Below are 113,468 nucleotides of genomic sequence, written 5' to 3'. Positions count from 1 at the left end.
TGTCACGCTCCCGGTCCTCCACCAGCCCGTCTGTGTACATGACCAGCCGGCTGCCCTCCGCGACCTCGATCTCTACCGTCTCGAACGGCAGACCGCCCAGACCCAGGGGAGGACCGGCGGGCACCTCGGGGAACTCCACCGTTCCGTCGGGCCGGACCAGGGCCGGCGGGGGATGTCCGGCGCGGGCGATCGCCCAGTTCCGCACCACCGGGTCGTAGATCGCGTAGAGGCAGGTCGCGCCGGTGACGGGCGCGGTGCCGCCCTCGGCCTCCTCGTCCTGGTCGATCCGGCCGACCAATTCGTCGAGCAGCCCGAGCAGTTCGTCGGGAGCGAGGTCCAGGGAGGAGAAGTTGTGGACCGCGGTGCGCAGCCGGCCCATCGTGGCCGCCGCGTGCAGTCCGTGCCCCACCACGTCCCCCACGACCAGGGCGACGCGGGCACCGGACAGCGGCAGCACGTCGAACCAGTCGCCGCCGACCCCGGCCTGGGCCGGCAGATACCGGTAGGCGATCTCCAGCGCGCTCTGCTCGGGGAGACTGCGCGGGAGCAGACTGCGCTGGAGCGTCACCGCCATCGTGTGCTCGCGCGTGTAGCGGCGTGAGTTGTCGATGGACACGGCGGCGCGCGCGACCAACTCCTCGGCGAGGGTCAGGTCCTCCGCGTCGAAGGGCGCGGAGCCCGACCCGCGCCAGAAGGTGACCATGCCGAGGATCAGGGAGCCCACCCGCAGCGGCGCGGTGATCAGCGAGTGGATTCCGTAGTCGAGGGCCTGCGAGGTGAGTTCGAGGTCCTGCGCCTGCCAGCCCGGCGCGTCCCGCAGGCGCGGCTCCAGGGTCGCCCGGCCGGCGCCCAGGCTGCGGGCCTGCGGCGAGGAGGCCACGAACCGGATGCGCTCTCCCACCGGGTACAGCGGCGGATCCTTGCGTACGCCCGCCAGGGCCGTCCTGCGCATCCCGGTGCCGGCCTCGGGTTGCTCACCGCTGAGCACGGAGTCGAAGAGGTCCACGGTCGCGAAGTCCGAGAAGCGGGGCACGGCCAGATCGGCCAGCTCCTCGGAGGTCCTGGTGACGTCCAGACTGGTGCCGATGCCCGCGCCGGCCGCGTAGAGCATGTCGAGACGCTCGCGCGCCAGCTCCGCCCGGCCGGACAGGGCCCGCAGTTCGGTCGAGTCACGCAGGGTCGCCACGCTGCCGTGCGGGCCGCCCCGCAGATGGGTCGGCCGCTGGTTGATCGCCAGCAGCCGGTCCTTGACGAGCCGTACCTCGTCGGTGACGACCCGCCCCGACGCCAGCAGCTCGGCGATGTCCACCGGTAGTCCGAGGTCGTCCACCCCGCGGCCCTCGGCGTCGTCGGGCAGGGTCAGCAGCCGACGGGCCTCGTCGTTGGCGAGCAGCAGGTCGCCGTCGGCGCCGACGATGAGCACGCCCTCGCGGACCGCGTGCAGCACAGCGTCGTGGTGTTCGTACATCCGGGTCATCCCGCGCGGACCGAGGCCCCGGGTTTGGCGCAGCAGTCGCCGGCTCACCAGCGCCGTGCCCGCCGTGGCCATGACCAGCCCGGCCGCCGCGGTGAACAGCAGCAGCGGCAGCTGCCGGTTGGCCGCGCCGCCCACGTGCTCGGTGGTGATGCCGGCGGACACGAGGCCGACCACCTTGCCGTCGGGGTCCTTCACCGGCACCACGGCCTGCACCAGCGGGCCGATGGTCCCCTCGATCTCCTCGACCACGGTCCCCCCGGCCAGCGCGGGCCCGAGCGTGCCGACGAACGGCTCTCCGATCCGGTCCGGGATCGGATGCGAGTAGCGGATCCCTTCAGTGTTCATCACGACGATGAAGTCCACCTCGGTGGCCTTGCGGGCCGCTTCGGCGCTCGGCTGCAGGACGGCCGACGGGTCGGGGCTCTCCAGCGCCTCCCGGGTGCCCGGCGCGTTGGCGAAGGTCTCGGCGACGGCCAGGGACCGGTTGCGGGCCTCCTCGGTGCTGTCGCTGCGGCTCTGCAGGACCAGTGCCACCACGGCCACCACCACGAGCAGCAGCACGATCAGGACCTGGAAGAAGAACACCTGCCCCGCGACGCTGCGCCCGCTGAGCGCGGAACGCACCGCCGCGGCCGGACTCCACCGCGAACGGCCGCCGCCCCCGGGCCCGTCCGGCCCGCCGTTCGCGGCAGACCGCTCCCACCGCTCGCCCGGCCCTGGAACAGGCGTGCGTGCGGCGTGCTCTGCTGCGGGGGGACGGGTGGGCCGAGTCCGCGAGCGGCCCATGGGGCGGACCATGTGCCCTGTCTACACTCCCGAGCCCGAGGAGGCGAGGGAAGTCACGCGGTGTGGTGATCCGCTCGTGCCATGTGACGGGACCCGAAGGCGCCCTCGTCGGGCCTCGTTTCCCGGACGGCGCGGCGGTGCCGACCTGCCTCGCCCGACCTGCCTCGCCCGACCGGGAACGGGCCCGGCTCGCCGGGCCTGCGGGCGGCGAGCAGCGGGGCGATGTCGTCGGGTCGGTCACCGGCCCTGCATGTGTGGCGCCGCGCGGGCGGCACCGCGAGAACGCGGCACGGAGCCCCGTGCCCGCACCCGGTCGGGAGCGAGCCCGCAGCGCACGCCGTGGGCCGCCGCACGGAACCCGTCCGGACGGCGCCGGTCCGCCGGAGCACGCGACGAGTGGCCCGCACCGGCGGGCGCGAGGGTCAGGACGCCCGCAACGTCCGCTTCGCGAGCTCGTACGCCGGGAGCATCGCCTCGTGCTCGGCGGTGTCCATCCCGCCGAGGTGCAGGACGACCGGCCCCTCGGCCGTCACCACGGCGAGCGCGCGCTCCGTCTTGGTCTCTTCCATCAGCTCGCTCGTGTACAGGTATTCCACCTCGGTGCCGGTGAGACCGCCCGCCGCGAACGGCCGGTAGGTCCCCGCGCCCGCGCCCGTGTCCGCGGCGACGAACCCCTCCAGCACGGTGCGCGCGTCGGCTTCGCCCGGCCGGCCGGTCCAGACGCGGAGGAACCCGATGTGCCCGGCGGGTTTGGCGTCCACCTCGCAGGCGGCGGTGACCGGCCCCTGCCGCCACATCATGTCGGCGAGGTCCTCGGCCACGCCGTCACCCGGGACGCTGACGGACTCCGCGCTCCACTTCGCCGCGATGTCGAAGGTGACGGGCAGCTCACAGGCGGAGCCCGCGGCGCCGATCGTGCCGCCGCTCTCGATGCCGCCGCCGGCCGAGTCCGAGCCGTCCGCCCCCTCGGCCTTTCCGGCCGCCGACGCGCTCGCGGACGCGTCGGATTCGTCCGCCGCCCCGCAGCCCGTCAACAGCCCCGCCACCAGCGCCACGTGGACCAGCCCCGGCCACGCGTTTCCCGCCCCGACCCGCACCGTTGTGTCTCCTCTCGGCCGAAGGCGGAACTGTATCCCGGGCGCTCCCACGGCCGGAGAGCGGCCCCGTCGCGTCAGCGGACCAGGGCCGTCTCCGCCGCCTCCAGCGCCCGCACGGCGTAGGACCGGCCGAAGAGCACGGCGTGCACCAGCAGCGGGAAGAGCTGGTGCAGGGCGACGCGGTCGCGCCAGCCGGCGGAGAGCGGTGCGCTCTCCTCGTAGCCCTGGAACACCTCGTCGAGACGGGGGCAGCCGAACAGGCGCAGCATCGCGAGGTCGGTCTCGCGGTGCCCGCCGTGCGCGGCCGGGTCGATGAGCCAGGCGTGCCCGTCGGCGCCCCACAGCACATTGCCGTGCCACAGGTCGCCGTGCAGGCGGGCGGGCGGTTCGGCGTCCCCCGCGAGTTCCGGGAGCCGCTCGCAGACCCGCTCCACGACGCGCGACTCGGCGGCGCGCAGCGTGCCGTCGTCCACGGCACGCCGCAGATACGGCAGGACGCGGTCCTCGGCGTACCAGCGGGGCCAGTCGGGGCCCGGCACATTGCGCATCGGGGCGAGCCCGATCGAGGCGTCGGCCGGACCGCCCGGCGGCGGAGCCCCGAACGCCGGAGCGCCGCAGGAGTGCAGCGCGGCCAGTTCCCGCCCGAACCGCAGCGCCGTCCGCGCGCTCGGCCGCCCGGCCGGCACCCGGGCGGTCACCAGCCACCGCCCGTCCTGACCGTGCACGGCGGGGACCCGCACGGCGCCCGCCGCGCCGAGCCACCGCAGTCCCGCCGCCTCGGCGCCCGCGCCGCCGGGAGCGTCCTGGCGTTTCACCATCACGACCCGCCCGTCGTCGAGGGTGACCTCGGCGAGCGCTCCGGACACGACCCGGACGCCGGTCGCCGCCCGCCCGGTGCACCGGGTCGCCGCGGCCTCGGGCCCCTGGTCGCTGGTCTGCACGGCCACCACCGTACGACAGGGCCGAAAAGGGGGCGTTTGCGGTATCGGCAACGACATTTGTCGAGCGCCGTCCGACCGGGACAGGCTCGGATCCCGGGTGCCCCAGCGGCACCGACCCGCCGTGTCCCCCGTGAGGAACCTCGTGACCGAACTGCCCGCGCCCACCGAACCCGCCGCCTTCTGGGAGGCCCGCTACCGCGACACCGACCGCGTCTGGAGCGGCCGCCCCAACGCCCTGCTCGTCCGTGAGGCGACCGGCCTGCGGCCCGGTACGGCCCTGGACCTGGGCTGCGGGGAAGGCGCCGACGCCGTGTGGCTGGCGTCCGAGGGGTGGCGGGTCACCGGCGTCGACATCTCGCCCACCGCCCTGGAACGCGCGGCCCGGCACGCCGAGGACGCCGGGGTGGGCCACCGCACCGCCTGGCAACGGCACGAACTCGGCCACACCTTCCCCGAGGGCACCTTCGACCTGGTCAACGCCCAGTACCTGCAGTCGCCCGTGGGCCTCGACCAGCGGACCGTGCTCAGGCGTGCCGCCGAGGCCGTCGCCGAGGGCGGCACGCTCCTGGTCGTGATGCACGCCGGCTGGCCGTCCTGGCAGACCGAACCCCCCTTCGCGCACACCTTCCCCACGCGTGAGAGCGTCCTCGCCGAACTGGCGCTGCCGGACGGGCGCTGGACGGTCGAGACGTCTGAGACGGTGCGGCGCCCCTGTGTCTCGCCCGGCGGCGAGGACGGTCACCGCGAGGACAACGTGTGGCGGTTTTGTCGCCTGTGAACCCGGCCCGCTCGTCGGCCCGCCGACGCACCCGGCCAGGGGCGGATGAGTCTGACGGTGACCCGGGGCACCCGGTCCACCGCAGGGGCTGAGCGACGTTTGTGCTTCGCCCGTAGGGCCACCCGGGGAGGGACAGCGAACGCCGTCGACGCTGGGAGTGAACGATCGTGGCGAAAGACCAGAAGGCCAAGGCCAAGATGGAGCAGGCCAAGGGCAAGGCCAAGGAAGCGGCCGGCCGCACGGTCGGCAACGAGCGGATGACCGCCGAGGGCAAAACAGAACAGTCCAAAGGCGACGCTCGCCAGGCCAAGGAGAAGATCAAGGACACGTTCAAGCACTGATTGTGCGGCGAGGAGCGGGCCCCCTCCGAGGGGACCCGCTCCTCACCTCTACGGCGCCGCCGGCCCGTCGCCTCAGTCCTTGGCGATCAGCGCCGGCGTCGACGCCGTCAGCACCTCGCCGCGGAAGAAGGCCGGGCTGCGCCATCGCATCACCGTCATGATCACCAGACCCAGGGCCAGCAGCCCCACGCCGATCACGAACACCGACCCCACCCCCAGCACGGACGACCCGCTGCCGTACGCGGGGTTCCACATGTCGACCAGCGTCTTGGCGAACACCGCCGCCAGCAGCAGCCCGCCGACGACCGGGAACAACCCCTTGAACGCGAGGTCACGGCCGGAGCGCAGCAGCTCGCCACGGAAGTACCAGGCGCAGGCGAAGGCGGTCAGCGCGTAGTAGAAGCAGATCATCAGGCCGAGGGCGTAGATCGTGTCGACCAGCACGTGCTCGCTGACCAGCGTCATCACCGTGTAGAAGACGCCGGTCGCGACACCCGCCGTCACCGTGGCCCGTCCTGGCGTCTTGAACCGGGGATGCACCCTGGCGTACGAGGCGGGCAGGGCCTCGTACGTCGACATCGCCAGCACCGTACGGGCCACCGGGATGAACGTGGTCTGGAGGCTGGCCGCGGCCGAGGCGAGGACGGCGACGAAGAGCAGGATGCCGAGCGTGGGGCCCATCACCGGGCCGGCGAGCGCGGCGAAGACGTTGTCGGAGGTCTCCGGGTTGGCGAGACCGAGCCCCTGGTCGCCGGAACCGACGACCATCTGCGCCGCCACGCCGGTGGCGAGGTAGGAGCCGACCAGCACGACCATGGCGACCAGGGCCGCGCGGCCGGGGGTGCGGCTGGAGCCGCTGGTCTCCTCGTTGGCGGTCAGACAGGCGTCCCAGCCCCAGTACATGAAGATCGACAGCGACAGACCGGCGGTGAACGCGCCGAACGACTGCACGGCGAACGGATTCAGCCACGACCACGAGAACGGGGCCGAGGTCGGGAACTCGACGCTGCCCGCCTTGCCGAAGGCCATCGCCACGAACACGGCCAGCACCACCAGCTGCAGCGCCACCAGCGCGTACTGGACTCCCTTGGTCGCGGTCATCCCGCGATAGCTGATCACGGTCGCGATCGCGATCAGCGCGAGACAGGTGAGGATGTGGACGGCCTTGTTGCCGTCCAGCGCGGCGACCGACTCACTCCCCGTGAGCTCACCGGCCAGCAGCCAGAAGTACGAGGTGGCCACCCCCGCCAGGTTGGACAGCACGATGATCGTCGCGATCACCAGTCCCCAGCCGCACATCCAGCCGACCCGCGGCCCGAACGCCTTCACCGTCCAGGTGAACGAGGTGCCGCAGTCCGGCATCACCTTGTTCAGCTCGCGGTACGCGAAGGCGACCAGCAGCATCGGCAGGAATCCCGCGAGGAACACGGCGGGCATCTGCACGCCGACCTCGCCCGCGGTGGAGCCGAGCGTGGAGGTCAGGCAGTACACCGGGGCCACGGTGGAGACACCGATGACCGCGCTGCCCATCAGGCCGACGGAGTTCCCGCTCAAGCCCTTGGCGCGCATCGCCCCGTCGGCGGCCGCGCCCGCGTTCTCGGCCTGGGGCCTTACGTGCAGCTGAGTCATGAACAAGACGTTAATTCCTGCGGTATCCGTGTCGCCCCGCCATGGCGTCGACTCCCGCAGACGCTCGACTTTTGATCATTCGACGGCCCCGAAGTCGCTCCGCCTCGGATTGAAAGGTCGAGTGCGCGCGCGGTGCAGGGCTTCCATAGTCGACTTCGCGCCATCTCTTGTTCGGTAATCGCAGCCGGGTCCCCTGTGAGCCGTGCTGATCTTTCCTGGTGATCCGCGCCACATCGCTCCACGCGCGGCCGCCGCTCGTGAAGGGACGACGGGGACCGGGCGGCATCGGAAGCGGCGCCGTGCCGCGTCCGATGCCGCCCGGTCCCCGGGGACCGCCCGATCGCCCCGGGCCGTCGGATCACTGGGGCCGTCGGATCCCCAGGGCCGTCAGACGCGCTGCCACAGTGCCGGCGTGGCGGCCGGCGTCCAGGAGCCCTGCGCCTGATGGGCCTGCAGGCACTGGTAGCGGACACCGTCGATGGTGACCGTCGCCCCCGGGTGGTAGACGCGGCCCGCGGCCCATCCGTCGGTCGGGTCACCCTCCTGCTGGCCCGGATTCGCGACACCGGTGGAGGCCGTCTTCAGGGTGAGCCCGTAGTCGCCGAGGACCGGGTTGACCGGCTGGTAGAACGTCGTGCCACCGCGCGTGCAGTCACCCGTGCCGCCCGAGGTCAGCCCCTGGGCCTGGGCGCCCGAGACGTAGGGGCCACCGGAGTCGCCCGGCTCGGCGCACACCGTCGTACGGGTCAGTCCGTCGACCACGCCCTCGGCGTAGCTCACGCTCGTGCCGTGCTGCTGGATCGTGCCGCAGTGCCAGCCCGTGGTGGAGCCGGAGCGGCACACCGACGCGCCGACCAGCGCCTCGACCGAGCCGCCGATCTGCACGTTCTCGCCCTCCTCGCCCTTGACTCCGGCGGTGGCCGTCCAGTCGTCGTTGACCGAGACCCACGCCATGTCCTCGCCGGGGAAGCTGGAGGCCCGGAAGGTGCCCTGCTCCGTCTGGTCGTAGCCGGTGGTGCGGGCACCCGGGTCACCGCAGTGACCGGCGCTGGCGAAGCCCTGCTCGGCGCCCCTGGTGACCGAGAAGCCGACCGAACAGCGGGCCGTGCCGTTGATGTAGTAGGCGTCGCCGCCGGTGATGTCCGCCATCAGATGCGGCCGGTGGGACGACACCTTCATGTCGACCTGCCCGGCGTCCAGCCCCGCCGCCCTGGCGAAGGCGGTCGCGGCCGAGGTGCTCGTCGCCTCGATGACGACCTTGTTCCTCGGCACGTCGACGAACCACTGCGGCGCGTTGCGCGTGCTGAACCGGGAGGCGGCCCTGTCCAGCCTGCCCTTGACGGCCGTGAGTTCCGCCAGCGACGCGTCGACGACCGCGGCCTTCGCGCCCTGCCCCTGGATGGTGGTCACGTCCGTGTCGCTGGTGGTCGCGACGGTGAGCGTGCCCGAGGTGGCGCCGCTCAGCCAGGCGCCCGCGAAGCGCTCGCCCAGCGCGAGGCGGAGCCGGCCCGCGCGGGTGCCCGCCTCCGCCTCGTTCACGAGCCGTGTCGCCGCTTGCTGCCCGGTCAGGCCGAGGTCACGCCCCAGCGCGTGCAGTACCTCCGCCGACGGCCGGTCGGCGCCGAGCGTCTGGGCCGCCGACGGCAGCGGCCCCGCCAGGGGCGGCGGCTCGGCCCCGGCCGTGGCGGTCGAAGCGATCCCGCCCAGCATCAACGTGCCGACCGCGACCAGTGCCGTACGGCGCCCGGCCACGGCATGTCTGTGCACCATGCGAAAGGTCTCCTTCCAGTCAGGTACGGGGAGAAACCGTCCCGAAGCCCTAGGGCTTGCCTGGAAGGGACCGCGGGATGTCAATCCCGAGGGTGTTTCGCGCTTTGGTGAGGAGAAGGGGCGCCAAGTGCAGTACGCGACACTCCCGCGGCGGCGCGCGGGCCGCCCGGCGGCTCGCCCGCGCCCGCGAACAAGCCGATCGGTTCACTTCACCTGGGCGCCGCCTGCTCGCAGACCCCGGCCGCCGCCCTGTCGCGGGCCACCGCGACATCGGCGACCACCCGCTTCACCAGCGCCTCGGTCCGCTCGTTGGTGTACATGTGCCCGCCAGGGAAGAGCAGGGGCTCGGCCGGTGCGGCGAACAGGCTGTTCCAGGTGCCGAGCCGCTCCGCGTCCGTGGTCGGGTCCTGCCTGCCGCCGTACAGGGCGAGGGGTACGTCGAGCGGCGGCTCCGCGCGGTGGCGGTGGTGCAGCAGCAGTAGGCAGTCGGCGAGCAGCGGCGTGCCCAGGGCGGCCGTCAAGAGCGCGTCGCCGGCCGTCCACCGCGGCGCCGGGCCGCCGATCACCGCGGCCAGCCCCTCCGCGCCGTTGGTCAGCAGGGGCAGGAGGTCCCTGGCGTAGGCGCGGTCCTGGGGACCTCCCAGCGCGGAGAGCCCGGCCCAGACCGGCAGACGTCCGCCGTCCCGCCGGAGCCGGCGCATCGTCTCGAACGCCATCAGCGCGCCCACACTGTGCCCGAACACGGCGAACGGCCGCCCGTCGTCCGGGTCGTCGACGATGCCGGCCAGACGCGCGGCGAGATCGGCGGGATCGGTCAGTGACGCCTGCTCGGCCCTGGGACCCCGCCCGGGCAGGCGCACGGAGCACAGCTCCACCCACTCCGGCAGATGCGCCAGCCAGGGGTGGTAGAAATCGGCGCCCGCGCCGGCCGGGGGCAGACCGTACAGCCGCACCGTCGCCTCGGGGCGCTCGCGCAGGACGATCCGCTCAGGTCCGTCCGGTTCCTGGCTCCGCACCCCGCACACTCCCCAGCTCGGTTCGGCACCCGACAGCGTTCGGCCGAGGCGGTACCGAAGCACCAGGGGCGGGCATCAGGCGGGCCTCGGCAGTGAACACCGTGCCGGGCGCGGTCGGCCGAGGGGAACGAGCAGCGCCGGGACACCCGTGCCTTTCACCGGAACGCCGCACCGCGACGAGCCCGCGTCACCTGCTCGGGAGGCGGTCAGCCGGACGTGGACTCCGAAGCGCCGGCGGTCGGTCCCTGCGCGAGGGCGCGCGGTTCCCCGAGGAGTGACGATCCTCCGGCCCGTCCTGGGACACGCCGCGAGGGTGCCTTCCGAGGCGCGGGGACCGCCCCTCGCCCTGCCCGCATCTTTCCGAAGCCGAGCCCGCGCGCCCGGTCGACCGGCGTGCCCCCCCGTCACCCCATGCTCTTGGCGCCGTCCAGGGACTCCCGGATGATGTCGGCGTGGCCGGCGTGCTGGGCCGTCTCGCCGATCAGGTGGAGCAGGACCCGGCGGACCGACCACTCCGTGCCCGGCTTGTGCCAGGGGGCCGGGGGCAGGGGCTGGGAAAGGTCCAGGTCCGGCAGCTCGGCGACCAGTTCGTCGGTCCTGCGGGCCACCTCGGCGTACGCGTCCAGCACCCCGGCGAGCGTCTCGCCGGGCAGCATGCGGAACTCGTCGGCCCGCCGGGCCCAGTCGGCCTCGGTCATGTTGTTCCAGTCGCCCAGCACCTCGGGCCCGTGCTGGATGAAGTCGACCCAGGAGCGCTCGACCGAGGTGACGTGCTTGACGAGACCGCCCAGACACAGCTCGCCGGCGGTGGTCCGCAGTCCGGCCTGCTCGTCGGTCAGGTCACGGGTGGTCAGGCGCAGGAACCCGCGATGGTGGGCCAGGGCCTCCACGAGGTCGGCGCGCTCCCTGGCGGCGTCGGACGCGGGGGTGTTCGGGGTGGTGGCCTTCTGCGTCGCTGCGGTCATCGTCTCCGGCTTCCGTGAGGGGTGTCGCGTGGTGTTCCGTGGACGAGCACCACGTTAGGAGCCTTATAGGCCGGATCCTGACCTAAAGGCGCCGGATTCGCCGCGGAACCTGGAGGCGCCGGATTCACCGCGGAACCTGGAGGCGCACAATGCGCCGCGGAGTTGCGAGCTCCGCCGCCGTGGCCCCCCACGCGTTCGCGCACAACGCCCTCTCAGCTACAGCGGTGTAGACGGCGGCGGCGAGCCACGCGCGGGCGAAACGACCGGTGTCGGCGGGGAGCAGGCGGCCGAAGGCGTCACGGGAGCGATCCGCGGCAGCCGCATGGAGGTCTTCCAGGAGACCGGCCGCCGTGCCGAGGCCCGCACGGCGCAGCCGAGCGCTGTCACCCGATCCGCTGCGGGAGAAGGACAGCACCGGCCGGCCACCTGAGACCGCTTGGTGCACCCGACGGCGCAGCAGGTGCAGCGGGGCCTCGTCCCCGGCGGCGACGGCGGCGGCCGGCTCGGCCACGTCGGTGGGAAGGTCCGCGTGCTGGAGTCGGTCCAGACCGAGGTCCACCCGCGCGGTGGGGTCCGTCGGATGCTCGGCCGCCAGCAGCAGCGCGCGGGGGAGCGGCCCCGGGACCAGCCGCGCGACGATCCGCAGCCGGCTGCCCCGGGCGGCGGCGAGCAGGCGCAGGTTGTCACGGCAGGGGAGCGACGGGGAGTCGTGCGCCGTCGCCAGGCGCACGGGCACGCCCGCGCAGTCGGCCAGCAGGCGGTCACCCGACGTCTCGCGGACCGTGCCCCTCAGGGTCACTTCGAGGAACAGCAGGTCATTCTCGCCGTCCAGGGCCCGGGCCACCTGCTCGGCGACGGGTACGGACCACAGCCGGTCCAGCGGCTCGCCGCGCCAGGAGGCACCGGACGCGCGGACCGCCCGCACGCCTGCCCCCGCTCCGAGACGTCCCGTCGGGGAGACCGTGGCGCCGGACACCGCCAGGCCCGCGCGCGACAGCTCACGGTGGGTCAGGGCCGTGTCGCCGATCCGCACGGCCCGGTCGGCGGCACCGGTCGCGCGGGCGGGCCCGCCCGGTGCCACGTCCGAGACCGTGTACAGCCGGCCGTCGGCGTCGGCGGTCCAGGTGACCGCGCCGGCGTACCCGGTCGCCGTGAGCACGGGCTCGGAGAAGAGGCCGTAGAGGCGCAGCGAGCCGTCCGGACGGTACGGCTGCCGTACCGTGCCGCGCAGTTCGGTCAGCTCCGCGCCGGTGGCGTGCGGGAGACGGTGGGCGACGCCGAGCACGCCCGCGAGCGCGTCGGTGAGATCGCCGAGGCGGTACCCGGCGTCGGCGGAGCGGGCCGCGCGCACGCCGGTCACGACCGAGACCGCCGCGGAGGCGGCGCGGGGCAGGCCGGCGAGGCGGGCGGCGTGCGCGGCGCGCAGCAGTTCCGCCTGGAGCACGGCGCCCGCACCGTCCGTCCCGGCCAGCAGCACGGCGGCTGCCGCGTCGAACACGGTGCGCGCGGCGGCCCGCTGTTCGTCGGTGGCGGCAGCGGGTGCCGCCCGGCCTGCCGCGTCCGTCTCCTTCGTCCTCGTCGTGCCCGTCGCCGCTGCCCGGGCCCCCGGGGCTTCGGCGGCTTCCGGGGCCTCGGGTGCTTCCGAGGAGCCCCCCGCCTCGGGAGCTCCGGCCGTCTCCGCTTCCGAGGCGTCGTCGGCGACGGGCGCGGCCGAGGCCGCCGCCGCACGGTGCAGGCAGTCGGGGGCCAGCAGACATCCGCACCGGATCGCGTCCACGCCGGACACCGTTCCACCAGGTGCGTGCAGTACGACATCGGTCTCGTCGTCGACGGCGATCCGCACGGTGTCGCCGTCACGGACGGCCGGACGCGCCATGAGCTTGGCGACCCCCGCGTCCAGCCGCTTGCGGAGCCTGGGCGAGAGCGCCCCGACGAGTTCGGCGGTGACCGACGGGACGACCGGAGGCAGGTCAGGACTCATGCGATCTTCTCCCCTACCCAGCGGGCGAGTTCGAGCGGGCCGAGGGCGGCGACGGGCATGCCCGCGGCGACGAGCTGACCGGCCACTCCCGTGGAGTAGCGGGGCCTGCCCGTGTCGTCGAGGCTCGCGCACCCGAGGACATGACAGCCGGCCCCGACCAGCGCGCGGACCTCGCCGAGCAGTCCGCCGAGGGGGTAGCCCTCCTCGAAGTCGCTGACCACCACCACGAGGGTGCGCGACGGCACGGTGACGAGCTCGCGCGCGTGACGCAGACCCGCCGCGATGTGGGTGCCGCCGCCCACGCTGACCTCCAGCAGCAGCGACAGCGGGTCCTCCACGTGTCCGGTGAGGTCGATGACCTCCGTGGAGAACGCCAGGAAATGCGTGGACAGCGTCGGTACTCCCGCCAGCACCGAGGCGGTGAGCGCGGCCCACACCGTGGACGCCTCCATGGACCCCGACACGTCGGTGACCAGGATCAGCCGCCAGTCGGCGGCCCGGCGCGCCCGTGTACGGAAGACCGGCCGCTCGGGAACGACCCGCACCGTGCCGTCCGGGCCGCGGCGGGCGGTCGCCAGGTTGGCCCGCAGCGTGCGCGGCAGGTCCAGGCCGCCGCCCGGGCGCCTGCTGGGACGCGGCAGCGCGGTGCCGTGCAGGGCGGGACGCAGCCGGGTGGCCAGCTCCCGGGTCAGCGCGTCGACCAGCCGCCGCACCAGCGGGCGCAGCGCGGCGAGCCGCGCCTCGGGCAGGCCGCCCGCGTGCCGCAGCACGGAGCGCAGCAGGTCCACGGAGGGCCGCACGCTGTCCGCGTCCAGCTCGGCGAGGACGTCCGTACGGCCCGCCGCGGCCGCGGCCGCCAGCACCTCCTCCCGGACACCCGGCCCGAACAGCGCCGCCAGTTCCTCGGACCACTCCCGCACGCCGGGGTAGGGCGCCCGGCGTCCACCACCGGCTCCCGCCCCCGTCAGATCGCCCCGGCTGCCTTCGCCGCGTCCGCTGCCGTACAGCTCGTCCAGCGCGGTCGCCAGCGGTCCCGCGGACGGCGGCAATTGATCCGTGCGCCGGCCGAGGAGAAGACGCCACCGGTCGGCGGGGGCGAGGAGCGGGGACACGCCGGGCTCGACCGCGGGGTCCTCGCCCACGAACGCCGGAGAAGGCTCCACATCGACGTCCGGACTCCCGCCGTCCTCGGCCTCGGGCGGCGGCCCCAGCAGACCGAGCGACCCCAGCGCCTCACGTGCCGTGAGGTCCGCCCGGGCCCAGGTGGCGAGCGCGGCCGGATCGGTACCGTCCGTCTCGGCGACGCGCGAGGTGCCCAGACGTTCCTCGACGGCGGCCAGGAGCCGGTCGCGGGCAGCGGGGCTGAGGGTGTCGAAGCCGCCGCGCAGCGCGGGCAGCCGGTCCAGGAACTCGCGGTCGGCCAGTTCGGACACCCGGGTGAGCAGCGGCTCCAGCGCGGGTGCCGCGGCCTCCAGCAGGGGTCCCGCGGCGGCCAGCAGGCCGCTGAGCCGGGCGGTGAGCGCGCCGCGGGAGCCGGGGTCGGTGGCCCCGTCGACCCAGGAGGCCACGCGGTCGCCGAAGACCCGCGCGTCCTCCTGACCGAGCAGGACGCGTACGGCCCCGGCGGCACCGCGCATCAGCGGGGAGCCGTCGGCGGACAGGCGGTGCAGGGCGTCGGCCAGACGGATACCGCCCAGCAGGTCGGCGCGATGGGCCAGTTCGGGCAGGGCGTGGGCGTCGGCGGTGTCCTCCGAGCCGGTCAGGCCGTCCACCTGCCGCACCGCCGCGGCCGTGAGCAGCTCCGCGACGGCCGTCGCCCGGGCCTCCCGGCCGGCATCCGGGACCAGGCCCGGGACGTGACCGGCGCGCAGCCGGTCCAGCAGGGCCAGCCCGGCGAGGAGTTCCGGCAGGGTACCCGCCCGTGGCAGGATGTCCGCGATGTCGTCGAGCCGCTCGTCCGCGAGCGCGGGCAGGCCGCACTCCGCCGCCCGTTCGAGCCCGTCGAGGGCCCGGGCGGCGGTCGGCCCGCCCTCCTCCAGCTCTTCGCGCCGCCGTTCGCGCAGCACACCCTCGGCGGTCTGCGCGGGCGTGACCCCGCGCACGCCCGCCGCGGTCAGCATCGCGGCCGTGGCGGGAGTCCAGCGCACCTCCCATCGCGAGGTGAGGGCCTCCGCACCGCCCGCGCCGACGACCTCCTTGACCTCCCCGTAGGGCACCCCGCACACCGTCAGCCGGCGCAGCAGCAGTTCGCGGCGCCGGTCGAGGCCGGACCGCAGCGGATCGAGCCGAAGGTCCCGCGCGGTGCCGGGGCCGCCCTCGGCCGGGCCGGGCAGCCCGAGCCCCGCCACCTCGGCCTCGACCGCGGGGACGAGGCCGCTGCGCGGGGCCCCCGGGGCGGGGCGCCCGCCGCGCCCGCCGACGAGCACCCGCTCCATCGCCTTCGCGACGGCACGCCCGCGCCCGTAGGGCTCGCCCTGGGCGAGCACCGTCTGCACGGCCTCGACCAGTTCGCCGCGTCCGGCCGCGGGCAGGCCGCGCAGCCGGGCGAGGTCCGAGGCGAGCCGGCTGATCTCGCGCGCGTCGGCGGGCCCCGACGGGTGCCCGAGGTCGCGCAGTGCGGCGCAGACACGGACGGCCGCCCGTGTCAGTGCCTCCTGGAGCGCCTCCGGATCGCCCGCCGCCCGCAGGACCATGTCCTGCCACTCCGGATCCCGGATGCCCGCCGGATAACCGGACCGCTCGTCGAGAAGGGCATAGGTGTACGGGATCAACGAGGTCGTCCAGGCCCGCCGCCGCGCCTCCGCCTCCCCGACCGCCTCCCGCGGTTCCTCGGCGACGTCCTCGGGCGCCGCGCCCGTGCGGGCCTCCTGCCCGACCAGGGCCGGGGCGTGGAACGCGCCGACCAGCACTGCCGCGCGCTCACCGTGCGCGGTGGCCTCGGCGAGCCGGGCCCGCATCCACCGCTCGCGTCGCAGGTCCAGCTCCGGTACGCCGCCCGCGGCGGCCGCGTCCTCGCGCAGCGCCCACCCGGTGAGCAGGGCCGCGCGGCGCAGCGCCTCGGGCGAGGAGCCCGGGGCGGTCGCCTCGACGAGCCGGTCCCAGAGGTCGTCCCCGGGACGGCCGGTCAGCCGGTTCCGCAGCACGTCGGCGAGACCGGGCCCGCCCGCCTGCCGCCCGGCGGACCGCCGGCCCTCGCCCCACGCGCGGTCGGCGAGCGGCAAGTCGCAGGCGATCACCGGTACGTCCCGCCGGGCGGCCCAGCGCACGGCGGCCAGTTCGGGCGAGAAGTCGGCGAACGGGTAGAACGCCGGACCACCCGGGCCGCCGCTCCCGTCGGCGGGAGCGGCGGCGAGCGCGACCGGGGCGCGCGTCTCCTCGTGCCCCAGCCAGGGCAGCCACTCCTGCATCTCGGCGGGCAGTTCGACGAGCAGCACGTCCGGCCTCGCCTCGTCCAGCAGCGCGGGTACGGCGGCGGCCAGGGACGGCGCGTGGTGCCGGACGCCGACGAGATAGGGCGCGCACGGTCCGGTCAGTGCGGCGAGCGCCTCGTCGGGCGAGGCGCCCGCCCGGCCGCCCCCGGGGGCGGGAGGCGCCGTGTGGGTGAGGGACACGGCCGTCAGCCCTCCAGGACCGTGCGCAGGTCCCACAGGGTGCGCCAGGTGGCGGAGCCCTGCTCGGCGCGGCGCCGGACGGGACCGTCCCAGTAGCCGAGCAGCCGGGCCGCGTCGGCGGGATCGTCCTTGCGGACCACCCCCAGCAGATGCCCCGGCAGCAGTCCGAGCACGTCACGGTCGCCCGGGAAGTACGCCGCCGCGAGGGCGAGCGCGCCGGCCACGGACACCGCCTCCGCGGTGCTCATCACGGTGGACGGCCGTTCCACCTCCCAGCCCTCCGCCGACCTGCCCTCGCGCAGATCACGGAAGGCGGTGACCAGTGCCTCCAGCACGGCGTCGTCGACCTGGAACGGCGCCCCCGCCCGCTCCACGGAGGCCCGGGCCTGACGGCGCACCAGCGTGGTCTCCGCGTCGAGGTCGCCGATGGGGCCGACGGTCTCGAAGTTGAACCGGCGTTTGAGCGCCGCGGACATCTCCGAGACTCCCCTGTCGCGCAGGTTGGCGGTGGCGATCAGGGTGAAGCCGGGCGCCGCGTGCGCCAACGCGTCCTCGGTGCCCGCCAGTTCGGGCACCGCGATCCGCCGCTCGGAGAGCAGCGACACCAACGAGTCCTGCACTTCGGGCAGGCAGCGGGTGACCTCCTCGACACGGGCCACTCCGCCCCGGGTCATGGCGGTCAGGACGGGCGAGGGCACGAGCGCCTTCCGGCTGGGACCCTGCGCCAGCAGCAGCGCGTAGTTCCAGCCGTACTTGAGCTGGTCCTCGGTGGTGCCGGCCGTGCCCTGCACGACCAGCCCGCTGGTGCCGCACACGGCCGCGGAGAGCAGTTCCGACAGCATCGACTTGGCGGTGCCGGGCTCGCCGACGAGCAGCAGGCCGCGTTCCCCGGCGAGCGTGACCACGCACCGCTCGACCAGCGCCCGGTCGCCGACGAACTTGCTCTCGACCACCAGGCGGCGCGGGACTCCCTCCGGTGCCTCCGCCTCGTCCGGCAGCTTCAGCGACCCTCCGTCGCTGCCCATGACGAACGTGACGACCGCGCGCGGGGTGAGGCGCCACGCGGGCGGGCGCGGACCGTCGTCGTAGGCGGCGAGGAAGGCCAGTTCGGTCGCGTGCCGGTCCTCGGGCGGGACGATCTGGCGTGCCGGGGCGGGGGACAGGGTGGTGGTCATCGCGGCGAGGTCTTCCGGGTGCGGGTGGACGGTGGTCATCGGCGGCGGCCCTTACGGGTGGCGCGCGTGGTCAGTTCCTCGTACGCGGGGGCGTCACCGGCGCGGGCGCGGTCCCACGCGCGAGTGAACAGTTCCGGCACCGGTACGAGGGGTACCGCGCGGGAGTGGTCGAGGACCGGGTAGAGACCCTGCTTCCAGATCTCCACCGGCAGGGCGGGGGACTTCAGGTCGAGCCAGCCGCCCGGCAGGAAGAGGGTCCGTCCGGCGCGCGCCCGCCTGGCCTCGACGACCAGGTCGGTGGCCGCCAGAGCGGCGCGGGCCTTCTTCACCCGGGCCGGCTTCCAGCCCGTCCAGCGGGCGCAGTTGCGGTCCGTCGGGTCGGGCAGGGCCAGCAACTGGAGGTAGAGCGCCGCCGCGTCCTTTGCCAGGCCGTGGGTCCTCGCGACCTCGGTGACCAGCTCGGGCACGCTGAGGAAGGGGTCCTGGGCGTGACCGGCGGGCACGTCGGCGTCGGTCCCGGCCGTGAGCGCGCGGGCGAGATCGTCCCCGAGGATCGTCCGCAGGGCCCGCATGCCCCCGCCGTGCCCGGCCCCGACGATTCCCTCGACGAGTCCGAACACCGGGTCGTCGGCCCCGTGCAGCGCACCGGTGCGGACCAGGACGGTCTCCTGGTCGCCGTACCAGGGGCGCAGCACCAGTGCCTCGCCCGCGGCCGTCAGGCCGTGCGCGTCGGCACCGCCGGTGGCGGGCAGCCCGTACGCCTTGCGCAGCTGCACTGCCGTCATGGAGCCCTTCTCCGACCACGCCAGGTCGAGGTCGAGCAGCAGGCCGGGGTCCGCGACGCGGCGGCGCAGCGCGGTCAGCCCCTGCGGCAGGACGGCACGCAGCGGGTGCCCGTACGGCAGGGAGTAGGCGAGTCCGGCCAGGGTGGCCACGGCGCGCGTCAGGTCGTGCCGGCCGGGCAGCGCCCGGGAGTCCTCCGGCACCAGGTCGCCGTTCTTGCCGGGCCGCTGGACGGTGGTGCGGCTGATCCACGGGGTGCGGCCCGGGTTGAGCACCTCCTCGGCGGATCCCGCGGGGACCCCGGCCAGGGAGAGGTCCGCCGCGAGGTCCTCGGGCAGGCGGACCACTTCGCCGAGCCGCTCGGCCCACACCCGGCCCGCCGCGGCCGTGTCGGGTCCGGCCGTCCACAGGTCGCCGGCGTTCTCGGGCAGCAGGGCACCCACCAGGGCCGACCGGTCGTCGGACTCCAGCGTGGCCAGCAGGGCGTCACCGAGTTCCTTCTGGCGCGGCTTCAGCCCGGTCGCGGCGATCACCTCGTCGGTGAGGTGGGCCGGCCTTCCGGCGAGCAGCAGGCTCGCCTGGAGGAGTCCCAGACTGTCGCGCGTGGCGGCTGCCAGGGCCGCCGGCGCCTCCGGCTGCCACGGCGCCGGGCCCTTGTCCCGGATCAGCCCGGTCACGTGGGCGAGCGCCTCGGCCGGGAACAGCGGTGGGTGCGCGGTCTCCCTGTCCAGCGTGAAGTGCGCGACCGCGCCGAAGGCCCCGGCCGGGTCGTGGTCCAGGGCCAGCCAGTACACGCGTCCGTGCTGACGGTCGAAGCTCTGGCAGCCGAGGATCACGACGGTGCGGCCCTCGCGGCGCAGCACCTGGCCGGCCCGCTCCTGCCGGTCGTGCGGCTCACACAGGACGACCTCGCGCACGGCGCTCCCGGCCTCCGCCAACGGACCTTCCGCGACCGCCTCGAACAGCAGCAGCAGCGCCTCGCGGTGTGCTTCGGTGACCGTTCCCACGGCGGCGCGGTAGGCGAGGGGGCGCAGCACGTCCAGGACGGAGGGCCAGACCATTCCGATGCCCGGCACCGTGAACTCGTCGCTGCGCCAGCCGTCCGCGGTCCCGGTGGGCCGGGAAGCCTCCGAGAGCGGCTTGCCGTCGGCCGGCTTCCCGGACAGCACATGGTTCACCGCGCGGATCTGGCGCAGCGTGCTCCAGCGCTCATCGTCGCCCCACCCTCCGTAGAGGTTGACGAGACCCGTGACGGCCTCCCGCAGGGTCTGGTCGTCGCCGTGCCGGGGGGAGTGGTCGGCGAACATCCCCTCGACGCGCTTGCGTTCCGCCTTGGGCCGCTCCACCGGAGGACTCACGAAGCCGGCGATCGATTCGGCCAGCCGCAGCACCGCGCGCACCAGGACCGTGACACCGGTCAGCAACTCGGGCTGGGTGAGGGCCGGCAGGGTACGGGAGACGACCTCCCGCAGGACCTCCTCGGCGGTCGGAACGGCGGGCGCGCCGGCCGGGGCCGCCGCCGCGGAGGGCATCCGGGCTGTCGCCGCCGGGTGCGTCGGGGTCAGGGCCGTGGCGAAGGCCGCGCCCACCGACGCCGCGAAGGCCTGGCCCGGTGCCGTCGCGTGCGAGTGGACGGACGCCGCCACATACGACGACGCGGACGCCGCCACATACGACGAGGCGGACCCCGCCACGGGCGATGGGGCGGACCCCGCCACGGGCGCGCCGCCCGACGCCGTGACGTGCGTCCGTCCGTTCGCCGCCGCGATCATCGCCTGGCGCTCCGCCAGCGCCTGGGCCGCGGTGTGCAGCAACGCGCCCGCCTGCTCGTCGTCCAGGGCCCGCAGGACCGCCGACGCGCTCTCGTCGCGGGGCCGCAGCGCGTGCCAGAAGTCCACCGGCGGGACCAGCCGCGTGCCGGCCGCGTACTCGCCACCCGGCTCCAGCTGCGTCAGCCGGCTCAGCTCCCGCAGGCCGGTGCCGGCGTCACCCGCGAACAGGGCGATCTGGCGGTGTTGCACGACCACGACCGGCTCGGCACCCCCGGGCAGTCGCAGCGCGCCGAGCGGCACGTGCGGTGTCCGGCCGTCCCGTTCCGCCGGCAGCGTGACCGTCCGGCCGTCGGGCGTGCCGGCCGTGGTGCGCGCGTCGTCGCCCGCTCCCTCGGTGCGCACCCAGTGGCCGAGGACCGTGCCGTCCGTGCCGAACGGGCTGTGCTCCAGGCCGGGTTGCAGAGGCAGCACCGCGCAGTGCTCCTGGAGCAGGGTGGCGCCGTCGCGGATGCCGGACCGCAGGAACGCGGGCAGCGACGCCCGCCCGTGCGTGCCGGTGGCAGGGTCGTACTCCAGCCACACCTGCTGCCGTCCCTGCCGGCCCTGGCGCCAGTACGAGGTGCCGTCCCCGAGTACGCGGCGCGCCGGGGGCAGGACCGTGTCCCCGGCGTGCAGGGCGCGCCCTCCGGTGGCGCGTCCGCCGCCGGGCAACGGGACGGAGGTCTCGCCCGCGTCGCCGCCGCCGTACCAGCGGGGGACGGTCTCGCCGCCGAGGGTGAACACCTCGGACGGGCGGGCCGACCAGTAGCCGTACTGCTTGCCGTCGTGGTGCCACATCACCAGCAGCTCGCCGTCCGTGTAGCGGAACGTCGGACGCCGCCAGCGATCGAGCTCCACCGGGAGCCGCAGCTCGTGCTCCAGCAGGATGTCCTGGGGGCCCACGACGATCGCCCGGTGCCTGCGCGAGAGGATCAGCGCCGGCCAGGCCTCGTGGACCGCGAGCGTGTCGTCGTGGTCGCGCCGGGTCTCCGCGTCCAGCCGCCGCAGCGCCTCGTCGAGGGCGGGCCAGCCCAGTTCGTCCGGTATGCCGGCGCGCAGGGTCCCCCCGAGCAGCGGCGCCACGTCGAGCGCGGCGACCCGTTCGACGGCCCGCGGGCTGATGCGGGCGGCGACCGCACGGAACGGGCGCATCCGCTCCAGCGCCGCGCGGGCGGCGGGCAGTCCGGCCGCCTCGACCAGTTCCCCGGCCGCGTCGTCGAGCCATTCGCGCAGTACGTCGGCGAGCACGGGGTGCCCGACCAGACCCTCCAGCAGCCCCGCGTCCGGGCGGTGACGGCCCAGGTTCCCGATCGCCGCGTACAGCAGGCGCCGGTGGCGGGGGTCCGCCGCGACGGCCTTCAGGTCACGTCGCCCGTCCCGGCGTTCGTGAAGCCACTGGCTGACCGGGAGGGCGACGTCCACCTCCGCCCCCGGCAGCGTCAGCGCCACGCCCTGCGCCACGCACAGGTCCAGCAGGTCCAGGTCGGCGCCGGCCTGCCAGCGGCCGGTGAAGAGGTCCACCGGGCGGCCGTCGGCGCGCAGTCGCGCGGCCATCCGCCCGACCAGTGCGAGAGTGGCGGGCGATCGGCCGCTCACCGTGCCGCCGTGCTTGAGGTGCAGCGCCCAACGGCTCAGCCAGTCCGCCGCGTCGACCCCGTCGGCGCCCTCGGCCTCACCCGTCAGCAGCCGGTCCGCGCCGGTCTCGGTGAGCAGCGCCAGCCAGAACTCGTCCTGATCCATGGACCGGCCGAGCCCGGCGGGCATGATCTCCAGCAGCCGCACCCGCACCGCGGGCCGGTCCTCGGCCAGGACGACGAGTGTCGCCCGGTAGGAGTTCCAGAACGACGCGGGTGCCCGGACCGCCGCGGGCGACTGGAGCAGATCCGCGACCAGGGCGCACTCCTCGGTCACCCGGTTCAGACCCGCCGCCTTGATCAGGGTGCGCGCGTCCTGCGGCAGCGACGCGTACGGCGGCATGCCCGCCGCGCAGCGCTCCACCGTCAGCTGCCGGAACTGCGCCCAGGCCTCGGCCGCGGTGAGGCGCGCCGCGAGGGCCTTCACATGCTCCTTGAGCGCCTTGACCGTCAGCGCTCCGGCGAAGGCGAACTCCAGGAACACGGCCCGCTGCCGCTCCTCGTCGACCGCGAGCGCGTGCACCCGCTCCGCCTCGCGGGCCTTGCCGAAGAAGGCGGCCGCGTACGTGGTGTTGTCGTGCTGGAGGAAGACACGGGCGGCCTGCTCGTAGAACGTGGGCAGGAAGTGCGGCACCGCCCTGCCGAGTCGTTCGCCGAGTGCCTCGAAGCCCTCCTTCGCCGTGCCGGGACGGGACTTGGCCTGTCGTGCGAGCCGCTCGACGTCCTTGACCAGCGCCAGCGCGTGGTGCCCGTTCGCCGGGTCGTTGACCAGGGCCCACGCGGGGAACCCCAGGGTCTCCCGGCGCACCTGGCCGACCTCGCGGACCTCCGGCTCCCGGACCAGTCCGAGGAAGTCCAGGGCGAGGTCCTCCGCCTCCCCCAGCGTGCCCGGCACGAGCCGCACCACCTGGCGCCCGTCGAGCGCGGGATGCGTGTATGTGCGGACGGTGAGGGCGTCGGCGTCCTCCCGGCCGCTGGTGCCCGGGGGCAGCACCGCGCCGGCGTCGAGCAGGACGGCGGCGGTGGTCTCGTCGTGGGCGATGCCGGCCGACGCGTCGCCGGTGGTGCCGTCGTAGGTCGTCATGCCGCACGCTCCTCGTCCTCGATGTCGCGTCCGGCGTACAGCGCCGCCGCCATGCGCATGCCCTCCGACCAGGCCACCGGCCCGACCTGACCCAGCTTCAGCGTCCGCCCCGCCGGATCGGTGAAGACCAGGGGACCGGTCTCCGTCTCCTCGTAGCCGTCGTAGTCGCCGATCCACACCCGGGCCTCGACGCCGCGTCCGTCCTCGAGTACGGAGCACACGGCGTGGCCGCCGCGCACGCGGTAGCCGAGCTGGGTCGTCCGGCCGTGCAGGAACCGCAGCTGCTTGAAGGCGCCGCCCGCGTAGTCCTCCACGGAGGCCGCCTCCGCGTCGAGTGCCGCGGGCCGGTGCCACACCTCGCGGAAGATCTGCTGCGCACGCTGCTCGACACCGAGTTCGACGGCGAACTCCCGCAGTTCCTCCAGGTCGTCGAGCAGCACCGGGTGCGGCAGCCGGACCAGGCCGGGGGTGAGGCGCACGGTGTCGCCGTCGAGGTCGACCAGGCCGAGGCCGCGCTCCGGGTCGGCGTCGCGCAGGAACCCGGCCACCACGCCGTCCTCGCCGGTGACCACCAGATCGCGCAGGGCGGCCTGCCAGGACGGGTCCGGCCACACGCGCGCCAGGACCGCGAACGGCACGGGCAGCGAACGCACCATCCACCGCTCCACGTCGGCCAGGCACTGCCGTTCGTGCCGCTCGAGCCACTCGACGAGCTGACGCAGTCCCACCACCGCGGGATCATCGGCGATCTTGGGCGGCACGGACTTCAGCCGCCGCCCGGCCGCGTTGCGGCACACCACCTTGCCGTCGTCGAGGGCGACTTCGTAGTCGCCGGCCGACACCCACCCCATGCGTGCCTCCCGCACCCGCAGTGATCAAGTGACGGGAACTGTAGAGCAGCCCTCTGACAACGCCGTCGGTGAGCGGCCCGACGTGCCTGCCTGAGGTGGTGTCAGGTGGGAGTGAGCACCATACGGAAGCGGGCGCGACCGGCGAGCATCTTCCGGTACGCCTCGTCGGCCTGGCCCAGGGGCATGACCTCCACCACCGGACGGATACCGTGCAGCGCGCTGAACGCCATGGTCTCCCGTACGTCCTGCGCCGTTCCGGAAGGGTGACCGCGCACGGTCCTGGCCCGCATGATGAGTTGCGCCGGGCTGATCGCCACGGGATCGGGATCGACCCCGATGACCACGAGCTCGCCGCGGTGCGAGAGTCCGTCGACCGTCGCCGCGATGGCGTCGGAGGCCCCGGCGGTGGCGAGCACGATCTTGGCGCCCCCGAGGGACTGAAGGGCGTCGGCGACGCTGGTGGAGCCCGTGCTGTCGACGTAGTGGTGGGCCCCGAGCTGTCGGGCGAGCTCCGCCCTGTCCCCGCCCCGGGCGATGGCAACCGTCTCGTAGCCCATGGCGACGGCGTACTGGACCGCCAGATGGCCGAGACCACCGATGCCCAGCACGGCGACCAGGTCGCCCGGCTGGGCGGGGCCGTGACGCAGGCCGTTGTACGTGGTCACGCCCGCGCAGGCCATGGGTCCCGCGTCGACCGCCGTCAGCGCGTCGGGAATCCGTGCCAGGGCGTCGACCGGCGCGACGACGGACTCGGCGAAGCCTCCGTCGTACGCCCAGCCGGGGACCTTCAGGTTCTCGCACACGATGAAGTCGCCCTGCCGGCAGGGCGTGCAGCGACCGCAACTCCCTCCGAACCAGCCCACGGTCACGCGGTCCCCGACGGTCCACCCGTTGTCCTCGGCCCCTTCGCCGAGTTCCTCGATGCGCCCGGCGATCTCATGGCCCGGAACGACCGGGAACCGGACGCCGGGGACCCCGGCGCTCACGAAGAAGTCGTCGCTGTGACAGATTCCGCAGGCATCCACGGTGATGCGTACATGACGGGGCCCTGGACGCGGCACCTCACGCTCGACGATCTCGAAGGGCCCGCTCGGTGTGGCGACCTGCGCGACGCGGTAGCTGCTCATCTGTGTCTCCTGGATGCCTTCAGGCCAACGCGAGAGCACGTCCATCCCATCACCGCCGTGGAAGCGGGGCAACCGGACCGCGACCTTGCAGGGAGTGACGTCACCTGCCAACATGGTGACGTGAATCTGGAGCATGCCTTTCCGTGCGGAAATCCCGCCCTCGACTTCGCGGCGACGCTGCGGGCCCGCAGGTCGGTGCGGTTCGAGATGTTCGTCGCCGGGGACCGCTTGGACGCCTGGTACCTCGAGTCCGGCATCGTGGACGCGGTCACCCCGGGCGGCGAGGCCGACGTCGAGCGGGCGGTGATCGTGCGCGAGGCGATCTACGAGCTGGTCACGGCTCGCGTCGCCGGGGAGGCGTACGACCGGGGCGCGCTCGCGGTGGTCAACAACGCGGCGCGCAAGCCTCCCGCGGCGCCGCAGCTGACCGCGACGGGGCGATGGACCGACGCCACACAGGAAGAGGCCCTGTCCGTGGTGGCGCGCCACGCGGTGGAGCTGCTGAGCGGGGCGGATGTGCCGCTGATGAAGGAGTGCGGCAACCCCGAGTGCACCCGTGTGTACATCGACCGGTCGCGCGGCATGCGTCGGCAGTGGTGCGAGATGGACTCCTGCGGAAACAAGCTCAAGGCGGCCGCCTACCGTGCGCGCAGGAAGCAGACGCAGGCGGTCGGCGCCGGCTGAGGGGCGGCTGGTCACGGCTGGTGGTCCCCCGGCAGCCCATCGTCACTCCCTTGACAGGTGATGGTGCGAGGGTCGACTATCGTCACTACTTGGGGTGGTGACGTGACGGTGACCCGATCCGGGTCCGTTCCGGCCACCATCCGAGCGACCCTGTCCGACCCCCAGCGTGCGTGAGGGCGAGATGACACACGAAGAGACGACCGACTCGACTGCTGCCGCGGCCCTGCGCCGTGAACGGTTCGGCGCACTACCGGCGCGGATCCGCTTGGAGGACACGGTCGAGGAGCGGCCGGCCACCGTGCCGGACCCGACGAAGGACACCTACAACCCCGACGAGTGGCTTGTTCGCACCTGCCTGTGAGCCGAAAGAGGAGTGCCATGCATCTGTCCAGGCTTCTTGCCGTTCCGGCCGCGATCGTCGGTGCGGTCGCCATCGCGTTCGGCTGCTTCGTGCAGGTCTTCTGACGCGTTTGTGAACGGCGGCCCGGCCCGGGAGCGTGAGCGTCCGGCCGGGCCCGGGAACGCGTCGGTGCCTCGCACCGGCGGCGCGGCCGGAACCCCACCCGCCGTCCGGCGGCCACGACGAGGCCGGCCCCCATCGCCAGCGTGCAGAGCGCCGCGGTGGGGGCTTCGTCATGTGCCCGGCGAGAGCGGGTCGTCGGGCCTCGGGAGTGAGCGGGTCCGGGCGCGCACGCGGAGAAGCGGGGCGGTGACGTCTCGTTCGAGCGTCACCGCCCCGCTGCTGCGGTCACGGTCCCCGCCCGCGGTCGCGTGACGGGCTTGCGGGCTACTCGGCGGTGGCGTGGATCCTTACCTCGACGTTGCCGCGGGTCGCCTTGGAGTACGGGCAGATCTGGTGAGCGGCGTCCGCGAGCTCCTGCGCCGTGTCCTGGTCGACGCCCCCGATGCGCGGGCTCAGCGTGGCGGAGAGGGAGAACTCACCCTTGTCGTCGTGGGCGAGGGTCACGTCCGCGGTGATGGCGGTGCTGGTCAGCTTGATCTTCCGGACGGGCCCAAGCGGCGGCGAAGAGCTGCTCCGGGTTGGTGGCGTCGCCGGCTCCGGGCGACGCTCCATGCGTCACCTGTCGAGGTGGTGACGTAAGCATGGCTCGGTAGATCGTCACCAGTCAAGCCGGTGACGCAATGTGGATGTGTCGCTCACTTTCCCTTGACTCCGGGGTGTGCGACACCGCCTTGGCAGGATGTCCTCGTCTGTCGGTCCCGGCGGGCTACGCCTGTCGGCTCTTCGCGGCCCGGCGGCCGGATCGGCACCACACCAGCAGCGCGGAGCAGACGGCCCAAGCCGCGAGGCAGGCCAGCGGAGTGAGCGTGTGGGCCCCGTCGAAATAGCTCAGATTGGTGATCGCCCGCACCGCGGCCCCGGGGGGCAGGACGGCCGAGGCGAGGTGCGCCGCGCCGGGAAGCAGGTCCTCGCCGATGGTGGCTCCGCTCGTGGCGTTGCCGATTGTCAGTAGGAGCAGGGTGGCCATGGGGATGCCCACCGGGCCGAAGTACGTGCCGAGGAGCTTGGTCGTGAACGCCGCTGCGGCGGCCAGCAGGGCCAGGGTCGCGGCGAGGAGGGGGAAGGGTGCCGGCACCGCGCCCAGAACAGGCCCGGCCAGCGTCGCGGCGACGACACCGGCGAGGGCCGCGAAGCCCGCCATCACGGTGAACCGATGCCGCAGGCGCAGCAGCTGCGACAGGCCCAGAATGCTCTGGGCGAGGGCGAAACCGGAGAGGGTGACGCCGAAGGCGACGTAGAAAGCCGCGAATCCCCGGCTGTCGTAGTGGGTCAGCGGCACGACGTCCTTCACGGACACCGTCCTGCCCGCGCCGTGGGCGTAGGCGGATATCAGGCTCTTCACCGCTCCGGTCGTCGACGGCCCGTTGGCCCCGGCGACCTCGAGCGACAGGTCGCCGGCGGTCTGAGGCACCAGCACTCCGGCGACGTCCCGGTGCTTGAGCGCCCGGTCCGCCGCGGCGGCGTTCGGTTCGGTGCGGACGTCGACGCTGTCGCCCAGGGCCTGCTGGATCTGTGAGGAGAGCTGGCCGCCGACCACCGCGACCGGGATGCGGTGGGGCTGCGGAGCGCGTGCCAGGCCCACGTAGCAGCTGATGAAGGCGGACACGACCACGAGCGCGATCAGGATCGGCTGCAGCCAGGCGCGTACCGGCGGTCGCTCGGCGGGTGCCGCCTGGGGCGGACGGGCAGCGGCGAGGGCGGTGTTCATGCGGGGGCCTCGGGAGTCTCGAGAGGAGGGCGCCGACAGGCGGCGGGGCTCTGTCGGGAGGGAAACGCTCGACGGCTCGTCGTTGAGTATTTGAGCGACATAGGTGAACGAGGTTAGCTTATGTCGGCTAGGTGTCGGCAGGGGTGGCCGTCGTCGGGGTGGTGCCCGCCGTTCACGGCGCCGGGACGGTCGCGGCGGCGCGTACCGGTCGCGGCGGGACCGCGGGCGCCGGGAAGGCCGAGCGCCGCCCGTCGGTGAGGAGAACCCGCGGTCGACGTGTGAACCGCCGTCGGGCGTGGCTCCGGTTCGCCCAGGGAATATGGTCAGTCGTCTCGTCGTTGAGGGGCCCATGGGAGAGGATCGCCGGGGCGTCGCTGGAGGACGGTTCGCGGCGGCCAAGCCGGCCTGGAAGGGCGTTTCGATGGGTACCGTCACCGATGCACCGCGGCACAGACGTGCCGCATTCCCCGGGCCGGGGACCGCCGTGCGGATCAGGGGGCGGCGAGGGCGCGTCGTCGGCAAGGAGTTCGATGCCCTGCACCGCTCCTGGTTCTATCGGGTCGAGTGGGCCGATTCCGGCACGGACGACCTCATGCCGATGGCCGAGTTGATGGAGCAGTCGCGTCGGCCCTGACCGGGCCGGTCCCCAGGGCGGTCGACGGTCATGGAGTGGTGCGGATCGACCGCTGACGCGCGCGGTACGCACGCAGATTGGCCGCGTTGCCACAGATCTTGACGTCGTGCCAGACCCCGCTGTTGTTCCTCGAGCGGTCGAAGAACGCCACGGCGCAGCGAGGGTTGCGGCACGTCTTGAGCCGGCTCCAGGAGCCGTCCAGTTGCGCCTTGAACACCTCGATGGCCGCCAGGGAGGCCACCAGTCGCCAGCCGGATCCGCGGGGCATCGGCTGCACGCGCCCCGTCTCGTCCCAGTGCATGCTCAGGGAGACCGTGGGCAGCGAGGTCGGCGCCGGCCCTCCGGTTCCGTCCGCGTCGTCGTCCGGGCCGGTGACCGTGCGCCGTAGGTCGTCGCGGAAGTCCCGCAGTCTTTCCAGGTCCTCCGTGTCCAGAGCCACGGCCGGGACCGCCTTCTCGGGCCGGCCCGCGAGGCCGGACAGCGCGTGGCTCAGCCAGTGCGCGGCGGTGTCCGGGTCCGCGAGGAGGTCCGCCTGGCGCGGCTTGCCCGCGGCGATCGTGCTCATCAGTTCCTGTACGAAGGCGAGTCCTCCGGGCGCCGGGTCGACGCCGTAGCGGCTGAGGGCGGACCAGCTCACCTCGGCTCCCCTTGTCGTCCGGACAGATGTCTCCCCCGCCTCCACCCTACTGCCGCTGCTCCGGGTCGCTCCGTGCGTGCGGCCGACGGGCCGGCGTCCCGCCGACGACCACCGGGCCGGCCGGGAGCGGGCGACCAGCGCATCGGGTGTATCCCGGTGGCTGAGCCCTCCGCGGTGGCTTATGCATGGAACAACGCAAGCAAGCCGAGGCATCGAGGGAGTACGGCGTCATGACCCCAGGCGACGAAGCGATCACGTGTCCGTTCGACTTCAGCGAAGGCATGGAATTCGACCCCTCCCTGGCGGAGCTGATGGACCGCGGGACCATCGCCCGGATCCGGTTGCCGTACGGTGACGCCGACGCCTGGCTCGTCACCGGCTTCGAAGGGGTGCGGCGGGTGACCACGGACCACCGGCTGAGCCGGGCGGCGATCGTGGACCACGACTACCCGCGGCTGACCCCGGAACCCATCGTCTCCACCGAGTCGATCAATGTGATGGACCCGCCGTACAGCAGCCGGATCCGGCGCCTGGCGTCGCAGGCGTTCACCCAGCGGCAGGTGGACGGGATGCGCGGGCGCATCACCCGGCTGGCGGACAGCCTGCTCGACGGGATGGCCGCGCAGGGACCCGGGGCCGACCTGGTCCGTCATCTGTCGGACCCCCTGCCCCAGCACACCATCTTCGATCTCTTCGGGATCCCCCGGGACGACTGGGCGCTGATGCGCCAGAACCTGCAGCACCTGCTCGCCACCGGCCCGGACAGCCGCGCCACTGCCGCGACCGCCAAGGCCGACCTGCGGGCCTACTTCATCGACATGGTCCGGCAGCGGCGGAGGACGCCCGAGGAGGACCTGATCGGCGCCCTGGTCGCGGCCAAGGTCGACGAGGACATGCTCGACGACGAGGAGATCGCCGTCATGGCCCTGACGCTGACACTCAGCGGGCAGGACACGGCGACCTGCCAGATCAGCAACATCGTCTACCTCCTCCTGACCCACCCCGAACTGCTGAAGCGCGTCGAGAGCCGGCCGGAGGACCTGACGGGCGTCCTCGACGAACTCCTCCGTGTCATCCCCTTCCGCAAGGGCGTGGGCATCCCCCGGATCGCTCTGGAGGACATCGAGATGGAAGGGGTGCGGATCCGCAAGGGCGACTTCGTCCATGTGTCGTACCTCACGGCGAACCGCGACGCCGAGCGCTACCCGAACCCGCACCTCATCGACCCGGACCGGCCCTCCCGGCCCCATATGACCTTCGGCTGGGGCGGGCACCGCTGCATCGGCGTGCCGCTGGCCATGGCGGAACTGGAAGTGGCGATCGGGCGGTTGGTGGAGCGGTTCCCGGGGCTGCGGCTCGCCGTGTCGCCGGAAGAGGTGCGCTGGGACAAGGGGACCATCCGGCGCTTCCCGATCGAGTTGCCCGTCGCCTGGTAGCGGCGAACCGGCACGGTTCACGGACGCCAGGGATCGGAGACCCGGTCCTCGGGCTCCTGCGGGTCCGGTCGTCGCTCCTGCGCCCAGGCGGTGTCGAGGACCAGCTCCGCCAAGCGGAACACCAGTTGGTGCCGGGGCTGGTCCGAACGACGGTAGAGGCAGACGTAGTAGGCGCCGTCGCCGTACCGGAAGATCTCGCGCCGCAGCGTGCGCAGGACGGCGAACTCCGGTTCCCCGGTGGACGCGGCGTTGTAGAGGGCGGCTTCGGCCTCCTCCCTCGTGCCCTGGAACCTGGCGACCGTCTTGGTCCCGTGGTCGCTGTCGACGGGATCGACGGTGATCACCCACTGAGCCATGAACTCCCCCTCCGGAAGCACGCCTCCGGCGGCGTGCGCATCGTCCTGCGGGAATCATCGGCCGGGAGCCGCCCCGGGCACCAGTCGCACGGTTCGGCGGCTCCGGCTCAGGCGGACGTCACCCCCGGGGTGTCACGTCGTCACCGCGGTGTGGCCTGTTCGATGAGGGTCTGCAGGTACAGCCCCCGGTGTGCGTCCAGTTCGGTCGGAGTGGAGGTGCGCACGGCGGTGGCGAAGTCGCGCCGGAGGATCGGCCAGCACTCCTCGTGGTCGATGCCCGCCGTGTCGTAGACCGCCTGCGTCCCGGAGCCGAACAGCTCGACGCGGGTCACGGCGCGCGGTACGTCGACGGCTCCGGACAGGGACGCCTGACTCACGGCGCCGTTCTCGTGCCGCATCGTCAACTCGATCCAGCGACGCGGGTCCCCGGTGCCGCGGATGTCGGTGATCGGCCCCACGGCGGCGTCGAGGAGGTCGATGAGGTGCGGGCCCAGATCGAGCAGGGCGCCGTGTTCCAGGCGCCAGCCGGTGGCGAAGTCACCGCCCAGGAAGGCGCCGTGGAGGTAGCAGGAGCGAGCGCCGGTCACGTCGAGCGCACGGGCCGACTCCACGAAGGCCCGGGTGGTGGGGTGGTAGCGCTTGGTGAGGACGAGCTGGGAGACGACGCCGGCCTCCGCGACGGCGTCCGCGACACGGCGGGCCGACGCCAGATCGGGGCCGAGCGGCTTCTCCAGCAGGACGGCCTTGCCCCGCTCGGCGGCGAGCGGGACGAGTTCGGCCTGGACGGCGGGCGGGACCGCGAAGGCGACGGCCTCGCAGCGGTCGAGGAGGTCCTCGAAGTCGACGGCCACATGCGCCCCGTAGGGCTCCGCGGTCTGCCGGGCGGCTTCGGGACGGCGGGCCCAGACGGCGGCCAGCCGGGTCTCCGGTCCCGCGGCGAGCATCCGCGCGTGCATGGCGCGGGCCCAGGGGCCGGCGCCCACGAGTCCGACCTCGACGGGCCGATGGGTCCAGGGGGCGGGTGTGCTGGTCACGACGTTCCTGTCTGCGGGGGAGCGCTCGCCTGCTCGGCGAGCATCAGGCGGTTGAGGCGGGCGTCGGCGCGGGCCGGCGAGTAGAGCAGTTCGACGACCATGGCCGTGGCCCCGATCAGACCGGCGTGGTCGCCGAGACGTGAGGTGACGATCTGCAGGTTGGCGGTGGTGCGGGGCATGGCGCGCTGGTAGAGCAGCTCGCGGACGCCGGTCATGAAGGAGACGCCGGCGAGGTCCCCGGCGAGCATCAGCACCCCGGGGTTGAGCAGGGTGACGACCGTGACGAGGACCTCGCCGACACGCCGCCCGGCCTCGCGGGCGAGGCGGATCGCGTCGGGATGCCCCTCGGTGAGGAGGCGTTTGACGTCGTATCCGGAGGCGGTGTCCATGCCCAGGGCGGACAGCTCCCTGGCCAGCGCCCGGCCGCTGGCGACGGCGGCCAGACAGCCGTAGGAGCCGCACATGCACAGGGCGTCGGACCGGTCGTGCAGACGGATGTGGCCGATGTCACCGGCGCCTCCGTCGATGCCCCGGTACACGTCGTTGCCGATGACGACGCCCGCGCCGATGCCGGTCGACACCTTCACGAGGACGAAGGCGGAACAGTCGGCGTGGTTGGCCTGGTGCTCGGCCAGTGCCATCAGGTTCGCGTCGTTGTCGAGGAAGACCGGCACGGGGCCGTCCTCCATGCTGGGACCCACATGGTCGGCGTACGCCTTCTGCATGCGTTCGCGGACGGGGTAGCGGTCCCAGCCCGGCATGATCGGGGGTTCGATCACCTGGCCCTTCTCCCACTCCACGGGACCGGGGACCGAGAGACCGATGCCGGCGATCCGCGCGGGATCGACGCCGGCGGCGGCGATCAGCTCCGGGAACCACGCGGCGAGTTGGTCCAGCACCTGGTCCGGGCCCGCGGTGATGTCCAGGGGCCCGGCGTGTTCGGCGAGGATCGTGCCGGCCAGGTCCAGCACGGCGATGCGGGCGTGCCGGGTCTCCAGATCGACGGCGATGACCGACGCGTGCGACGGATCGAAGACGATGCGGTGCGAGGGGCGGCCGCCGGTCGAGGCACCGGTGGTGTGCCGGAGCCACCCGGCGCGGTTGAGGGCGTCGAGCCGGTGCCCGACGGTGGAGCGGGACAGACCGGTGGCGCGTTGCAGGTCGGCGCGGGTGTTGGCACGGCCGCTGCGGATCAGCTGCAGCAGTTCTCCCGCGCTGACCTGGTTCGGCGTCATCGACTGTCCCTTCACGTGTCAGCTCTTGTCGGCGCCGCTGGTCAGGCCCTCGGTGAGCAGACGCTCCGCGGCGAAGAACAGAAGTACCACGGGGATCGTCAGGACCACGGATCCCGCCATCAGCACGGTCTTGGAGACCTCGATGCCGTTGGAGAGCTGAGCCAGTCCGAGGGGGACCGTCCACTTGCCGGGCTCGGCCGCCAGGAAGAGCAGCGCGAAGAGGAACTCGTTCCAGGCGATCATGAAGATGTACAGACCGGTCGCCATGAGGGAGGGCAGGGCGAGCGGCAGGATCACCTTCCGCACGGTCTGCATCCTGCTGGCGCCGTCGAGGGCGGCGGCCTCCTCGATGGAGCGCGGAATGGTGACCAGGTAGTTGCGGAGCATGTAGATCGACACCGGCACGGTCTGGGCGACGTAGACGACGGCCAGTCCGACCAGGCTGGAGGACAGCCCCAGTTTGGCGAAGACGACGAACAGGGGGACGGCCAGCAGGGTCGCCGGGAACATGTAGACGGCCAGGAATATCGCACTGACCTGGCGGTGGCCGAAGAACTTCAGCCGGCTCACGGCGTAGGCGCCGGGCACGGCGGCCAGCATGGTCAGGGCGACCGTACCGAGCGCGACGATCGCGGAGTTGAGCAGGAACTTCATGAAGCCCTGGCCGCCGGCGTCGGTGGAGCGCAGTACGTCCTGGTAGGTGGACAGGGTGAAGTCCTTGGCCGAGATCCACAGGGATCCCGGGTCGAGCAGCAGCGCGTCGATGGGCTTCAGCGACAGCACCAGCATGTAGTAGAAGGGCACCACGGTGATCACCGCGAGGAACGCGATGACGACCCAGCGCAGGACGCCGAAGAGTCCGTCCTCGAACCGTGCCCGGGTCAGGGCCGTCTTGCGGGTCACGACTCCTCCTTGACCTTGTTGCCGAAGAACTTGAAGTAGAGGCCCAGAAGGATCATGAGCACCACGGCCAGGGCGAGAGCCTGGGCGGCGGCGGCGCCGACGTCGTAACGGGCGGTGAGGAAGTCGTAGACACGGACGGCGGCCACGTCGGTGCCCGCGCCACCACCTGTCAGCAGGTAGACGTCGTCGAACTTGTTGAAGGTGAGGATGAACCGCAGCACACACAGCAGGGCGATGACGGGCATCAGCTGGGGCAGCAGGATGTGGCGGAAGCGCTGGCTCTGGGTGGCGCCGTCCACCAGGGCGGCCTCCTCCAGGCCGTCCGGTACCGCCTGGAGCCGGGCGAGGATGAACAGGAACGCGAAGGGGAAGTAGCGCCAGCACTCGAAGGCGATGACCGTCAGCAGCGCCAGCGGGATGTCGAAGTGCAGGCCGAGCAGGTGCACCTCGTACTCGCGGGTCGACAGGAAGGCGATGGGGTCGTCCCAGCCGAACAGGCGCCGGCCCCAGTCGTTCACCACGCCGTACTGCGGGCTGAGCGCGACCTCCCAGACGAAGGCCACGGCCACGACGGGGGCGACGTAGGGCAGCAGCATGGCGGCGCGCAGCAGTCCGCGGCCGCGGAAGGGCTTGCGCAGCGCCAGCGCGGCGACCAGTCCCAGGGAGACGGAGCCGAGAGTGGCACCCGCGGTGTAGATGAGCGTGGTGCCCAGGCTGGACCAGAAGCCCGCGGAGTCGAAGACCTGCGAGAAGTTCTTCAGGGACCAGTCGCCGAGGAGGCCCATGCCCTGGATGTCGACCAGCTTGGCGTCCTGGAACGCCAGCAGCACGGTCCACAGGATGGGCAGGATGACCACCACGAAGACCACGAGGAACGTGGGGGAGACGAACGCGAGTCCCGCGCGGTTCTCGCGGCGGCTTGCGGTCATCGGGCGGCGGCCCGGGGGAGCGGGCCGCTCGGCGGGCCCGGGGCTGGTGTCCCGGCGCTGCGGCGCGCCGGCTGGAGCTGTAGTCATGAGGGGACCTTCGTGACGTGCAGGCGGACGGCTACTGCAGGGACTTCTGGAGGGCGGCGACCTCGTCGCCGGCTTCGCGTGCCGCCTCCGCGGGGGAGGACTGGCCGCTGGTCATGGCGCCGATGGCCTTGGGCACCGGCAGTTCGCCGTTGGTCGCGCCGACGAGCGCGCCCTCGCCCTGGGTGATGCCCCAGCGGCGCATGTTGCTGACGCCGTCGGCGAGCTGGTTGAGCAGGCTCGCGGGGAAGACCTGGTCGAAGGGCTTCTTGGTGTCGACGCCGATCTCGCTGTGCCGCCACGCCTCGATGTAGCGCTCGGGTTCCGCTGCCGTGCCCTGCCGGACGGGGATCTTGCCCTCGGGCGCCATGCCGAACCAGGACTCGTAGCCGGCGCCCATCATGTACTCGATGAACTCCTGCGAGGCGGCGCTCTCGGCGGTCTTGGTGGTCACCCAGGAGGTGATCTCGCCGAACTGCGCGGCCTCCTCGGCGTCGGGGCCCTGCATCGCGGTGACGATGCCGCTGTTGGAGGACAGGTACTCCGTGTCCTTGCGGCACTCGGGGCAGCTGGGCAGGGCGTCCTTGCGCAGGCCGGCCAGCTCGTCGAGCAGGAACGACGACCAGACGATCATCGAGGACCGGCCCGCGAAGTAGGTGGCGCGGGTGGAGTCCACGGTCTGGGTGCCGGGGGCCCCATAGGTGCGCGCCAGCTCGTCGTAGGTCTTGAAGGCGGTCTGGCACTGCGGGGATTCGAGGGCGATCTCGTGGTCGTCGCCGACCAGCTGGCAGTCGTTGGCCAGGGCCACGCTCTCGAAGCTCTGCGAGGTGAAGACGTCACCGGGGTCGGTGGCGGCGGACATGCCGTCGTTCCCCTTGGTGGTGAGCGCCTTGCCGGCGGCCAGCGCCCGGTCGTAGGTGTCCGGGGCCGCCAGCTGCTTCCGGTCGAACTGGTCCTTGCGGTAGACCAGCAACTGGAGCCAGGCGTCGGAGGGCACCCCGAGGCTGTTGTTCCCGTCGGTGGTCAGGTCCAGGGCGTTGGGGTTGAAGGTGTCGCGCCCCAGCTCGCCGATGATCTTCTTCGGGATGCTCGTGTCGAGCAGGCCGTTGGTGTACATCTGCCAGACCTGGCCCATCGGGGCCGCGCCGATGACGTCCGGCAGCGTGCCGGAGGCCGCCGCCGACATGATCAGCTGCGGCATCTGCCCCTCGTCGACCCCGACGAGACGGACCTTGACGCCCGACTCCTTCTCGAACCCGTCGATGATCTTCTCCTGCGCGGCGATGCGATCCGGCAGGTTCTCCTGGGACCAGACCGTGATCTCGCGGTCCGGCTTGCCGGGCCCGGTGCTGGTGGAGCAGCCCGACAGCAGCCCGACACCCAGGGCTGCCGTGACGCTGACCGCGATCGTCATCGATCGCCGGCTCTTGGTGCGCATGCGTGTCCTCGTTCCCACTTACGTCTACTAAGAACGCATCTCAGCATCAGTTTTGCTTCTTGACAAGACATAAGTTGGGGTTATTGTCGACGCAACCGAAAAAAACCGCACCCCTTCCGGAGCCCTCCGTGGAACGCGTCGTTCAATTCACCGGCCCCCGCCAGGTGGAGGTTGCCGAGCACGACAGAGCCGATCTGCCGCCCGGGCACCTCCGTGTCCGCACCCGCTACTCGGGCATCTCCGCCGGCACCGAGCTCACCGCCTACCGCGGCACCAACCCGTACCTGACGCGCACCTGGGACCCCGAGGCGCGGCTGTTCCGCGACGGCGCCGCCGGCATCGAGTACCCCGTGGCCGGCTGGGGCTACTCCGAGGTCGGCGAAGTCGTCGAGGTGTCGCCGGAACTGGCGGGCACCCCGGGGCTCCCCGAGCCCGGCGACCTGGTCTGGGGCATCTGGGGCCACCGCAGCGAGGGCATCGTCCCCGTCGAGCGCATGATCGGCCACACCCTGCCGACGGGGCTGGAGCCGCTGGCCGGCGCCTTCGCCCGGGTCGGCGCCATCGCCTACAACGCCGTGCTGGCCGGAGACATCCACGTCGGCGAGGACGTCGCCGTGTTCGGGCAGGGCGTCATCGGCCTGCTCACCACCCGGCTCGCGCAGCTCAACGGCGCCCGCGTCACCGCGGTCGACGCGCTCGACGGCCGCCTGGAGACCGCCAAGCGCTACGGCGCCCAGCACACCCTGAACGCCCGCACCGACGCCGTCGCCGAACGCATCCGCGAGGCCACCGCCGGGCTCGGCGCCGACCTCGCCATCGAGATCAGCGGCGTCTACCCCGCCCTCCACGACGCCGTGCGTTCCGTCGCCGTCGGCGGCCGCGTGGTGGCCTCGGGCTTCTACCAGGGCGACGGCATCGGCCTGCGCCTGGGCGACGAGTTCCACCACAACCGCGTCCAGCTCATCTGCTCCCAGATCGGTGGCGTACCCCCGCAGCTGTCCGGCCGCTGGACGGTCGAGCGCCTGCAGCGGACCTTCCTGCGGCTGGTCGCCGAGGGACAGGTGGACGTCGCCGCCCTGGTGAGCCATGTCGTCCCCGCCGCCGACGCCGCCGAGGCGTACGTGCTGCTGGACGAGCGCCCCGCGGAGGCGCTGCAGGTAGTGCTGGAATTCTGAGAGCTCTGAAAGGCCCCCCTCATGCTCAAGACCGCCGCTCAGGAGCAACTCCTGCCCGGAGACACCCTGCAGGCCAAGTGGGACTTCGCCCAGGAAGCCGGCTACGACGCCATCGAACTGCGCGGCAAGGGCGATCTGCACTTCGCCTCGCGCCTGGCCGAACTGCGGCAGGCCCGCAAGGACGGCGTGGTCATGCCGACGGTCTGCGTCGACATGCTGCACTTCCTCGGCGCCTTCGACGCCGATGTCCGCCGTGACGCGATAGCCCAGATGAAGTCGCAGCTCACCGTGATCGCCGAGATCGGCGGCCTGGGCGCCCAGACGCCGGCCTCCTACGGCATGTTCTCGCGCCGGCTGCCGCCCTTCGAGCCCCCGCGCACCGAGGAGGAGGACCGGGAGGTCCTGCTGGCCGGGCTGACGGAGCTCGGTGAGCACGCCCGCAAGGAGGGTGTCACCCTCTTCCTGGAGCCCCTCAACCGGTACGAGGACCACATGGTCAACCGGCTCGAACAGGCCGCCGACCTGATCCGCGCGACCGGACTGGACTCCGTGAGGATCGGGATCGACAGCTACCACATGAACATCGAGGAGAGCGACCCCGCCGCCGCGATCCTCGCCCACGCCGACGTCATCGGCCACGCCCAGGTCTCCGACTCCAACCGGTTCCAGCCCGGAGCCGGACACCTCGACTGGCCCGCCTGGCTCGCAGCCCTGCACACCATCGGCTACGACGGCTACCTCGCCCTGGAATGCCGCCTGACCGGCGACCCGGTCGCCGCGGTCCGCTCCGTCCCGGCCTTCCTCAAGAGGTCCGGCGCGTGAGCTCCCTCCTGGACCGACCCGTGCCCACCGCCGCCGCCACCCTGACATTGCGGCGCGGTGCGGCGCGGGTCCTCATCGACAACTGGACCGGCACCTCCACCGTTCCCTCCCGCACCCTCTACCCCCACCAGTGGAGCTGGGACTCCGCCTTCATCGCCATCGGCCTGCGGCACCTGTCGGTGCGCCGCGCACAGCAGGAGCTGGAGTCCCTGCTGGCCGGGCAGTGGGCCGACGGGCGCATCCCCCACATCCAGTTCAACCAGGCCGTGCCGCACGACGCCTACTTCCCGAGCCCCGACTTCTGGCGCTCCTCGGGCGCCGGCCGTGCGGCGGGCGCCCCGTCGGCCACCGAGACCTCCGGCATCGTCCAGCCGCCGGTGCACGCCCTCGCGGCCTGGCTGGTGCACCAGGCCGACCCGGACGAATCACGGCGCCGGGGCTTCCTGGCCCGTCTCCACCCCCGGCTCGTGGCCTGGCACGACTATCTCCTCACCCGCCGTGACCTCGGCGGCGCGGGACTGGCGGCCGTCGTCCACCCGTGGGAGCCCGGCATGGACAACAGCCCCTGCTGGGACCAGCCCCTGCAACGCGTCACGCCCGCCTCGCCCGGCAGCTTCCAGCGCGCGGACCTGGACCACGGCCACCCGGCCGACCGTCCCACCGACCTGGACTACGGCCGTTACGTCCGCCTCGCGACCGACTACCGCGCCGCGGGTTACGACGATCGCGAGGCCCCGCACGGCTTCGCCGTGGAGGACCCCGGCTTCAACGCCCTGCTGATCGTCAGCGAACTGGCGCTGGCGTCCATGGCAGAGGAGCTCGGAGCGAACGGCGAACACCACACCGCGCGCGCCGAGGCCCTGACCCGGCGCCTGGTGGACCGCCTGTGGGACGCCGACGCCGGACTGTTCCGCGTGCGTGACCTGGGCGACGACACCCTGATCGACGAGCGCAGCGTCAGCGGCCTGATCCCGCTCGTCGTCCCGCACCTGCCGGACGCCGTCGTGGCCCGCCTGCGCGAGACCCTCGACGGCCCGCACTTCTCGGCACCGGCCACACGGCTGGTCCCCAGCTACGACCTGACCGGCCACGCCTTCGCCAGCACGCGCTACTGGCGCGGCCCGGCCTGGTTCAACACGGCCTGGCTGATCGAGCGAGGACTGCGCGCCCACGGCCACCACGCCGAGGCCGAACGCCTTCGCCAGGGCTTCCTCGCCGAGGCCGGGAAGTCGGAGTTCGCCGAGTACGTCGACCCCATGACCGGCGCCGCGCGCGGAGCCCGGAACTTCTCGTGGACCGCCGCCCTCACCCTCGACCTGCTGTGCGCCGACCTCGAGGAGAGCACACGATGACCGCGGCAGACACCCGCGTCCAGCTGGTCCGCGACGCCACCTTCGCCCGCCTCGACACCGAGGGCGGCATCACCGGCACCCGCGGCAGCACGCCCGACGGACTGTTCCTGCGTGACGCCCGTCACCTCAGCCGCTGGCAGCTCACCGTCGACGGCACCGCACCGACGGCCCTGGTGCCCGCGACGACGGAGACGGACGACACCGCCGCCAGTGTCCTGACCCCCCAGGGCACGCGCGACAACCCGCCCGCCTACACGGTCTTCCGCGAGCAGACCGTCAGCGCCGGAACGCTGACCGAACACCTGCGCCTGGTGAGCAACCGCCCCGACCCGGTGACCGCGCGCGTCGACCTCACCGTCGACGCCGACTTCGCCGACCTGTTCGAGCTGCGCGCCGACGACCGCCACTACCCGAAGCCGGGCGCCGGCTACGAGAGCCGACGCACCGACGAGGGCCTGCGCTTCGACTACCGGCGCGGCGACTGGCACGCCCGGACCACCGTCACCGGCAGCCCGGCCCCGGACGCTGCGGAGCCCGCGGGGACGGCTCAGGACTCCACCGCGCACACCCTGACCTGGCACCTGGAGCTCGACGGCCACGGGCAGGCCGAGCTCGTTCTGACGGTCCGCGCGCAGCCGCACGGCCCGGCGGTCCCGGTCCCGGCCGTGCCTCACACGCACCGGCAGACCGCGGCGCCCACGGACGACTTCGCCCGCACCTGCGCACGCGGCCTGGCCGACGTCGACCTGCTGACCATCCCCGTCACCGGCGTCGACGGCGAAGAGGTGTACGCCCCCGCCGCCGGCATCCCCTGGTTCCTCACCCTGTTCGGCCGCGACTCCCTGCTGACCTCGTACTTCCTGCTGCCCTACCGGCCGGCGACGGCCGCCGCCACCCTGAGCGCGCTCGCCGCGACCCAGGGCCAGGACTACGACACCTTCAGCGGAGAGCAGCCCGGTCGGATCGTCCACGAGACCCGCCACGGCGAACTGGCCCACTTCCGCCAGATCCCCTACGGCCGCTACTACGGCGCAGTCGACGCGACCCCGCTGTTCCTGGTCCTCCTGCACGCCCACCACGAGGCGACCGGCGACCGGACCCTGGCCGTCAGGCTGGAGCAGCACGCCCGGCGGGCCGTCGACTGGATGCTCACCGACGGCGGCCTGGAGAAGCACGGCTACCTCGTCTACACCCCCGACCCGGGCGGACTAGTCAACCAGAACTGGAAGGACTCCGCCGGCGCCATCTGCTTCACCGACGGCACCCAGGCCGAGGGCCCGATCGCGGTCTCGGAGGCCCAGGGCTACGCCTACGACGCGCTCGTGCGTACGGCGGACCTCGCCCAGGACGTCTGGCGGGACGAGGCGTACGCGCAGCGCCTGCGCGAGGTCGCCGACCGGCTGCGCGGCCGGTTCGTGACGGACTTCTGGATGCCCGGGGCCGACTTCCCCGCCCTCGCCCTCGACGGGCACGGCCGCCAGGTCGACGCCCTCGCGTCGGACGCGGGACACCTGCTGTGGTCCGGCATCCTCGACACCGAGCAGGCCCACCGCGTGGGCAGGCGCCTGCTGGAGCCGGACTTCTTCTCCGGCTGGGCCATCCGCACCCTGGCGGCGGGTCAGAAGCCGTACCACCCGCTCTCCTACCACCGCGGGAGCGCCTGGCCGCACGACAACGCGGTCATCGCCCTGGGCCTCGCCCGCTACGGGCTCGACGACGAGGTCGCCACGGTCTCCGAGGGCCTGATCACGGCGGCGGCCGGGCACGGCTACCGCCTGCCCGAGGTCATCGCCGGCTACGCCCGATCCGGTGACGCGGGCCCCGTCCCGTACCCCCATGCCTGCTCCCCGCAGGCATGGGCGGCAGCGACCCCGCTCGCCCTGCGGACGGCGCTGGGACAGGCCTGACCACACGGAAGTGCCTTCCGCGTGGTGGGGATCAACTGCCCCAGGACCACTGTGTCCCCTCGCGGAGCGGCCGTGGTCCGTGCGGTGTCCGCTCCTGCCCTCGCAGCCCTGCGCCCCGGGGGGACGGCGCGGCGACTCGATCCGTGCGAGTCGCGCGCCGTCCCGGTCGGCGGCGGGTCAGCAGACCGGCACCCCGGGCACCTGGTTCTCCGGCACGCTGAGGTAGATGTTGGTCATGTAGCCGCCGTACTGCGGGAGATGGGCCCACCAGTCGTTGAGGTACGGCGGCGCGCTGACCTGCTGGCCACGCCTCTGGCAGTCGACCAGGACCTCGACGCCCGCGGGCAGCGTCGTCAGCGTGCCGGACGTGGTCGTCGTCTGGGTGCGGACCCGGACGCCCGAGCCCCAGGTGCTGACCCAGGTACCGGCCGGGCGTGAGGCGCCGGGGACGTTCAGCGAGCGGGTCAGACGGCCGACGTCCGTGTAGGCCTTGCCGTAGGACGTCCCGCTCGGGTGCAGGGTGTAGACGACCACGATGGAGCGGTCACCCGCGCCCACCACACCGGTCGTGTGCAGCGCCGGACGCGCGAGGTCGACGGCGCTGGCACCCGCGTCGGCGGCGCCCGGCCCCCCGGCGGTCGAGGCGGTCGACTCCCGCGCCGAACTACTCGCGGCGGCCGATGCCGTGCACCCGCCCGAACTGAAGCCCGACCAGCCCTGCTTGACGGCCCAGGGCCGGTTGAACGAGCCGGCGATCCCGAAGTGCTGGTCGTAGCCGTCGGTGGCGCAGCGGGTCGACTCCCGCAGGTTGCCCAGCATGTAGTCACGGATCGGCGCCGGAGCGGAGTCCAGCAGATAGCGGTAGATCTTCACGGTGTCGCGGGCGGAGAGAGCCGTGTAGCCCCAGAAGCCCGGGTGGGTGGACGGCGGCCTGGCGGTGTCCGTCAGACCGAGCCGCGGGATCATCCGGTCGATGATCGCGCCACCGCCGTTGTTCGCCCAGAACGTGCTCGCGGCGGCGTCGTCGCTGCCGCGCAGCATGCTGTCGACCCGGGCCCGGTCGGCGGCCGGCAAGGAGTCGGGAGTGCGGTTCCACAGCACGTCCAGGGCTATCAGCAGCTTCACGACGGAGGCCGACCGGAACTGCCCGGCGGTGTTCAACTGCTCGGTGAACGCACCGGTCTGGCGGTCGAAGACGGCGACTCCCGCCGTCACCCCGGCAGGTACGTCGGCCTGGACCGTCGGAGGCGGAGCGGGCGCCTCGGCGGAGGCGGCGGTCGCGGTGGCGCCGACGAGCGCCGCGAGAGCCGCGGCACACACACCGGCATGCGCCACGCGACGACGGGCGGACCGGGTGAAGCGCCCGCCGTGTGTGCTGTTCGGAGTCTTCATGGCCATCCTCGGGTCGACGGTCGGTGCGTCGCTCGCACCATCGGCAGGACGGCCACGCGTGCCGCGCCGTATGAGGACCGGGCTCTCCGCACGGGGCCGGTCCTCGTCGCACGCACGGCGAGATGCCCCCGGGACCGCGGTGGTCCCGGGGGCATCTCGCCGTGCTGTCGCGGGCCGGGAGGTTCAGCAGGTCGGAAGACCCGCGTCACGCTCGTTGTCGCCGCCCCCGACGAGGAAGATCTCACTCATGTAGGCCGAAGGCGCCATGCCCACCGCCGGGGTCTTGACCCACCAGGTGTGCCAGTGGCCCCCGTAGTCCGCGCGACCGCCCTCGACCTGGCACAGCACCCTCAGCCACCCGCCGTCGGGCGACGTCGAGACGACCGGCGCCCGCGGGTCGGGAGCGGAGCGGAGGTTGACGTTCGTCCCCCAGATCGGGCACCGGTACGTGCCCCGGTAGTCCGGATCGGGCGTGCAGGGCGCCGAGTCGGCGGCCTGCGCCGATGTGGTGACGCCGGGGGTGAGGAGCGCCGCGGCGGCCAGGACGACCGCCGCGACACCCCTCCCGCCGGCACGGCGGCCGGTCAGCATTCACGCACCCCCGGCAGCCAGGCGGCGGGGTGGTCGATGTAGATGTTGGTGACGTAGCCTCCGAGCGCCGGGATGTACGACCAGGCGTCGTTGCTGTGGCCCTCGGCGTTGACCATGTCACCACGCTTCTGGCACTCCACGAAGACCGGCGTCGGCCCGGTCAGCGTGTGTACGACCGCCGCGTTCAGCCGGGCGTCGGCCCGCACCCGGACACTGGTGCCCCAGGTCGTGAAGTTGGTGCCGGGGTTGCCGCTGCCCGGCGTGCACGGCAGGCTCACCCCACGTGCCGACAGGTACGGCACCGGGTCCATGCCCCGGGTGCTGGACGTGGAGCTGTGCGCCTCGAAGTGGAGGTGCGGGCCGGTGGACTGGCCCTCGGAGCCCATGCGCGCGATCAACTGGCCGCCGCTCACCCGCTGGTTCACGGAGACGAGGCGCTCGTACATGTGGCCGTACTCGGTGACCGTGCCGTCGTCGTGCCGGATACGGATCCACTGGCCGTAGCCGCTGGCGGGCCCGGAGACGATGACGGTACCGGGTCCGGTGGAGTAGATCGGAGTACCGCGGTTGTTGGCGATGTCGACGCCGTCGTGACCGGAGTGCCAGCCCTGGGTGATGGTTCCGGCGGTCGGGCAGGAACCGGCGTAGTCGGTCGGGCCCGCGGGCGGAGCGGCGTCCGCCGTGCCGGCCGTGAGCGGGACCAGGGCCGTCGCGGCGATCGTGGCGACGAGCATGCCGAGGGACTGGGGGCGCTTGAATGCGCGCATGACGAGATCTCCTCCGTGCGGAAAGAAGCGAGTGGGCGGGTCGGTTCACTGGTACGGGCGGCGCCCGTGGATCAGCAGTTCGGGACTCCCGGCAGCCAGGCCTCGGGGTCGTCGATGTAGATGTTCGAGATCCAGGCCCGGTACTTCGGCAGATACGACCAGGCGTCGTTGCTGTAGCCCTCGGCGTGGACCATCTCTCCGTGGACCTGGCACTGCACGTCCACCGCCGTCGGGCCGGGCAGACGGGTCACCGGGGGCTTTCCGGTGCCGGGTTCCGGGCGCAGGCCCACCTGGGTGCCCCAGGTCAGGAAGCGCTTGGTGCCGGCCGGCGGCTGCTCCCCGCCCGCGATCCGCAGGGCGCCCGCGTACTGGGCGTTCAGCCGCACGTCACTGACCATCACGAGCGTCCCCGACTCACGGGCCTCCACCATCTTGCCGCCACCGAGGTAGACGGCGATGTGGTGGACGCTGCCGAGGTTCCCCGGGTTCGATCCCCACAGCAGCAGGTCGCCCGGCTGCAGCGGGCCGAGACCCTGGTCGCGGCCGAACCGGGCGGTGGCACCGCTCCACTGGGCCTGGTTCCAGGACCCCTCGGGCAGGGCGATCCCGGCTCCCTGCCAGGCCGCGTACTGGACCAGATGCGAGCAGTCGAAGCCCTTCACCTGGCTGTCGTGGGCGCCGGGGCCGCCGCCGGGGTAGTCCTGACCGTACGTCGGCCCGTGGAGGGAGCCGCCGCCCCACGAGTAGGGCACCCCGATCTGGGAACACGCGGCGTCGACGATCGCCCGCGCCTGCGCGGACGCGCCCTCCAGGGCACGGCAGTCGGCGGCGGCCACGGCCTGCGACGGAGCCGGTGACGCGGCGGCCGTCGCGGCACCGGTCCAGCTCAGCGTGGTGGCGAGCAGCAGTCCTCCGGCCACCGCCAGTGTGCGGTTCGTGCGGCGCATAAGGGTCCCCCTGATGTGGTTCGAGCGCTGTACGGATGAGTCGGGTACGGGTGAGCGGTCCATGAACGTGCCCTCGCCGTACGGGTGTTCGGTGGTCTGCGGGGCCCGGCAGTCGGTCGGTCTGCCTCGGGCCGCCGCCGGTCACACCGCGGGCGTGGGCCGCGCGGTTTCGTCGGCCTTCGTCGAGGAGACGTGCGCGGAGGCGGGTTCGTATGCGTCGAGTGCGGCGCGGATCTTGGCGAGTCCGCGCATCCGGTTGCGCTGCACCGTGCCCCGGTGCGCGCCGAGGCGTTCGCCCGCCATGTCATGGGTCAGACCCTCGATGTCGACCAGGATCACGGCGGCGGCCTCCTTCGCGGAGAGCCCGCGCAGCAGCGCGGTCGCCACCGTCTCGGCCTCCCTGCTGGCGAAGCCCCCGTCCCAGCTCTGCTCGGGCAGCCGGTCGGTGCAGCGCTCCTGGCGAGAGGGGTGGCGCCACTGGTCGCGCAGCAGGTTCAGCGCCGCCGCGCAGGTGTAGGCGTACGGCTGCTGCTGCCGCACCAGGGTCCGGGCGCGTGCCCGCCGGGAGAGCCTCAGATACGTCTCCTGCAGCAGGTCGTCGGCGTCGTGCGGATTGCCGGTCAGAGCCAGCAGCCGGCGTCGCAGTCTCGGCATCACGGCGGTGAAGGCCTCGTCGAACTCGGCCGCGGTCATGTGGTGGGTTCCGGTCGTCGTGTTCGTGCTGTCCGCGCCCTCCACGGCGAGGGACGACTTGTCCCTCATCGTCGGGGCGATGCAGGTGCTTTCCATGGTGTTCCCCCGGGGTCCGTCCGTCTCGTACTGCGGTGGTGCGTGCCTGCTTCTTCGTGCTGGAGCGTCACGGGCGGTACAGCGTGGCGGGCCCGTACTTGGCGGTCGGCGCCGTGGTCATCAGCGCCCAGTACCGGTCCCCGTGCGACCAGTGCCACCACTCCGTCGGGTAGTTGACGAACCCCGCCGCCGTCATCGCCCGGCTCATCACCGCCCGGTTCGCCCGGGCCTCGGGGCCGATGCCGGCCGCGCCGGTGCGGCAGCGGCCCTCGCTCTCCTCGGGGGTGGCGTTGACCTCGGTTCCGAGGGGGAGTTCCTCACCGTCCGCGGTGCACAGCGTCAGGTCCACCGCTCCGCCGCTGACGTGCGGGGCGACCTCCGGAGGCGAGATGTAGGCGCTGGCCAACTCCCGTATGCGGTCCGGCCGGGCGTCCGGATGGGCGGTGCGCAGGGTGGTCGCGTACTCGTCGAAGTAGCGGCGTTGCAGCGCGGCCGGCCGGAAGCCCTCGACCACCAGCAGGCGGATGCCCGCGGGCAGCGCGTCCTGGGCGAGCAGGAGCCGGCGCAGGACGCCGGCCCTGACATGCGCGTACGAGCCGTCGCCGTCTGCTTGCCGGGTGTCGACGCGCAGCGCGCCGGCCTCCCGGGTGTCGACCAAGGGCTCGCCGTTGTCGGCGACTTGGGTCCCGGCCACGCGGTGGTCCGAAAGCAGGATGATGTCCGTCACGCTCACAGCGTGCCGGTGGGCTCTGCAGAACCGCTGCAGAACCGCTGCAGGGCGGACTGCAGGGCCGCCGGCGGTCGCGTTGCACCAGTGCGTTCCGTGCGGCCGGCCCGCGCGCCGGGTCCGCGGAGTCGCGCACGTGCCCGCCCCGCGATCCCCCTGCGGCGATCCCCCTGCGGCGAGCGGCGAGCGGCGAGCGGCACGCGAAACGGGCGGACGGTACGCGGGGCGACGGGGCCATGACGGCCCGTCGTCGCTCCGCGCACCGCCCGCCCGAAGGAGCCGGCAGCCGGGTCTGTGCCCGGACTTCGTCAGAAGCAGTCCTCGAAGTTCTCCGAAACTCCGGGAATGGGCGCGTAATTGCTGCCCCCGCGCACATACACCGCGCTGATCCAGCCACGTGGCCCGCCGGCGTCCACCTGGACCCAGTAATTGTTCTCGTAGGGACCGTCCTTGACGGTGTCACCCGTGCTCTGGCAATACGCCGTGACATACATCCGGCCGACCTTGATGCCGCTGTAGGGCGGGCACGAGAACTCGGCACATCCGCGCATGTTCACGCCGGTCGCCCAGACGTAGACCTGGGTCGTCTGCGGGGCCTGCGGGGCCGGCGCGGCCGCGATCAGGGACAGGCCCGCGCCGCAGGCCGCCACCACGGCGGCCGCCGTGCGGCGCGCTCGGCTGGTCTTCTTGGTCGTCGATCCGGTCATTCAGCCCTCCGTCGGTCGTGTGCTCTCGTCGATGCGCCCGGATGACGGTTCCGGGCGACCGGCCGTATGCGTCACTTCGGAATCGGCTCATACGGAGAGGTGGTGACTTCCGTCCCCAGGTCGAAAGTCGGACGGTCTCTTCTGTGAACGGGGAGGAATTCGCACCGGACACCCAGCGTTTTTCGGCCATTCTCAGTCCCACCGCTCTGCCGAAATGAAGAAGGGCAGCGCGGTGTGAGGCATGCCTGTCGGCAGGTGCCGGTATGTTGTCCCTGACTCGCGGGAACGTGAATTCGGGGGACACGGTGGACGTTCGCCTTCTGGGTCCGGTCGAAGTGTCGAGCGGGGGACAGCGGATTTCGCTGAACGGTGCGAAACCGACGGCGATACTCGCGGCTCTCGTCGTGCACCTCGGTGAGGTCCTCTCCGCCGGACGACTGGTCGACCTGGTCTGGGAGGAGGAGCCGCCCGCCACCGCGCGTGCGCTCGTCGCCTCGCACGTCTCCGGACTGCGCCGCGCCCTCGCCGGCCGGGAGGGCGCTGACGCGATTCGGACCCGATCCCCCGGCTACGTCGCCGAGTTCCCTCCGTCCGCCGTGGACACCCGGCGCTTCGAGGAGGCGTTCACGGCCGGCCGGACCGCGGCCCTGGACGGGCGGGCCGAGGAGGCCGTCGACACACTCCAGTCGGCGGTGCGTCTGTGGCGCGGGCAGGACGCCCTGGAAGGGCTCGGGCAGAGCTTCGCCCGCGTCGAGGCGATGCGTCTGACGGAACTCCGTCTGGAGGCACAGGAGTTCCGCTTCGCCGCCGAGCTGGAACTCGACCGGCGCACGGATCTCGTCGCCGAACTCGTCGCCCACGTCGCCGCCCACCCGCTGCGGGAGCGCGCGCGGGGCCAGTTGATGACCGCGCTCTTCCGTACCGGCCGGGTCGCCGACGCGCTGCGCTGCTACGACGAGGGCCGCCGGTTGCTCAGAACGGACCTGGGCCTCGATCCCGGGCCGGAGCTGCGGGCACTGCACCGGGCCCTGCTCCAGGCCGACACCACGGTGCTCGGGCCCCCGGGCCGCCGCGATGCCACACCCTCCGGACAGGGCCCCGGGGGACCGAACCCCACCGGAGCCCGACCGGCCGGAGCGAGGCACGCGCCCGCCGGCGGGACGGCTCCCCGGCCGGGCGCGGACCGGAACGCACCGGCACCGCCCCGCCTCCAGCAGCCCCACGACGACACGCGCCGGGCCGTTCCCTCCCAGATCCCTCCGGACGTCGCCGACTTCATAGGACGCACCGAACAGATCGCCTGGGCCACCGCACTCCTGGAGCAGGTGCGCGACCCGCTGCGCACCGCGCCGCCCATCGGGGTCGTCTCCGGCCGGTCCGGCACCGGCAAGACCGCCCTGGCCGTGCACGTCGGCCACCGCACCGCGGCGCTCTTCCCCGACGGGCAGCTCTTCGTCGACCTGCGCGCCTCCGACTCCGAGCCCGTACGGACCGCCGACGCCCTCGCCCGGCTGCTGCGCGCTCTCGGCGTGGACCCCGGCACCGAGGCCCGCGACGAGGAGGACCTTCTCGGCCTCTACCGCACGCACCTCGCACGCCGCAGGGTCCTGCTCATCCTGGACAACGCCGTCAGCGAGGCACTGCTGCGGCCCCTGCTGCCGCCGGGCGGGGGCTCGGCGGTGCTGATCACCGGCCGCCGCCGGCTGGTCGCCCTGGAAGGCGCGACGCACCTCGACCTGGGCGTGCCGTCCGAGCCGGAGGCACTCGACCTGCTGGCACGCGTGGCCGGACCGACCCGCCCCACCCTGGAACCGGGCCAGGCCGCCGAGATCGTCGCGCTGTGCGGACGGCTCCCGCTCGCCCTGCGTATCGCGGGCGCCCGGCTCGCCGCCCGCCCTCACTGGACGCCGGCCAGGCTCGCCGCGAGGCTGCGGGACGAGCGCCGCCGGCTGGACGAACTCCAGGCGGGGGACCTGGAGGTGCGCGCGAGCCTCGGACTCGGCTACGCCGACCTGGACGCACAGGAACAGCGCGCGCTGCGCCGCCTGGCACTGATGGATCTGCCCGACTTCGCCGCCTGGGTCGCCGGGCCGCTCCTCGACGTGACCGCGCACGAGGCGGAGGACGCGGTCGAACGTCTCGTCGACTGCCACTTCGTGGAGGTCGTCCGCACCGACGAGACGGGCCGGACCCGCTACCGCATCCACGACCTGGCGCGCGAGCACGCCCGTGAGCGGTGTCTCGCCGACGAGGACGCGGACGAGCGCGAGAGGGCGGTGGGCAGGCTGGTCGCGAGGTGGCTGGGCCTGGCACGCAGCGCGGCGGCCCGCGGCCCCGGCGGCGCGTCGCGGCTCCTCCCGGGCGCCGTGGAGGAGCCGGCCGACCTGGCGGGGGAGCCGACCGCGTGGTTCGCCGCCGAGCAGCGCTGCCTGCTGGCCGCGGTCACCCACTGCGCCGAACACGGCATGTCCGACGCCGCCCGCGAACTCGCCGCCGCGCTCATGGCCGCGTCCGCGGCGCTCTACAACCAGTTCGACGCCTGGTCCCGTTCGCACGACGTGGCCCTCGACGCGGTGCGCCGCGGCGGTGACGTCGAGGGGGAGGCCTGGCTGCTGAACGGGCTCGGCCAACTCCGCCTGGAGCAGGACCGCTTCGACGAGGCACACGCGTTCTTCGCCGCGGCACTGCGCCTGTTCGAGGAGCGGTCCGTCCGCCGCGGCCGCGCGGACGCGCTGGCCGGAATGGGCGCGGTCCGCCGTGAACAGGCCCGCTTCGCCGAGGCGCTGACCCTTCTCACCTCGGCTCTCGACCAGTACCGCGAGCCGGAGGACATCGCGTCCATGGCCCATGTGCTCTACGGCATCGGGTGCGTGCACCGGGACCAGGGCCGGCACGACGAGGCATGGGAGGCCCTCTCCCAGTCGCACCGGCTGTACGTGACCGCATGGGACCGCCACGGCGAGGCACTGGCGCTGCGCTCCCTGGGCCTGTGCCACCGGGCGCGGGGAGACCTGCCCGGCGCGGAGGCCCTGCTGCGGCGCTCTCTGAGCATCTTCGAGGAGACGGACGACGCCTTCGGCGTGATGTACGCGAGTCAGTCGCTGGCCAAGGTCGAGCTGCGCCAGGGCCGGTTGCCGGAGGCCCGGGAACGTCTCGACCGGTGCCTGGAGATCACCCGTGAGCGTCAGGACATGTTCGGCGAGGCCCTCGTCCTGCGCACGCTCGGCGAGTGGCACCTCGCCGCGTCCGGATGGGAGACCGCGACCGAGACGCTGCGGCAGGCACTCGGCCTCTGGGAGAAGCTTGCTCTGCCGCTCTGGCGTGCCCGCACCCTGCGCGACCTCGCCCGCGCCGAACTGGCCAGAGGCGCGGGGCCGGTGGGACGCGAGCTCGAGGAGGAGGCGCTGCATGTCTTCCGTGAGCTCGGCAGCCGCGAGGCCCACGAGCCCCCGGACCGGGGCGGCGGCGGTCCAGGACGCTGAGGCGGCCTCGAACCGGCGAGCGACGCGGGCCCTTCGGTGGTCATACGGCAGGCGGTCACCTCCCGTCGCAGTGGTGAACGGCGCGGCACCCGTCGCCCGTGATCCCGCCGGGAGAGGACCCCACCATGACGGAGACGAAGTCGACACACTCGGACGCGCGCGGGCACGACGACCGCAACGAACGGCGCCCCGCCCTCAGGGCGCTGCGCTCCCTCGCGGGCCTCGTCGTGGTCGCCGCCTCGCTCCTGCTGTCGCTCGCCCAGCCGGCGGCCGCCCACCCGCCGAGCGGGTCGGTGTACGTGTGGGCGAGCGACGTGCGGGTGCGTTCGTGCCAGAGCACGAGCTGTGACCTCGCCACCACCGAGCGGCTCACGCGTGTCAGGGTCCAGGCGTACTGCCAGGTGGACATGGGCGAGGCCGGCCGGGTGACCGACGGCCCCTACACCAACACCTACTGGGTCCAGGTCATCACGCCCGGCAGGACCCTGGGCTGGATCTCGGCGGTGTTCGCCGCCGGCGGCTCCAACAACAGTCCGGTGCCCGGCGCGCCGGTCGACAGCCTCGGGGACGGCACCGTCGACTGCGAGTACATCTGACCACCCGGAATCCGGAGGAAGCATGAACACAGCACGTCTTGCGAGGGCGATGACCGCCTCGGCCCTGACGGCCGGGCTCCTGACCCTGGCCCCGGCCGCCTCCGCGGCCCCCGAACGACCCGCCGCCACGACCGCCCCGGCAGAGGCGTCGGCGTCCCTGACGTCGATCTACATCTGGGCGACGAACGTGAACGTCCGTCACGACGGACAGGACGCGGACTGCGTCTTCTACCCCTCGCGGGGCTCCTGCCCCACCGTCGTCGCGACCGTCTCCCGTACGGCCGCCAAGGGCCACTGCCAGCGCGAGGGCGAGACCATCCACGACAGCGGCTACAGCAACCGGTGGTGGACGCTGGTCGAGCTGGCCGACGGGAAGGTCGGCTGGGTCAACAACATCTACATCCAGGGCGGCGAGAAGATCGCCGGGGTACCCGACTGCTCCTGGTGACCGTCACCGATCCGCGGAGCCGCCGGCGTCCGTCCTCCACGGACGGAACGCCGGCGGCCCCGCACCTGTCAGGGCGGGTTCGCTCCCCGGGGGTTCGCGTCGTCGGGCACCGCGCAGCCGACGGGCGTGGTGCCGCGGCCGTGGCGGTGTCGGTGAGCGTGCCCTGCGAGACGAGTGAACCGAAGGCGATGAGCAGCGGCACGGCGGCGGACACCTGGAGCGCGTGGCCCGGCATCGCGCGGGCGGGGGAGAACCGCCCCGGCGTCCGGCTGCCGATCCGGGTCCGACGGTCGGCGCCATGGCTCATCGGGCGGGCGGCGGCGGTGTGCCGCACCGCCGCGACCGGGTCCGAGCGGCTCAGGAGGACTCGGACGGGCTACGGACCCGCGGCGGGGGCACCGCTCGGCCGGGCCGGCGGACGCCAGTCCCGGCCGGGTCCCGGCACACGGCCGGGGCCCGACGCGGTGAGCCACCGAGGAGTCCGCTCCCGCGCGCGGAACGTCGTCACTTGCGGTAGCCGAGGATCGTCATCATGCCGGACTCGGAGTGGTACTGGTTGTGGCAGTGCAGCATCCACAGGCCCGGGTTGTCGGCGTAGAAGTCGATGACGAGCTTGCGGTGGGGCAGCACGTGGGCGGTGTCCTTGCGGGCACCGACCGCGTCGATGCCGGTCATCGCGAACGTGTGGCCGTGGAGGTGTACCGGGTGCCACATGTCGGTGGCGTTGATGAGGCTGATACGGATCCGTTCACCCTCCCGGATCGGGATGCGCTTCTCGATGGAGTAGGGCTCGTGATCGAAGCCCCAGTCGAAGTTCTCCATGCCGCCGGTCAGCTTGATGCGCATCTCGCGGTCCGGCTCGTCGTCGCTGAGGGCGACCGACTCGTGCGGCACGAGGCGCCTGGCGGGCACGAGCATGCCGTCGAGTTCGTCCGGGTGCGCGGTGGGCGGGGGGAGCGCACCGCCGCTGGTCTGCAGCACGGCCATCGCCCTCGCGCCCTTGCCCTCGGCGAGCGCGACGAGGGGGAACACGCCGTTCCCGGCGGTGATCATCACGTCGTAGCGTTCGGCCATGCCGAGCAGCAGCGCTTGCGTCTTCGTGTGCTCGACCGGATAGCCGTCCGTGTGGGTCACGGTCATCTCGTGGCCGCCGAGCGCCACCCGGAAGGCGGTGTCGCCCCCGGCGTTGATGATGCGCAGCCGGATGCGGTCACCGGGACGGGCCTTGTAGACCGAGGGTGCCCCCGGGAGGCGGCCGTTGATCAGGTAGTGCGGGTAGTCGACGTTGCCTCCCATGCTCTCCAGGACGCGGCTGTACGAATCGCGCAGGACGCGGTCGGGACCGGCGGCCTTGGCGGAGGCCGACTCGTGGGCACCGCTGGACTTGGCGCTGTTCGGCCCGTGCGCTCCCTCACCCATGTCCATGGGCGCCGCCTCACCGCCCCGCAGCTGGCTGAGCACGCGGTCCGGGGTGGACCCGGAGACGCCGTCCACCCAGTCGTCCAGGACGATGACCCACTCCTTGTCGTAGGAGAGCGGCTCCTTGGGGTCCTCGACGATGAACGGAGCGTACAGACCGCGGTCGAGCTGCATCCCCGAGTGCGAGTGGAGCCAGTAGGTGCCCGGGTGCGCCACCGCGAAGCGGTAGTTGAACTCCTCGCCGGCGTTGATGGAACGCTGGGTGAGACCCGGCACGCCGTCCATGTCGCAGCGCATCCGGATGCCGTGCGAGTGCAGTGTCGTCGCCTCGCGCAGATGGTTGGCCAGCGTGAGGTCGAGAATGTCGCCGGCCGTGATCCTGACCTCCTTCCCGGGCAGCTGGTCGCCGTACGCCCATGTCCTGACGGTTTTGCCGCCCAGGTCGATCGACGCCTCGGTGGCGGTGAGCTTGAACTTGCGCACGGGACCGGACCCGCGCCTCTTCTCGGCGGCCAGGACCTCGGGATCGGACGGGTTGACGTATCCCTTCGGTCCCTTGGGGATGAAGTTGCCGGCACTGTGCCTGGCGCCCCTGTGGCCGGTGGCCCCGCCTTCGGACGGGGCGTCGGATCCGGAGCAGGCGGCCAGAGTTCCCGATCCGGCCGCCACGATCGAGGCACCGAGCAAGGTGCGCCGCGTAAATTTCTGCATGAACGTATAAGACCTGTTTTATGCGCTTATATGTGAGAACCGGAGCGGCGCGTCTCACGAATCACGGGCACGGCCCGAGGGGGGACGCGCCGGTCGCAGGCATGCGGTGCCGCGCGGCGACATGGCGCGGCGCCCACCGGGCGCTGCCCGGCGGCGGCGCCCCCGACCCTGACCGGCCTCCGCTTCGGTCTCCGCTTCGGTCTCGGTCTCGGTCTCGGTCTCGGTTTCCGTTTTGTCCGAGCACTTCCCTGCCCTGCTTCTGGCTGACCAGCAGGTGACCACTCCGTATACTCCGCCGGAACGCCGCCCGTCCGAACACCTGGCCAGAGAGTCCGCATACCGCCATGAAGAACGCCCTGCCTCCGCTGTCGCCCAACTATGCGACGCAAAGGAACCGCGCCTACCAGGAGAGCGTGGAGGTGCACGGGAAGTGGCCGGTCGAGTTCCAGTTCCGCCCGGCCCAGGGCGACCACCGGCACCTGCTGGTGGTGTTCTCGTCCGTGGGGAGCAAGTACGGCTTCGGCAACGCGCTGGAGAGCGTCAAGTGCAACATCCTGAGGATCCGTGACCACTTCGACGGCGGGGCCTCGTACTACGTGGCGAGGAACATGGACTTCAGCGTCACGGATTCCATACAGGCCCTCATCGGGGACCACATGGGGCGGCTGGGGGTCACCCGGGACGAGGTGACCCTGCTGGGCGCCTCCAAGGGCGGAAGCGCCGCGCTGTACTACGGCCTGAAGTACGACTACAAGAACATCGTGGCCTCGACACCGCAGTACTTCCTCGGCGGCTACTCCAAGGGCCACGGACAGCTCGGGGACGCCGTCCTCGGTGAGGGACAGTCCGACGAGAACGTCGCGACGATGGACGCCGTCATGCCGGACGTCCTCGCGCGCGCGACGGACCTCAAGCGGAACGTCTACGTCGTCTCCTCTCCCGGCGACTACCAGTACGAGGAGGAGGTCAAGCACTACCTCCCCGCCCTGCGGGAGTACGAGAACTTCAACTTCCTCTTCGTCGAATCGCCCACGGTCCGACGGCACGACGAGGTGGTCCGGCAGGCGCTGCCGTCGATCCTGAGCATCGTGTACTCCCTGACGGAGGGCGCCGCGCCCCGGTGGGGCGAGGTCCGGATCGGTACCGACGCCGAGGACCCGGAGGCTGCCGCCGCGCACCTCGCCGAGCTCCGCGCGCGCGACACCGCCCTGGCCGTCCTCCAGCGTGCCGAGTTCGCCGAGGGGTGTCTGCGGCTGAAGGGACACGCCTTCCTGCCGGGCGTGTCGCCCGACGGTCCGGTGGCCGAGACCAAGCGGCTCGTTCTGGAGAAGGACGGCGAGACCTGGACGTACCCGCTGGAGTCGGCCAAGGAGATCAGGCTCTACCGGGACTACTTCGACGAGTACTTCTGCGAGTACGAGATGGGCGGATTCGCCTCCGAGGGCCGGCTGACCTTCGCCGGGCTCCCGCAGGGCACCTACGACGTCTCCGTCTGCGTCACGAGCCAGGACGAGGGGATCGAGCGGCGGACGCGGCTGATCTCGCAGAACGCGGTCGACCGACGCCGGGCCGACGGTGACGCGGAGCTTCTGTTCCGCGGCGGCAAGGGGGGCCTCAAGCTGGTCAAGCGGAGCATCGTGGGAATCGACTCCGCCGGGGTGTGCTTCTCTCCCGGGAGGGCGGAGGAGCGCGAAGGGAAGGTCCACGCCGAGGGCGTTCTCTTCCTGCCCGGACGGAACGCCGACCGTGACACGCACGCCTTCTACTATCTCGTGCTCCAGGGGAAGCAGGAATGTCACTCCTTCGCCCTGGAGGCGAAGAGGACCCCCGACGCGGTACGGCCGCACAAGCCGACCGGTGACCTCGGCAACTACGACTTCGGATACTTCACGACGGGAACCGGCGGGATCGACGTCTCGGACGTCCCCGCCGGCAAGTACAGCCTGCTCGTCTCCATGAGCGTCGGCGGCGCCCTGTTCACCAAGAAGGCCGGGAAGGTCACCCTGAAGAAGGCTCGCTGAGCGCCTGGGGCCTCACGCCGGGCGGCTGTCGCGGGCGGCCTCGGCCCCCGCATCTCATCATGAGACCGTCATGGTCGAACGCTGTTATGGTCGAACGCATGAGACGGACGTCCTTCGATGGCTGGCCCTGCTCGATCGCCCGTACGGTGGACATCCTGGGCGACGGCTGGACACTGCTGGTCCTGCGGGAGGTCTTCTACGGCGAGTCACGCTTCGACGGCTTCATCGGCTCGCTGGGCATCGCCCGCAACACCCTCGCCGACCGGTTGCGGCGTCTGGAGGAGGCGGGGCTCCTGGAGCGCCGCGTCTACCGGACCGAGCCGGTCCGCCACGAGTACCTGCCGACGGAGAAGGGCCGTGACTTCTACGGCGTCCTGGCCGCGCTCAACGCCTGGGGAGACCGCTGGCTGGCGGGTGAGGAAGGCGTCCCCGTCGTCATGCGCCACACCACCTGCGACCACGACACACAGCCCCAGGTGGTGTGTTCCTCCTGCGGTGAACCGCTGCGGCACGCGGAGGTGACCGTGACCACGGGGCCCGGCTACCCGGCCCGCCTGCTGAAGCGGCCCGACGTGCGGGAGCGCTTCGGCCTCGGACCGGACGGGTGAGACACTCCGTCGAGGGCGCCCCCGGCCGTGACATCGGGTGCCCCGGCCCGCGAGGCGGTGTGTCGCGGGGTTCAGGCCTCGCCGTCGAGGTCGCGGACCAGCTCGATCGCCCTGCCCAGCGTGTCCAGTCGCGTCTGGAGGGTCTCACCCGCCGGATACATGCGGACCGTGTCCACGCCGGCGTCCCGCCACACACGCAGCCGCCGCCGGACCATCTCCTCGGTGCCGATGAGTGTGGTGGCCAGCACCATCTCGTCGGTCACGAGGGCTGCCGCGCCGTCGCGGTCGCCGCCCTGCCAGCGCTCCCGGACCTCCGCCGCCACCTCCGCCCAACCCTGGCGGCTGTAGGCCCGGTTGTAGAAGTTCGTCGACGCCGAGCCCATACCGCCCAGGCTGAAGGCGAGTTCCTTCCTGCGGCCGGCGACCATGGCGCCGAGCGCCTCCTCGTCCGCCGCGAAGCAGACCTCCGCTCCCTGGCACACGTCGAGGTCCTCACGGCCGCGCGCGGCGGCGGCCAGACCTTCCTGGAGAGGGGCGAAGTAGGCGTCCGCCGCGCCCTCGGGCACGAAGCTGGTGCCGAGCCAGCCGTCCGCGACCTCCCCGGTGAGCTTGAGCATCGCCGGTGACAGGGCCGCCAGATAAAGGGGAACGGGGTGCTCGGCCCGCAGGGAGAGCCGCATGGGTACGGCCTCACCACCGGCGAGCGGGATCCGGAACTCCGCGCCCGAGTGGGTGATCCTGCCGCCCGCGATCGCCTGCCGCACGATCTCCACCGTCTCGCGCACGCGCGCCAGGGGGCGGGCGAACGGCACGCCGTGCAGGCCCTCCATCACCTGAGGACCGGAGGGGCCGAGGCCCAGCAGGAAGCGTCCGCCGGAGAGGTTGGACAGGGTGATCGCCGTCTGCGCGAGGGCGACCGGGGTGCGCGTGCCCACCTGCATGATCCCGGAGCCGAGCAGCATGCGCTCGGTACGGGCCGCGTAGAAGCCGAGGGCGGACGGGGCGTCGGATCCCCATGCCTCGGCCACCCAGCAGACGTCGAGACCGAGCTTCTCCGCCTCGACGACGAAGTCGGCCTGCCGGGACCAGGTGCCGAAGCCGGACGCCTCGACCGTCGTCGCCGTCCGCATCACGCCTCCGCCCACTGCTTGATGTGCTCCAGCGTGGCGGTCATGTTGCGTTCGAACTCCCGCAGGCGCACGAACACGATCTTCTGCTCTTTGTCCGGCATGGCCTCGATCGCGATGGACAGTCCCGAGGGGGCCGGGCCCATCCGCACCCACTGCGACAGCTCGGTTCCTTCGTCCCTCGGCGTCAGGCGGAACCGCCAGATCGCCATGGGGTTCTCCGGGTCGGCCACCGCCCACGCGAACACCCTCGGCCGTTCGCATGCGATGACGGTCGAGACGGTCTCCCACTCCCCGAGTTCCGGATGCGCGCTGCGTCCGAGGAACCGGGCCCCCACGACCGGCCCGACTGCTCCGTCGATCCACGCCGCGGACCGCAGCTCCACGCTCGCCGCCGGCATGCGTTCCACGTCCGAGACCAGCTCCCACACACGCTCGGGTGGGGCATCGACCCAAGTCGTCACCTCCACCGTCGGTGTGTCCGCGTACCGCGCGCCCGTCCACTCCATCGTGTTCGCCTCCTCATCGCCGAGGTCCGTCGACAGTAGAGTTGCGTAATAAGACTCAGAAGGTCAAGGGTGGTCAGGGGTGGGGTTGTCAGAGGCTCGTCGTACTCTCCGGCGATGACCCGTCACCTGATGGAGCGGCGCGTTCTCGAGGCCGCGGAGCATGACGCGAGGAAGGCCCTGACCCAGGACGACGGCGCCTGGCGGTGGCTGCTGGACCCCGACGCGAACCGGCACGGTCCGCTCGCGGCCGAGGTGTGGGCGTGCGACGAGGCGCTGACGCATGTCCTGATGGTCGATCACCGCTGGCGTGGCTGGGTGGCACCCGGCGGCAAGGTGGAACCCGGGGAGACTCCGCGCGAGGCGGCGGTGCGGGAGCTGTTCGAAGAGACGGGGGTGGACGCGGAGTTGCTCGGTGTACCGGCCGCCGCCGCCGTTCGCTCGTACCGTCCCGGCCGGCCGGCCGTGCTGGGCCTGTCCTTCACGGCGGTCGCCGACCGTCGTGTCCCCTTGGCCCCGGAGGACGGGCAGCCCGCGGCCTGGCTGCGGCTGGACGCGCCCTGGCAGGGGTGGTTCGCCGGCGATCGCCTTCTGAAGCGCCGGTGCGCCGACTGGATCCGGGAGCGTGGCACGGCCCCAGGGGTTCAGTTCTGACGGCGTGGGGTGGTCCGTTGTAGCGGTGGGAGCGTGCCGTCCAGCGGGAAGGCGAGGGCGGCGCGGGCGTCGCCGGACTGGGCCGCCCAGCGTCGGGAATCGGCGCGCAGGAACCGATGAGGAGCGTCGCGACATGGACGGCGATGAGCAGGAAACTCACCGGTTCGCGTCCGTGGACGAGGAGTTCGGTGATGACGTCGACCGCCCCGCGGCCAGTGGCAGCCACCACTCCCGTCCCCGGCACGGCGACGGCGGCTGTGCCCGCGGCGCGACGCGCGGGCTCCGGCTCGTCACCGCGCGCCTAGCCTCTGTCCCCGCCGGGGCGGGAGAAGGATCGGAGGGCACCGGAGGCCGGCGAACGGCGCTCCACCCGACGGACGGTCTCGGGCAGGCTGCCCTCGATGCGGGCCAGTTGAGCGCTGAGGCTGCGCAGCCAGACGTCGAGGTCGACCAGCGCGGGCATCGGGGTCCGGTCCGGCCGAGAGGGCATCGGACGTGATTCGCCGCGCCGCGGGGAGGCCGGACGTGATTCGCCGTGCTGCGGGGACGCTGGACGTGATTCGCCGTGCTGCTGCGGCGGCGGCGTCGGACGCGACTCGCCCGGTCGTGGGGACGCAGGTCCTGGTCGAGGGGATGGCGGTCCCGGCGGCGAGGAGGCGGACCGGTCCTCGGCCTGCCCGGGGAGAGGCGGCCTCGGCTGCCCGGGGGGCGGCCTGTCCTTGTCCGGCCGAGCGGGTGGCGGCCGCGTCCCCTCTCCCTCCGATCCGGTCGGCCGGCCCGCGTCGAGCGGTGGCACGCCTGTCCCCGGCTCGGCGGCCGACGGCCCGCCCCGCGCCCACTCGGACATGTCGCCCGCGCACAGGGCGGCGAGCCGGTCGGTGGTGTTCGCCAGCGCGCACGCACCGGCCCGTGCCTGGTCGGCGGCGTCCCCGGACATGGCGGTCGCGGGCAGGTCGACGCGCGGCAGCCACTGGGCGCCGAGCAGGATGTGGTGGGCGGTGATGAGCACGGCGTGCCAGTCCGTGGGGGCGGGCGTGCCACCCCCCGGCTCGCTGCGGTACTGCGCGTAGGCGGACTCGGCGAGGCGCAGGCGGTGCAGGGTGGGCAACGTCGGTGGGGCGGGGGCCGAGCCCGGTGGTACGGCCGTCAGCGTCGCGACGGTGCCCTTGATCAGCGGGCCGCACTCCCGCAGGAGGCCGGCCATGGTGCGCAGTACCTCGCGGCGGGCGCCGGACGGCCAGGCGAGCAGGGCGCAGAGCAGCCCGATGGCGCTGCCGGTCACGACGTCCACGATCCGTGCCGCGGCGAGGTGCCACGACGCGGGGGCGATCTGGGCGAACGCGGTGGCCACCACGAGGGTGAACAGCCCCTGTGCCCAGGCGATGCCGAGGAGCGGCCCGAGCGCGAAGGCGATGAGCATGCCCGGCGCCAGCAGCGCCGCGTACGCCTCGGTGTGCTGATCGAGGCCGATGAGCAGCAGGCCCGCCGCGACGGCACCGATCAGGTTGCCCGCGACGGCCTTGCGGATGGCGGCCCAGGTCTCTCCGGCGGTCGTGCGGCTCAGCGTCAGTACCGCCAGCAGTACCCAGAAGCCGTGCGTCAGGTCGAGCGAACCGGCGACGAGCCGTGCGGCTGCCAGTGCGACGGCGATCCGCAGGGCGTTCTGGAACTGCACCGCGCGGAACGTCATGTTGCCGATGATCCGGCGCGACCACAGGTAGGGGGCGGAGGCCGACGCGTACCAGAACAGCTCCCGTGGCTCGATGGGCGGAGTACGCCGCCCGTCCAGGGCGACCCGTACCGAGATCTCCAGGACCCGGACGGACTCGGCGACGGCCAGCAGCGCGGCCTGCCGGCGCAGCACCGGTACCGGCGGGACCTCGGAGGCCGCCCCGGTCACCTGCCGGACGCGCAGCTGCTGGAAGCCGTCGATCGCCGCGTCCATCCGCTGGGAGCCGGGCGCGGTCCGACCGGTCCGCAGGGCATCGGCCGTCTCGTGGCACAGGATCGCCACCTGTGGCAGGAGGGAGCCGGACGCCACGTCGCAACGGCCCTCGCCGTCCGCGTTCTCCTCCGCGCCGGCGCGGATACCGGTGCCTTCACGGACGAGCGCGCGCAGTTCGCCGGACTCGGCCAGATGGGCCAGCTGTTCCAGCAGCCGGCGCGCGGCGGACCCCGCCTGGGCCAGGCCGCGGTCGGCGCGGTCGGGGCCCGCGGGGCGTTCCGCCGGCGGGGCCTCGGACAGCCGCAGCCTCATGCCGGTGCCCCGCAGCTCCGCGGGGGACAGGAGGCTGCGTCCGACGATGGTGTCGCCTGCCGTGGACAGGGCGTGCGCGATGGTTTCCCGGTAGCTCCGGCCGGGAGGCTGAGGCAGCAGGAACAGCTCGCACAGCGCCAGCACCACCACGCCGTAGGCGAGCCCGGCCAGCCGTAGCCAGAGGGTCTCGGGTTCGTACGGCGGGAAGCAGGCCAGGATGTAGAAGAGCTGGAGCCCGGGTGCCGCCCCGGCCGGCCGGGGCCCCGCGATCGCGGCGAACGCGAGCAGGAAGCCGACGACCAGCATTCCCAGCACCGCCGACCAGGTCTGCACCGCCAGGACGGTTCCGAGCCCCACCAGCAGCAGGCCCACCGGCAGTGCCTTGAGCATCACCTCGGCCCGCTGCCGCCCGGATCCGGGGATCGAAGAGAGCAGACCGAGCGAGATCGGGGCGAACAGCGCGTACAGCGCCACGACCGGCTCGTGGAGCCAGTAGAGGAAGGGGTAGAAGCCCGCGGACGCGGAGAGGGAGACCCGCAACGACCGGCGCAGGATCTCCGTCCGCGCTGCCCCGCCGGTCACGGCAGCCACCCGGCGACCAGAGCGCGCGCACCGAACGGCGTCGCGCTTCGGGTGAGTGGAGCGCGCGGGCCGGGTGGCGTCGCGTCTCGGGGGAGCAGAGCACGCGCACCGAACGGCGTCGCGCTTCGGGGGAGTGGAGTGCGTGGGCCGGGTGGCGTCGCGTCTCGGGGGAGGGGAGCGCGCGGATCGGACGGCGCCGTGTCTCGGGGGACGGCGGCCGCGGTAAGCGCCCCCGTGCGCGCGGCCGGTGACGACTCAGCGCGCATGGGCACGCTCCTCTCGGGCGGCGCCGCGGTGTCAGGACGGGCGCGCAGGCGACCCGCTCACCATTGTCGGCCGCTCCTGTCGCGACCGCAGCCCGGCGGCTCCCGGACGCCCGACGTGCGACCGCGGCCCGGGTGGCGTGCCGTTCGGACGGTTCCGGTGCACGCGCGGTTACCGTCGGCGACATGGACGGCGTTCGCCGAGGGTGGCGTGAGTGTGTGCTCGCTGGGGCGGTGTTCGCCGTGGGCATGGCCGGCACCACGCTGCCGACCCCGCTGTACCCCCTCTACCAGGAGAAGTTCGGCTTCTCCGAGTTCACGGTGACCGTCGTGTACGCCCTGTACGCCTTCGGGGTCATCGGCGTCCTGCTGCTGGCCGGCAACGCCTCCGACGCCGTGGGCCGGCGCGTGGTGGTCCAGTGGGGCCTGGGAGCCGGGGCGGCGAGCGCGGTGTGCTTCCTGTGTGCCACCGAACTGGGCTGGCTGTACGCGGGGCGGCTGCTGTCGGGAGTGTCCGCGGGGCTCCTCACCGGGGCCGTCTCGGCCTACGTGATGGAGCTCGCACCGTACGGCGGCACCTCGCGGGCCACCTTCGTCGCGACGGCCGCCAACATGGGAGGGCTCGGCTGCGGTCCGCTCCTGGCCGGTGTGCTGGCGGAGTACGCCCCCTGGCCCCTGTACCTGCCCTTCGTCGCCCACCTCGCCCTGGTCGCCGTCTCGTTCGCCGTCCTGCTGCGCCTTCCGGAGACCGTCGGCGAACGTATGCCGCTGCGGTCCGTACGGCCGCACGCGCCCGCTCTGCCCGTGCAGGTGCGGGCGGTGTTCGGGCCGGCGGCCATCGCCTCGTTCGTGGGGTTCGCGCTGTTCGGGGTCTTCACCTCGGTCAGTCCCGCGTTCCTGGCCGAGTCGCTGGACGTGCGCGACCACGCCGTGAGCGGGCTGGTCGTCGCACTGGCCTTCTTCGCCTCGACGGGCGGGCAACTGGCCGTCGGCCGGATCGGGGTGCGCCGGTCGCTGCCGCTGGGGTGCGCCGGACTCCTCGCCGGTCTGGCGCTGCTCGCGGGAGCGCTGTACTGGGATCTGCTGGCGCTCGTCGTGCTCAGCGCGCTCGTCGGCGGAGGCGGGCAGGGGCTGACGTTCCGCGCGGCGCTGGCCGCGGTGGCCCAGGCGTCTCCCGAGGACCGGCACGCGGCGGTGATGTCCACCCTGTTCGTGGTGGCCTACGCGGGCATCTCGGTGCCGGTGATCGGCGTGGGAGCGCTGACGGAGCCGATCGGCCTGGAAGGCGCGGGGCTCGTGTTCATCGGGTGCATGGCCGTACTCGTCTCGTCGGCCGCCGCCTATCTGCTGCGGCGGCCGGTGCCGGAGGAGGTGTGAGCGACGCGGTGCCGGTGTCGTCCGGACCGCCGTGCGCCTACTGGCCCACCCGGCCGTCGACGCACTCGCGCAGCAGATCGGCGTGCCCGCAGTGGCGGGCGTACTCCTCGACGCGGTGCACCCACAGTTCACGGACGGCGGTGCCGTCCTTGCCCACCCGCGTGCCCAGATCCGTGTGGTCGAGCAACGCCGCGTCGGTCGCCGCCTGTTCGCGAGCGAGATCCGCGAACGCGCCGTCCACCAGGGCCTGTTCCGCCACGGCGCCGTCGAAGTCGGAGTCGCGGCCACCGTACAGTCTCGGTTCCGGGTCCTCCGGGCGGATCCAGTTGCGCCAGTCCCGCTCCACCTCGGCGAGATGACGGACCAGCCCCAGCAGGGACATGGTCGACGGCGGCACCGAACGGCGTGTCAGGTCCCGCGGACCCAGTCCGTCGCACTTCATCCGCAGGGTCATGCGATAGCCGTCGAGGAAGTCCCGGAGGGTCGCCAACTCGCCGTCGGGGCTTGCCCCCTCATTGTTGCGGGGATCCTCGTGGGGATCCACCCACATGTCGGAGTGGACGGTGGCCTTGGTCCATCGCTCTGGCTGGTCGCTCATGGTGCCCACGATGCTGAGCGGTGGCCTGACGGGCAACCGATTATCCGGCTTCAGTCGGCTGCGACCAGTGCGTCCCGGGCCACGGCGAACAGGCGGGCGCAGCGTTCCGTCATGGCGTCGGCGGACTCCTCGGGGTGGTTGATCCACCAGCGGACAAGGGCTGTGGCCACACCCTGCCACGCGTGGCGCAGGGCGTCGGCGTCCAGGGCGTCGAAGGGCTCGGCGGCCGGCAGGACGTCGGCGGTGCCCCGTGCCGCGCACTCGTCGACGGCGGCCCGGTAGCGCCGCGCGTGGCGGGCGGCCTCGCTGTCGGCGGGCAGCGAGGTGTCGTACAGGACGAACCATGCCTCCCGCTGTTCCTCCAGCGCGGAGAAGAGGCCGTGCAGGACCCGCAGCGCGGTGGGCGCCGGCGGCGCGGTCCCGCGGCCCCGGTCCTGGGTACCGTCCTCCGGCACGGCTCCGTCCGCGGGGTCCTCCATGGCCGTCCGGATCGCCGACAGGATCCGGTCGCCGACCGGGACCAGGCACGCGAGGTACAGATCCTGCTTGGTGCCGAAGTACTGGTGCAGCAGTGTCTTGGTGACACCGACGCGCGCCGCGACCGCCGCGAGCGAGGTGCCCTCGTAACCGCGGCGGCCGAACTCCTCCGTGGCCGCGGCGAGGATCTGCCGTTCGCGCCGGACCCGCGGAACGCCTTTCGTGCCCGCCCGGGTCGAGGGGGTTGCCATGCGAGTAATTTACCACTAGGTAATTTACCTCCAGGTAAATTCGATGAAGGAGCCGGCCCATGTCCGTCGACGCCGCGGCGCGCACGTCCCGAGAGCGTTCCTGGTGGGGATGGGGGTGGGCCGACGCCCACCCCGACGACGCGGAGTGCGTCGCGCTGGGTGCCCTCGTGCCCGGCACCCTGGCCCGGCCGCTGCCCCTGCCCCGGGTCGCCGACCTGCGCATCGGCCCGCCCGCCGCCGAAGTGCCGGGCAGTCTCGGCCACTTGGTGACGTACGCCCCCGAGGCGCGCGCCGCGCATGCCATGGGCAAGGCGTACCGCGATGTCGCGCGCGCCCTGCGCGGCCGGCCGGGCCGGATTCCCGACCTGGTCGCCCATCCGGTGTGCGACCAGGACGTGGCCGACCTGCTGGAGTGGGCCGGCGAGCGCCAGGTGGCCGTCGTCCCCTACGGCGGCGGCTCCTCGGTCGTCGGCGGTGTCGAGTACCGGGGCGACGCCCACCACGCGGTGCTGTCACTGGACCTGACCGCCATGGACCGGGTCCTGGAGATCGACACCGACAGCCGCGCCGCGCGGGTCCAGGCCGGTGTCCTCGGCCCGGAGCTGGAGAACCAGCTCCGGCCGCACGGGCTGACATTGCGCCACTTCCCGCAGAGCTTCGAGTTCTCCACCCTCGGCGGCTGGCTGGCCACCCGGGCGGGCGGGCACTACGCCACGGGCCGGACCCGCATCGACGACTTCACGCAGTCGCTCAACGTGGTCACCCCGGCCGGCGCCGGCGCCTCCTGGCGCCTTCCCGCGTCCGGCGCGGGTCCCTCACCGGACCGCCTCTTCCTCGGGTCCGAGGGGTCCCTGGGCGTGATCACCGAGGCGTGGATGCGGGTGCAGGACCGCCCGCGCCACAGGGCGTCCGCCTCGGTGTCCTTCACGGGCTTCGACGCGGCGCTCCTCGCGGTGCGCGCCCTCGCCCGGTCCGACCTCGCACCCGCCAACTGCCGGCTGCTCGACGCGGGAGAGGCCGCGCTCTCGGGCGCGGCCCAGGACGGCAGCGCCGTGCTCGTCCTCGGATTCGAGTCCTCGACCGGCCCCGTGGAGGACCGCCTCACCCAGGCGCTGGACCTGGCCCGCGCCCACGGCGGCCGGGCCGAGGAGGACGCGTCCGGCCGGGGCACGTCCGCCGACGGGGCGGTCGGCGCCTGGCGCTCCGCCTTCCTGCGCATGCCCTACCTCCGGGACGGGCTGGCCCGGATGGGCGCCGTCGCCGAGACCTTCGAGACGGCCACCACATGGGACCGGCTGCCCGCGCTGATCGACGCGGTCCGCACCGAGGTCGGCGCCGCCGCGCACAAGGCGACGGGGCACCCCGCGCTCGTCAACTGCCGTCTCACCCATGTCTACCCCGATGGCGCGGCCCCCTACTTCACCGTGATCGCCGGTGCGCGACCCGGTGACGAGGTGGCGATCTGGGACGACCTGAAGGCCGTTGCGGGCGACGTCCTGCACCGCCACCGCGCCACCATCACCCACCACCACGCCGTGGGCCGCGACCACCGCCCCCAGTACGACCTCCAGCGCCCCGAGCCCTTCGCCCGGGCCCTGAGTGCCGTCAAGCGCACCCTGGACCCTGGCGGAATCCTCAACCCGGGCGTGCTTTTCGACGGTTGACGGCACCGGCGGCCCTGCCGCCCCGGTGCGTGGGCGGGCCGCCCCTCGCCGGAAGGCACCCGGCGATACATGTTGCTACGCTCGAAATGGCCTGATCGAGCGAATTGCGCCTCATCGTGTCGCGGCAGGTCCTGGATCGATGTCGCGACGGGTCCTGGATCGATGGAGAGACAATGACTGTCCAGGCTCGGAAGTTCGGCTTCGGTGTGCCGTGGGAGTCCCTCTTCGGCTACAGCCAGGCACTGCAGGCAGGGGAGACCCTGTACATCTCCGGACAGGTGTCGCACGACGCCGACGGTGCCTTCGTCGGCGCCGGCGACTTCGAGCTCCAGACCAGGACCACGTTCGCCAACCTCGACAAGGTGCTCGACCAGTTCGGGGCCACCCGCAACCAGGTCGTCGAGTCCACCGCGCTGATCATCGACATGCGGGAGAACTTCGCGTCGCTGGCCCGCCTGCACGCGGAGTACTTCGCCGAGCACCGCCCCACCAGCACCGCGATGGGCGTGGTCGCACTGGCGCTGCCCGAGCAGCTCATCGAGATCGGCGCGGTCGTGCGTCTCGACCTGGAGACATAGGAGGCGCGCCGGCGGGAGGCGGGCGTTCACCCCGGACGGACGGTCAGGCCGAGGTTCCCCCGGCGGAGTCGCCGGCACCGGGCCGGTAGTCCAACGAGCCGGTGCCCCATGGAAGGTGATGACCAGATGGATCTCAAGCTCGAAGTCGTCGTACTGCCCGTCGCCGACATCGACCGGGCCAAGTCCTTCTACGAGGGCCTCGGTTTCCGTATGGACGTCGACTACGCGGACGACGAGGGGTTCCGGGTGGTGCATCTGACGCCCCCGGGATCGCAGTGCTCGATCCTCTTCGGCGACGGGGTGTCCGACGCGGCACCGGGCTCGGTCGAAGGGCTGCATCTGATCGTCGACGACATCGAGGCGGCCCGGGCCGAACTCCGCGCGCGGGGAGTCGACATCAGCGAGGTGTTCCACGACGCCGGCGGTGTCTTCCACCACGCCGGGGAGAAGGACCGCGTCGACGGCCCGCAGCCCGAACGCGCGAGTTACGGCTCGTTCGCCTCGTTCAGCGACCCGGACGGCAACGGCTGGGTGCTCCAGGAAGTCACGACCCGGCTTCCCGGACGGTGACGCGGCGGCATCCGCCCCGTGACACGGACCCGCGAAAGCGGCAGCACAGACGCAGGAGCAGCAGTGGACGACACCTCCCGTACCTACGACGTCGTCGTCATCGGCGCGGGTCCCGTCGGTGAGAACGTGGCCGACCGGACCAAGGCGGCCGGGCTCAGCACAGTGATCGTGGAGAGCGAGCTGCTCGGTGGCGAATGCTCCTACTGGGCGTGCGAGCCCAGCAAGGCGCTGCTGCGCCCGGTGCTGGCGCGTGCGGACGCGCGCCGGGTGCCGGGGCTGAGGAAGCTGGTGGCCGGGCCGCTGGACGTGCCGGCGGTCCTGGCCCACCGCGACGACATCGTCTTCCACTGGCAGGACGAGGACCAGGTCGCGTGGCTGAACTCGGTCTCCGTCGACATCGTGCGCGGTCACGGCCGCCTCGACGGCCCCCGTCAGGTCGTGGTGACCACCACCGACGGCGACACCGTGCGCCTGACCGCGCGGCACGTGGTCGCCGTCTGCACGGGCACCGGTGCCGCGCTGCCGGACCTCCCCGGCCTGGACGAGGTACGGGTGTGGACCAGCCGCGACGCCACCAGCGCCGCCGCCGTACCGGGACGTCTCGTAGTCGTCGGCGGTGGTGTCGTGGCCGTCGAGATGGCCACCGCCTGGCGGGCCCTGGGCGCCGAGGTGACCCAGCTGGTCCGGGGTGAGGTCCTGCTCCCCGGCCGGGAGCCGTTCGCCGGGGAGCTGGTCACGGAGGGGCTGCGCGAGGCGGGAGTGGACGTCCGCTTCGGGACCTCCGTCACGTCCGTGACGCGGCCGGACGGACCGGACGGCGAGGCGCGCATCACCCTGGCCGACGGGGAGCCACTGGTCGCCGACGAGATCCTGTTCGCGATCGGACGGACACCCCGCACGGACGACCTCGGCCTGGAGACCGTCGGTCTCACCCCCGGCGACTGGCTGAGGGCCGACGACACCTGCCGGGTCACCGCCGTCCAGGACGGCTGGCTCTACGCCGTCGGCGACGTCAACCACCGCGCCCTGCTGACCCATCAGGGCAAGTACCAGGCCAGGATCGCGGGTGCCGTGATCGGGGCCCGTGTCCACGGCGAACCGCTCGACGAGACCAAGTGGGGAGCCCATGTCACGACCGCGGACAGCGAGGCCGTTCCCCAGGTGGTGTTCTCCGACCCCGAGGTCGCGCACGTCGGCCGGACCGCGCTGCAGGCGGAACGCGCCGGGCACCGGATCAAGGTGGTGGACAACGACTTCCTGAGCGTGGCCGGCGCCGTCCAGTACGCGGAGGGCTTCCGCGGCAAGGCCCGCATGGTGGTCGACCTGGACCGCGGCACGGTGCTCGGTGTCACCTTCGTGGGACCCGGCGTCGCCGAACTGCTCCAGTCGGCGACCATCGCGGTCGTCGGCGAGGTACCGGTCGAACGGCTGTGGCACGCCGTTCCGCCGTTCCCGACGATCAGCGAGGTGTGGCTGCGCCTGCTGGAGGCGTACCGCGGGTAGAGCCGGTGGCGCGTGCTGCCGGGTCCCGAGGCCGGGGCCCCGGGCAGGTCCCGAGGCCGGGGCCCCGGCTTGGAGGTCAGCCCCGGACGGGGTACCGGCTGGTGACCGCGACGCGGTTGAAGGCGTTCATCACCGTCGCCAGCCACGCCACCGCCGAGACCTGCTCCGCGGTCAGGACGGCCGCGGCGGCCTCGTAGTCCTCGTCACTCACGTGTCCGTCGGCCACGCCCGTGATCGACTCGGTGAGCAGCAGGGCCGCGCGGTCGGTGTCGGAGAAGTAGTCGGTCTCCGCCCACGCGGGCAGTACGGCGATCCGGTCGGGGTTCTCGCCCTTCTTGAGCGAGTCGCGCGTGTGCATGCGCAGGCAGAAGGCACAGCCGTTGATCTGCGAGGTGCGGATCTTCAGCAGCTCGACCAGGAGCGGGTCGAGGCCCGCCGCGGCGGCGGCGCTCTCCGCCTCCGTCGAGAGGGCGAGCAGGGCCTTGTAGGGGGCGGGGTGCTGCTTGCCGATGTTGACGCGCTGGTTGTCGGTCATGGTTCCTTCGCTTCGCTGGGGTGGCCGGTCCCGCGGTACGCACCACGGGCGACGATCTCACCAGGGAGACGAGACAGCCACGCCGGATGTGACGGCTCAGACGAAGGTGAGTTTCTCCGGGTTGAGCACCCGGTGGTACGCCGTGATCAGGCCGCCCGATATGTGCGCCGTGTCGACGGAGTGGACACGGTCCCGCCGGCGGAACACCAGTGCGAGCTCGCCGCCGACCTCGACGAGGTCGATGCGGTCCGGGCGCCCCTGACGTACCAGGCGCACCATCACACCGGCGATCCGCTCACCGCCGTGGATGGGCTTGCGTGCCGCGGCGACCTCGCCCCCGCCGTCGGTGACGAAGACGGCGTCCGGGTGCAGAAGCCTGACCAGACCGGCGAGATCACCGGCCTCGTACGCCGCACGGAACGTCGTGAGCACCCGCTCACGCTCCGCCTTGGACGCCCGTGGCGCGGACTCCTTCGCCCTGGCCACGCGCTGCCGCGCCCGCGAGGCCAGTTGCCGGGCGCCCGGCGCGGAGACGTCGAGCACCTCCGCGATGCGGCCGAACGCGACGCCGAAGACGTCGTGCAGGACGAAGGCCACCCGCTCGGGAGGGCTCAGCTCCTCCATGATCAGAAGCATGGCCGAACCGACCGACTCGTCCACCAGGACGGGCTCGGCGGCGTCCGGGCCCGTCAGCAGCGGCTCCGGAAGCCAGGGCCCGACGTAGGTCTCCCGCCGCACGCGCGCGCTCCGGAGGATGTCGTACGACCGCCGCGCCGCCACCGTCACCAGCCAGGCCCGCAGGTCGTCGACCTCATGGAGATCCGCTCCCGCCGCCCGCAGCCACACGTCCTGCGTCACGTCCTCGGCATCGGCCACGCTGCCCAGCAGCCGGTAGGCGACGCCGAAGACCGCGGGGCGATGCGTCTCCCACTCGGCTCCGAGGAGATCCTCCACACGCTGGGCCCGTCCAGCCGTCCGCCCGTCACCCATGTGATCGCACTTCCTTCTCAGCCGACGCTTCCAGCCTAGCCCTCGGGTCCGACGGCGAAGTCCTGGCCGAGGCCGGGCACGGTGGTCGGCACGCGAGGCGCGTCACCGTGGAGATGCTGCGCCGCGCGATCCCCTGGACAATGGAAGACGCCCACGCAGCAGAATGGGGGCTCGGTATGCCGATCATTTCACCCGGTTTCCACGGGCGAGCGCGCGATGCGCGGCACGAACTGCCTCCCGGGCAGTACGAGACCGCCGACTTCCCCGTCCTGTCCACGGGACCGACCCCCGCGGTGGACCTCGACGCGTGGGAATTCACCATCCGCACGGAGGCGGGCGCACGGCACACCTGGGACTGGACACAGTTCCTGGCGCTGCCGAGCCAGACGCCGACCGTCGACCTGCACTGCGTCACCAAGTGGTCCAAGTTCGGCACACAGTGGCAGGGGGTCTCCCTGGACGTCCTCCTGGAGGACGTGGAGACCGGCGCCGAGTACGCGCTGGTGCACTCCTACGGCGACTACACCACCAACCTGCCGCTGGAGGACCTCCTCGACGGTCAGGCGTGGATCGCCTACCGCTACGACGGCGACGAACTCCCGCCGGAGCACGGCGGCCCCGCCCGGCTGCTGGTCCCGCATCTGTACTTCTGGAAGTCCGCCAAGTGGGTCCGCGGCATCCAGCTGCTCGACGAGGAGGAGCGCGGCTTCTGGGAGAGCGTCGGCTACCACAACTATGGGGACCCATGGCGGGAGCAGCGCTACCAAGGCGACTAGGCGACCGGCTGCCCTGGAGGACGGCCCGGCTGACCGAGCGGCGCGTCGAGTCCGGCGTGGCGCGCACGCTCGCCTTCGAGGTGCCCGGCTGGCCGGGCCATCTGGCCGGGCAGCACGTCGATGTGCGCCTCACGGCGGAGGGCGGCTACAGCACGCAGCGCAGCTACTCGCTGTCCTCGGCACCGGACGGCGAGAGCGTCGAGCTGACCGTTCAGCGCGTCGACGACGGCGAGGTCTCGCCGTATCTGACGGAGGGTCTCCCCGTGGGTGCCGCGCTGGAACTGCGGGGACCGATCGGCGGCTGGTTCGTGTGGCGGCCCGAGCAGACCGAGCCGGTCCTGCTGGTCGCCGGTGGCTCCGGGCTGGCGCCGCTGATGGCGATGATCCGCACACGACGCGCGGTCGGCAGCCGTACGCCCTTCCGGCTGGTCTACTCGGTGCGCAGCCCCGAGTACCAGCTGTTCGCCCCGGAGTTGAGACAGGACGATCCGGGCCTGGACAAGAGCTACCTCTACACCCGCTCCGCCCCGCCCCACTGGAGGCGGCCGCTCGGGCACCTCACGGCCTCGGACCTGTCCGGCGCGGGATGGCCACCGGACTTCGAGGCGACCTGCTACGTCTGCGGTTCCACCGGCTTCGTGGAGAAGGCGGCCGGTCTGCTGGTCGCCCTCGGCCACCATCCGAACCGCATCCGCACGGAGCGCTTCGGCTGATGCCGCGCCGCACCCGGGCACTCATACTGAGAGGTGGAGGCGCGACGGCCGGTACGACGCAAGGGAGATGAGTCCTTATGACCCTGACGCCCGGCTTCCTCGACGGCAATGCCGCCGGCGGGGACCTTCAGGCGCTGTTCGGCACCGACATGACCATGGCCTGGGGACGATGCCGCAACTGCGGAGAGCAGACGATGCTCGCCCGGACGCACGCCTACCTCGACGGTCCGGGGACGGTGCTGCGCTGTCCCGGCTGCGAGGGAGTCCTGCTGCGTCTGGTCCGCTCGCCCTCCGAGACCTGGCTCGACGCCGGAGGACTGGACTACCTCAAGATCCCGACACCCGTGTGACGACGTACGCACGACGCGGCGGAGAGAACCGCGGGCCGACCGCCCGCGGTGGGGGAGGGCCCCGCGTCGGCTTGGGAGACGCTGATGGCAGACAATGCCGACCGCCTGCAGGAACTCGCCTCGCGCGTGCGGACCCCCGACGTCGTCGATGCCATGGGGCGCATGCACCGCCACCGGTGTCACATCGACGGCCTGGTGAGCCCGACGCCGGGCCGGGTCCTGCTGGGGCCCGCGCTGACGATCTCGTTCTTCCCCTCGTGCGAGAAGGCACTTCCGGCCGAGCGGTACACCTTCACCCGGCTGTTCTCCGAGGCCGTCGCGGACGGTGCCGAGGGGCGGGTGCTCGTCCTGGCCGGCAACGGGCATCCCGATGTGTCGCTCGGCGGCGGATCGAAGCTCGCGCTGGTGGCCGCACACGGTCTCGCGGGCGTCCTGGCGGACGGCCGGCTGCGGGACTTCGTCGAGATCGCGACCCACGACTTCGCCGTCTACTGCCGGGGACAGTCGGCGAAATGGGGCGGTGACGTGGTGACGCCGTACGAGGTCAACCGACCGGTGGTCGTGTCCGGCGTGCCGGTCCGTCCGGGCGACCACGTGTTCGCGGACCGCTCCGGCGCGGTCGTCGTCCCCGCCGCGCAGGTCGTCGAGGTGTTCGAGGAGGCCGGCCGCGTCGCCCGCACCGAGGAAGCGTTCGTCGGGGGCGTGGAACAGGACGATCCCGCTCCCCCCTGATGCGCGGCCCCCGCGCGTCCGCGTGGCTCACGCGACCTGGATGACGGTCTTGCCGACCGTTCCCTTCTTCGAGCGGAACGCCTCGGGTGCTCGGTCCAAGGGGTGAACGGCACCGACCAGCGGACGGAGCCGACCCTCCCGGTACCTGCGAAGGACCTCCAGGAGGTGACCGCGGTCGGGTTCGACGATGAAGTAGAGCGCCCGGCCGTCCTCGGGCCGCACGTTCGGGGGCCGGGCGATGCTCACGAGCGTGCCGCCGGGGGTGACCACGGCGGCCGAGCGGTCCAGCACCTCGCCGCCCAGGCCGTCGAAGACGAGGTCGACATGGCCTACCGCCGCCTCCCACCCCGGCCGTTCGAGGTCGACGAACTGCTCGGCGCCGAGTTCGAGGACCCGGTCCCGGCCGCTCGCGCGCCCCGACCCGATCACGCGCGCCCCGGCGTCCCGGGCCAGCTGCGTCGCCGCCATCCCCACGCCTCCGCCCGCGCCGTGCACCAGCACGCTCTGGCCCGCCTCCAGTCGCCCGTGGACGAACAGGCCCTGCCAGGCGGTGAGTCCCGGCATCGGCAGCGCCGCCGCCTCCACGTGATCGATCCCGGCGGGGAGCGGGGCCAGATTCCGGGCCTCCACCGCCACGTACTCCGCGAGGGAGCCGTCCCGGTTCCAGTCGGTCAGCCCGAAGACCCGCTGCCCGACCGAGAGCCCGGTGGTGCCGACCGCGACCTCGGCGACCTCGCCCGAGACCTCGTGCCCCGGGACGACGGGCGCACGGTCCCTGCCGCTGCGGTCGACCCAGGAGGCCGGCCAGGTCAGCTCGTCAGGCGTGAACGAGGCCGCGCGCACCCGCACGACGACGTCACCCTCGCCCACATACGGGTACGGCGCCTCTTCCACGACCAGACCGTCCACTGCCCTGTCCCGATCGTGGCTCCGTACGGCCTTCATGGCCGCTCCTTCCGGTCGGGGAGGCCCCCTCCCGTCCAGCATGACGGCGAGCCGCACACGGGGCGATTCGGGCGCACGAGTGGCCGTCGACGGTGCCGGCCGTTGCGATTGTTTGCGAAGCGATACATGCCGTGGCGTGAGGTTGTGCGCCTTCACGTCACGTCGGCAGCGTAAAACAGCAGGTAGATGCCCCGTTGTCAATCGCCTCCGGCCACCTTCCCGCTGCCCCTGCCGTCTTCTTTGCCATCTCCTTGCCTTTGAGTAAATGAGCGCATATGCTCCTAAGTGTTCGAGTCGTCGGCTGTGCCGACGGCTTCTCACCATGCGACTCCCGCAAGAAAGCAAGGACATTCCCGTGGATCTCAAGCTCGAACTTCTTGTGCTGCCCGTCTCCGACGTCGACCGCGCCAAGGCCTTCTACGAGGCGGCGGGCTTCCGTCTGGACCTGGAGAAGGCCGTCAGCGCGGACTGGCACGTCGCACACTTCACGCCGCCGGGCTCGGAGTGCTCGATCCTGATCGGCAAGGGCATCAGCGCCGCCGCGCCGGGCTCGGCCCAGGGTCTCTACCTGATCGTCGCCGACATCCAGGAAGCCCGCGCGGAGCTCGTGGCCCGGGGCATCGAGGTGAGCGAGGTCTTCCACGACGCGAAGGGCATCATCTACCACGGCCACGCCGGCGGGGACGTCGTCCACGACGGTGCGGGCCAGGAGCGGCTGGCCGGTCCGCACCCCGACCGTGCCTCCTACGGCTCCTTCGCCACGTTCAGCGACCCGGACGGCAACGGCTGGGTGCTCCAGGAGGTCTCGCAGCGCGCCCCCGGCCGCTGACCGGCCGGCCGGACCTGACGGACGTCACCGGACCGCCGGGCGCGGAGAGAACTCCGCGCCCGGCGGTCCGCCCGCATGCGTGCCGCCGGCCCCGCTACTCCGCCCAGGGGTGGAGGCCGGTGTGCAGCACGGCATCCAGGGTCGCGCGCAGCAGGGCGGCCTGCTCGGCGCCGAAGGCGCCCTCGAACTGGTCCTGCACGGACTGCCAGTGCGGCAGCGCCGCCTTCAGACGGGAACGTCCGTCCGAGGTGATCGTGACGATCCGCGCGCGACGGTCCGAGGCCGACGGCTCGACGGTGACCAGGCCCTCCCGTGCGAGCGGCTTGAGGTTCGAGGCCATCGTCGTACGGTCCATGGCGATCATCTCGGCGAGGGCGGAGATGGTCGCCTCGCCGTGCACGCTCAGCTTCTGCAGAATGCTCAGCTGCGTGCCGCGCAGCCCGACGGGGGCCAGGGCCTTGTCGTAGGTCGCGCCGATGTAGCGGGCCGCCTTGCGCAGGGCCAGGTTGTTGCAGGGATCGACGGACTTCGCCGGCGCAGGGGTCATGAGTTCCTCCAGGGCTTCCCCCTCCACAGTAAGAGCACATGCTCCTAAACGCCAAGGCGCTTCCGGCGTACCCCGGACGCCGTACACCCGCACGCGCGTGTGGCCAGGCGCCGGCACGGCACATCAGGGGAAGATCGCTCCATGGCGACCAGCAATCTCGTACTCATCGCACACACCGGTGGCGTGGGCCGTACGGTCCTGGAGAATCTGCGGGCCCAGGGCGTTCCGGTGCGCGCCATGGTCCGCCGCGAGGACGAGCGCGCGGACGAGCTGCGTGCGCTCGGCGCGGAGATCGTCGTAGGGGATCTGACCCGGCCCGAGAAGGTCGCGGCCGCGCTGGAGGGCGTCGCACGCATGTACTTCGCGATGCCCGTGTCGCCGGATCATCTGCTGGCGGCGACCGTGGTGGCCGACGTCGCCCGCGAGTACGGCCGGCTGGACGGACTGGTCGGCATGTCGCAGATGACCGTGTCGCAGATGACGGCCACCAGCACCTCCGAATCGGCTCAGCAGCGGTTGCACTGGCTGGCCGAGCGGGTGTTCGACTGGTCCGGCCTTCCGGTGGTGCACATCCGGCCGACGGCCTTCCTGGACAACCCGCTGTTCACCGTGCTGCCGGCACGGTCGATCCGCGAGAACGGCACCCTCGTGCTGCCCTTCGGCACCGGGCGCACCTCGCCGATCGCGGTGGCCGACGTCGCCCGGGTCGTCTCCACCGTGCTCCGCGAGCCCGCCGCGCACATCGGCCAGGTCTACGAACTGACCGGGCCCCGCTCCATGGACATGACCGGCATGGCGGAGGAGTTCTCCAAGGCCCTCGGGCGCCCGGTGTCCTACGTCGACATGCCGCTGGACCAGTGGCGGGCCGAGGTGCTCGCCAAGGTGGGCCTGCCTCCCCACACCGAGCAGCACATCCTCACGATGGCCAGACTGCACCGCGAGAACCGCTACGACCGGGCCACCCGCGACGTCGAACGTGTCACGGGCATCCCCGCCCAGTCGGTCGAGGTGTTCGTCGCCGCACGCAGGGACTTCTACCTGGGCTAGCCGGCCGGCGCCGCGTCAGTCAGGGTTTGCCCGTGAGGAGCAGACCGGACCGGGGTGCCCGCCGGCCCGGGCGTGCCGGACCGGCGGCACGACGCGCCGGCGCGGGCACCTCACATCAGTCCTTCGCGCGGGCGGGGAGCCGCCAGCCCGGGCGGACGAAGTGGCAGGTGTATCCCTCGGGATAGCGCTCCAGGTAGTCCTGGTGCTCGGGCTCGGCCTCCCAGAAGGGGCCGACGGGCTCCACCTCCGTCACGACCTTGCCCGGCCACAGGCCGGAGGCGTCCACATCGGCGATCGTGTCCTCGGCCGTCTCCTTCTGCTCGGGGTCCACGTAGTAGATCGCCGAGCGGTAGCTGAGGCCGATGTCGTTGCCCTGCCGGTTCTTCGTCGTGGGGTCGTGGATCTGGAAGAAGAACTCCAGGAGCGCGCGGAAGTCGGTCTGACCGGGATCGTAGGTGATCTCGATCGCCTCCGCGTGCGTGCCGTGGTTGCGGTACGTGGCGTCGGGCACGTCACCGCCCGTGTAACCGACACGGGTCGACAGCACGCCGGGCTGCCGCCGCACCAGGTCCTGCATGCCCCAGAAGCACCCTCCTGCGAGAACGGCCCTCTGCGCCTGTCCAGTCATCTCTGTCCTCCGCGTTGTCGTCGCTGGTTGGCTACGCCTCAGCCCCAGCGTACGGCGACGGTGCAAGGCGGATCCGGGCCGGTCGGGCGTGCCCGCGCAGGGGTCCCCGCCGACAGGATGCGGACGTCCGGGCGCGAGTGCATGGTGGAGTCGTCCGCGGCCGGGACCATGCCCGACTTCCCCAGACGACGGCGGGCTGGTCCCGTCCTCCTCCCCAGGACCTGGTAGGTGATCAAGGTGGATGAGACCGTCCGGCAAGTGATCGTGGTCGGCTCCGGTCCGGCCGGCTACACCGCCGCGCTCTACGCCGCCCGCGCACTGCTGCGCCCGCTGGTGTTCGAGGGTTCCGTCTCCGCGGGCGGCGCGCTCATGAACACCACCGACGTCGAGAACTACCCGGGGTTCCCCGAGGCGGTACTGGGCCCGGAGCTGATGGACAGGATGAGAACGCAGGCGGAGCGGTTCGGAGCGGAGCTGATCCCCGACGACATCGTGGAGGCCCGGCTCGACCAGGACGTCAAGGAGGTCGTCGACAGCGCGGGGAACACCCACCGTGCCAGGGCGATCATTCTCGCCACCGGGTCCGGCTACCGGGAACTGGGGCTCGCCAACGAGAAGCGGCTGTCCGGGCGCGGCGTGAGCTGGTGCGCCACCTGTGACGGCTTCTTCTACCGTGACCAGGACGTCGTGGTCGTGGGGGGCGGCGATTCCGCGCTGGAGGAGGCGAACTTCCTCACGAAGTTCGCGCGCACCGTCACCGTGGTGCACCGCCGTGACCGGCTCCGCGCCTCGAAGATCATGCAGGAGCGGACGCACCGCAATGAGAAGATCCGCTTCCTGTGGAACCACGAGGTGACCGACGTCCTGGGCGAGGAGAAGGTCACCGGGGTGCGTGCCCGTGAGGTGGACACGGGCCGGGAGACCGACCTCCCGGTGACCGGCGTGTTCATCGCCATCGGACACGATCCGCGTGTCGAACTGGTCAGGGACCAGCTGTCCCTGGACCACGCCGGCTATGTCGCCGTGGAAGGCCGGTCCACGCGCACCAACCTCAACGGTGTGTTCGCCTGCGGTGACGTCGTCGACCACGACTACCGGCAGGCGGTCACCGCCGCCGGTACCGGCTGCGCGGCGGCTCTGGACGCCGAGCGGTACCTCACCGCGCTGGACGACTGCATGAGCCCGGAGGAGGCCCGCCTGGAGGCGGTGGTGGTGGCCGAACTCGCCCACTGACCCACGGCTTCGCGACTCAGCGGGACGGCGTGGCGGACCGGTACCCGCCGGGCCGCTGGGTGCCGCCCACCCGCGAATCCAGGGCCGAGGCGCTGAGGTCAGCCGTGGGGGCCGTGCGCCGGACGCGGCCGTCAGGGGTGACCCCGCACGGTCAAGGCTCGATCAGGCCGACGCGGATCGCGTACCGGGTCAGCTCCAGGCGGTCCTTCAGGCCGAGCTTCTGCAACAGGTTGGCGCGGTGGCGTTCCACGGTCTTGGGGCTGATGACCAGCAGGTCGGCGATCTCCTGGGAGGTGTGGCCCTCGGCCACGAGTTTGAGGATCTCCTCCTCGCGGTGCGTGATCGCCTTGGCGGGCAGCGCGCGGCCCTCCCGGAGACGGCCCAGGTAGTCGCGGATCAGGGCGTTGACGGCGCCGGGGTAGAGGAAGGACTCACCGCGCATCGTCGCGCGGCACGCCTCGACGAGGTCCCGGTCGGCGACGGACTTCAGGACGTAGCCGGACGCGCCCACGGCGAGCGCTTCGAAGAAGAACTGCTCGTTGTCGTACATGGTCAGGATGAGGATGCGCAGATGCGGCTGGATGCGGTTCAGCTCGCGGGCGGCCTGCAGCCCGGTCAGGCGGGGCATGGCGATGTCGAGGATGGCCAGGTCCGGGTGGTGGACACGGGCCAGTTCCACGGCTTCGGCGCCGTTGTCGGCCTCGGCCACGACGGTCAGGTCGGGTTCGCCGTCGAGGATGAGGCGGACCCCGCGCCGGACCAGGGCGTGGTCGTCGGCGAGCAGGATGCGGGTGGGGGCGGCTGCTTCAGGCATGGTCAGGGTTCCGGTCGGGGACGGTGAGGCGTACGTCGGTGCCGCCGCCTGGGCACGGCCCGAGGGAGAGCCGGGCGCCGACGAGCAGGGCGCGTTCGCGCATGCCGCGGATGCCGGCGCCTTCGGGCGCGTCGCCGATGCCCCGGCCGTCGTCGTGGATGCGCAGCTCCACGCCCGCGGCGGTGCGCCGGAGAGTCAGCTCGGCGTGGCGGGCCCGCGCGTGGCGGGCGGTGTTGGTCAGTCCTTCCTGGGCGACGCGGTACAGCACGAGTTCGGTGTCGTGCCGCAGCGGCGGCAGGTCCGTGCCGAGGTGGTGTGCGACGGACAGCCCGGGATGGGTGAACTCGGTCGTGAGGGCCTTCAGGGCGGCGGTCAGACCGAGTTCGTCCAGGACTCCGGGGCGCAGTCGGCGTGCGATGCGCCGGATCTCCTCCAGGCTGCCCCGGGTGGTCTCCTGCACCTGGCGCAGCTCCTCGCGCACGGCCGGCGGGGCGGCGCCCGCGACGCGTTGGAGTTCGAGCAGTACGGCGGTGAGCGTCTGGCCCACCTCGTCGTGGAGCTCCTGGGAGACGCGGTGGCGTTCGGCCTCCTGCGCGGACAGGGCGCGGGCGCTGCTGGTGGCGCGCTCCTCCTCCAGGCGGTCGAGCATGGTGTTGAACGCCGTGATCAGCTCCGCGATCTCCCCGTGGCCGCTCACGGCCGGACGCCGGCCAGGGCGCAACAGGTCGGTGGTGGTCATGGCGCGGGTGAGGCGTTCCAGCGGGGCCAGCCCGACGCGCAGCAGGAGGGCGTTGGCGACGAGCATGGCGGCCAGACCTGCGGTGAGGACCGCCGCCTCGGTGAGCAGGACCGGCGTGGAGACGGTCACCGGGCCCAGCAGCAGGGCCGTGGCCGCGAGGAGCACCACGGCGTTCAACAGGAAGATCCGCCAGTACAGGGGCACCGCGTATCGCCTCCTCGACCTGGTTCCGGCTGCCCGCCATGCTTCATCGTCGGCGTTGGCCCGACCGTGCGCCATCCGTGGCGACACCCACCTGCCGAGGAGCCAGGGGCCGCGCCGGCGGTCCTCATGGGTGCCCGCCGCCGGAAGGGATGGGGGCTGGGGCCGATGGCGGGCAGGCGTCCCGGGGCGCGAGCCTGGAGCCCTGGAGAGGACCGCGAGCCCGGGAGGAGGCGTCATGGCGCAGTCCGACGGCGAACGTCCGGTCGTCCTCGCGGCACGGTCCGAGCGCGACGATTCGCGATTCACCCGCGTCCTGGGAGCCGGCCGTCCCGTCCGCCCCCGCGAGTACCGTCACACAGGGGCCTGGTGGACCCTCGGCGTCGCCCTGGCCCTCCTGGCGGCCGGCATCGTCGTCGCCGACGGACCGCTGATCGCCATCGGACTGATCCTGGCCGGCATCGGCGCCCAGCTGCGCGAACCCCACCGCGCCCGTCCGGGACGAGGCGGTCGGCAGGCCCGCTGAGCGCGCGCCCGTTCCCCGGCCGGCCTCACCCCGGCACGCGGACCGGAGCGGCGCCCGTCACGGTCGGGCGGACCGCGCCGTGAGCTCCGCGACCTCGCTCAGGACGCGGGCCGCGGGTGCCGGGTGGATCAGCCACCTCAGGTGGCTTCCCGCGAGGGTGCGGACGTCGTAGGGGTTGTCCGGGGTCAGCGCGTCGCCCTCGCGGATCAGGCGGTCCTGAAGGGCGAGCGGCAGACTCGCGTCGTCGGTCAGGCGCACGTACGTCTTCGGGACGCGGCCCCAGGTGGCCGCCCGCGCCCGGTCGTCGGACGTGCCGACGTCGAGGTTCTCGTCGGGCTGGAAGGTGTTGAGGAACGTCAGGAACTCCTCGTCGGTGCCGTCGGCGAGGAAGGCCGCCTTGAACGCGGCGAGGGCGTTCGGGTCGGAGGTGCGGAAGTTGACGCGCAGCAGGCCCAGTTCCGCCGGGTTCCCGGCCATCGCCAGGCCCAGTGAAGCGGCGTCGACCGTGGCCATCTCCGGCTCGGCGTAGTAGTCGCCCACCGCCAGGTCGACGGGGCACCACGCCGCGACGTAGACGATGCGGTCGATCAGGTCCGGCCGGGCGTTGGCCGCGGCGGTGGCGGTGACACCGCCCCGGCTGTGCGACACGAGGATCACCGGACCGTTGTCCTTGGCCCGTTCCAGGATGCCGATCAGGTGCGCGGCGTTGTCGGCGAGCGTGACGCCCTTGATCGGTCCGGGAGCGGTGGCGAGGTCCTCGAGGTCCTGCGGCGCCTGGTAGGCGCGCGGGTAGCCGGCCCCGAAGCCGTGGCCGGGGAGGTCCACGGCGACGCAACGGTGCCCGAGCAGGCCCAGCTCGGCCTGGAGCGGCGCGAAGGAGAAGGAGTTCGCGAAGGCTCCGTGAACCAGGACGAAGGTCGGCTGCATCTGTGAACTCACTCTCTGCCCCTGGATGTTTCCCGGGGACCCTAGACACCGAAAGATCACCGGCGCAACTGCCGGGGCCCGCGGTTCGCGCTCCGGCGCCCCCGAGGCGGTGCCGCCCGCGGCCGCTTCCTGAATCGGGCGGCACCACCGGTTCCCCGGGCCGGTGGGCCGGGCGGCGGTCCGCACCGCTCCGTGAGGCGCCCGCGTGGTGCGCCGGACCCCTCGTACCGCGGGCCGGGCCCGGTCATGTCATGACTCCGTGGGACGCCGCTGCCCGCGCGAGGCGCGCGCCCGACGGGCCGTCAGGTACGCACGGAAACCACCGTGTGCCGGTGCGTCGCAGTGCGACGGCGCGGGACTTCCGCGAGACGCTGCCCTGGGCACCCCGCCCCTCACCCTTCCGCCCCCCCTCCCCGGAGTTCGCCATGGCAGCACCGTCCGCCCCGTCCACTGGGGACGGTCACCGCTTCGACGACCTGCGCGCGCTGTTCATCAACTGCACGCTGAAGCCGTCGCCCCAGCTCAGCCACACCCAGGGTCTGATCGACAAGAGCCGCGCCGTCATGGACTCGCAGGGGGTGACCACGGAACTCGTTCGCGCGGTCGACCACGACATCGCGCCGGGTGTCTACCCCGACATGACCGCCCACGGCTTCGCCACCGACGACTGGCCCGCGCTGTACGAGCGGGTGCTGGCCGCCGACATCCTCGTGCTGGCCGGGCCCATCTGGCTGGGCGACAACAGCTCCGTCACCAAGAAGGTCGTCGAGCGGCTGTACAGCTGCTCCAGCCTGCTGAACTCCCAGGGCCAGTACGCCTACTACGGACGCGTCGGCGGCTGTCTGATCACCGGCAACGAGGACGGCGTCAAGCACTGCGCCATGAACCTCCTCTACAGCCTCCAGCACCTCGGGTACACCGTTCCGCCGCAGGCCGACGCGGGCTGGATCGGACCGGCCGGACCCGGACCCTCCTACCTCGACCCCGGTTCCGGTGGCCCGGAGAACGACTTCACCAATCGCAACACCGCCTTCATGAGCTGGAACCTGATGCATCTGGCGGCGATGCTCAAGCGCGCCGGAGGCGTCCCGGCCCACGGCAACCAGCGCTCGGAGTGGGACGCCGGCTGCCGGCCGGGGGCGGACAACCCCGAACACCGCTGAGCGAACCGTGGACGGCGCCCGTACCCCTTGATGCCGCCCGTACCCGGTGAATGGGAGGGTGGGAGACGAACTCCCAGGAGATGAGGCGGAGATGACGCGTGTGCGCAAGGCGCTTACCCGGCCGTCGGTCGTCGCGGTGCTGCTGGTGGCGGTCGGCGCAACCGGCTTCGCGCTGTACTGGTTCCAGCCGTGGAAACTCTGGCAGGACACGACCGTCGACGAGGCCCTGCCAGGGATCGCGGCACCCTCACGAGGGTCCTCCGGACAGCCCTCCCCGGCCGACGGGCCGCGGACGCTGGCGACCGGTGAGCTGATCAGCCACGAGCACGAGACGTCCGGCACGGCGAAGCTCGTACGGCTGGCGGACGGATCCCACGTCCTGCGCCTGGAGAACCTAGCGACCAGCAGCGGGCCGGACCTGCGTGTCTGGCTGACCGACGCGCCCGTCCAGCGGGGACCGGCCGGGTGGCGCGTCTTCGACGACGGCGAGTACGTGAGCCTCGGCGCGCTCAAGGGCAACAAGGGAAACCAGAACTACGCGCTGCCCCGGGACGTGGATCCGGCGGGCTACAGCAGCGTGAGCATCTGGTGCGACCGCTTCGACGTCTCGTTCGGCGCCGCGGAGCTCGCTCGCGCCTGACCTGCCCGAGAGACCGGGTCGGCCACCGTACCGGCCGTGTCGAGGTACGGCGCGGGGCATCGGGAGACGAGGGGCGCTCACCGGCAGCCCCGGGATCGAGTGGAGAGGAGGGGCCGCGTGGACCAGCGGGAGGCGGCTGTCCCGGTCGGCAGCGCGCACGGCACCGGCGTGACCGGGGCCGGTCCGGGCCAGGACACCACGGACGTGCGGCGGCGGATCCCCCGTACCGACGCGCTGCTGCGCGACGCGCGCCTCGCGGAGGCGGCCGGCCGGCTGGGGGCCGACGCGGTCAAGGCGGCCGTCCGGCAGGCCCAGGCGCGGGCGCGGGACGGCTCCCTCGCACCGGAGGACGTGGCGGACACGGCGGTGGCCCTGCTGCCGTCCACCGCCGGAGGGCTGCGGCCGGTCCTCAACGCGACCGGCGTGCTCCTGCACACCAACCTCGGCCGGGCGTCGCTGTCGGCGGCGGCCCGCCGGGCGGTGCGGGAAGCCGCCGGCCCGACGGACGTCGAACTGGACCTGCACACCGGGCTGCGCGCCCGCCGCGGCCGGACGGCCCTCGCCGCACTCGGCGAGCGGGTGCCGTCCGCCGCCGCCGCGCACGTCGTGAACAACGGGGCAGCGGCCCTGGTCCTCGCGGCGACCGCGCTCGCCGCCGGGAAGGAGATCGTCATCAGCCGCGGGGAGATGGTGGAGATCGGGGACGGCTTCCGCCTGCCGGACCTGCTGGTGTCCACCGGAGCCCGGCTGCGCGAGGTGGGCACCACCAACCGCACCACCGTCGCCGACTACAGCGCCGCGATCGGCCCGCAGACGGCCTTCGTGCTGAAGGTGCACCCCTCCAACTTCCGCGTCACGGGGTTCACCCGGGCCGTCGGCGCCGGGGGACTGACGGACCTGGGTGTCCCGGTGGTCGTCGACATCGGCTCCGGACTGCTCGGCCCTCACCCCCTGCTGCCGGAGGAGCCCGACGCCGAGTCCCAGCTGCGGGCCGGTGCGTCGCTCGTCACCGCGAGCGGCGACAAGCTGCTCGGCGGACCCCAGTGCGGACTGCTCCTCGGGGACGAGGACCTGGTGCGGCGTGTGTCGCGGCACCCGCTCGCGCGTGCGCTGCGCGTCGACAAACTGACCCTGGCGGCACTGGAGGCCACGCTGACCGGTCCCGAGACGCCGACCGCCGCCGCGCTGGGCGCCACTTCGGCCGTCCTCCTCGACCGCGCCGAACGGCTGGCCTGCGCTCTCGGGGCCGACGGCGTCGACGTGCGCGCCGTCGCGAGCAGCGCGACGGTGGGCGGTGGGGGCGCGCCGGGTGTGACGCTGCCCAGCGCCGCGCTGTCGCTGCCCGAGCGGTACGCGGCCGCGCTGCGGACCGGCCCGGTCCCCGTGGTGGGGCGGCTGGAGGCGGGCCGCTGTCTGCTCGACCTGCGGGCGGTGCCGCCGCAGGACGACGAGCGGCTGGCCGCGGCCGTGCGGTCGGTCCCGGACCCGGCCGCGCGGGGGTAGCCGGCATGCGTGTGCTGGCCACCGCCGGGCATGTCGACCACGGCAAGTCCGCCCTGGTGCGGGCGCTGACCGGGATGGAGCCCGACCGCCACGAGGAGGAGCGGCGCCGGGGACTCACCCTCGACCTCGGATTCGTCTGGACACGGCTCGCCCCGGACGGGACGAGCGCCCGCGCCGGCGGGGAGCCGATCGCCTTCGTGGACGTGCCCGGGCACGAGCGGTTCGTCGCCACCATGCTGGCCGGCGTCGGGCCCGTGCCCGCCGTGCTGTTCGTGGTCGCCGCGGACCAGGGCTGGCAGCCGCAGTCGCAGGAACACCTGGAGATCCTGGACGCCCTCGGGGTGCGACACGCCGTGCTCGCGGTGAGCCGCAGCGATCTGGCCGACCCCGAGCCCGTGCGCGCGGACGCCGCCGAGCGCCTCGCCGCCACCTCCCTCGGCCCCGTGCCGTCCGTCGCCGTGAGCGCGGTGACCGGCGCGGGACTGGCACAACTGCGCCGGGAAATAGTCCGGTTGGGCCGGAAGCTGCCTGTCCCGCCCGGGGACGCGGACCTACGGCTGTGGCTGGACCGCGCCTTCACCGTGCGCGGGCACGGCACCGTCGTCACCGGCACCCTGGGCGCGGGCACCCTGCGCGTCGGCGACCGCCTGATGGCGGGGGACGGCACGACCACGCTCCGGGTGCGCGCACTGCAGTGCCTGAACGAGGACGTCCCCGCCGTCAGCGGGGTGGCGCGCGTGGCCGTCAACGTGCACGGCGCGGCCGAGGGCGCGCTGCACCGCGGCCAGGTGCTGCTGACCCCGGACCGCTGGCTGCTCACCGGCCTGGTCGACGTGCGGGTCTGCGGAGCGCCGGCCGACGAGCTGCCCCGGACGCTCACCCTGCACATCGGCACCGCCGCGGTGCCGGTGACCCTCCGTCCGTTCGGCCGGGACACGGCCAGACTGACCCTGAGCCGCGCGCTGCCCCTGCGCGTGGGCGACCGCGCCGTCCTGCGCGAACCGGGCGGCCGGCGCACAGCCTGCGCGACGACCGTCCTGGACGTACGACCCCCTCGCCTCATCCGGCGCGGAGCCGCCCGGACCAGGGCCGCCGTGCTGGCGGACATGACCGGCCGGCCGGACGGCGCGGCGGAGCTGCGACGGCGCGGTCTCGTCCGCGCCACCGAGCTGGCGGCGATGGGAGTGCCTGCACCCGCCGCGCCGGTCGCGGGTGACTGGCTGGCCGACGCGGCCCACTGGACGGCACTGCGGGAGCGGCTGGAGGCCGAGGTCGAACGGCACGCGGCCGAACACCCGCTGGAGCCCGGTCTGCCCACCGAGGCGGCCCGCCGGCTGCTCGGCCTGCCGGACCGGTCCCTCGTCGACGCGCTCGCCGGGGCGTCGGGGCAACTGCGCGGCGGACAGGGGCGGTTGTACGGCGGCGATCCCCGCCCCACGCTGCCGCCGCCGGTCCGCGCGGCCGTCGAGGCCCTGCGGGCAGAGCTGGCACGAGCCCCGTTCCGCGCCCCGCATGCGGGCCGGCTGACCGAACTGGGCCTCACGCGCAAGGCACTGGCGGCGGCGGTCGCGGCGGGCGCGCTGCTGCGGGTCGGCGAGGGGATCGTGCTGCTGCCGGACGCGCACGCGCGTGCCAGCGCCGTACTGCGCAGGCTGCCGCAGCCGTTCACCCTCGGTGAGGCCCGCCAGGCCCTCGGCACGACCCGCCGGGTGGCCGTACCGCTGCTGGAGTTCCTGGACGCGCGGGGGCTCACGGAACGCGTGGACGACCAGCGCCGGCGCTGCCGTGCGGACGCGGGGAGCGGAGGCGGACGGGAATCGAACCCGCCTGCCCGAGATCCTCGGACACCTCGGTTTTGAAGACCGGGAGGGCCACCAGGCACCCACACGCCTCCCCTGCCCGCCCAGGCTATCGGAGGCCGCACACCGTCGATCCGGAGGACCCGGCATGACCACCACAAGTGAAACGCCCGTTCGTCTCACGCAGTTCGCCCACGGCGGCGGCTGCGCCTGCAAGATCCCGCCCGGCGAGCTGGAGCACGTGCTGCGCGGGCTGGCCCGGCCGGCGACCGCGAGCGAGGGCTCGCTCCTGGTCGGGCTGGCCACGGGCGACGACGCGGCCGTCGTCGCCCTGCCCGCCGAAGGCGGTGACCCGAGCCGTGCGGTGGTGTCCACGGCGGACTTCTTCACCCCCGTCGTGGACGACCCCTACGACTGGGGCCGCATCGCCGCGGCCAACGCGCTCTCCGACGTGTACGCGATGGGCGGGAGACCGCTCGTCGCCGTCAATCTCCTGGCGTGGCCGCGCGACGTGCTGCCCCTCGAACTGGCCCGAGAGGTCCTGCGCGGCGGGCTCGACATCGCCACCGAGGCCGGCTGCCATGTGGCGGGCGGCCACAGCGTGGACGACCCCGAACCCAAGTACGGCATGGCGGTCACCGGCCTCGCCGATCCCGCACGTCTGCTGCGCAACGACGCGGGCCGGCCGGGAATGCCGCTGTCGCTGACCAAGCCCCTCGGCCTGGGTGTGCTGAACAACCGTCACAAGGCCACCGGTGAGCGGTTCGAGCAGGCGGTGGCCACGATGGCGGCACTCAACCGCGACGCCTCCGCCGCGGCCCTCGCCGCCGGTGCGACCTGCGCCACCGACGTCACCGGCTTCGGCTTCCTCGGCCATCTGCACAAGCTGGCCCGTGCCTCGGGCGTGACCGCGGTGGTCGACACCTCCGCCGTGCCGTACCTCGACGGTGCGCGGGAGGCGGTCCGGGACGGCTACGTGAGCGGCGGAAGTCGGCGGAACCTGGAGTGGGTCGCGCCGTACACGGACTTCGGGCATGTGGACGAGGACACCCGGCTGCTGCTGGCCGACGCGCAGACCTCGGGCGGGCTGCTGGTGGCGGGAGAGGTGCCCGGGGCGCCGGTGGTGGGGGAACTCGTCCCGCTGCGGGAGCACTCCGTCGTCCTCGGCTGACGACCGGAGAGGGTCCGCGCGGGGCGGGACGCCCGCGCCCGGTCAGCGGCGACCTCCGGTCGGTGACCGGCGCGGGCCTCGCTCACGCCCGGCCGGCTGACGACCGTCGCCCGGCCCGTCCGTTGCGGACCGGCCCCCGGCACCGCTGTCACGCAGGCGTGCCGGGATCGTTGGGATGCGGCTCCAGCTCCGTGACGACCGCGTTCATCCAGGGCCACAACGGAAGGGTGCCGAGGACGTTCCGCCGAAGCTCCGCCTCGTCGGCGGCGCGCCACACGCCGATGCTGCGCCGCTCGCCGACGGGGCGCCACAGACGCGCCAGGTGCCCTGTGGCGGCCAGTTCCCGGGCCCGTACGGACTCCGCCGCGCGGACGCGGTCCACCTCGGCGGGGTCCGTACCCTCCGGAACGGTCGTGGTGAGCTCGACGAGGAACTCTCGCATGGTCGTACTCCCTCTCGGTGCGGGCGGCTCGGCGCCCGGGCGGCGAACAGAGGGGACGCGGCGTGCGGCCCCGCCGGGGGACCTCAGTCCTGGGGAGCCACGCGGGAGACGTGGTACTGGCGAATCCTCCACTCGTTCCCGTCGCGCCCCAGGACCAGCGACATGTGCACCTTCGCCTCCCATCCCGCCGGGTCGCCGAACGTGACGTCCGCGAAGCCGCCGGCGACGTCCTCGCCGAGGGTGTAGGTGTGCAGGACCGTGAAGTCGGCGCGCCGGTCCTCCGGGACCGCCGCGTAGTAGGCCCGCACCGCCTCGCGGCCGGCGGTGGGCACCGGTCCGAAGCCCTGGAAGAGCGCGTCGGGCGTGAACAACTCGGCCATCGCGTCCGGCCGGTGGCTGTCGAAGGCGTTCTTCCAGCGGGCGAGTACGTCGGGCAGGGGGTGGTTCATGGCACTGCTCCTCTTGATCGGTGGGCGGGCTCGTCCTGGTCGGTGGGCGCATCCGTCGTGCGTGCGTCGCGGCGCGGCTCCGAGCCGGGAGGCCGGCCTCCGCGGGATCCGGGCCGCCGGCTCGGAGGTGGCATGGCGGTTGCCCGTTCCCGCCCACAGGTTGATCCGCTCCGCTTCCTGCGCGGCGACCGCCGCCTTGCGCATCGGGCTGGTCAGGTGGTGGGGGGCGGGACAGCCGAGCGGCGCAAGGGCGGTGCGGCGGTCGGCGGAGCGGTCGCGCCGCGCGGCCGCGGAGGGGATGCGGGTGACGCGGTGGCCGGGCGCCACCGCGTCGAGCCCGGCCGGTCAGTGACCGGCGGTCTGACCACCGTCGACGGGCAGGATCACGCCGGTGACGAACGGGGCGTTCTCCAGGTAGACGATCGCGTCGGTGATGTCGGAGACCTCGCCCATGCGGCCCACGGGGTGCAGGGCGGCGAGCGTCGCGTGGTGCTCCTCGGGGTGCATCGGGGTCTTGATCGTGCCCAGGGCCACCGCGTTGGCGCGGATGCCGCGGGAGGCGTACTCGATGGCCAGAGCCTTGGTGGCCGCCTGCAGTCCGCCCTTGGTCAGGGACGCCAGCACGGAGGGCACACCGGAATGGGGGTGGTCGACGAGGCTGGTGGTCACCTGGACGATGTGGCCGCCCCCCTGCCCGAGCATCTGCTCGACGGCAAGCTGGCTGATGCGGAAGAACCCGTCGACGTTCACTCCCAGAACCGCGTCGTAGTCCTCCTCGGTGAACTCCGTGAACGGCTTGGAGAGGAAGACCCCGGCGTTGTTGACGAGTGTGTCGATGCGCCCGAACCGCTCCACGCCTGCCGCGATGACGCGCTCGGCGGTCGCACGGTCGGAGATGTCCCCTTGCACCGTGAGGACGTCGGGGTCCTGCGAGGGGGCGATGCCGCGTGAGGTGGCGACGACGGCGTAGCCGAGCTTGCGGTAGGCGGTGACGAGCCCGGCGCCGATGCCCTGCGACGCACCGGTGATGACGGCGACCTTCTGTCCCTGACTGCTCATGACGGCCTTTCGGGTGGGGGGTGTGCGGCGGCTGGTAGCCGACCGGTTGTCTAAAGTAGATGACCGGTCGGTTAAATGCAAAGGAGCAGGCGCGGGGCCGCGACGGCGCCGGCCTGCCGATTCGGCGGCCTGTCACCGGGCGCGGCCGTTCCTGATCCTCGTGGCTCGCGGTCGGCGTGCGGGCGCCGGTGGCGGCGAGAGACGATGGAGTGGCCGTGGTGGGCGGTGTCGGCGCGTGGTCCGTTCCGGCAGGCCGATCGGAGGCCGGAAGGAGCCAGGAGGATGGGTGCAGTCGAGCCCCTCCGAGGTGGTCCCGGCACGTCGGGTGCGGTCGCGCCCGTGACGGGTGGACTGCTCGACGTGCTGAACGTGGCCGCCGTCCTGCTGGACCCCGACGGCCGGATCGCCCTGTGGAGCCCGCAGGCGGAGATCCTCTTCGGCTACCGCGCCGAGGAGGCGCTGGGCCGGCACGCCGGCCGGCTGCTGATCGACGAGGAGGACCTGGAGACGGTGCTCGGGCTGTTCGCCCAGGTGATGCGGGACGGCGAGAGCTGGGCCGGGGTCTTCCCGATCCGGCACAAGGACGGCAGCAGACGCCTGGTGGAGTTCCGCAACATGCGGCTGATGGACGAGGGGCGCGACTACTACGCGCTGGGGCTGGCCGCGGACCAGGCGACACTGCGGCAGGTGGAGCGCAACCTCTCCCTGTCCGACCAGCTCGTGTCCCAGTCCCCGATCGGGCTGGCCATGCTGGACACCGATCTGCGCTACATCTCCGTCAATCCGGCGGAGGAGCGGATGAACGGCGTACCGGCCGCCCGGCACGTCGGTCGCCACGTCAGCGAGGTGCTGCCCTTCCTGGACCAGTCCTTCGAGACCTCCATGCGCGAGGTGCTGGCCACCGGGACCCCGATCCTGGACCAGTACACCGTGGGCCGTACGGCGGCCGACCCGGACAACGACCACGCCTGGTCGATCTCGTTCTACCGGCTCGAGGCCCCCAACGGGACGGTGCTGGGTGTGGCGACCTCCAGCGTCGACGTCACCGACAGGCACCGCGCCGTCGAGGAGCAGCGCCGCACCGCCCTCACCCTCCAGCGCAGCCTCCTGCCGCATCCGCCTCCCCAGCGCCCCGGCCTGGACATCGCCCACCGCTACCGTCCCGCGCAGGCCGCCGTCGAGATCGGCGGCGACTGGTTCGACGTGATCCCCCTGGCCGGCGACAGGACGGCACTCGTCGTCGGCGACGTCATGGGCAGCGGCGTCACGGCCGCGGCGGCCATGGGGCAGCTGGCCACCGCCACGAGGACGCTGGCCGACCTCGCTCTCCCGCCGGCCCGGGTCCTGCATCACCTCGACCACATCACCGACGCGCTCGAAACCCTCGCGACCTGCGTCTACGCCGTCTTCGATCCCGGTACGGCGCGGTGTCACGTCTCCCTCGCCGGTCACCTGCCGCCCGCACTCCTGCACGCGGACGGCGCCTGCGAACTCCTCGACCTGCCCACCGGCGCGCCCTTGGGCGGCTGCGGCATCCCCTTCGTCTCCACCTCCTTCGCCTTCAGGCCGGGCGATCAGCTCGTGCTCTACACGGACGGCCTCGTCGAACGCCGTGATCGGCCGATCGACGCCTGCCTCGACGTGCTCCTCGCCGTCCTGGACGACCCGGCACGCCCCCTGGACGCCACCTGTGACCAGCTCCTGCGCATCCTGCGGGCCGGAGGGGGCCATGACGACGTGGCCCTGCTCGTCGTCCGGGCCGTGTGAGCGGCACCGACGGCGAGGCCGGAAACCGCGCGATCGACCGAGATCGACCGGCGCGTACCGGCCGCGGCCGGCCTCGCGGACCCGGCGACGCGATCGGTACGCGCCAATAGCGCCACCGCCACACCGGAGGGGGGCCGCCCGCCGTCCCGGCGGCGGCCCCGCTCCCGTACCGGTCGCGGCGTGCGCGTATACGACCCGGGCGCCCTCGTCACACTTCCCCCGCAGAGTCTTCACGTGAAGCGCACTTTCGGTCGTCACCGGACCGCGGCTCCCGGGCGGGGCAGACGCCGGGTCGCCGCCGTGCCTAGCCTCCCTGGCCATGCGATCACCTTTGACGAGACGCCTGGGTCTCACCACCGTCCTCGCCCTTGTCCTCGCCGTGTTCGGCCTGGCCCCCGCCGTGAGCGCCGCGCCGGCCCCGGCCGAGCTGTCGTTCACCACCGACGCCGCCACCACCACGCCGGGCGGCACCGTGAACGTGTCGATGACGCTCACGAACAACAAGACCTACGACATCTGGTTCGTGTACCAGACGATCGACCCCACCTGGCTGACCACCCAGCGCCCGGACCTGAAGTACTCCTTCACCGGCTGCACCCTCGCCACGTCGAGCGGCACCAGCCCCTGTTCCGGCACCGGCCCCGCCGACCTCGGCGCCAACTACGGCGCCACCGTCCCGCCCGGCCAGAGCCGCACCGTGACGCTGACCCTGCAGGTCGCCCCGGACTCTGGCTGCAACGGGAACATCGGCTTCTACTCGTACTTCTACGCCGAGTTCAGCGACACCACGAGCCTCAGCGGCGGTCCGGTCTTCACGCCCGAGACGCGCGTCCTCTGCGCCTGACGCCCCGCGCCGGGCCGGGACGCGTGACCAGAAACCGGTCCATGGTCGTCCGGAGTGCGGTTGCCTGCCGATGACCTCGCCACCGGCGGGCCCTCAGGGTCCGTCGGTGGCTTGCTTCACCCCTCCCGCCTGCGAAGACTCCCCTGAGGCGAAGATCGGCCGGGGCCCGGGGCGGCCGGGCTGATCGTCATACCGGGTCGCACCGGTGTCTGTCGTCCACCTGCTTTTTTCCGTCAGGTTTCGCAGCGGAACCACAAAAGCTTCACAGGTGCCCCACCATGTGACACGACGGATGCGTGAACGACCGGTCTCTGAGGGGGAAGCCGGCGCCGCGCAAGGGGGTGCGTCCGCTCCGCGGAGCAGTACTCACCCCTGCCCTGGGGAGGGGACAGCACCGCATGAAGCGGACTTTTCGCACCACCCTGCTGACGACGTGCGCGCTCATGGCCGCTCTCTGCGTGCCGGCCACGGCCGCACCCGCCGACGCCCGCGTCGATCTGCGGGTGCTCGTCGTGAGCGACGGCGGCCCGGCCACCGACGCCATCGCGGCCGAACTCGACGCCGCCGGAACGCCGTACACGGAGATCGACCTCACGCGCACGGACCGGCCCGTGATCGACGCCGGCTACCTCGCCGACACCGTGGACGGCCGGGACCGCGCCAGGTTCCAGGCCGTCGTGCTGCCCAACGACAACCCGTTCCCGGCGGACTCCCCGGAGATGGCCGCCCTCGTGTCCTACGAGCGGACCTACGACATTCCGCAGGTCGACGCCTACACCTACGCGCGCCCCGAGGCCGGGCTCCAGTACCCGGTGTTCGGCGGCTACTCGGGCAGCGTCGACGGAGCACAGGCCCAGATCACCGACGCCGGCCGCTCGGGGCCGTTCGGATACCTCGAAGGGACCGTGCCCTTCGAGGACAACTCGCCCACCGTGGGGGAGAGTTACGCCTACCTCTCCACCCCCGCGCCCGGCGCCGACTTCACCCCGTACGTCGAGGCGGCCATCCCCGGCACCGGCAAGCGCGGCTCGCTGGTGGGCGAGTACCGGCACGACGGACGGCGTGAACTCGTCGTCACCTTCGTCTACAACCGCTACCAGCAGCAGTTCCGGCTGCTGGCCCGCGGCATCGTCGCGTGGATGACCGACGGGGTCCACCTGGGCCTCTCCCGCAACTACTTCGCCGTGCACGTCGACGACGTCTTCGCGGCCGACGACCGCTGGAACTCCACGCTCAACTGCACGCCCGGCGACGTCGACTGCACGGACCCGGACGCCACCCCCGACCCGATCCGCATGCTCCCCGCGGACGTCGACCACGCCGTGGCCTGGCAGCGCGAGCGCGGCTTCACCCTCGACCTCGCCTACAACGGCGCCGGCAGCGTCGACCACCGCGAGGACAACGACGGAGCCGACCCGCTGGCCGACCGGTTCCTCGACGAACGCGGCCAGTTCCGCTGGATCAACCACACCTACACGCACGCCTTCCTCGGCTGCCGGCAGGACACCACCGTCGTGCCGTGGCGGTGCGAGACCGACGCCGGCGGATCGGTGAAGTGGGTCAGCCGCGACGACATCTCCGACGAGATCGCGGCCAACCGCGTATGGGGACGGCTCGCCGGACTTCCCCTGGACGACGACGAGCTGGTCACCGGTGAGCACTCCGGACTGCGGGTCCTTCCGCAGCAGGCGGTCGACAACCCCCACCTGGCCCTCGCCCTGGCCGACAACGGCGTCGGATGGCTGGCCTCGGACAACTCCCGCGAGCCCGAGCAGCGGCGGGTCGGGGCGGCCGTCACCGTTCCCCGCTACCCGATGAACGTCTTCTACAACGCGGGCCGGACGGCCGACCAGGTCGACGAGTACAACTGGATCTACACCAGCCGCGCCCAGGGCGGCAGCGGCATCTGCGAGGACAACCCGGCCACCACCACCTGCCTGCCCGCCCCGCTCGACCCGGCCACCGGCTACCAGGACCACATCGTCCCGCTGGAACGGCAGATCGCCCTCGGCCACGTCCTCGCCAACGACCCCAAGCCCCACTTCATCCACCAGTCCAACCTCGCCGAGGACCGCATCGCCTACCCGGTCCTCGACGGCGTGCTCGACACCCACGACACGCTCTTCGCGCCGAACACCCCCCTGGTCAACCTGCGGATGGCGGACATCGGGACCGAGCTCCAGCGCCGCGCCGCCTGGCGCACCGCCGTACGGGAGGGGCAGATCACCGCCTACCGCGTCGGCGCCACGGTCTTCGTCGAGGGCCCGGACGGCGTGGTCGTCCCCGCCACGATGCCCGCCGGCACCACGCGAGCCGGCGCCGCCTTCGGGGAGGCCTACGCCGGCGACCGTTCCGGGTGGACCGCCTCCGCCGACGCGCCGCTCACCCTCACCCTGCCCGACTCCGCCACCTCTTCCACGGCCCCCGACGCGGGCGGTTCCGCGCCGGCCGGCGAACCGGCGCCGGGCACCCGCGTGCCCGAGGGCGTCGCCGAACCCCTCTCCCCCGTCGCGGGGAGCTGACCGGACCACCGGCAGCGAGGTCCCGGCCGCCCGTCGGCGGCCGGGACCGGCACGACCACCCACACCTCGGCCGTGGAGCACACCGATGCACGTTCATCCCAGCGGGCGGCACTCCGGCGCGACCCGCGTCACCCTCCTCACCGAAGGCACCTACCCGCACAGTCACGGCGGTGTGAGCGTCTGGTGCGACCAACTCGTCACCGGCATGCCGGACATCGACTTCGACGTCATCGCCGTCACCGGCACCGGCCGTGAGCAGGTCGTCTGGGATCTGCCGGACCAGGTCCGCGACGTCCTGTCCGTACCCATGTGGGGCGACGCCCCGGCGGGCGGCCCGCCGCGCGGCCGCGCCCGCAGGCGGCTCGCCGACGCCTACGAGCGCTTCCTGACCGCGCTGCTCGACCCGGGCGCCGAGCACGGGTTCGCACCCGCCCTGTACACCATGGCGGGTGCGGCGGCGGACGGGCGGCTGAGCCCCTTCCTGCGCGGCGACACCGCGATCGCGGTCCTGACCGCCGTGTGGCGGCGGCCGGGGCTGGCCGTGCGCGAGGCGGGACCGACGCTCCACGACGCGCTCACGGCGACGGGCCTGCTCGAACACGCCCTGCGCCCGCTGGCCGCGCCACCGCCGCGGGACGGCGTCGCGCACGCCGTCAGCGGCGGGGTCGCCGTCCTGCCGGGGCTCGCGGCCCTCGAACGGCACGGCGTCCCCCTGCTGTTGACCGAGCACGGCGTCTACCTGCGCGAGCGCTACCTCGGCTACCGCACCGCTCCCTACCGCTGGCCGGTCAAGGCCGTGATCCTGGGCTTCTTCCGCCTGCTGGCGGAGGAGAGCTACCGCCGGGCGGCCCTGATCACCCCCGGCAACCGCTACAACCGGCTGTGGGAGGAGCAGGGCGGCGCCGACCCGGCGTCGATCCGCACGGTCTACAACGGCGTCGACCCCGCCGCGTTCCCCCCGGCCGGCCCCGAGCCGGGCACGCCCACCCTCAGCTGGGCCGGGCGGGTCGACCCGATCAAGGACCTGGAGACCCTGATCCGCGCCTTCGCCCTGGTCCGCGGCCGGCTGCCCGACGCGCGACTGCGGATGTTCGGCGGGACACCACGGGGCGGGGAGTCATACCGGGAGCGCTGCGAGGCGCTGGCCGCGGACCTGGGACACGCCGACGCGGTGACGTTCGAAGGCCGCGTCGACGACATCAAGGACGCCTACGCGGCCGGCAACGTCGTGATGCTGTCCAGCATCAGCGAGGGCTTCCCCTTCACCCTCATCGAGGCCATGTCGTGCGGGAGGGCGACGGTCTCCACCGACGTGGGCGGTGTGCGGGAAGCCGTCGGCGACACCGGACTCGTCGTGCCGCCGCGCGACCCGGAGGCGATGGCCGCCGCCGCGCTGGAACTCCTCGGCGACCCCGCCCGGCGCAGGGCCATGGGCGAGGCGGCGCGGCTGCGCGTGATCGAGCAGTTCACGCTCCGGCAGACCATCGACACCTTCCGCGCCGTCTACCACGAACTCGCCACGGGCCGCCGGGAGTCGCCCGCCCGGATCGTCCTGCCCGCCCCGGCGGTCACCGGCACGGGGAGCCTCGCCGTATGAGCGGGCCGATGTTCCTCGAACCCGGCGGCGCCGAACAGGACACGCTGGCGCTGCGGCTGGCCCAGCCCCGCCCCCGGCGCCGCCGGCCCCGCTGGGCCCTGGACGACACCGCGGACGAAACGAAGGACGGCAGATCCGACGGCGGAACGGACGACAGGACGCTCGCGATCCGGGTGCCGCGGCAGGGCCCCGACGAGGAGGCGGTCAGCTCGCTCGCCGCCGAACTCGCCGACCGCATAGGCCCGGCCGTCCACCCCTACGAGGTGGCCGCACTGCTGGAGGCGGACGGCCTGTCCGCGTCCCTCATCAACGAGCGCTACGGCCATCCGAACCTGTTCTCCCTGGCGTCCGCGCTGTACGCGCGGGTGCCCCGCACCTTCCCGGCGCCCCCCGCGGCGCCCGACCCCTGGCGGCCCGACACGGTCCGCTGCCTGCTGCGGGGCCTGCTGTTCGCCCTGCCCGCGCTGGCCTACCTGCTCACCGCCCCGCTCTGGCCGGTCGAGCGGTACGCACCCGTCCTGATCGTGGCGGGCATCGCCTCCTGGGCCTGGGGCCAGGCCCTCGGCCACCGTGCGCACCTGCGGCTGGTGACGGGCCGCCGCGAAGCGTCCGCCACCCTGCTGACCGGGTCCCTGCTGGGCGCGGCGGTCGCCACCGCACTCGCCGCAGCGACCGCGGGGGGCGCCGGTCCGGTCCTCGCGGCGGCGGCCGGACAGTCGCTGTACCTGGCCGCGGCCGGTGTGCTGCTGGTGCTGGCCCGGGAGCGCCTGCTGCTGGCCGCGCTCAGCCCGCTGATCACGGGCGCCGCGGTGCTGCCGTGGTGGGAACCGGGCCCCGCGCTGCGATGGGGACTGCCCCTGCTGGCGCTGGCGGCCACACTCGCCGCCACCGCCCGTGTCCTGTGGGTGGGCCTCGCGACTCCGGCCGCCGCCGGCGGTCCGCGCCCGCGCCTGCGCTCGTCCGTTCCCTACGGACTGTTCGGGCTGGCCGCGGCGGTGCTGGTCATGCTGGAGGGCCGGCAACACCCGTACGGGGTGATCGCCCTGACGCTCAGCATGGGCCCGGCCGAGTGGCTGCTGTACCGCTACCGGGGCTGGTCCGTGGCCGCCCTGCGGGTCAGCCGCACGCCCCGGGCGTTCGTGCTGCGCTCGGCCGCCGTCCTCGGCCTCTGCCTGACCTGCTACCTGCTGCTTCTACTGCCCCCGGCCCTGCTCACCGGAGCCGGTGCGGCCACCGTCCTGCCACTCGCGGGGGTCCTGTGGACCGCGCTCCTGCTGCAGGCGTTCGGGGTGGCCTGGCCACCGGCCGTGGTCTGCCTGGCCGCCGCGGGCGCCGCCGGAGCGGTGACCTGGCTCCGACTGTCACCGGGCCCGGCCGTGTTGCCCGCGGTCTGCGGCACGGCCGCCGTCTGCCTCGCGGCCTGCGCGATACGCCTGCTCGGCAGGCCGTCCCGGCACGCCTGACCCCGCCCGCCACCACCCGCCGCGCCCACCGGGGCGGCACCTCGCCCTTCCCACCGACGAAAGGAACAGCAGAGTTGACCCCCGCACCGCTCGCCGCCGTCACCGGAGCCGAGGGCTTCATCGGCTCGCACCTCACCGAGGCGCTGGTCGCCTCCGGCCATCGCGTCAGGGCCATGGCCCAGTACAACTCGTTCTCGTCCTACGGCTGGCTGGAGACCCTGCCCGCCGACGTCCTCGACCAGGTGGAGATCGTCCTCGGCGACGTACGGGATCCCGGCTCGGTACGCGCCCTGCTCGACGGAGCCGACTGCGCATACCATCTGGCGGCGCTGATCGCGATCCCGTACTCCTACCAGGCCCCGCACAGCTACGTGGACACCAATGTCACCGGAACGCTCAACGTGCTGGAGGCGGTGCGCGCGCTCGGCACCCCGCGCCTGGTGCACACCTCGACCAGCGAGACCTACGGCACCGCGCGGACCGTGCCGATCACCGAGGACCACCCCATCAACACCCAGTCCCCGTACGCCGCCTCGAAGGCGGGCGGCGACCGGCTGGCCGACAGCTACCACGCCAGCTTCGACACCCCCGTGGTGACGCTGCGGCCGTTCAACACCTTCGGCCCGCGGCAGTCGATGCGGGCCGTGATCCCCACCGTCGTCGGCCAGGTGGCGGCCGGGCAGCGCACCATCACCCTCGGCGATCTGCGCCCCACCCGGGACTTCACCTTCGTCGAGGACACCGCGCAGGCCTTCCTCGCGGTGGGCACCGCCCCGGCCGGGCAGGTCGTCGGCCGGACCTTCAACGCCGGGACCGGGGGCGAGATCTCCGTCGGAGACCTGGTCGCGCTGATCGGCAAGGTCATGGACGCCCCCCTCGACGTCCGCGAGGACGCCGATCGCCTGCGCCCCGCCGCCTCCGAGGTGATGCGGCTGGTCGCCGACGCGAGCCGGCTGACCGCTGCGACCGGCTGGCGGCCCGGCCACACGCTGGAGGAAGGGCTCGCGCGGACCGCACGGTGGTTCGCCGATCCGGCCAACCTGGCCCGCTACAAGACCGGCATCTACAACATCTGACCCGTCCGGACGTACTCGCAGGAGGTATGCCATGCACGCAGTCATCCTGGCCGGAGGAAAGGGCGTCCGGCTGCGGCCGTACACCACCGCGCTGCCCAAGCCCCTCGTCCCCATCGGGGACCAGCACGCCATCCTGGAGATCGTGCTGCGCCAGCTGTCCACGGCCGGCTTCTCCCACTGCACCATCGCCATAGGCCACCTGGGCGAGATCATCCGCGCGTACGTCGGCGACGGCACGCAGTGGGGGATGCACGTCGACTACGCCACGGAGGAGAGCCCCCTCGGCACCATGGGACCACTGCTCAACCTGCGCGAGAGCCTGCCGGAGAACTTCCTGGTCATGAACGGCGACGTGCTCACCGACCTCGACTACGCCGACGTGCTGCGCCGGCACGAGGAGTCGGGGGCGCCGCTGACCATCGCCACCTACGCCCGCAAGGTGCACATCGACTTCGGCGTGCTGACGACGGACGCGAGCCGCGTGGTCGCCTTCACCGAGAAACCCAGCATCGACTACCGGGTCTCCATGGGCGTCTACGGCGTCTCGCGGGCCACCCTCGACGGCTACACGCCCGGACTGCCGCTGGGCTTCGACGAACTGGTGCTGGACCTGCTCGCCGCACAACGGCCGCCGCACGCCTACGACTTCGACGGATACTGGCTGGACATCGGGCGCCCCGACGACTACGACCGGGCCAACGCCGAGTTCACCAGCCGCAAGTCGCTGCTGCTCAAAGGAGCCTGAGCACTGATGCGCATCCTCGTCCTCGGCGCCACCGGGTACCTGGGCGGCCATGTCGCCGAACGGCTGCGTGCCCTCCCGGGCACGCGGCTGCTCATCGGCGGCCGCTCACCCGACGCCGACGTCACCGTCGACCTCGCCTGCGACGGCCCGCGCGAGATGGCCCAGGCGCTGGCCGCGGCCGCTCCCGCCGTCGTCGTCAACTGCGCGGGCGCGACCGGGACGGACGCCGTCACCCTGGCGGAGGTCAACGCGCGCGGTCCCGCCGCACTGTGCGCGGCACTGCGCGAGGCGGCCCCGGCGGCCCGCCTGGTCCACCTCGGCTCCGCCGCCGAGTACGGCCCCGGCACCCCCGGCCTGCGGGTGACGGAGTCGGATCCGACCGGACCGGCGGGACCCTACGGCGCGACCAAGCTCGCGGGCACCGTGGCGGTGACCGCCTCGGGGCTGGACGCGGTGGTGCTGAGGGTGGGGAACCCGGTGGGCCCGGGCGCCCCGCCCACCGGGCTGCCCGGCCGGGTCGCCGCGCTGCTCGGCGACGCCGGGCGCGACCCGGACGCGACACTGCGGCTCGGCGACCTGTCGGCGCACCGCGACTTCGTGGACGTACGCGACGTGGCACGGGCGGCGCAGCTCGCGGCCACCGCCGTGGGTCCGCTGCCCGCCCTCCTCAACATCGGGGGCGGGGAGGCGGTCCCGGTGCGTGAGCTGGTGCGGCGGCTGGCGGCCGCGGCCGGCTTCCGCGGCCGGATCGTCGAAGCGGGCGGCGGCGGGTCCGCGCGGTCCGCCCGGGTGTCGTGGCAGTGCTCCGACATCAGCGCCGCCCGTGACGCCCTCGGCTGGCGGCCGTCCCACTCGCTCGACGCGTCACTGGCGGCGCTGTGGGCGGCGGTCGGCGCCCGGTCCCCGCGCCGCGAAGGGGTACCGGCCCCGTGAGCCTGCTGATCCCGCTCTACGTCCATCCGGCCGAGGACCCGGCGGCGTGGCACCGGCTCATCACCCGCGCGGCCCGCACGTACGGGGTGGTGCTCAACCCGGCGAACGGGCCGGGCGAGGTCCCGGACCCGGCGTTCCTGGCCGCGGCCGAGGCGCTGCGCGCGGCGGGGGCCCGGCTGCTCGGCTACGTCGACACGGACTACGGCGCGCGCGACCCGGCCGAGGTCGTCGCCGACGCGCGCCGGCACCAGGAGTGGTACGCGGCGGAGGGCTGCTTCCTCGATCAGACGACGGCGGGCCCGGACGGGTTGCCGGCCTGCCGCCGTCTGGTGCGCTCCCTGCGCAAGCTGGGCTTGTCGACCATGGTCCTCAACCCCGGCGTCCACCCCGCCCCCGGATATGTGGCCCTCGCCGACCTGACCGTCACCTTCGAGGGCCACTGGTCCACGTACGTCGCGGCGTTCAGCCGCCCGTCGTGGGCCGAGCGACAGCCGCCGGAACGGTTCTGCCACCTTGTCTACGGGGTGCCCGCCCCGCTCGTCCCGCTCGCCGTGCGCACCGCGACCGAACGCGGCGCGGCGGTGTGCGGTCCGGTGACGGGGGAGCCGCCCAACCCGTGGTCACGGCTGACGCCGGCACTGGCCGCCGAGGCGGACCGATGAGGCGGCTGGTGGCGGTGTCCACGGCCGTGCTGCTGCTCCTGGCCGCCCTCGCGGCGTGCTCCGACGAGCCCGACCGCGGACCTCGCCCGCTGTGGCAACCGCGCCCCGGCCTCGCCTGGCAGTGGCAGCTCGACGGCGAAATCGACGCGTCCGTCGACGTGCCCGTGTACGACATCGACGGATTCGAGAACAGCGCCGAGGACGTGGCCCGGCTGCACCGGGACGGCCGCAAGGTGATCTGCTACATCAACGTCGGCGCCTGGGAGGACTACCGCCCCGACCGGAAGGACTTCCCCCGCTCCGTGCTGGGCAGGCCCAACGGCTGGCACGGTGAACGCTGGCTCGACATCCGGCGGATCGCGGTCCTGCGGCCCCTCATGGAACGCCGGTTCGACATGTGCCGCGACAAGGGCTTCGACGCGGTGGAACCCGACCTCGTGGAGGGCTACGCCGACGACACCGGATTCCCCCTCACGGCCGGGGACCAGCTCCGCTACAACCGCATGATCGCCGACATCGCCCACGAACGCGGCCTGGCCGTGGGCCTCAAGAACGACCTGGCCCAGATCCCCCAGCTCGTCGGCCACTTCGACTTCGCGGTCAACGAGGAGTGCGCCCAGTACGGCGAGTGCGCACTCCTCGAACCCTTCATCGCGTCGGGCAAGGCGGTCTTCCACGTGGAGTACGCGCAGCCCACCGGCCGCTTCTGCCCGCAGGCGCGCGAGCTGCGGTTGTCCTCGATGCTCAAAAAGCTCGAACTGGGCAGCTGGCGCAGGCCGTGCTGACCGAGGCCACGGCGCGAGGGTGACCCGGCAGCACGCGAGGAGCCCTGTCCCGACGCCCGCCGCGACGCACCTCGCGTCGCAACTGCGCCATGGCACAACGACGACGCCGCCCGGCTCTTGAGCATGGTCGGTCATGGCCGGACGATCAGGGTTCCCACGCTTCACAAGAGTCTGAGGGGTCTCCTTGCGCATGGTTCCCAACCCCAGACCCGGGCTGATCGCGCTCGGCGCGGTCGCGGCCCTGGTACTCGGGGCCATACCGGCCGCCACCGCCGTACCCGGGCACCCGGCCGGTGCCGTTCCGTCCGCCGGTACCGCACCACGGTCACCCGGCGACGGCGGCAGTCACACCGTCACGCTCATCACCGGTGACAAGGTCACCATCGGCACCGCCGCCGACGGCACCGCCATCAGGTCCTTCGAAGGCGCGAACGGCACCACCACCGGTTACCACCGGGCCGTCCTCGACGGCGAGACGTACGTCTACCCGGACTCCGTCCTGCCCTACGTCAGCGCCGGGAAGCTCGACAAGCGGCTGTTCAACGTCACGCGGTTGATCGCCGACGGCTACGACGACGCGCACGCCGACCGGCTGCCGCTCATCGTGCGCTGGACCGACGCCGCGGCGAGGTCACGGACCCAGCCGAAGGTCGCGGGCGCGACGGTCCTGCGCCGCCTGGACAGCATGCAGGGCGCCGCCCTCGCCCAGAACCGCGGGAAGGCGACGGCGTTCTGGTCGGCGCTCACCGGCGACCGGGGCGAGGCGACGGCCCGTGGTGCGAAGCCCGCCTTCACCAACGGCATCGCCAAGGTGTGGCTGGACGGCAGGGTGAACGCCGACCTGTCCGAGTCGACCGGGCAGGTCGGCGCGCCGGAGGTCTGGGAGAAGGGCAACACCGGCAAGGACGTGAAGGTCGCGGTCCTCGACACGGGCGTGGACCCGGAACACCCCGACCTCGCCGAACAGGTCGACGCGAGCGCCAGCTTCGTCCCCTACGAGGAGGACGTCACCGACTACCACGGCCACGGCACGCACGTCGCCTCGACCGTCGCGGGCACCGGCAGCGCCTCCGAGGGCAAGGAGCGGGGCGTCGCCCCCGGCGCCCGGCTCGGCATCGGCAAGGTGCTGGACACCCAGGGCCAGGGGCAGGAGTCCTGGATCATCGCGGGCATGGAATGGGCCGCCCGGGACCAGCAGGCGAAGATCGTCAGCATGAGCCTGGGCGGTGCGGGCGACCACACGGACCCGATGAGCGAGGCCGTCGACCGGCTCAGCCGCGAGACGGGCGCGCTGTTCGTCGTCGCCGCGGGCAACGGCGGCCCGAGGTCCGTCACCAGCCCCGGCGCCGCCGACTCCGCGCTGACCGTGGGCGCCGTCGACTCCGAGGACCGGCTCGCCGAGTTCTCCAGCCAGGGCCCGCGCGAGGGTGACGCCGGCCTGAAGCCCGAGATCACCGCCCCCGGCGTCGACATCCTCGCGGCGCGCACCCACTACCAGCGTGGCGGTTCGGGCTACTACACCACCATGAGCGGTACGTCGATGGCGACACCGCACGTCGCCGGCGCCGCCGCGCTGCTGGCCGCCGAGCATCCGGACTGGACCGGCGAGCGGTTGAAGGAAGCCCTCGTCAGCAGCGCCGAGGCCACCCCGGCCTACACGCCGTACGAGGCGGGTGCCGGCCGGCTCGACGCCGCGGCGGCGGTGCGCGCCTCGGTCTTCGCGACCGTCAGCGCCCACTCCGGCTTCCACACGTGGCCCTCGACGCCGGGGGAGACCGACGTCCGGAAGGTGACGTACACCAACGTCGGCGACAGCCCGGTCGCCCTGGACCTCGCGATCGACGCCGCGAGCGCCCCGGCGGGGCTGTTCAGCCTCTCCGAGGGCCGCGTCACGGTGCCCGCGCACGGCACCGCCACGGTCTCCCTGACCACGGACCTGGCACGGCTGCCCGCCGACCAGCCCGTCAGCGGCATGATCACCGCGACGGACGGTGCCGGTGAGGTGCGCGCGCGCACCCTGATCGGCGGCGCCCGGGAGGGCCGGCGACAGAACCTGACCGTGGTCGCCAAGGACCGTTCGGGCGAGCCGCTGGCCGGCCGGGTCTACCTGCTGTCCGCGGGCCGCTTCCAGGTCCTGGATCTCGACGCGTCCGGCACCGGCACGGCGCGGCTGCCCGAGGGCAGTTACAACGGATGGCTCATCGGCGATGTGCAGGGGGCGGAGGGACCCCACTCGCTGGGCATGGCGCTGCTCGCCTTCAACGAGGTGCGGCTCGACCAGGACCGGACCGTCACCCTGGACGGCCGCAAGGCCCGCCGGATCCTCGCGCACGCGCCGAAGGAGACCACGGCCGTCGCACCCCGGCTGGACGTCCAGCGGTCCTTCGCCGACAGCCTGTTCGCGACCTCCATGCTGCCCAACCCGTCCTACGACAGCATCTGGGCGCTGCCGACCGGCGGCAAGGTCAGCGACGGCGCCTTCGACTTCGGCGCCCGCTTCCGCCTGGAGCAGCCCGCGCTGACCCTGGGCACCGGCACGCGGACGTACGACGACCCGCTGGTCAAGCGCGCGGCCCAGCCGCTCCCGGCCGGCACCAGGACACTGAAGGCGGTCCTCGACGACGCGGGGACGGCCGGGGCACCGGCCCGGCACGACGTGCGGGGCAAGGCCGTCGTGGTCCGCGGCGGCGACACCGCGGAGATCCGGGAGCGGGCGGAGGCCGCCGCCGCGGCCGGCGCGCGACTGCTCGTGGTCGTCAACGACGGCATCGGGCGGATGCTCCCCTGGGACGAGAACCCGTGGTCCCCGCAGGACCCGGCCCCGCTGACGGTGGCGACCCTCGACGCCGACCAGGGCACCGACCTGATCGACCGGCTGAGGCGTGGCTCCGTCACGCTGAAGGTGACCTCGCATCCCACCACCGAATACCTCTACGACGTGGTGCGCCACTGGGACGGCGCGGTCCCGGCGGACCCGACCTGGCGGGTGGCCCCGCATGAACTGGGCCGGGTCGACGTCTCCTTCCGCAACCCCAGGCCCGCCAAGGCCAATGAGTTCCGCTACGACTTCTGGCAGGGCTGGGCGGTCGGGAACCGGGTCACGGCGCCCGCCCAGGGGGACCGGACCGACTGGGTCACCGGCGGCACCGACTGGGTGGAGTCGGCCAGTGTGGTCGGCGAGACGGGGCAGGAGTCGATGGACATCCTGCGCTACGCGCCCCGGAAGACCGCCGAGGTCGACTGGTTCGGGCCGATCCAGCGCCCCCGGATGAGCGCGCGCGGTTCCCTGCCGTTGCGCTATCTCGACACGATGTACATCCTCGCGCCGGGCTGGGGCGACTCCGGAGCAGGCCATGTCGGTGACGCCTACGGCAACTTCGACGTGCGCAACCGGGTGTCGCTGCACCAGGGCGACCGCGAGCTGGACTGGGGCAACGCCGAGCGGCTCATGACTCCCCAGCTCGCCCCGGAGCGCCTGCCCTACCGCCTGGTGGTGGAGAACGACCGCGGAGCCTGGGAGCACCCCTACTCGACGCGTACGTCGACCGAGTGGGACTTCACCTCGGAAGTCACCGGCCCCGAGGCGCCGGCGTCCCTGCCGCTGATCCAGCTCGACTACGGCGTGGACACCGACAAGTCCGGCCGGGCGGACCGGCGCGCCGGGCTGACGGTGACCGCCTCGCACCTTGAGGGGACGCGGGCCACCGTCGGGAAACCCGCCGTCGAGGTCTCCTACGACGACGGGGCCACCTGGCACCGGGCCGAGCTGAACCGTCACGGCGACGGATGGCGTACGAGCCTCAAGGCCCCCCGTACGGCCGGCTTCGTCAGCCTGCGGGTCACCGCCCGGGACAGTGCCGACAACGCCGTCTCGCAGACGATCACCCGGGCCTTCGGCCTGCGCTGACGTCACCGATCGCCATGTGACACGGGCGGGACCGCATCCGGCGGCCCCGCCCGTGTCATATGGCCCGCACCCTCGGGAAGCCTGGCTCTCACCCGCCCGGCCCCACCCGGTGGGCCCGGCGGGGCACCGCGTCCTAGCGTCGAAGTGCCTTGCGCCAACCGGGCCGCAAGGTCCGGGCGGCCCCCGTACCTGTGCGCCCTGGGCCGGGGTCGCCCGACCTCGATCCCTGAGTTCCCTCGCGGTGCACCGCCCTGGTCCGGTCGGGCGGGACGGAGGCGGGCACCGCGACTCGGGCAGCGCCCCGCATCTTCACTCCGGCGAGGGCGCCCGGCCTGCCCGGTCCAGGGAGTGCCTCCCGACCGGGCCCCGCTCCCGGCGGCCTTTACGAGCCGTCCGCCGCCGTCGGCGTCCCGCGGTGGGCGCGGACGAGCGCGATCACCAACGCCGCCGTGCGGTCCAGATGGCTGCGGCCGTCGGGCAGTTGCGCCGACGGGCTGATGTAGCTGAGCGGCCCGACGTGCGTGGCGGGGTCGAGCCGGTGCTCGGTGATCTTTCCGGCGCGGACGGCCCGGTTCCAGGAGCTGGCCCAGAACAGCGGCCAGCGCTGAGGGAAGATCCAGGTGCTGAGCCGCTCGATCCGGTCGCCGGTACTGGTCAGCCGGTGGAGGTGCTCGGCATGGGCGAGGTCGTTGGCGCCGTTGTGGAACCCGCCGAGCGTGATCAGCAGGAGCGGGCAGCGCAGTTGCGCGTGCAGTTGCGCCACGGCTCCGACGGCCACCTGCGCTCCGCCGCTGTAGCTGAGCAGCACCACGGGGATGCCGCTGTCGGCCTCGTAGCCCGCCAGCCGTAGCTGCGTGGCGATCTGGGAGCCGACTGCCCGGTTGTACAGCGGGCGGTACCGGCGGTCTGCCGCGACAAAGATCTGCATGACGTTGTGCAGGAACAGCAGCAGTCCGACGCGGCGCTGCAGCCACGCCCACACCGGCCGGTCGGCGAGCGGGTCGGCCAGGGGCGAGTAGGGCTGCACCTGACCCAGCACCCGCCACTCGGGTGCCCCGGCGAGGAGGGCCTTGACGAGCTGGCCGCCGTCCCGGCTGTCGCGGACGCGCCGCTTGCCGATGCCGTCGAGATAGATCAGGTAGGCGTCCGGGGGAGCCTCGGGATCGGCGCCCCGGGCATAGGGCACGCCGCTGGGCAGCAGGGTGACGGGTGCCCGCCAGCCGGCGGCGTAGGCCAGCACCTCGTAGCGGGCCAGCAGGGCCTCGGCGAGCAGGGCGGGCCCGATCGCGAAGACCCAGAGCAGGAAACTGTTCATGCGAGCGACTCCCGCGGTCCGGTGGCGCTGAGATGCACGACCAGACGCCGTACGCCTTCGACGGCCACGGCGAGCCCGGCCCCGGCGACGGTCACGCAGCCCACGGCGGTCCACCAGTCCAGGCCGGCCGCCGTGGCGAGGAGGTCGGCCAGACCGGCCCCGACGCCGACGAAGAGCACGAGGTGGAGCACGGGTCCGAGCCAGGGGAACGCGAGGACGGCGCAGAGCACGAGCGGGGCGGCCACGCCCGGTGTCCACACAAGCCCCTCGCCGGGCGGCGGCGAGGACGCCACCAGCTCGGCCAGGGTCCACGCGGACAGCGGCCACAACGCGAACACGGCGCCCTCGACCAGACCACCGGCGAGCAGCAACGAGGCCACCAGACTGCGCGGCATGCCGGGCCGGCGCACCGCCAGGGGCAGGATGCGCCCGGCGGCCTCGGAGACGCCGGCGAGCAGGAGCAGGAGGACGACGACAGGTGACATCGCTCAGCCCCGCCGCGTCCGGCGGTCGGAGGACGGCCCGGCCGCGCCCACGTACCGTTCGAGTTCGTCGGCGGCACGCCGGTAGCCGCCCGCCGCGTGCAGCGCGTCCCGCAGGGTGGACGCGGACTCGCGGAACCGGCTCTCGTCCAGCAGCTGCCGCGCGAGAGCACGTACGGAGCCCTCGGTGACGTCCTGGGGCGGGATCGACAGACCGGCGCCGAGCTCCACGACCCGGCGGGCCACCAGGGGCTGGTCGGCGCCCAGGGGCACCACCAGCATCGGAACCCCGGCGTACAGCGACTCGCTGACGCTGTTCATCCCGCCATGGGTGACGAACAGCGACGCCCGGGCGAGCACCTCCGGTTGGGGGACGAAACGGCAGGCGACCACGTTGTCGGGCAAGGGGCCCAGCGCGTCGGGATCGGTCTGTCCGGTCGAGAGGACGACGGTGCCGCCCAGGGGCGCGAGCGCGTGGGCGAAATGGCGCAGCAGGCGCGGGTCGGCGTCGAACACGGTGCCCAGGGAGGCGTACAGAACGGGGTCGCGCAGCCGGTCGAACGGGAAGGAGTGATCCGTCGGGCGGGCGCCGATGCTCGGACCGACGAAGGCGTAGCCGTCGTCGAACTTCTCGGCGGCCGGCTGGAGCTCCCGCGCGATGTACACGAGGTTGAGCCGCTGGCGGATGTTCCCCATGTCGAACAGGGGGAGTCCCCTTGTGTCGTACTCGCGGCGCAGTCGCAGGCGTGAGCGCAGGTGGTCGCGGAGGCTGCGGGGGTGGGCCGCCGAGGCGACCAGCAGGTCCCACGAGCCGCGGGTGGGGCTCGGCACCTGCCGGTTGTAGGCGAACGTCGTGAACGAGGACACCGCCGGCACCCCGAGTTCGCGCGCGGCGACGGCTCCCCACGGACAGGTGCTGTCGTGGACGATCAGGTCGGGCCGTATCTCTCGCAGGTCGTCCAGCACCGTGGGCATCAGGCGGAGTGCGGTGGCCGTCAGTCCGGCGATCAGGGTGAGCGGGATCGGCGGATCGGGGAGCGGCAGGTTCGCGCCGGGGTAGAGATGGACGGTCGCGCCGGTGGCCGCGATCTCGTCACGGAACGCGGGGAAGGTGTGGTACGTGACGGAGTGGCCACGTCGCACGAGCTCGGCCACCAGCGGCAGCGTCGGGTTGATGTGCCCGTGCATGGCGATACCGAAGAAGGCGATGGTACTCAAAGGGCGCTCCGCGAGAGGGAAGGGGTCGGTGCCTCGCCCGGCCCGGCCGGCGTCGCCGAAGGCTCCCCGGTCCGGTACAGGCCAGGCCCATTGATGCGCAGCCCGTCGAGGAACTGTCCCGCCGTGCGGTGCGCGGTGCTGATCAGCCGTTGCGACTGGCCGAAGTCCCAGGGAGCGGGCCACTCCTCGATGCCGGTCGGCAGTACGACGGTCGGGATGTGCCGGGCCACGGCGTTCAGGTCCCGCTCGATCTGGTGCTGCATCAGAAGCTGTCCGGCCCTGGCGGCGATCGCGCCGGCCCGCCGGTTCGGGACGCGCAAGCGCGACGCCGCGCTCCCCGGCCCGGTGGAGAGGACCACCACGCTGGCCGCCCCGGCCTCCAACGCCGCCAGGACGGGGACGTAGGCGATCACACCGCCGTCGACGAGCGTCCGGCCCGCGTGATCCACCGGGGGCAGCATCCCGGGTACGGCGGCGCTGGCCAGCAGCGCCGACTGCAGGTCTCCGTGGTCGAGCAGCACCGGCGCGCCGGTGCCCAGGTCCATGGCGACCGCGGTGAACGGGACGGGCAGTTCCTCGATCCGGGCCGGCAGCCCGGACCTGGCGATGAGGCGGCGCAGGCCACGGTCGGTGAAGACGCTGGTGCGGGAGGGCAGGTAGCCCAGCGGATACACCTCACGGCGCCGCAACTGGGTCCACACGCTGTGCAGCCGCGCGGCGGCCCCCGTGGGGTGGGCCGCGGCGATGGCTCCGGTGAGCGCGCCCACGGAGGTGCCGACGATCATGTCCGGCGTGAATCCGCGTTCCTCCAACGCGTACCCCACGCCGACGTGCGCCGCTCCGAGCACGCCGCCGGCGCCCACCACCACGGCCACGGGCCGGGGAAGGGTGGACAGGGCCGACGGTCGCGGCATTGCGGGTCGCGGGCTCGACACCGCGGGACGCGTCTCGTGGCCGCCGTCCGGGGCCCGGCGCTTCCCACGGTCACGTTCGCTCGTCGCGTCGCCGCCGAAACACCGGCGCGCCCATGTGACCGGTGCCCGGCCACAAGCATTTTTCATGATCAACCTCTCTCGCCACGGCACGGATCGGTACCGGACTCAGCCGGTGCCGGGCGGCACCCCGATGTGCGACGCGAGCTGCCCGACGCGCTGGGGCAGGCCCTTTCCGAGACGCGCGACGATGCCGTGCGCCCCCCGCGGCCGGCGCACATGGCGCCTCGCGGCGATCGTGGTGGTGTTCCGGGGGCGGGGATGCCGCGAGGCCCCGCGGGACGTTCCGGTCCCGTGCGGGCGCGGTGCGGGGGAGGCGTCCGCCCCGTCGACGAACGTGACCGTCTCGTCGAGCGGCGCCCGGCCGGTACGCGGCGGAGCGGCCCTGAGGTCGGCGAAGCCGATCGACATGCCGCAGAAGAGGAGGAGCTCCTCCGGGGGTGACACGGCCTCCGCGACGGACCGGTGGTACTTCGCCCACGCCATCTGCGGGCAGCTGTGCAGTCCCTCGGCGCGGAGCAGCAGCATGACGGTCTGCAGATACATGCCGACGTCGGACCACTGGGCCGGACCCATGTCGCGGTCGATGTAGCAGAAGAGGGCGGCGGGCGCGCCGAAGCAGTTCCAGTTCTGCGCGGCGGCTCGCTGACGTGCCTCGAGATCGTCGCGCGGGACGCCGAGCGCGCCGTAGCGCTGCGCGCCGAAGGCGGAGCGGCGCTCGCAGTACGGGGACTTCAGCTCGGGCGGGTACTGCTGGTACTCGGGCTCGTCCCAGGGCTCGCGCGCGGCCAGCCGTCTGCCGGTGCGCTTCTTCAGCTCGGTCAGTGCCGGTCCCGTGAGCACGAAGGTGTGCCAGGGCTGGAGATTCGATGCCGAGGGTGCCCAGGCAGCGGCGGACAGCACGCGCTTCAGCACCTCCCCGGGGACCTGCCGGTCGGTGAACTCCCGCACCGCCCGCCGGCTGGTGACCGCCTCATAGACATCCAACATCGTCCACCTCCTATGGACTCGGCACGTATGTTGGTTGCGTTCACGATGATATCACTCGATACAATCGCGCCCGTAACTATCGTCTAGCATGATCCAGCCCCGGCCCCCCCACGCCCGGGGCGTTCTTCGGAGGAAGCCCATGGCCACGTTGCTGCACATCGACTCGTCCCTGTTCCCCGACGGCGTGTCCGCCTCCCGTGCGGTCACGGACGCCTTCCGCAAGGCATGGGAGGAGCAGCACCCGGACGGCACGGTGATCTACCGCGATCTCGCCGCCGACCCCGTTCCGCACATCAGCATCGCCGCCCACAGCGCCGCTTTCGCCGCCCCCGAGGAGCGCAGCCCGGAGCAGTCCGCGGCCTTCGCCGCCCGAGTGGCACTCATGGAGGAGCTGGAGCAGGCGGACGCCGTCCTGATCGGCGCCCCCATGTACAACTTCACGATCCCGTCGACGCTCAAGGCGTGGCTGGACAACATCATCCTGCCGGGCCGCACCATCGGTGCCGCGCCCTCCGCCGCGGGCACCCCCGTCACCGTCGTCGCCAGCCGAGGCGGCTCCTACGGGCCGGGCAGCCCCCGCGAGGGTTTCGAGTACGTGCAGAACTACCTGGAGGCCGTTCTCCAGGGCAGCCTGGGCCTGGAGCCCGACTTCATCGTCCCGGAACTCACCATGGCCCCGCGCAACCCGGCCATGTCCGAGCTGATCCCGCTCTACGAGGCTTCCCGTGAGCGCGCCTTCGCGGACGCCGCGACCAAGGCGAAGTCCCTCGCGGAGCGGCTCGCCGGCTGAGTTCACCACGGGTATCGCACCGTGTGACACCTCGGACAGAGGCGTCACACGGTGTTTCTTGTGCTCCCGCCCCGCGCGTGTCGCGGCGAGGAAGTCGGGACGTACCCGATGCCGGCGGGGCGGCCGTTCTCGCGGTCGGCGGTCCCCGCCCGTGCTCAGGACTCTTCGGCCGCGGGGTAGGCGAAGCGGGTCAGCAGATCCGCGAGTTGCTCGGGCTCGCCGGGGTGCAGTTCGGCGACCAGTCGTTCGGCCAGCGGCACCGCGGCCACATGGGCCGCCTCGAAGAGCGCGACGCCCTGCGGCGTGATCTCCACCGCCCGCGCCCGGCGGTCCCCCGGCACGGCCTTGCGCTTGGCGAGTCCTCGGCGTTCGAGGTCGTCCACGACCCGCATGACCCCGGCCTTGTCCGACGCCGTGGCGGCGGCGAGGTCCCGCTGCATCGTGGTCCCGTTCTCCCTCAGTACGATCAGCACGGCGAAGTGCCGCAGCTCCACGCCGAGCGGTCGAAGCGCTTCGGCCATCACCGCGGAGGCGCGCCAGTGCGCCCGGCGCAGAAGTAGGCCGAGCGCGAAGGGGGAAGGCCCCCCTTGGCGGTCGGTCGCACGCGGGGCGGTGGATTCGTCCGGGACATTGACGGCCATGAGAGTACATTACCAGGTACGTTTCAATCGATACGGTATCGAGTGAGGTGAATTTCTGGGTGCGGCCGCGGCGGGGCCTCGGGGACGAGGGCCGCAACTGCCGGGAGCGGCGGGCGAGTCGGAGCCCGCCGCCGATCGTGAGCGTCGGTCCGCTCAGCTGGGCTCCCGCAGGACGAGCGCGCTGTGGGAACGCGTCCTGGCAGGTCGGCCAGGTACTCCGTACGGCGCCCGGCCGCGCGGGCCAGGGCCCCCGCCGGTGGGGGTCCGTCTCCCCGACGGGGGTCGGGGTGACGGGGAGACGGACAGCGTGTTCAGCCGAACATGCCGGGCTGGTAGCTGCCGGCGGGCTGCTGGTTGATGACGTTGATGCGGTTGTAGGCGTTGATGACGGCGATGAGGGAGATGAGGGCGACGAGCTGGTCTTCGTCGTAGTACTTGGCGGCGTTCTGCCAGGCTTCGTCGGTGACGCCGCCGGCCGCGTCGGCGAGGCGGGTGCCCTGTTCGGCGATTTCGAGGGCGGCGCGCTCGGCGTCGGTGAAGACGGTGGCCTCGCGCCAGGTGGCGACGAGGTTGAGTCGCTGCTGGGTCTCGCCGGCGTGGGTGGCGTCCTTGGTGTGCATGTCGGTGCAGAAGCCGCAGCCGTTGATCTGGCTGG

General features: G+C 73.0%; 98 protein-coding genes, 1 tRNA gene and 3 pseudogenes (1 of these 102 running past the window's edge). 47 read left to right on the top strand and 55 right to left on the bottom strand.

Annotated features, from left to right (window positions below; all coding sequences use genetic code 11):
* The 3 genes from ACWCPM_RS17300 to ACWCPM_RS17290 form a co-directional block, all read right to left on the bottom strand.
* Nucleotides 1-2,263: the 5' portion of a SpoIIE family protein phosphatase gene (locus ACWCPM_RS17300; RefSeq protein WP_450977019.1), read on the bottom strand. It extends 521 nt beyond the left edge of the window; 2,263 of the gene's 2,784 nt are visible here — the first part of the coding sequence; it begins with the start codon at nt 2,261-2,263; the stop codon falls past the left edge of the window.
* A gap of 422 nt (nt 2,264-2,685) precedes the next feature.
* Entirely contained in the window at nt 2,686-3,360 is a 675-nt protein-coding gene (locus tag ACWCPM_RS17295; RefSeq protein WP_450977018.1) for a lipoprotein, read from the bottom strand.
* A 74-nt stretch (nt 3,361-3,434) separates the two neighbouring features.
* A complete protein-coding gene (locus ACWCPM_RS17290; protein ID WP_450977017.1) occupies nt 3,435-4,301 on the bottom strand; it encodes a fructosamine kinase family protein in 867 nt (288 codons plus the stop codon).
* A gap of 142 nt (nt 4,302-4,443) precedes the next feature.
* Between ACWCPM_RS17290 and ACWCPM_RS17285 the strand changes: the two genes are divergently transcribed.
* Nucleotides 4,444-5,079 carry a class I SAM-dependent methyltransferase gene (locus ACWCPM_RS17285; RefSeq protein ID WP_450977016.1) on the top strand — a complete coding sequence of 212 codons (636 nt, stop codon included), beginning with the start codon at nt 4,444-4,446 and terminating at the stop codon, nt 5,077-5,079.
* A gap of 167 nt (nt 5,080-5,246) precedes the next feature.
* Nucleotides 5,247-5,420, top strand: a complete 174-nt coding sequence (locus ACWCPM_RS17280; RefSeq protein ID WP_450977015.1) for a CsbD family protein — start codon at nt 5,247-5,249, stop codon at nt 5,418-5,420.
* A 72-nt stretch (nt 5,421-5,492) separates the two neighbouring features.
* Here ACWCPM_RS17280 and ACWCPM_RS17275 read toward each other — a convergent pair whose 3' ends face one another.
* The 10 genes from ACWCPM_RS17275 to ACWCPM_RS17230 all read right to left on the bottom strand — a co-directional run bounded on the left by ACWCPM_RS17275 (nt 5,493) and on the right by ACWCPM_RS17230 (nt 24,857).
* Nucleotides 5,493-7,049 (bottom strand): APC family permease, encoded by a 1,557-nt coding sequence (locus ACWCPM_RS17275; protein WP_450977014.1) that lies wholly within the window; start codon nt 7,047-7,049, stop codon nt 5,493-5,495.
* A gap of 387 nt (nt 7,050-7,436) precedes the next feature.
* Nucleotides 7,437-8,819, bottom strand: coding sequence for a carbohydrate-binding protein (locus tag ACWCPM_RS17270; RefSeq protein WP_450977013.1), 1,383 nt, complete (start codon nt 8,817-8,819; stop codon nt 7,437-7,439).
* 209 nt (nt 8,820-9,028) lie between these two features.
* Nucleotides 9,029-9,835 carry a thioesterase II family protein gene (locus ACWCPM_RS17265; RefSeq protein ID WP_450977012.1) on the bottom strand — a complete coding sequence of 269 codons (807 nt, stop codon included), beginning with the start codon at nt 9,833-9,835 and terminating at the stop codon, nt 9,029-9,031.
* Nucleotides 9,836-10,239: 404 nt separating this feature from the next.
* Nucleotides 10,240-10,800 carry a DinB family protein gene (locus ACWCPM_RS17260; RefSeq protein ID WP_450977011.1) on the bottom strand — a complete coding sequence of 187 codons (561 nt, stop codon included), beginning with the start codon at nt 10,798-10,800 and terminating at the stop codon, nt 10,240-10,242.
* 124 nt (nt 10,801-10,924) lie between these two features.
* A complete protein-coding gene (locus ACWCPM_RS17255; protein WP_450977010.1) occupies nt 10,925-12,781 on the bottom strand; it encodes a hypothetical protein in 1,857 nt (618 codons plus the stop codon).
* Nucleotides 12,778-16,392, bottom strand: a complete 3,615-nt coding sequence (locus tag ACWCPM_RS17250) for a vWA domain-containing protein (RefSeq protein WP_450977009.1) — start codon at nt 16,390-16,392, stop codon at nt 12,778-12,780. Before ACWCPM_RS17250 ends, ACWCPM_RS17255 begins: the two co-directional genes overlap by 4 nt.
* A gap of 5 nt (nt 16,393-16,397) precedes the next feature.
* Nucleotides 16,398-17,567 carry an ATP-binding protein gene (locus tag ACWCPM_RS17245; RefSeq protein ID WP_450977057.1) on the bottom strand — a complete coding sequence of 390 codons (1,170 nt, stop codon included), beginning with the start codon at nt 17,565-17,567 and terminating at the stop codon, nt 16,398-16,400.
* Between the two features lie 35 nt (nt 17,568-17,602).
* The gene (locus tag ACWCPM_RS17240) at nt 17,603-22,879 is read right to left on the bottom strand and encodes a hypothetical protein (RefSeq protein WP_450977008.1); all 5,277 of its coding nucleotides are present in this window, start codon (nt 22,877-22,879) and stop codon (nt 17,603-17,605) included.
* Nucleotides 22,876-23,730, bottom strand: coding sequence for a DUF4132 domain-containing protein (locus ACWCPM_RS17235; protein ID WP_450977007.1), 855 nt, complete (start codon nt 23,728-23,730; stop codon nt 22,876-22,878). Before ACWCPM_RS17235 ends, ACWCPM_RS17240 begins: the two co-directional genes overlap by 4 nt.
* Before the next feature lie 101 nt (nt 23,731-23,831).
* Complete coding sequence (locus ACWCPM_RS17230; protein ID WP_450977006.1) at nt 23,832-24,857, bottom strand: alcohol dehydrogenase; 1,026 nt, start codon at nt 24,855-24,857, stop codon at nt 23,832-23,834.
* A 120-nt stretch (nt 24,858-24,977) separates the two neighbouring features.
* Here ACWCPM_RS17230 and ACWCPM_RS17225 point away from each other — a divergent pair, with 120 nt between their 5' ends.
* Together ACWCPM_RS17225 and ACWCPM_RS17220 are read left to right on the top strand one after the other, a co-directional pair.
* Entirely contained in the window at nt 24,978-25,541 is a 564-nt protein-coding gene (locus ACWCPM_RS17225; RefSeq protein ID WP_450977005.1) for a CGNR zinc finger domain-containing protein, read from the top strand.
* A gap of 181 nt (nt 25,542-25,722) precedes the next feature.
* A complete protein-coding gene (locus ACWCPM_RS17220) occupies nt 25,723-25,902 on the top strand; it encodes a hypothetical protein (RefSeq protein ID WP_450977004.1) in 180 nt (59 codons plus the stop codon).
* A 426-nt stretch (nt 25,903-26,328) separates the two neighbouring features.
* Here ACWCPM_RS17220 and ACWCPM_RS17215 read toward each other — a convergent pair whose 3' ends face one another.
* Both ACWCPM_RS17215 and ACWCPM_RS17210 read right to left on the bottom strand, forming a co-directional pair.
* Nucleotides 26,329-26,508, bottom strand: coding sequence for a hypothetical protein (locus tag ACWCPM_RS17215; protein ID WP_450977003.1), 180 nt, complete (start codon nt 26,506-26,508; stop codon nt 26,329-26,331).
* 262 nt (nt 26,509-26,770) lie between these two features.
* The gene (locus ACWCPM_RS17210; RefSeq protein ID WP_450977002.1) at nt 26,771-27,772 is read right to left on the bottom strand and encodes a hypothetical protein; all 1,002 of its coding nucleotides are present in this window, start codon (nt 27,770-27,772) and stop codon (nt 26,771-26,773) included.
* A 484-nt stretch (nt 27,773-28,256) separates the two neighbouring features.
* On the opposite strand from ACWCPM_RS17210, the gene ACWCPM_RS17205 reads away from it, so the two are divergent.
* A complete protein-coding gene (locus ACWCPM_RS17205; RefSeq protein ID WP_450977001.1) occupies nt 28,257-28,406 on the top strand; it encodes a hypothetical protein in 150 nt (49 codons plus the stop codon).
* A 28-nt stretch (nt 28,407-28,434) separates the two neighbouring features.
* Here the strand turns inward: ACWCPM_RS17205 and ACWCPM_RS17200 are convergent, their stop codons facing one another.
* Nucleotides 28,435-29,043, bottom strand: coding sequence for a CGNR zinc finger domain-containing protein (locus tag ACWCPM_RS17200; RefSeq protein WP_450977000.1), 609 nt, complete (start codon nt 29,041-29,043; stop codon nt 28,435-28,437).
* 230 nt (nt 29,044-29,273) lie between these two features.
* Between ACWCPM_RS17200 and ACWCPM_RS17195 the strand changes: the two genes are divergently transcribed.
* Entirely contained in the window at nt 29,274-30,479 is a 1,206-nt protein-coding gene (locus ACWCPM_RS17195) for a cytochrome P450 (RefSeq protein WP_450976999.1), read from the top strand.
* Nucleotides 30,480-30,496: 17 nt separating this feature from the next.
* On the opposite strand, the gene ACWCPM_RS17190 is transcribed toward ACWCPM_RS17195, so the two are convergent.
* From ACWCPM_RS17190 to ACWCPM_RS17165, 6 genes are all read right to left on the bottom strand, one after another.
* Entirely contained in the window at nt 30,497-30,835 is a 339-nt protein-coding gene (locus tag ACWCPM_RS17190) for a hypothetical protein (RefSeq protein WP_450976998.1), read from the bottom strand.
* A gap of 140 nt (nt 30,836-30,975) precedes the next feature.
* On the bottom strand, nt 30,976-31,869 hold the full coding sequence (locus ACWCPM_RS17185; RefSeq protein ID WP_450976997.1) for a Gfo/Idh/MocA family protein: 894 nt from the start codon (nt 31,867-31,869) through the stop codon (nt 30,976-30,978).
* The gene (locus ACWCPM_RS17180; RefSeq protein WP_450976996.1) at nt 31,866-33,104 is read right to left on the bottom strand and encodes an ROK family protein; all 1,239 of its coding nucleotides are present in this window, start codon (nt 33,102-33,104) and stop codon (nt 31,866-31,868) included. The genes ACWCPM_RS17185 and ACWCPM_RS17180 overlap by 4 nt, the downstream gene beginning before the upstream one ends.
* Nucleotides 33,105-33,122: 18 nt before the next feature.
* Nucleotides 33,123-34,007, bottom strand: coding sequence for a carbohydrate ABC transporter permease (locus ACWCPM_RS17175; RefSeq protein WP_450976995.1), 885 nt, complete (start codon nt 34,005-34,007; stop codon nt 33,123-33,125).
* Nucleotides 34,004-35,023, bottom strand: a complete 1,020-nt coding sequence (locus ACWCPM_RS17170; RefSeq protein ID WP_450976994.1) for a carbohydrate ABC transporter permease — start codon at nt 35,021-35,023, stop codon at nt 34,004-34,006. The genes ACWCPM_RS17175 and ACWCPM_RS17170 overlap by 4 nt, the downstream gene beginning before the upstream one ends.
* 31 nt (nt 35,024-35,054) lie before the next feature.
* Complete coding sequence (locus tag ACWCPM_RS17165) at nt 35,055-36,458, bottom strand: ABC transporter substrate-binding protein (RefSeq protein WP_450976993.1); 1,404 nt, start codon at nt 36,456-36,458, stop codon at nt 35,055-35,057.
* 128 nt (nt 36,459-36,586) lie between these two features.
* On the opposite strand from ACWCPM_RS17165, the gene ACWCPM_RS17160 reads away from it, so the two are divergent.
* From ACWCPM_RS17160 to ACWCPM_RS17145, 4 genes are read left to right on the top strand one after another with little or no spacing between them, the layout of a single operon-like run.
* The gene (locus tag ACWCPM_RS17160; protein ID WP_450976992.1) at nt 36,587-37,633 is read left to right on the top strand and encodes a zinc-dependent alcohol dehydrogenase; all 1,047 of its coding nucleotides are present in this window, start codon (nt 36,587-36,589) and stop codon (nt 37,631-37,633) included.
* A gap of 21 nt (nt 37,634-37,654) precedes the next feature.
* A complete protein-coding gene (locus ACWCPM_RS17155) occupies nt 37,655-38,455 on the top strand; it encodes a sugar phosphate isomerase/epimerase family protein (RefSeq protein ID WP_450976991.1) in 801 nt (266 codons plus the stop codon).
* Entirely contained in the window at nt 38,452-39,807 is a 1,356-nt protein-coding gene (locus ACWCPM_RS17150) for an MGH1-like glycoside hydrolase domain-containing protein (protein ID WP_450976990.1), read from the top strand. Before ACWCPM_RS17155 ends, ACWCPM_RS17150 begins: the two co-directional genes overlap by 4 nt.
* Nucleotides 39,804-41,714 carry an amylo-alpha-1,6-glucosidase gene (locus tag ACWCPM_RS17145; RefSeq protein WP_450976989.1) on the top strand — a complete coding sequence of 637 codons (1,911 nt, stop codon included), beginning with the start codon at nt 39,804-39,806 and terminating at the stop codon, nt 41,712-41,714. Before ACWCPM_RS17150 ends, ACWCPM_RS17145 begins: the two co-directional genes overlap by 4 nt.
* Before the next feature lie 177 nt (nt 41,715-41,891).
* Here the strand turns inward: ACWCPM_RS17145 and ACWCPM_RS17140 are convergent, their stop codons facing one another.
* The 7 genes from ACWCPM_RS17140 to ACWCPM_RS17110 form a co-directional block, all read right to left on the bottom strand.
* Nucleotides 41,892-43,106 (bottom strand): hypothetical protein, encoded by a 1,215-nt coding sequence (locus ACWCPM_RS17140; RefSeq protein WP_450976988.1) that lies wholly within the window; start codon nt 43,104-43,106, stop codon nt 41,892-41,894.
* A gap of 183 nt (nt 43,107-43,289) precedes the next feature.
* Nucleotides 43,290-43,697, bottom strand: a complete 408-nt coding sequence (locus ACWCPM_RS17135; protein WP_450976987.1) for a hypothetical protein — start codon at nt 43,695-43,697, stop codon at nt 43,290-43,292.
* Nucleotides 43,691-44,464, bottom strand: a complete 774-nt coding sequence (locus ACWCPM_RS17130; protein WP_450976986.1) for a M23 family metallopeptidase — start codon at nt 44,462-44,464, stop codon at nt 43,691-43,693. Before ACWCPM_RS17130 ends, ACWCPM_RS17135 begins: the two co-directional genes overlap by 7 nt.
* A 71-nt stretch (nt 44,465-44,535) precedes the next feature.
* Complete coding sequence (locus ACWCPM_RS17125) at nt 44,536-45,411, bottom strand: C40 family peptidase (RefSeq protein ID WP_450976985.1); 876 nt, start codon at nt 45,409-45,411, stop codon at nt 44,536-44,538.
* 141 nt (nt 45,412-45,552) lie between these two features.
* A complete protein-coding gene (locus tag ACWCPM_RS17120; RefSeq protein WP_450977056.1) occupies nt 45,553-46,104 on the bottom strand; it encodes an RNA polymerase sigma factor in 552 nt (183 codons plus the stop codon).
* Nucleotides 46,105-46,267: 163 nt separating this feature from the next.
* Entirely contained in the window at nt 46,268-46,927 is a 660-nt protein-coding gene (locus ACWCPM_RS17115; RefSeq protein ID WP_450976984.1) for a M15 family metallopeptidase, read from the bottom strand.
* A 308-nt stretch (nt 46,928-47,235) separates the two neighbouring features.
* Nucleotides 47,236-47,634 (bottom strand): hypothetical protein, encoded by a 399-nt coding sequence (locus ACWCPM_RS17110; protein ID WP_450976983.1) that lies wholly within the window; start codon nt 47,632-47,634, stop codon nt 47,236-47,238.
* 305 nt (nt 47,635-47,939) lie between these two features.
* Between ACWCPM_RS17110 and ACWCPM_RS17105 the strand changes: the two genes are divergently transcribed.
* The 3 genes from ACWCPM_RS17105 (at nt 47,940) to ACWCPM_RS17095 (ending at nt 52,160) form a co-directional block, all read left to right on the top strand.
* Nucleotides 47,940-51,116, top strand: coding sequence for an AfsR/SARP family transcriptional regulator (locus ACWCPM_RS17105; protein WP_450976982.1), 3,177 nt, complete (start codon nt 47,940-47,942; stop codon nt 51,114-51,116).
* 125 nt (nt 51,117-51,241) lie between these two features.
* Nucleotides 51,242-51,712, top strand: a complete 471-nt coding sequence (locus tag ACWCPM_RS17100; protein WP_450976981.1) for a hypothetical protein — start codon at nt 51,242-51,244, stop codon at nt 51,710-51,712.
* Nucleotides 51,713-51,734: 22 nt separating this feature from the next.
* A complete protein-coding gene (locus tag ACWCPM_RS17095) occupies nt 51,735-52,160 on the top strand; it encodes a peptidase M23 (protein ID WP_450976980.1) in 426 nt (141 codons plus the stop codon).
* A gap of 504 nt (nt 52,161-52,664) precedes the next feature.
* Here the strand turns inward: ACWCPM_RS17095 and ACWCPM_RS17090 are convergent.
* Nucleotides 52,665-54,290, bottom strand: a complete 1,626-nt coding sequence (locus ACWCPM_RS17090) for a multicopper oxidase family protein (RefSeq protein ID WP_450976979.1) — start codon at nt 54,288-54,290, stop codon at nt 52,665-52,667.
* Between the two features lie 344 nt (nt 54,291-54,634).
* Between ACWCPM_RS17090 and ACWCPM_RS17085 the strand changes: the two genes are divergently transcribed.
* Both ACWCPM_RS17085 and ACWCPM_RS17080 read left to right on the top strand, forming a co-directional pair.
* A complete protein-coding gene (locus tag ACWCPM_RS17085; RefSeq protein WP_450976978.1) occupies nt 54,635-56,311 on the top strand; it encodes a hypothetical protein in 1,677 nt (558 codons plus the stop codon).
* Nucleotides 56,312-56,409: 98 nt separating this feature from the next.
* Nucleotides 56,410-56,919: a winged helix-turn-helix transcriptional regulator gene (locus ACWCPM_RS17080; RefSeq protein ID WP_450976977.1), complete on the top strand. Its 510-nt coding sequence runs from the start codon at nt 56,410-56,412 to the stop codon at nt 56,917-56,919.
* Between the two features lie 71 nt (nt 56,920-56,990).
* Here ACWCPM_RS17080 and ACWCPM_RS17075 read toward each other — a convergent pair whose 3' ends face one another.
* Together ACWCPM_RS17075 and ACWCPM_RS17070 are read right to left on the bottom strand one after the other, a co-directional pair.
* Nucleotides 56,991-58,049: an LLM class flavin-dependent oxidoreductase gene (locus ACWCPM_RS17075; RefSeq protein ID WP_450976976.1), complete on the bottom strand. Its 1,059-nt coding sequence runs from the start codon at nt 58,047-58,049 to the stop codon at nt 56,991-56,993.
* On the bottom strand, nt 58,049-58,555 hold the full coding sequence (locus ACWCPM_RS17070) for an SRPBCC family protein (RefSeq protein ID WP_450976975.1): 507 nt from the start codon (nt 58,553-58,555) through the stop codon (nt 58,049-58,051). Before ACWCPM_RS17070 ends, ACWCPM_RS17075 begins: the two co-directional genes overlap by 1 nt.
* Before the next feature lie 114 nt (nt 58,556-58,669).
* Between ACWCPM_RS17070 and ACWCPM_RS17065 the strand changes: the two genes are divergently transcribed.
* Entirely contained in the window at nt 58,670-59,206 is a 537-nt protein-coding gene (locus ACWCPM_RS17065; RefSeq protein ID WP_450976974.1) for an NUDIX domain-containing protein, read from the top strand.
* Between the two features lie 301 nt (nt 59,207-59,507).
* On the opposite strand, the gene ACWCPM_RS17060 is transcribed toward ACWCPM_RS17065, so the two are convergent.
* Nucleotides 59,508-62,045: an FUSC family protein gene (locus tag ACWCPM_RS17060; RefSeq protein ID WP_450976973.1), complete on the bottom strand. Its 2,538-nt coding sequence runs from the start codon at nt 62,043-62,045 to the stop codon at nt 59,508-59,510.
* Nucleotides 62,046-62,494: 449 nt separating this feature from the next.
* Between ACWCPM_RS17060 and ACWCPM_RS17055 the strand changes: the two genes are divergently transcribed.
* On the top strand, nt 62,495-63,685 hold the full coding sequence (locus ACWCPM_RS17055) for an MFS transporter (protein WP_450976972.1): 1,191 nt from the start codon (nt 62,495-62,497) through the stop codon (nt 63,683-63,685).
* A gap of 37 nt (nt 63,686-63,722) precedes the next feature.
* Here the strand turns inward: ACWCPM_RS17055 and ACWCPM_RS17050 are convergent, their stop codons facing one another.
* Nucleotides 63,723-64,283: a DinB family protein gene (locus tag ACWCPM_RS17050; RefSeq protein ID WP_450976971.1), complete on the bottom strand. Its 561-nt coding sequence runs from the start codon at nt 64,281-64,283 to the stop codon at nt 63,723-63,725.
* A gap of 50 nt (nt 64,284-64,333) precedes the next feature.
* Complete coding sequence (locus ACWCPM_RS17045; RefSeq protein WP_450976970.1) at nt 64,334-65,011, bottom strand: TetR/AcrR family transcriptional regulator; 678 nt, start codon at nt 65,009-65,011, stop codon at nt 64,334-64,336.
* A gap of 59 nt (nt 65,012-65,070) precedes the next feature.
* On the opposite strand from ACWCPM_RS17045, the gene ACWCPM_RS17040 reads away from it, so the two are divergent.
* The 4 genes from ACWCPM_RS17040 to ACWCPM_RS17025 all read left to right on the top strand — a co-directional run bounded on the left by ACWCPM_RS17040 (nt 65,071) and on the right by ACWCPM_RS17025 (nt 69,326).
* Nucleotides 65,071-66,675, top strand: a complete 1,605-nt coding sequence (locus tag ACWCPM_RS17040; RefSeq protein ID WP_450976969.1) for an FAD-binding oxidoreductase — start codon at nt 65,071-65,073, stop codon at nt 66,673-66,675.
* Nucleotides 66,676-66,848: 173 nt separating this feature from the next.
* Nucleotides 66,849-67,253 (top strand): RidA family protein, encoded by a 405-nt coding sequence (locus tag ACWCPM_RS17035; protein WP_450976968.1) that lies wholly within the window; start codon nt 66,849-66,851, stop codon nt 67,251-67,253.
* A gap of 126 nt (nt 67,254-67,379) precedes the next feature.
* Nucleotides 67,380-67,823 carry a VOC family protein gene (locus tag ACWCPM_RS17030; RefSeq protein ID WP_450976967.1) on the top strand — a complete coding sequence of 148 codons (444 nt, stop codon included), beginning with the start codon at nt 67,380-67,382 and terminating at the stop codon, nt 67,821-67,823.
* A 63-nt stretch (nt 67,824-67,886) separates the two neighbouring features.
* Entirely contained in the window at nt 67,887-69,326 is a 1,440-nt protein-coding gene (locus ACWCPM_RS17025; protein ID WP_450976966.1) for a dihydrolipoyl dehydrogenase family protein, read from the top strand.
* A 76-nt stretch (nt 69,327-69,402) separates the two neighbouring features.
* Here the strand turns inward: ACWCPM_RS17025 and ACWCPM_RS17020 are convergent, their stop codons facing one another.
* A complete protein-coding gene (locus ACWCPM_RS17020) occupies nt 69,403-69,861 on the bottom strand; it encodes a carboxymuconolactone decarboxylase family protein (protein ID WP_450976965.1) in 459 nt (152 codons plus the stop codon).
* A 96-nt stretch (nt 69,862-69,957) separates the two neighbouring features.
* A complete protein-coding gene (gene sigJ / locus ACWCPM_RS17015; RefSeq protein ID WP_450976964.1) occupies nt 69,958-70,851 on the bottom strand; it encodes an RNA polymerase sigma factor SigJ in 894 nt (297 codons plus the stop codon).
* 176 nt (nt 70,852-71,027) lie between these two features.
* On the opposite strand from sigJ, the gene ACWCPM_RS17010 reads away from it, so the two are divergent.
* From ACWCPM_RS17010 to ACWCPM_RS16995, 4 genes are all read left to right on the top strand, one after another.
* On the top strand, nt 71,028-71,627 hold the full coding sequence (locus tag ACWCPM_RS17010; RefSeq protein WP_450976963.1) for a sulfite oxidase-like oxidoreductase: 600 nt from the start codon (nt 71,028-71,030) through the stop codon (nt 71,625-71,627).
* Nucleotides 71,597-72,340 carry a ferredoxin reductase gene (locus tag ACWCPM_RS17005; RefSeq protein ID WP_450976962.1) on the top strand — a complete coding sequence of 248 codons (744 nt, stop codon included), beginning with the start codon at nt 71,597-71,599 and terminating at the stop codon, nt 72,338-72,340. Before ACWCPM_RS17010 ends, ACWCPM_RS17005 begins: the two co-directional genes overlap by 31 nt.
* Before the next feature lie 77 nt (nt 72,341-72,417).
* Nucleotides 72,418-72,690 carry a DUF6510 family protein gene (locus tag ACWCPM_RS17000; protein WP_450976961.1) on the top strand — a complete coding sequence of 91 codons (273 nt, stop codon included), beginning with the start codon at nt 72,418-72,420 and terminating at the stop codon, nt 72,688-72,690.
* Between the two features lie 84 nt (nt 72,691-72,774).
* Nucleotides 72,775-73,422, top strand: a complete 648-nt coding sequence (locus ACWCPM_RS16995; protein WP_450976960.1) for an RraA family protein — start codon at nt 72,775-72,777, stop codon at nt 73,420-73,422.
* A 27-nt stretch (nt 73,423-73,449) separates the two neighbouring features.
* On the opposite strand, the gene ACWCPM_RS16990 is transcribed toward ACWCPM_RS16995, so the two are convergent.
* Nucleotides 73,450-74,367, bottom strand: a complete 918-nt coding sequence (locus ACWCPM_RS16990; RefSeq protein ID WP_450976959.1) for an NADP-dependent oxidoreductase — start codon at nt 74,365-74,367, stop codon at nt 73,450-73,452.
* A 355-nt stretch (nt 74,368-74,722) separates the two neighbouring features.
* On the opposite strand from ACWCPM_RS16990, the gene ACWCPM_RS16985 reads away from it, so the two are divergent.
* Nucleotides 74,723-75,196, top strand: coding sequence for a VOC family protein (locus tag ACWCPM_RS16985; RefSeq protein WP_450976958.1), 474 nt, complete (start codon nt 74,723-74,725; stop codon nt 75,194-75,196).
* A 94-nt stretch (nt 75,197-75,290) separates the two neighbouring features.
* Here the strand turns inward: ACWCPM_RS16985 and ACWCPM_RS16980 are convergent, their stop codons facing one another.
* Complete coding sequence (locus tag ACWCPM_RS16980) at nt 75,291-75,743, bottom strand: MarR family winged helix-turn-helix transcriptional regulator (RefSeq protein WP_450976957.1); 453 nt, start codon at nt 75,741-75,743, stop codon at nt 75,291-75,293.
* A 141-nt stretch (nt 75,744-75,884) separates the two neighbouring features.
* Here ACWCPM_RS16980 and ACWCPM_RS16975 point away from each other — a divergent pair, with 141 nt between their 5' ends.
* Nucleotides 75,885-76,790: an NmrA family NAD(P)-binding protein gene (locus ACWCPM_RS16975; RefSeq protein WP_450976956.1), complete on the top strand. Its 906-nt coding sequence runs from the start codon at nt 75,885-75,887 to the stop codon at nt 76,788-76,790.
* 115 nt (nt 76,791-76,905) lie between these two features.
* On the opposite strand, the gene msrA is transcribed toward ACWCPM_RS16975, so the two are convergent.
* Complete coding sequence (msrA, locus tag ACWCPM_RS16970; protein ID WP_450976955.1) at nt 76,906-77,418, bottom strand: peptide-methionine (S)-S-oxide reductase MsrA; 513 nt, start codon at nt 77,416-77,418, stop codon at nt 76,906-76,908.
* A 237-nt stretch (nt 77,419-77,655) separates the two neighbouring features.
* Here msrA and trxB point away from each other — a divergent pair, with 237 nt between their 5' ends.
* Nucleotides 77,656-78,651 (top strand): thioredoxin-disulfide reductase, encoded by a 996-nt coding sequence (trxB, locus tag ACWCPM_RS16965; protein WP_450977055.1) that lies wholly within the window; start codon nt 77,656-77,658, stop codon nt 78,649-78,651.
* 151 nt (nt 78,652-78,802) lie between these two features.
* Here trxB and ACWCPM_RS16960 read toward each other — a convergent pair whose 3' ends face one another.
* Both ACWCPM_RS16960 and ACWCPM_RS16955 read right to left on the bottom strand, forming a co-directional pair.
* The gene (locus tag ACWCPM_RS16960) at nt 78,803-79,465 is read right to left on the bottom strand and encodes a response regulator (RefSeq protein WP_450976954.1); all 663 of its coding nucleotides are present in this window, start codon (nt 79,463-79,465) and stop codon (nt 78,803-78,805) included.
* A complete protein-coding gene (locus ACWCPM_RS16955) occupies nt 79,458-80,408 on the bottom strand; it encodes a HAMP domain-containing sensor histidine kinase (RefSeq protein ID WP_450976953.1) in 951 nt (316 codons plus the stop codon). The genes ACWCPM_RS16960 and ACWCPM_RS16955 overlap by 8 nt, the downstream gene beginning before the upstream one ends.
* 235 nt (nt 80,409-80,643) lie before the next feature.
* Here ACWCPM_RS16955 and ACWCPM_RS16950 point away from each other — a divergent pair, with 235 nt between their 5' ends.
* Complete coding sequence (locus ACWCPM_RS16950) at nt 80,644-80,931, top strand: DUF3040 domain-containing protein (protein ID WP_450976952.1); 288 nt, start codon at nt 80,644-80,646, stop codon at nt 80,929-80,931.
* 57 nt (nt 80,932-80,988) lie between these two features.
* On the opposite strand, the gene ACWCPM_RS16945 is transcribed toward ACWCPM_RS16950, so the two are convergent.
* Nucleotides 80,989-81,870 carry an alpha/beta fold hydrolase gene (locus ACWCPM_RS16945; RefSeq protein WP_450976951.1) on the bottom strand — a complete coding sequence of 294 codons (882 nt, stop codon included), beginning with the start codon at nt 81,868-81,870 and terminating at the stop codon, nt 80,989-80,991.
* A 413-nt stretch (nt 81,871-82,283) separates the two neighbouring features.
* Between ACWCPM_RS16945 and ACWCPM_RS16940 the strand changes: the two genes are divergently transcribed.
* The 4 genes and pseudogenes from ACWCPM_RS16940 to ACWCPM_RS16925 form a co-directional block, all read left to right on the top strand.
* Nucleotides 82,284-83,021 (top strand): flavodoxin family protein, encoded by a 738-nt coding sequence (locus tag ACWCPM_RS16940; protein WP_450976950.1) that lies wholly within the window; start codon nt 82,284-82,286, stop codon nt 83,019-83,021.
* Nucleotides 83,022-83,112: 91 nt separating this feature from the next.
* On the top strand, nt 83,113-83,661 hold the full coding sequence (locus ACWCPM_RS16935; protein ID WP_450976949.1) for a DM13 domain-containing protein: 549 nt from the start codon (nt 83,113-83,115) through the stop codon (nt 83,659-83,661).
* A 168-nt stretch (nt 83,662-83,829) separates the two neighbouring features.
* Nucleotides 83,830-85,164 (top strand): L-seryl-tRNA(Sec) selenium transferase, encoded by a 1,335-nt coding sequence (gene selA / locus ACWCPM_RS16930; RefSeq protein WP_450977054.1) that lies wholly within the window; start codon nt 83,830-83,832, stop codon nt 85,162-85,164.
* Nucleotides 85,165-85,169: 5 nt separating this feature from the next.
* A pseudogene (locus ACWCPM_RS16925) lies at nt 85,170-85,664 on the top strand (GTP-binding protein); the annotation flags it as partial.
* A gap of 51 nt (nt 85,665-85,715) precedes the next feature.
* Here ACWCPM_RS16925 and ACWCPM_RS16920 read toward each other — a convergent pair.
* Nucleotides 85,716-86,789: a hypothetical protein gene (locus tag ACWCPM_RS16920; protein WP_450976948.1), complete on the bottom strand. Its 1,074-nt coding sequence runs from the start codon at nt 86,787-86,789 to the stop codon at nt 85,716-85,718.
* Here ACWCPM_RS16920 and ACWCPM_RS16915 point away from each other — a divergent pair.
* Nucleotides 86,769-86,930, top strand: a pseudogene (locus ACWCPM_RS16915) (SelB domain-containing protein); the annotation flags it as partial. The gene ACWCPM_RS16920 and the pseudogene ACWCPM_RS16915 sit on opposite strands and share 21 nt — an antisense overlap.
* A 35-nt stretch (nt 86,931-86,965) precedes the next feature.
* On the opposite strand, the gene ACWCPM_RS16910 reads toward ACWCPM_RS16915, so the two are convergent.
* Nucleotides 86,966-87,058 (bottom strand) — tRNA-Sec (locus ACWCPM_RS16910).
* Nucleotides 87,059-87,111: 53 nt separating this feature from the next.
* Here ACWCPM_RS16910 and selD point away from each other — a divergent pair.
* Nucleotides 87,112-88,134 carry a selenide, water dikinase SelD gene (selD, locus tag ACWCPM_RS16905; RefSeq protein ID WP_450976947.1) on the top strand — a complete coding sequence of 341 codons (1,023 nt, stop codon included), beginning with the start codon at nt 87,112-87,114 and terminating at the stop codon, nt 88,132-88,134.
* Between the two features lie 148 nt (nt 88,135-88,282).
* Here selD and ACWCPM_RS16900 read toward each other — a convergent pair whose 3' ends face one another.
* From ACWCPM_RS16900 to ACWCPM_RS16890, 3 genes are all read right to left on the bottom strand, one after another.
* Nucleotides 88,283-88,576 carry a muconolactone Delta-isomerase family protein gene (locus ACWCPM_RS16900; protein WP_450976946.1) on the bottom strand — a complete coding sequence of 98 codons (294 nt, stop codon included), beginning with the start codon at nt 88,574-88,576 and terminating at the stop codon, nt 88,283-88,285.
* A gap of 83 nt (nt 88,577-88,659) precedes the next feature.
* Complete coding sequence (locus tag ACWCPM_RS16895; RefSeq protein WP_450976945.1) at nt 88,660-89,025, bottom strand: SgcJ/EcaC family oxidoreductase; 366 nt, start codon at nt 89,023-89,025, stop codon at nt 88,660-88,662.
* Between the two features lie 345 nt (nt 89,026-89,370).
* Nucleotides 89,371-90,084, bottom strand: a complete 714-nt coding sequence (locus ACWCPM_RS16890) for an SDR family NAD(P)-dependent oxidoreductase (protein WP_450976944.1) — start codon at nt 90,082-90,084, stop codon at nt 89,371-89,373.
* Between the two features lie 282 nt (nt 90,085-90,366).
* On the opposite strand from ACWCPM_RS16890, the gene ACWCPM_RS16885 reads away from it, so the two are divergent.
* The 11 genes from ACWCPM_RS16885 to ACWCPM_RS16835 all read left to right on the top strand — a co-directional run bounded on the left by ACWCPM_RS16885 (nt 90,367) and on the right by ACWCPM_RS16835 (nt 106,385).
* On the top strand, nt 90,367-91,851 hold the full coding sequence (locus ACWCPM_RS16885) for a SpoIIE family protein phosphatase (RefSeq protein ID WP_450976943.1): 1,485 nt from the start codon (nt 90,367-90,369) through the stop codon (nt 91,849-91,851).
* A 319-nt stretch (nt 91,852-92,170) separates the two neighbouring features.
* Nucleotides 92,171-92,695, top strand: a complete 525-nt coding sequence (locus tag ACWCPM_RS16880) for a hypothetical protein (RefSeq protein ID WP_450976942.1) — start codon at nt 92,171-92,173, stop codon at nt 92,693-92,695.
* A 398-nt stretch (nt 92,696-93,093) separates the two neighbouring features.
* Nucleotides 93,094-95,217: a hypothetical protein gene (locus ACWCPM_RS16875; RefSeq protein ID WP_450976941.1), complete on the top strand. Its 2,124-nt coding sequence runs from the start codon at nt 93,094-93,096 to the stop codon at nt 95,215-95,217.
* An 85-nt stretch (nt 95,218-95,302) separates the two neighbouring features.
* Entirely contained in the window at nt 95,303-96,814 is a 1,512-nt protein-coding gene (gene pelF / locus ACWCPM_RS16870; RefSeq protein ID WP_450976940.1) for a GT4 family glycosyltransferase PelF, read from the top strand.
* Nucleotides 96,811-98,277: a hypothetical protein gene (locus ACWCPM_RS16865; protein WP_450976939.1), complete on the top strand. Its 1,467-nt coding sequence runs from the start codon at nt 96,811-96,813 to the stop codon at nt 98,275-98,277. Before pelF ends, ACWCPM_RS16865 begins: the two co-directional genes overlap by 4 nt.
* A 74-nt stretch (nt 98,278-98,351) precedes the next feature.
* Entirely contained in the window at nt 98,352-99,353 is a 1,002-nt protein-coding gene (locus tag ACWCPM_RS16860) for a GDP-mannose 4,6-dehydratase (RefSeq protein ID WP_450976938.1), read from the top strand.
* A 31-nt stretch (nt 99,354-99,384) separates the two neighbouring features.
* Nucleotides 99,385-100,098: a nucleotidyltransferase family protein gene (locus tag ACWCPM_RS16855; RefSeq protein WP_450976937.1), complete on the top strand. Its 714-nt coding sequence runs from the start codon at nt 99,385-99,387 to the stop codon at nt 100,096-100,098.
* A gap of 6 nt (nt 100,099-100,104) precedes the next feature.
* Nucleotides 100,105-101,031: an NAD-dependent epimerase/dehydratase family protein gene (locus ACWCPM_RS16850; RefSeq protein WP_450976936.1), complete on the top strand. Its 927-nt coding sequence runs from the start codon at nt 100,105-100,107 to the stop codon at nt 101,029-101,031.
* Entirely contained in the window at nt 101,028-101,693 is a 666-nt protein-coding gene (locus ACWCPM_RS16845) for a spherulation-specific family 4 protein (protein ID WP_450976935.1), read from the top strand. The genes ACWCPM_RS16850 and ACWCPM_RS16845 overlap by 4 nt, the downstream gene beginning before the upstream one ends.
* On the top strand, nt 101,690-102,478 hold the full coding sequence (locus ACWCPM_RS16840) for an endo alpha-1,4 polygalactosaminidase (protein WP_450976934.1): 789 nt from the start codon (nt 101,690-101,692) through the stop codon (nt 102,476-102,478). Before ACWCPM_RS16845 ends, ACWCPM_RS16840 begins: the two co-directional genes overlap by 4 nt.
* A 190-nt stretch (nt 102,479-102,668) precedes the next feature.
* Nucleotides 102,669-106,385, top strand: coding sequence for a S8 family serine peptidase (locus ACWCPM_RS16835; RefSeq protein ID WP_450976933.1), 3,717 nt, complete (start codon nt 102,669-102,671; stop codon nt 106,383-106,385).
* Between the two features lie 382 nt (nt 106,386-106,767).
* Here the strand turns inward: ACWCPM_RS16835 and ACWCPM_RS16830 are convergent, their stop codons facing one another.
* From ACWCPM_RS16830 to ACWCPM_RS16810, 5 genes and pseudogenes are all read right to left on the bottom strand, one after another.
* On the bottom strand, nt 106,768-107,700 hold the full coding sequence (locus ACWCPM_RS16830; RefSeq protein WP_450976932.1) for a hypothetical protein: 933 nt from the start codon (nt 107,698-107,700) through the stop codon (nt 106,768-106,770).
* Nucleotides 107,697-108,185 (bottom strand): hypothetical protein, encoded by a 489-nt coding sequence (locus tag ACWCPM_RS16825; protein ID WP_450976931.1) that lies wholly within the window; start codon nt 108,183-108,185, stop codon nt 107,697-107,699. Before ACWCPM_RS16825 ends, ACWCPM_RS16830 begins: the two co-directional genes overlap by 4 nt.
* Before the next feature lie 3 nt (nt 108,186-108,188).
* Entirely contained in the window at nt 108,189-109,400 is a 1,212-nt protein-coding gene (locus ACWCPM_RS16820) for a macrolide family glycosyltransferase (RefSeq protein WP_450976930.1), read from the bottom strand.
* Nucleotides 109,397-110,275, bottom strand: a complete 879-nt coding sequence (locus ACWCPM_RS16815; RefSeq protein ID WP_450976929.1) for a patatin-like phospholipase family protein — start codon at nt 110,273-110,275, stop codon at nt 109,397-109,399. The genes ACWCPM_RS16820 and ACWCPM_RS16815 overlap by 4 nt, the downstream gene beginning before the upstream one ends.
* Before the next feature lie 441 nt (nt 110,276-110,716).
* Nucleotides 110,717-111,379, bottom strand: a pseudogene (locus tag ACWCPM_RS16810) (nitroreductase); the annotation flags it as partial.
* A 142-nt stretch (nt 111,380-111,521) separates the two neighbouring features.
* On the opposite strand from ACWCPM_RS16810, the gene ACWCPM_RS16805 reads away from it, so the two are divergent.
* Nucleotides 111,522-112,172 (top strand): FMN-dependent NADH-azoreductase, encoded by a 651-nt coding sequence (locus ACWCPM_RS16805; protein ID WP_450976928.1) that lies wholly within the window; start codon nt 111,522-111,524, stop codon nt 112,170-112,172.
* A 155-nt stretch (nt 112,173-112,327) separates the two neighbouring features.
* Here the strand turns inward: ACWCPM_RS16805 and ACWCPM_RS16800 are convergent, their stop codons facing one another.
* Entirely contained in the window at nt 112,328-112,813 is a 486-nt protein-coding gene (locus ACWCPM_RS16800) for a MarR family winged helix-turn-helix transcriptional regulator (protein ID WP_450976927.1), read from the bottom strand.
* Between the two features lie 311 nt (nt 112,814-113,124).
* Nucleotides 113,125-113,468: carboxymuconolactone decarboxylase family protein (locus ACWCPM_RS16795; RefSeq protein WP_450976926.1), on the bottom strand; the 344-nt coding region annotated here is incomplete at its 5' end.

It is taken from the genome of Streptomyces sp. NPDC002309 (assembly GCF_053593375.1).
Note: the sequence above shows the minus strand (reverse complement) of the source record. Positions and strands in the feature narration are given on the sequence as shown.

What these genes read in the sequence shown, in the direction of transcription:
- ACWCPM_RS17275 (WP_450977014.1), bottom strand. Translation starts at nt 7,049, where the DNA reads ATGACTCAGCTGCACGTAAGGCCCCAGGCCGAGAACGCGGGCGCGGCC.
- ACWCPM_RS17270 (WP_450977013.1), bottom strand. Translation starts at nt 8,819, where the DNA reads ATGGTGCACAGACATGCCGTGGCCGGGCGCCGTACGGCACTGGTCGCG.
- ACWCPM_RS17260 (WP_450977011.1), bottom strand. Translation starts at nt 10,800, where the DNA reads ATGACCGCAGCGACGCAGAAGGCCACCACCCCGAACACCCCCGCGTCC.
- ACWCPM_RS17255 (WP_450977010.1), bottom strand. Translation starts at nt 12,781, where the DNA reads ATGAGTCCTGACCTGCCTCCGGTCGTCCCGTCGGTCACCGCCGAACTC.
- ACWCPM_RS17245 (WP_450977057.1), bottom strand. Translation starts at nt 17,567, where the DNA reads ATGACCACCACCCTGTCCCCCGCCCCGGCACGCCAGATCGTCCCGCCC.
- ACWCPM_RS17240 (WP_450977008.1), bottom strand. Translation starts at nt 22,879, where the DNA reads ATGACGACCTACGACGGCACCACCGGCGACGCGTCGGCCGGCATCGCC.
- ACWCPM_RS17235 (WP_450977007.1), bottom strand. Translation starts at nt 23,730, where the DNA reads ATGGGGTGGGTGTCGGCCGGCGACTACGAAGTCGCCCTCGACGACGGC.
- ACWCPM_RS17230 (WP_450977006.1), bottom strand. Translation starts at nt 24,857, where the DNA reads ATGAGCAGCTACCGCGTCGCGCAGGTCGCCACACCGAGCGGGCCCTTC.
- ACWCPM_RS17220 (WP_450977004.1), top strand. Translation starts at nt 25,723, where the DNA reads ATGACACACGAAGAGACGACCGACTCGACTGCTGCCGCGGCCCTGCGC.
- ACWCPM_RS17210 (WP_450977002.1), bottom strand. Translation starts at nt 27,772, where the DNA reads ATGAACACCGCCCTCGCCGCTGCCCGTCCGCCCCAGGCGGCACCCGCC.
- ACWCPM_RS17195 (WP_450976999.1), top strand. Translation starts at nt 29,274, where the DNA reads ATGACCCCAGGCGACGAAGCGATCACGTGTCCGTTCGACTTCAGCGAA.
- ACWCPM_RS17190 (WP_450976998.1), bottom strand. Translation starts at nt 30,835, where the DNA reads ATGGCTCAGTGGGTGATCACCGTCGATCCCGTCGACAGCGACCACGGG.
- ACWCPM_RS17180 (WP_450976996.1), bottom strand. Translation starts at nt 33,104, where the DNA reads ATGACGCCGAACCAGGTCAGCGCGGGAGAACTGCTGCAGCTGATCCGC.
- ACWCPM_RS17170 (WP_450976994.1), bottom strand. Translation starts at nt 35,023, where the DNA reads ATGACTACAGCTCCAGCCGGCGCGCCGCAGCGCCGGGACACCAGCCCC.
- ACWCPM_RS17165 (WP_450976993.1), bottom strand. Translation starts at nt 36,458, where the DNA reads ATGCGCACCAAGAGCCGGCGATCGATGACGATCGCGGTCAGCGTCACG.
- ACWCPM_RS17155 (WP_450976991.1), top strand. Translation starts at nt 37,655, where the DNA reads ATGCTCAAGACCGCCGCTCAGGAGCAACTCCTGCCCGGAGACACCCTG.
- ACWCPM_RS17145 (WP_450976989.1), top strand. Translation starts at nt 39,804, where the DNA reads ATGACCGCGGCAGACACCCGCGTCCAGCTGGTCCGCGACGCCACCTTC.
- ACWCPM_RS17140 (WP_450976988.1), bottom strand. Translation starts at nt 43,106, where the DNA reads ATGAAGACTCCGAACAGCACACACGGCGGGCGCTTCACCCGGTCCGCC.
- ACWCPM_RS17135 (WP_450976987.1), bottom strand. Translation starts at nt 43,697, where the DNA reads ATGCTGACCGGCCGCCGTGCCGGCGGGAGGGGTGTCGCGGCGGTCGTC.
- ACWCPM_RS17130 (WP_450976986.1), bottom strand. Translation starts at nt 44,464, where the DNA reads ATGCGCGCATTCAAGCGCCCCCAGTCCCTCGGCATGCTCGTCGCCACG.
- ACWCPM_RS17125 (WP_450976985.1), bottom strand. Translation starts at nt 45,411, where the DNA reads ATGCGCCGCACGAACCGCACACTGGCGGTGGCCGGAGGACTGCTGCTC.
- ACWCPM_RS17120 (WP_450977056.1), bottom strand. Translation starts at nt 46,104, where the DNA reads ATGACCGCGGCCGAGTTCGACGAGGCCTTCACCGCCGTGATGCCGAGA.
- ACWCPM_RS17110 (WP_450976983.1), bottom strand. Translation starts at nt 47,634, where the DNA reads ATGACCGGATCGACGACCAAGAAGACCAGCCGAGCGCGCCGCACGGCG.
- ACWCPM_RS17100 (WP_450976981.1), top strand. Translation starts at nt 51,242, where the DNA reads ATGACGGAGACGAAGTCGACACACTCGGACGCGCGCGGGCACGACGAC.
- ACWCPM_RS17095 (WP_450976980.1), top strand. Translation starts at nt 51,735, where the DNA reads ATGAACACAGCACGTCTTGCGAGGGCGATGACCGCCTCGGCCCTGACG.
- ACWCPM_RS17090 (WP_450976979.1), bottom strand. Translation starts at nt 54,290, where the DNA reads ATGCAGAAATTTACGCGGCGCACCTTGCTCGGTGCCTCGATCGTGGCG.
- ACWCPM_RS17085 (WP_450976978.1), top strand. Translation starts at nt 54,635, where the DNA reads ATGAAGAACGCCCTGCCTCCGCTGTCGCCCAACTATGCGACGCAAAGG.
- ACWCPM_RS17080 (WP_450976977.1), top strand. Translation starts at nt 56,410, where the DNA reads ATGAGACGGACGTCCTTCGATGGCTGGCCCTGCTCGATCGCCCGTACG.
- ACWCPM_RS17075 (WP_450976976.1), bottom strand. Translation starts at nt 58,049, where the DNA reads ATGCGGACGGCGACGACGGTCGAGGCGTCCGGCTTCGGCACCTGGTCC.
- ACWCPM_RS17070 (WP_450976975.1), bottom strand. Translation starts at nt 58,555, where the DNA reads ATGGAGTGGACGGGCGCGCGGTACGCGGACACACCGACGGTGGAGGTG.
- ACWCPM_RS17065 (WP_450976974.1), top strand. Translation starts at nt 58,670, where the DNA reads ATGACCCGTCACCTGATGGAGCGGCGCGTTCTCGAGGCCGCGGAGCAT.
- ACWCPM_RS17055 (WP_450976972.1), top strand. Translation starts at nt 62,495, where the DNA reads ATGGACGGCGTTCGCCGAGGGTGGCGTGAGTGTGTGCTCGCTGGGGCG.
- ACWCPM_RS17050 (WP_450976971.1), bottom strand. Translation starts at nt 64,283, where the DNA reads ATGAGCGACCAGCCAGAGCGATGGACCAAGGCCACCGTCCACTCCGAC.
- ACWCPM_RS17045 (WP_450976970.1), bottom strand. Translation starts at nt 65,011, where the DNA reads ATGGCAACCCCCTCGACCCGGGCGGGCACGAAAGGCGTTCCGCGGGTC.
- ACWCPM_RS17040 (WP_450976969.1), top strand. Translation starts at nt 65,071, where the DNA reads ATGTCCGTCGACGCCGCGGCGCGCACGTCCCGAGAGCGTTCCTGGTGG.
- ACWCPM_RS17035 (WP_450976968.1), top strand. Translation starts at nt 66,849, where the DNA reads ATGACTGTCCAGGCTCGGAAGTTCGGCTTCGGTGTGCCGTGGGAGTCC.
- ACWCPM_RS17030 (WP_450976967.1), top strand. Translation starts at nt 67,380, where the DNA reads ATGGATCTCAAGCTCGAAGTCGTCGTACTGCCCGTCGCCGACATCGAC.
- ACWCPM_RS17020 (WP_450976965.1), bottom strand. Translation starts at nt 69,861, where the DNA reads ATGACCGACAACCAGCGCGTCAACATCGGCAAGCAGCACCCCGCCCCC.
- sigJ (WP_450976964.1), bottom strand. Translation starts at nt 70,851, where the DNA reads ATGGGTGACGGGCGGACGGCTGGACGGGCCCAGCGTGTGGAGGATCTC.
- ACWCPM_RS17010 (WP_450976963.1), top strand. Translation starts at nt 71,028, where the DNA reads ATGCCGATCATTTCACCCGGTTTCCACGGGCGAGCGCGCGATGCGCGG.
- ACWCPM_RS17005 (WP_450976962.1), top strand. Translation starts at nt 71,597, where the DNA reads ATGGCGGGAGCAGCGCTACCAAGGCGACTAGGCGACCGGCTGCCCTGG.
- ACWCPM_RS17000 (WP_450976961.1), top strand. Translation starts at nt 72,418, where the DNA reads ATGACCCTGACGCCCGGCTTCCTCGACGGCAATGCCGCCGGCGGGGAC.
- ACWCPM_RS16995 (WP_450976960.1), top strand. Translation starts at nt 72,775, where the DNA reads ATGGCAGACAATGCCGACCGCCTGCAGGAACTCGCCTCGCGCGTGCGG.
- ACWCPM_RS16990 (WP_450976959.1), bottom strand. Translation starts at nt 74,367, where the DNA reads ATGAAGGCCGTACGGAGCCACGATCGGGACAGGGCAGTGGACGGTCTG.
- ACWCPM_RS16980 (WP_450976957.1), bottom strand. Translation starts at nt 75,743, where the DNA reads ATGACCCCTGCGCCGGCGAAGTCCGTCGATCCCTGCAACAACCTGGCC.
- ACWCPM_RS16975 (WP_450976956.1), top strand. Translation starts at nt 75,885, where the DNA reads ATGGCGACCAGCAATCTCGTACTCATCGCACACACCGGTGGCGTGGGC.
- msrA (WP_450976955.1), bottom strand. Translation starts at nt 77,418, where the DNA reads ATGACTGGACAGGCGCAGAGGGCCGTTCTCGCAGGAGGGTGCTTCTGG.
- ACWCPM_RS16960 (WP_450976954.1), bottom strand. Translation starts at nt 79,465, where the DNA reads ATGCCTGAAGCAGCCGCCCCCACCCGCATCCTGCTCGCCGACGACCAC.
- ACWCPM_RS16950 (WP_450976952.1), top strand. Translation starts at nt 80,644, where the DNA reads ATGGCGCAGTCCGACGGCGAACGTCCGGTCGTCCTCGCGGCACGGTCC.
- ACWCPM_RS16940 (WP_450976950.1), top strand. Translation starts at nt 82,284, where the DNA reads ATGGCAGCACCGTCCGCCCCGTCCACTGGGGACGGTCACCGCTTCGAC.
- ACWCPM_RS16935 (WP_450976949.1), top strand. Translation starts at nt 83,113, where the DNA reads ATGACGCGTGTGCGCAAGGCGCTTACCCGGCCGTCGGTCGTCGCGGTG.
- selD (WP_450976947.1), top strand. Translation starts at nt 87,112, where the DNA reads ATGACCACCACAAGTGAAACGCCCGTTCGTCTCACGCAGTTCGCCCAC.
- ACWCPM_RS16900 (WP_450976946.1), bottom strand. Translation starts at nt 88,576, where the DNA reads ATGCGAGAGTTCCTCGTCGAGCTCACCACGACCGTTCCGGAGGGTACG.
- ACWCPM_RS16895 (WP_450976945.1), bottom strand. Translation starts at nt 89,025, where the DNA reads ATGAACCACCCCCTGCCCGACGTACTCGCCCGCTGGAAGAACGCCTTC.
- ACWCPM_RS16890 (WP_450976944.1), bottom strand. Translation starts at nt 90,084, where the DNA reads ATGAGCAGTCAGGGACAGAAGGTCGCCGTCATCACCGGTGCGTCGCAG.
- ACWCPM_RS16885 (WP_450976943.1), top strand. Translation starts at nt 90,367, where the DNA reads ATGGGTGCAGTCGAGCCCCTCCGAGGTGGTCCCGGCACGTCGGGTGCG.
- ACWCPM_RS16880 (WP_450976942.1), top strand. Translation starts at nt 92,171, where the DNA reads ATGCGATCACCTTTGACGAGACGCCTGGGTCTCACCACCGTCCTCGCC.
- ACWCPM_RS16875 (WP_450976941.1), top strand. Translation starts at nt 93,094, where the DNA reads ATGAAGCGGACTTTTCGCACCACCCTGCTGACGACGTGCGCGCTCATG.
- pelF (WP_450976940.1), top strand. Translation starts at nt 95,303, where the DNA reads ATGCACGTTCATCCCAGCGGGCGGCACTCCGGCGCGACCCGCGTCACC.
- ACWCPM_RS16865 (WP_450976939.1), top strand. Translation starts at nt 96,811, where the DNA reads ATGAGCGGGCCGATGTTCCTCGAACCCGGCGGCGCCGAACAGGACACG.
- ACWCPM_RS16855 (WP_450976937.1), top strand. Translation starts at nt 99,385, where the DNA reads ATGCACGCAGTCATCCTGGCCGGAGGAAAGGGCGTCCGGCTGCGGCCG.
- ACWCPM_RS16850 (WP_450976936.1), top strand. Translation starts at nt 100,105, where the DNA reads ATGCGCATCCTCGTCCTCGGCGCCACCGGGTACCTGGGCGGCCATGTC.
- ACWCPM_RS16840 (WP_450976934.1), top strand. Translation starts at nt 101,690, where the DNA reads ATGAGGCGGCTGGTGGCGGTGTCCACGGCCGTGCTGCTGCTCCTGGCC.
- ACWCPM_RS16835 (WP_450976933.1), top strand. Translation starts at nt 102,669, where the DNA reads ATGGTTCCCAACCCCAGACCCGGGCTGATCGCGCTCGGCGCGGTCGCG.
- ACWCPM_RS16830 (WP_450976932.1), bottom strand. Translation starts at nt 107,700, where the DNA reads ATGAACAGTTTCCTGCTCTGGGTCTTCGCGATCGGGCCCGCCCTGCTC.
- ACWCPM_RS16825 (WP_450976931.1), bottom strand. Translation starts at nt 108,185, where the DNA reads ATGTCACCTGTCGTCGTCCTCCTGCTCCTGCTCGCCGGCGTCTCCGAG.
- ACWCPM_RS16805 (WP_450976928.1), top strand. Translation starts at nt 111,522, where the DNA reads ATGGCCACGTTGCTGCACATCGACTCGTCCCTGTTCCCCGACGGCGTG.
- ACWCPM_RS16800 (WP_450976927.1), bottom strand. Translation starts at nt 112,813, where the DNA reads ATGGCCGTCAATGTCCCGGACGAATCCACCGCCCCGCGTGCGACCGAC.